This window comes from Parasporobacterium paucivorans DSM 15970 (genome assembly GCF_900141895.1).
GTDB lineage: Bacteria > Bacillota > Clostridia > Lachnospirales > Lachnospiraceae > Parasporobacterium > Parasporobacterium paucivorans.
Genome location: NZ_FQYT01000004.1, coordinates 57,672 through 158,209 on the forward strand (window position 1 = coordinate 57,672; position 100,538 = coordinate 158,209).

General features: G+C 47.0%; 74 protein-coding genes (1 of these 74 only partly in view). 14 read left to right on the forward strand and 60 right to left on the reverse strand.

Annotated elements, in window-relative coordinates; all coding sequences use genetic code 11:
- The 5 genes from ilvD to glyA all read right to left on the reverse strand — a co-directional run.
- Nucleotides 1–637, reverse strand: the start of a protein-coding gene (gene ilvD / locus BUA79_RS02320) for a dihydroxy-acid dehydratase (protein WP_073992758.1). Its footprint begins 1,037 nt before the window's first position; 637 of the gene's 1,674 nt are visible here — the first part of the coding sequence; it begins with the start codon at nucleotides 635–637; its stop codon lies beyond the left edge, outside the window.
- On the reverse strand, nucleotides 637–1,731 hold the full coding sequence (leuB, locus tag BUA79_RS02325) for a 3-isopropylmalate dehydrogenase (protein WP_073992759.1): 1,095 nt from the start codon (nucleotides 1,729–1,731) through the stop codon (nucleotides 637–639). Before leuB ends, ilvD begins: the two co-directional genes overlap by 1 nt.
- A gap of 144 nt (nucleotides 1,732–1,875) precedes the next feature.
- Nucleotides 1,876–2,196 (reverse strand): preprotein translocase subunit YajC, encoded by a 321-nt coding sequence (gene yajC, locus BUA79_RS02330; RefSeq protein WP_073992760.1) that lies wholly within the window; start codon nucleotides 2,194–2,196, stop codon nucleotides 1,876–1,878.
- Nucleotides 2,197–2,241: 45 nt separating this feature from the next.
- A complete protein-coding gene (tgt, locus tag BUA79_RS02335; RefSeq protein ID WP_073992761.1) occupies nucleotides 2,242–3,375 on the reverse strand; it encodes a tRNA guanosine(34) transglycosylase Tgt in 1,134 nt (377 codons plus the stop codon).
- Nucleotides 3,376–3,495: 120 nt separating this feature from the next.
- Nucleotides 3,496–4,734, reverse strand: coding sequence for a serine hydroxymethyltransferase (gene glyA / locus BUA79_RS02340; RefSeq protein WP_073992762.1), 1,239 nt, complete (start codon nucleotides 4,732–4,734; stop codon nucleotides 3,496–3,498).
- Between the two features lie 109 nt (nucleotides 4,735–4,843).
- Here glyA and BUA79_RS02345 point away from each other — a divergent pair, with 109 nt between their 5' ends.
- Entirely contained in the window at nucleotides 4,844–5,134 is a 291-nt protein-coding gene (locus BUA79_RS02345) for a DUF1294 domain-containing protein (protein ID WP_242941627.1), read from the forward strand.
- Here BUA79_RS02345 and aspS read toward each other — a convergent pair.
- From aspS to BUA79_RS02430, 17 genes are all read right to left on the reverse strand, one after another.
- Entirely contained in the window at nucleotides 5,097–6,896 is a 1,800-nt protein-coding gene (gene aspS, locus BUA79_RS02350; RefSeq protein WP_073992764.1) for an aspartate--tRNA ligase, read from the reverse strand. The genes BUA79_RS02345 and aspS overlap by 38 nt on opposite strands.
- A gap of 13 nt (nucleotides 6,897–6,909) precedes the next feature.
- A complete protein-coding gene (gene hisS, locus BUA79_RS02355; protein WP_073992765.1) occupies nucleotides 6,910–8,151 on the reverse strand; it encodes a histidine--tRNA ligase in 1,242 nt (413 codons plus the stop codon).
- 1 nt (nucleotide 8,152) lies between these two features.
- On the reverse strand, nucleotides 8,153–8,740 hold the full coding sequence (locus BUA79_RS02360; protein WP_073992766.1) for an HD-GYP domain-containing protein: 588 nt from the start codon (nucleotides 8,738–8,740) through the stop codon (nucleotides 8,153–8,155).
- On the reverse strand, nucleotides 8,741–10,180 hold the full coding sequence (gene hemZ, locus BUA79_RS02365) for a coproporphyrinogen dehydrogenase HemZ (protein WP_073992767.1): 1,440 nt from the start codon (nucleotides 10,178–10,180) through the stop codon (nucleotides 8,741–8,743).
- A complete protein-coding gene (locus BUA79_RS02370) occupies nucleotides 10,171–10,791 on the reverse strand; it encodes an MBL fold metallo-hydrolase (RefSeq protein WP_073992768.1) in 621 nt (206 codons plus the stop codon). Before BUA79_RS02370 ends, hemZ begins: the two co-directional genes overlap by 10 nt.
- Before the next feature lie 16 nt (nucleotides 10,792–10,807).
- A complete protein-coding gene (locus tag BUA79_RS02375; protein WP_073992769.1) occupies nucleotides 10,808–13,093 on the reverse strand; it encodes a RelA/SpoT family protein in 2,286 nt (761 codons plus the stop codon).
- Nucleotides 13,094–13,184: 91 nt separating this feature from the next.
- Nucleotides 13,185–14,480 (reverse strand): ATP-binding protein, encoded by a 1,296-nt coding sequence (locus BUA79_RS02380; RefSeq protein ID WP_073992770.1) that lies wholly within the window; start codon nucleotides 14,478–14,480, stop codon nucleotides 13,185–13,187.
- Nucleotides 14,477–15,304, reverse strand: a complete 828-nt coding sequence (locus BUA79_RS02385) for an FAD binding domain-containing protein (RefSeq protein ID WP_073992771.1) — start codon at nucleotides 15,302–15,304, stop codon at nucleotides 14,477–14,479. Before BUA79_RS02385 ends, BUA79_RS02380 begins: the two co-directional genes overlap by 4 nt.
- Nucleotides 15,298–15,765, reverse strand: coding sequence for a (2Fe-2S)-binding protein (locus BUA79_RS02390; RefSeq protein WP_073992772.1), 468 nt, complete (start codon nucleotides 15,763–15,765; stop codon nucleotides 15,298–15,300). The genes BUA79_RS02385 and BUA79_RS02390 overlap by 7 nt, the downstream gene beginning before the upstream one ends.
- Entirely contained in the window at nucleotides 15,762–17,873 is a 2,112-nt protein-coding gene (locus tag BUA79_RS02395) for a xanthine dehydrogenase family protein molybdopterin-binding subunit (RefSeq protein WP_073992773.1), read from the reverse strand. Before BUA79_RS02395 ends, BUA79_RS02390 begins: the two co-directional genes overlap by 4 nt.
- Before the next feature lie 22 nt (nucleotides 17,874–17,895).
- Nucleotides 17,896–20,451, reverse strand: a complete 2,556-nt coding sequence (gene xdh / locus BUA79_RS02400; RefSeq protein ID WP_073992774.1) for a selenium-dependent xanthine dehydrogenase — start codon at nucleotides 20,449–20,451, stop codon at nucleotides 17,896–17,898.
- Between the two features lie 21 nt (nucleotides 20,452–20,472).
- On the reverse strand, nucleotides 20,473–21,849 hold the full coding sequence (hydA, locus tag BUA79_RS02405) for a dihydropyrimidinase (RefSeq protein WP_073992775.1): 1,377 nt from the start codon (nucleotides 21,847–21,849) through the stop codon (nucleotides 20,473–20,475).
- A 22-nt stretch (nucleotides 21,850–21,871) separates the two neighbouring features.
- The gene (gene ygfK, locus BUA79_RS02410) at nucleotides 21,872–24,790 is read right to left on the reverse strand and encodes a putative selenate reductase subunit YgfK (RefSeq protein WP_073992776.1); all 2,919 of its coding nucleotides are present in this window, start codon (nucleotides 24,788–24,790) and stop codon (nucleotides 21,872–21,874) included.
- Nucleotides 24,791–24,803: 13 nt separating this feature from the next.
- A complete protein-coding gene (gene ssnA, locus BUA79_RS02415; RefSeq protein WP_073992777.1) occupies nucleotides 24,804–26,144 on the reverse strand; it encodes a putative aminohydrolase SsnA in 1,341 nt (446 codons plus the stop codon).
- On the reverse strand, nucleotides 26,141–27,373 hold the full coding sequence (locus tag BUA79_RS02420; RefSeq protein ID WP_073992778.1) for a threonine synthase: 1,233 nt from the start codon (nucleotides 27,371–27,373) through the stop codon (nucleotides 26,141–26,143). The genes ssnA and BUA79_RS02420 overlap by 4 nt, the downstream gene beginning before the upstream one ends.
- 18 nt (nucleotides 27,374–27,391) lie before the next feature.
- Complete coding sequence (locus BUA79_RS02425) at nucleotides 27,392–28,867, reverse strand: pyridoxal-phosphate dependent enzyme (protein ID WP_073992779.1); 1,476 nt, start codon at nucleotides 28,865–28,867, stop codon at nucleotides 27,392–27,394.
- A gap of 145 nt (nucleotides 28,868–29,012) precedes the next feature.
- Nucleotides 29,013–29,216 (reverse strand): cold-shock protein, encoded by a 204-nt coding sequence (locus BUA79_RS02430; protein WP_073992780.1) that lies wholly within the window; start codon nucleotides 29,214–29,216, stop codon nucleotides 29,013–29,015.
- 256 nt (nucleotides 29,217–29,472) lie between these two features.
- On the opposite strand from BUA79_RS02430, the gene BUA79_RS02435 reads away from it, so the two are divergent.
- From BUA79_RS02435 to BUA79_RS02450, 4 genes are read left to right on the forward strand one after another with little or no spacing between them, the layout of a single operon-like run.
- Nucleotides 29,473–30,684 (forward strand): YgeY family selenium metabolism-linked hydrolase, encoded by a 1,212-nt coding sequence (locus BUA79_RS02435; protein ID WP_073992827.1) that lies wholly within the window; start codon nucleotides 29,473–29,475, stop codon nucleotides 30,682–30,684.
- Nucleotides 30,681–31,874, forward strand: coding sequence for a knotted carbamoyltransferase YgeW (ygeW, locus tag BUA79_RS02440; RefSeq protein WP_094757269.1), 1,194 nt, complete (start codon nucleotides 30,681–30,683; stop codon nucleotides 31,872–31,874). Before BUA79_RS02435 ends, ygeW begins: the two co-directional genes overlap by 4 nt.
- Before the next feature lie 14 nt (nucleotides 31,875–31,888).
- On the forward strand, nucleotides 31,889–32,824 hold the full coding sequence (gene arcC, locus BUA79_RS02445) for a carbamate kinase (RefSeq protein WP_073992782.1): 936 nt from the start codon (nucleotides 31,889–31,891) through the stop codon (nucleotides 32,822–32,824).
- A gap of 4 nt (nucleotides 32,825–32,828) precedes the next feature.
- Nucleotides 32,829–34,121: an amidohydrolase family protein gene (locus BUA79_RS02450; RefSeq protein ID WP_073992783.1), complete on the forward strand. Its 1,293-nt coding sequence runs from the start codon at nucleotides 32,829–32,831 to the stop codon at nucleotides 34,119–34,121.
- Here the strand turns inward: BUA79_RS02450 and BUA79_RS02455 are convergent.
- The 19 genes from BUA79_RS02455 to modA form a co-directional block, all read right to left on the reverse strand.
- On the reverse strand, nucleotides 34,100–35,050 hold the full coding sequence (locus tag BUA79_RS02455; RefSeq protein WP_073992784.1) for an ABC transporter permease: 951 nt from the start codon (nucleotides 35,048–35,050) through the stop codon (nucleotides 34,100–34,102). The genes BUA79_RS02450 and BUA79_RS02455 overlap by 22 nt on opposite strands.
- The gene (locus tag BUA79_RS02460; RefSeq protein WP_073992785.1) at nucleotides 35,050–36,144 is read right to left on the reverse strand and encodes an ABC transporter permease; all 1,095 of its coding nucleotides are present in this window, start codon (nucleotides 36,142–36,144) and stop codon (nucleotides 35,050–35,052) included. Before BUA79_RS02460 ends, BUA79_RS02455 begins: the two co-directional genes overlap by 1 nt.
- Complete coding sequence (locus tag BUA79_RS02465; RefSeq protein WP_073992786.1) at nucleotides 36,137–37,672, reverse strand: ABC transporter ATP-binding protein; 1,536 nt, start codon at nucleotides 37,670–37,672, stop codon at nucleotides 36,137–36,139. Before BUA79_RS02465 ends, BUA79_RS02460 begins: the two co-directional genes overlap by 8 nt.
- 103 nt (nucleotides 37,673–37,775) lie before the next feature.
- On the reverse strand, nucleotides 37,776–38,924 hold the full coding sequence (locus BUA79_RS02470; protein WP_073992787.1) for a BMP family ABC transporter substrate-binding protein: 1,149 nt from the start codon (nucleotides 38,922–38,924) through the stop codon (nucleotides 37,776–37,778).
- 118 nt (nucleotides 38,925–39,042) lie between these two features.
- Entirely contained in the window at nucleotides 39,043–41,286 is a 2,244-nt protein-coding gene (locus BUA79_RS02475; RefSeq protein WP_073992788.1) for a DNA gyrase/topoisomerase IV subunit A, read from the reverse strand.
- A gap of 10 nt (nucleotides 41,287–41,296) precedes the next feature.
- Complete coding sequence (locus tag BUA79_RS02480) at nucleotides 41,297–43,219, reverse strand: DNA gyrase/topoisomerase IV subunit B (RefSeq protein ID WP_094757261.1); 1,923 nt, start codon at nucleotides 43,217–43,219, stop codon at nucleotides 41,297–41,299.
- Nucleotides 43,220–43,299: 80 nt separating this feature from the next.
- Nucleotides 43,300–44,304, reverse strand: a complete 1,005-nt coding sequence (gene trpS, locus BUA79_RS02485) for a tryptophan--tRNA ligase (protein ID WP_073992789.1) — start codon at nucleotides 44,302–44,304, stop codon at nucleotides 43,300–43,302.
- A 25-nt stretch (nucleotides 44,305–44,329) separates the two neighbouring features.
- Nucleotides 44,330–47,530 carry a carbamoyl-phosphate synthase large subunit gene (carB, locus tag BUA79_RS02490; protein ID WP_073992790.1) on the reverse strand — a complete coding sequence of 1,067 codons (3,201 nt, stop codon included), beginning with the start codon at nucleotides 47,528–47,530 and terminating at the stop codon, nucleotides 44,330–44,332.
- The gene (locus BUA79_RS02495) at nucleotides 47,523–48,602 is read right to left on the reverse strand and encodes a carbamoyl phosphate synthase small subunit (RefSeq protein WP_073992791.1); all 1,080 of its coding nucleotides are present in this window, start codon (nucleotides 48,600–48,602) and stop codon (nucleotides 47,523–47,525) included. Before BUA79_RS02495 ends, carB begins: the two co-directional genes overlap by 8 nt.
- A gap of 766 nt (nucleotides 48,603–49,368) precedes the next feature.
- On the reverse strand, nucleotides 49,369–50,826 hold the full coding sequence (locus BUA79_RS02500) for an IS1182 family transposase (protein ID WP_094757262.1): 1,458 nt from the start codon (nucleotides 50,824–50,826) through the stop codon (nucleotides 49,369–49,371).
- Nucleotides 50,827–51,001: 175 nt separating this feature from the next.
- Complete coding sequence (locus BUA79_RS02505) at nucleotides 51,002–52,135, reverse strand: cell wall hydrolase (RefSeq protein ID WP_073992792.1); 1,134 nt, start codon at nucleotides 52,133–52,135, stop codon at nucleotides 51,002–51,004.
- A 16-nt stretch (nucleotides 52,136–52,151) separates the two neighbouring features.
- Nucleotides 52,152–53,219, reverse strand: a complete 1,068-nt coding sequence (locus BUA79_RS02510; RefSeq protein ID WP_073992793.1) for a branched-chain amino acid aminotransferase — start codon at nucleotides 53,217–53,219, stop codon at nucleotides 52,152–52,154.
- Nucleotides 53,220–53,334: 115 nt separating this feature from the next.
- Nucleotides 53,335–53,832: a dihydrofolate reductase gene (locus tag BUA79_RS02515; RefSeq protein ID WP_330389159.1), complete on the reverse strand. Its 498-nt coding sequence runs from the start codon at nucleotides 53,830–53,832 to the stop codon at nucleotides 53,335–53,337.
- Nucleotides 53,833–53,845: 13 nt separating this feature from the next.
- Complete coding sequence (gene thyA / locus BUA79_RS02520; RefSeq protein WP_073992794.1) at nucleotides 53,846–54,697, reverse strand: thymidylate synthase; 852 nt, start codon at nucleotides 54,695–54,697, stop codon at nucleotides 53,846–53,848.
- A 12-nt stretch (nucleotides 54,698–54,709) separates the two neighbouring features.
- Nucleotides 54,710–57,079 carry a ribonucleoside triphosphate reductase gene (locus BUA79_RS02525; RefSeq protein ID WP_073992795.1) on the reverse strand — a complete coding sequence of 790 codons (2,370 nt, stop codon included), beginning with the start codon at nucleotides 57,077–57,079 and terminating at the stop codon, nucleotides 54,710–54,712.
- Nucleotides 57,080–57,198: 119 nt separating this feature from the next.
- Nucleotides 57,199–58,449 (reverse strand): GTPase HflX, encoded by a 1,251-nt coding sequence (gene hflX / locus BUA79_RS02530; protein ID WP_073992796.1) that lies wholly within the window; start codon nucleotides 58,447–58,449, stop codon nucleotides 57,199–57,201.
- 9 nt (nucleotides 58,450–58,458) lie between these two features.
- Nucleotides 58,459–59,514: a sulfate/molybdate ABC transporter ATP-binding protein gene (locus BUA79_RS02535; protein WP_073992797.1), complete on the reverse strand. Its 1,056-nt coding sequence runs from the start codon at nucleotides 59,512–59,514 to the stop codon at nucleotides 58,459–58,461.
- A complete protein-coding gene (gene modB, locus BUA79_RS02540) occupies nucleotides 59,514–60,212 on the reverse strand; it encodes a molybdate ABC transporter permease subunit (protein ID WP_073992798.1) in 699 nt (232 codons plus the stop codon). Before modB ends, BUA79_RS02535 begins: the two co-directional genes overlap by 1 nt.
- A 59-nt stretch (nucleotides 60,213–60,271) precedes the next feature.
- Entirely contained in the window at nucleotides 60,272–61,105 is an 834-nt protein-coding gene (gene modA, locus BUA79_RS02545; RefSeq protein WP_073992799.1) for a molybdate ABC transporter substrate-binding protein, read from the reverse strand.
- Between the two features lie 280 nt (nucleotides 61,106–61,385).
- Between modA and BUA79_RS02550 the strand changes: the two genes are divergently transcribed.
- The 3 genes from BUA79_RS02550 (at nucleotide 61,386) to BUA79_RS02560 (ending at nucleotide 63,560) form a co-directional block, all read left to right on the forward strand.
- Nucleotides 61,386–62,261, forward strand: a complete 876-nt coding sequence (locus BUA79_RS02550) for a LysR family transcriptional regulator (RefSeq protein WP_073992800.1) — start codon at nucleotides 61,386–61,388, stop codon at nucleotides 62,259–62,261.
- 116 nt (nucleotides 62,262–62,377) lie between these two features.
- Complete coding sequence (locus BUA79_RS02555) at nucleotides 62,378–62,590, forward strand: TOBE domain-containing protein (protein WP_073992801.1); 213 nt, start codon at nucleotides 62,378–62,380, stop codon at nucleotides 62,588–62,590.
- Entirely contained in the window at nucleotides 62,583–63,560 is a 978-nt protein-coding gene (locus BUA79_RS02560; protein WP_094757264.1) for a substrate-binding domain-containing protein, read from the forward strand. Before BUA79_RS02555 ends, BUA79_RS02560 begins: the two co-directional genes overlap by 8 nt.
- Before the next feature lie 73 nt (nucleotides 63,561–63,633).
- On the opposite strand, the gene BUA79_RS02565 is transcribed toward BUA79_RS02560, so the two are convergent.
- From BUA79_RS02565 to BUA79_RS02615, 11 genes are all read right to left on the reverse strand, one after another.
- On the reverse strand, nucleotides 63,634–63,954 hold the full coding sequence (locus BUA79_RS02565) for a DUF6951 family protein (RefSeq protein ID WP_073992803.1): 321 nt from the start codon (nucleotides 63,952–63,954) through the stop codon (nucleotides 63,634–63,636).
- A gap of 13 nt (nucleotides 63,955–63,967) precedes the next feature.
- Complete coding sequence (locus BUA79_RS02570; protein ID WP_073992804.1) at nucleotides 63,968–64,885, reverse strand: SufB/SufD family protein; 918 nt, start codon at nucleotides 64,883–64,885, stop codon at nucleotides 63,968–63,970.
- A 23-nt stretch (nucleotides 64,886–64,908) separates the two neighbouring features.
- Nucleotides 64,909–65,634, reverse strand: a complete 726-nt coding sequence (locus BUA79_RS02575; RefSeq protein WP_073992805.1) for an ABC transporter ATP-binding protein — start codon at nucleotides 65,632–65,634, stop codon at nucleotides 64,909–64,911.
- Nucleotides 65,635–65,703: 69 nt separating this feature from the next.
- Nucleotides 65,704–66,726: a S66 family peptidase gene (locus tag BUA79_RS02580; protein WP_073992806.1), complete on the reverse strand. Its 1,023-nt coding sequence runs from the start codon at nucleotides 66,724–66,726 to the stop codon at nucleotides 65,704–65,706.
- Nucleotides 66,723–70,376 (reverse strand): helicase-exonuclease AddAB subunit AddA, encoded by a 3,654-nt coding sequence (gene addA, locus BUA79_RS02585; protein ID WP_073992807.1) that lies wholly within the window; start codon nucleotides 70,374–70,376, stop codon nucleotides 66,723–66,725. The genes BUA79_RS02580 and addA overlap by 4 nt, the downstream gene beginning before the upstream one ends.
- On the reverse strand, nucleotides 70,336–73,638 hold the full coding sequence (locus BUA79_RS02590; RefSeq protein WP_073992808.1) for a PD-(D/E)XK nuclease family protein: 3,303 nt from the start codon (nucleotides 73,636–73,638) through the stop codon (nucleotides 70,336–70,338). Before BUA79_RS02590 ends, addA begins: the two co-directional genes overlap by 41 nt.
- Before the next feature lie 137 nt (nucleotides 73,639–73,775).
- Entirely contained in the window at nucleotides 73,776–75,701 is a 1,926-nt protein-coding gene (locus BUA79_RS02595) for an NAD(+) synthase (RefSeq protein WP_073992809.1), read from the reverse strand.
- Nucleotides 75,702–75,704: 3 nt separating this feature from the next.
- A complete protein-coding gene (locus BUA79_RS02600) occupies nucleotides 75,705–77,657 on the reverse strand; it encodes a fructose-1,6-bisphosphatase (protein WP_073992810.1) in 1,953 nt (650 codons plus the stop codon).
- Between the two features lie 149 nt (nucleotides 77,658–77,806).
- Nucleotides 77,807–78,577, reverse strand: a complete 771-nt coding sequence (gene dapB, locus BUA79_RS02605; protein WP_073992811.1) for a 4-hydroxy-tetrahydrodipicolinate reductase — start codon at nucleotides 78,575–78,577, stop codon at nucleotides 77,807–77,809.
- Between the two features lie 22 nt (nucleotides 78,578–78,599).
- On the reverse strand, nucleotides 78,600–79,490 hold the full coding sequence (dapA, locus tag BUA79_RS02610; protein ID WP_073992812.1) for a 4-hydroxy-tetrahydrodipicolinate synthase: 891 nt from the start codon (nucleotides 79,488–79,490) through the stop codon (nucleotides 78,600–78,602).
- Between the two features lie 32 nt (nucleotides 79,491–79,522).
- Nucleotides 79,523–80,008 carry a cob(I)yrinic acid a,c-diamide adenosyltransferase gene (locus tag BUA79_RS02615; RefSeq protein WP_073992813.1) on the reverse strand — a complete coding sequence of 162 codons (486 nt, stop codon included), beginning with the start codon at nucleotides 80,006–80,008 and terminating at the stop codon, nucleotides 79,523–79,525.
- A gap of 145 nt (nucleotides 80,009–80,153) precedes the next feature.
- Between BUA79_RS02615 and BUA79_RS02620 the strand changes: the two genes are divergently transcribed.
- Nucleotides 80,154–80,789, forward strand: a complete 636-nt coding sequence (locus tag BUA79_RS02620; RefSeq protein WP_073992814.1) for a lactate utilization protein — start codon at nucleotides 80,154–80,156, stop codon at nucleotides 80,787–80,789.
- Nucleotides 80,790–80,912: 123 nt separating this feature from the next.
- A complete protein-coding gene (typA, locus tag BUA79_RS02625) occupies nucleotides 80,913–82,748 on the forward strand; it encodes a translational GTPase TypA (protein WP_073992815.1) in 1,836 nt (611 codons plus the stop codon).
- Nucleotides 82,749–82,751: 3 nt separating this feature from the next.
- On the opposite strand, the gene BUA79_RS02630 is transcribed toward typA, so the two are convergent.
- Nucleotides 82,752–83,402 (reverse strand): YigZ family protein, encoded by a 651-nt coding sequence (locus BUA79_RS02630; protein ID WP_073992816.1) that lies wholly within the window; start codon nucleotides 83,400–83,402, stop codon nucleotides 82,752–82,754.
- Nucleotides 83,403–83,526: 124 nt separating this feature from the next.
- On the opposite strand from BUA79_RS02630, the gene BUA79_RS02635 reads away from it, so the two are divergent.
- Nucleotides 83,527–86,118: a transglycosylase domain-containing protein gene (locus tag BUA79_RS02635; RefSeq protein WP_073992817.1), complete on the forward strand. Its 2,592-nt coding sequence runs from the start codon at nucleotides 83,527–83,529 to the stop codon at nucleotides 86,116–86,118.
- Between the two features lie 45 nt (nucleotides 86,119–86,163).
- A complete protein-coding gene (gene pyk / locus BUA79_RS02640) occupies nucleotides 86,164–87,579 on the forward strand; it encodes a pyruvate kinase (protein WP_073992818.1) in 1,416 nt (471 codons plus the stop codon).
- A 6-nt stretch (nucleotides 87,580–87,585) separates the two neighbouring features.
- Here pyk and BUA79_RS02645 read toward each other — a convergent pair whose 3' ends face one another.
- The 7 genes from BUA79_RS02645 to BUA79_RS02670 are packed head-to-tail and all read right to left on the reverse strand — an operon-like array spanning nucleotide 87,586 to nucleotide 98,672.
- Nucleotides 87,586–88,956 carry a tetratricopeptide repeat protein gene (locus BUA79_RS02645; protein WP_073992819.1) on the reverse strand — a complete coding sequence of 457 codons (1,371 nt, stop codon included), beginning with the start codon at nucleotides 88,954–88,956 and terminating at the stop codon, nucleotides 87,586–87,588.
- A gap of 11 nt (nucleotides 88,957–88,967) precedes the next feature.
- Nucleotides 88,968–89,117 (reverse strand): hypothetical protein, encoded by a 150-nt coding sequence (locus tag BUA79_RS12440; RefSeq protein ID WP_178138519.1) that lies wholly within the window; start codon nucleotides 89,115–89,117, stop codon nucleotides 88,968–88,970.
- A gap of 19 nt (nucleotides 89,118–89,136) precedes the next feature.
- Complete coding sequence (locus BUA79_RS02650) at nucleotides 89,137–91,776, reverse strand: valine--tRNA ligase (protein WP_073992820.1); 2,640 nt, start codon at nucleotides 91,774–91,776, stop codon at nucleotides 89,137–89,139.
- A gap of 29 nt (nucleotides 91,777–91,805) precedes the next feature.
- Nucleotides 91,806–92,645, reverse strand: a complete 840-nt coding sequence (locus BUA79_RS02655; RefSeq protein WP_073992821.1) for a hypothetical protein — start codon at nucleotides 92,643–92,645, stop codon at nucleotides 91,806–91,808.
- Between the two features lie 10 nt (nucleotides 92,646–92,655).
- Nucleotides 92,656–93,771 carry a DUF5716 family protein gene (locus tag BUA79_RS02660; protein WP_073992822.1) on the reverse strand — a complete coding sequence of 372 codons (1,116 nt, stop codon included), beginning with the start codon at nucleotides 93,769–93,771 and terminating at the stop codon, nucleotides 92,656–92,658.
- Between the two features lie 2 nt (nucleotides 93,772–93,773).
- On the reverse strand, nucleotides 93,774–97,337 hold the full coding sequence (locus BUA79_RS02665) for a DUF5717 family protein (RefSeq protein ID WP_143147867.1): 3,564 nt from the start codon (nucleotides 97,335–97,337) through the stop codon (nucleotides 93,774–93,776).
- A 15-nt stretch (nucleotides 97,338–97,352) separates the two neighbouring features.
- Nucleotides 97,353–98,672, reverse strand: a complete 1,320-nt coding sequence (locus BUA79_RS02670) for a replication-associated recombination protein A (RefSeq protein ID WP_073992824.1) — start codon at nucleotides 98,670–98,672, stop codon at nucleotides 97,353–97,355.
- A 151-nt stretch (nucleotides 98,673–98,823) separates the two neighbouring features.
- Here BUA79_RS02670 and BUA79_RS02675 point away from each other — a divergent pair, with 151 nt between their 5' ends.
- Both BUA79_RS02675 and BUA79_RS02680 read left to right on the forward strand, forming a co-directional pair.
- Nucleotides 98,824–100,191 (forward strand): citrate/2-methylcitrate synthase, encoded by a 1,368-nt coding sequence (locus BUA79_RS02675; RefSeq protein ID WP_073992825.1) that lies wholly within the window; start codon nucleotides 98,824–98,826, stop codon nucleotides 100,189–100,191.
- A gap of 85 nt (nucleotides 100,192–100,276) precedes the next feature.
- Nucleotides 100,277–100,538: helix-turn-helix domain-containing protein (locus BUA79_RS02680; protein WP_143147868.1), on the forward strand; the 262-nt coding region annotated here is incomplete at its 3' end.

Sequence of the window (100,538 nt, forward strand, 5' to 3'; positions counted from 1 at the left end):
TCAGTCCCATTCCTATAGCCTCGGTAAGGCAGTTCATGGAGTTAGCCGTATACATTCCAGAGCATGATCCGCAGGTCGGACATACGCCTTCTTCATATTCTTCCAGTTCTTCCAGGTTCATTTTTCCCGCATTATAAGCACCTACGGCCTCAAACATCTGGGAAAGGCAGGATCTTGAGCCATTCTTCATTCTTCCTGCAAGCATCGGTCCGCCGCTGACGAAGATAGTCGGGATGTTCAGTCTGGCTGCCGCCATCAGAAGACCTGGTACATTTTTATCACAGTTTGGTACCATGACAAGAGCGTCGAACTGATGCGCCATCGTCATTGCCTCTGTAGAATCTGCAATCAGCTCTCTGGTGACCAGAGAATATTTCATTCCCTGATGTCCCATGGCGATACCGTCACAAACGGCAATTGCAGGGAAAACCACTGGAGTTCCGCCGGCCATAAGGACGCCGGCCCTTACTGCCTCCACAATCTTGTCCAGGTTCATATGTCCTGGTACAATTTCATTGTATGAACTGACTATTCCTATCAGAGGTCTGGAAAGCTCCTCTTTTGTATATCCCAAAGCATTAAACAGGGAACGGTGTGGTGCCTGCTGAATTCCTTTTGTCACTGAATCACTTCTCATTATACTTCCTCCAATATTCTTTCTGAAATTAATGTGCCCATTTCACGGCACCCTGCATATATACAACCTTCCGACATGATGTCTTTGGTTCTGTATCCTTCTCTTAACACCGCTTTTACGGCATTTTCCACATCATCGGCTTCTTTATCCATGTCAAACGAAAATCTCAGCATCATGGCTGCCGATAAAATTGTTGCAATGGGATTTGCCAGGTCTTTTCCGGCAATATCCGGTGCCGCTCCGTGGCTCGGTTCATAAAGTCCGGGTTTTCCTTCTCCAAGGCTGGCTGAAGGAAGCATTCCGATGGATCCGGTAATCATGCTTGCCTCATCCGACAATATATCTCCAAACATGTTTTCTGTAAGAATCACATCAAACTGTCCCGGATCTCTTACCAGCTGCATTGCACAATTGTCCACCAGCATATGTTCCAGGGTCACGGACGGGTAACTCTTTGCAGTCTCTTCCACAACCTTGGCCCAAAGCCTGGAGGAATCCAGTACATTGGATTTGTCCACGCTTGTAACTTTATTCCTGCGTTTGCTGGCAATCTCAAAAGCCTTGACCGCTATCCTTCTTATCTCGTTCTCGTCATATTTCAATATATCTGTTGCCGTCATGACTCCGTCGATCTCTTCTGTCTTACGTTCTCCGAAATAGATTCCGCCCGTCAGCTCCCGGACGACTATCAGATCAAAACCAGCTTCGGCAATGTCCTGACGCAGCGGACAGGCAGCTTTCAACTCGTCATACAGAAGGGCGGGTCTCAGGTTTGCAAAAAGCCCTAATCCTTTGCGTATTTTAAGAAGCCCGGCTTCCGGCCTCAATTGGGGTGGAAGATCATACCAGCTGTCTTTCCCGACAATACCGCCTACCGCACCAAGGAGAACCGAATCGCTTTCCCTGGCAGTCCTGAGTGCTTCCTCCGTGAGGGGAACACCATGGGCATCGATAGAGACGCCTCCCATGAGAACTTCCGTGTAATTAAACGTATGCCCATATTTTTTACAAATTCTGTCAAGAACTTTCTTCGCTTCCCTGACGATTTCCGGACCTATACCGTCTCCGGAAATAACAGATATATTGAATTCCATTGCATTTCCTCGTTTCTACAAAAGGTTATTAGGTAATATAATATCTTATTTTAATTTAGATTTCAATACTAAGTTTGTTCACTTAAAGCAGAAAGGAAATGAGTCTGCTGCACAGACCCATTTCCTTTCATGAGACAATTTCACCTATTGAACTTCCGTTGCGCCGGTTGTTTTCTCCACCTGAACGATGGCTGCCTTCTGCATTGGAATTCTGCAGTTCTTATTATTCCCGAATTCTACGATAACGGTATCATCGGTTATATCAATTACCACACCGTAAAATCCGCTGGAAGTGAGTATGCTGTCTCCGATTTCCAGTGATGAAAGCAGAGCCTTCGCTTTCTGCTGCTGTTTCTTCTGTGGTTTGATAATGATGAAATACATGAATGCTGCGAATACTACTACATAAATAATAATGGTGACCCAGCTGTTGCTTGAGCCAGTTAATAATAATGACGAGTTCATTTCTTGTCCTCCTGTGATTTAATTCCTCTTGAAGTCCGTCCTATGTTATCTGCTGGACTGTTCGAATCCTTCCAGCCTCATTTTTTTATATTCCTGAAAACGATCCTCTTCGATGGCTTTGCGGACTTCCTCCATCATTGTATTATAGAAATACAAATTATGCAAGACACATAATCGCATTCCCAGCATTTCTTTCGCCTTCAGAAGGTGCCTTATGTAGGCCCTGCTGTACCTGCGACAGGTCGGACATCCGCACCCTTCTTCGATTGGATCGGAGTCCAGTTCATATTTGGCATTGAACATATTCATCTTCCCTTTGTTCGTGTAGACATGACCATGCCTTCCATTCCGGGAAGGGTACACGCAGTCAAAGAAATCCACGCCTCTTTCCACCGCTTCCAGGATATTGGCCGGAGTGCCCACGCCCATCAGGTACGTCGGCTTATCTTGCGGCAGATATGGAACAGTTGCCTCAATGATACGGTACATTTCATCATGCGTCTCGCCTACCGCCAACCCTCCGATGGCGTACCCATCCAGATCCATTTCCGCGATTCTCTTGGCATGTTCCATCCGGATATCCTCATATATGGCTCCCTGGGTAATCCCAAACAGCATCTGTTTAGGATTGAGTGTATCTTCCAGTCCGTTCAGCCTCTTCATTTCCGTCCTGCAGCGTTCCAGCCATCTTGTTGTTCTATCCACAGAGTCCTGCACATAAGCTCGTTCGGCGGTACTGGATGGACATTCATCAAATGCCATCGCAATAGTGGATCCGAGGTTTGACTGGATCCTCATGCTTTCTTCCGGTCCCATGAATATTTTATGACCGTCTATATGGGACTGGAATTCCACCCCTTCTTCACGGATTTTTCTGAGCTTTGCCAGGGAAAACACCTGGAATCCGCCTGAATCCGTAAGAATAGGTCTGTCCCAGACCATGAATTTATGAAGTCCGCCTAATTTCCGGATTACCTCATCGCCTGGCCTGACATGGAGATGATACGTGTTGGATAAGGCCACCTGAGTGTTCAGTCCCAGAAGATCTTCCGTGGATACTGCTCCTTTTATGGCAGCTACCGTAGCCACGTTCATGAACACCGGTGTCTGTATAACCCCGTGAACCGTGTGCAGCTCTCCCCGCTTTGCCTGCCCGTCTTTATGTATAAGCTTGTACATTACGCCTCCTGTTTTAAACTGATAATAGGAAGAATATACTATTTTCAGTTCCCCTTGTCAACAAAGCAAGGGACTGCCGTCAAAAAACTTTCTGGGGCAGTCCCTTGTTATTTGCTATTATTAATATCCCAAAGGATATTTGTCCGTTATATCTTTTACCAGCTGAATCGCCCTGTTTTTATTGGCGTGGTCATTTACCAGGATATGGATTGCCTCTGCGATAATATCCATTTCCTTTTCTTTCATTCCTCTTGTTGTTACGGCCGGGGTGCCCAGTCTGATACCGCTGGTTATGCTTGCCGGGGTCGTATCGTTGGGGATAGAATTTTTATTGCAGGTAATATTTGCCTCGTCCAGCATTTTCTCACAATCTTTCCCGGTAACTCCCAGATTTCTCAGGTCTACCAGCATCAGATGGTTATCGGTTCCGCCCGAAAAGATTTCAAACCCTCTCTGGATAAGTCCGTCTGCCAGAGCCGATGCATTCTTCACTACATCCTGTGCATATACCTTGAAGTCATCCTGAAGGGCTTCCTTAAAGCAAACCGCCTTTGCTGCGATGACGTGCATGAGGGGGCCTCCCTGGATTCCTGGGAAAACGGCCTTATTGAAGTTGAATTTTTCCGCATTTTCCGCACTGGACAGTATCATTCCACCTCTAGGTCCGCGCAGTGTCTTATGGGTTGTTGAAGTCGTTACATGCGCATAAGGGATGGGGCTCATATGCACACCGCCAGCTACAAGTCCCGCCACGTGGGCGATGTCGGCCATAAGATAGGCACCTGTTTCATCTGCAATCTCCCTGAATCTCTTGAAATCTATTTCACGTGCATACGCACTGGCTCCGCAGACAATCAGCTTCGGTTTGCATTCCTTCGCCAGTCTCAGTACCTCGTCGTAGTCGATATATCCATCTTCATTTACTCCATAAGTGAATGAATGGAAATACTTTCCGGAGATATTCACCTTGCTGCCGTGGCTCAGATGTCCTCCATGGGCAAGGCTCATTCCCAGCACGCTGTCCCCAGGGCTTACTATTGCATAGAAAGCCGCCATGTTTGCCTGGGCTCCCGAGTGGGGCTGTACATTGGCATATTCACAGCCAAAAAGCTTCTTTACTCTGTCTATTGCAAGATTTTCAGCAATATCAACATATTCGCAGCCGCCATAATAACGGCTTCCCGGATATCCTTCTGCATATTTATTTGTTAAAGGAGAACCCATTGCAGCCATCACGGCATTACTTACCAGGTTTTCGCTGGCGATAAGCTCGATGTGGCTTTTCTGCCTCCCGATTTCCAATCTTATTGCTTCCGCTATTTCCGGATCAAACTTTTCTATATCGTTAAAAGAATACATGAAAATACCTCCACTTGGAAAATTTTGCTAATTATAACACAAATCTAAATTAAATCAATATAATTTCATTTATACATATTCATTTCTGTTATATAATTCTAGAAAATGAATGAATGGAGCCGTTATGATCTATAAAATGCTTATCCTGTACCTGTTGCTCATCAATATGACCGGAATTATCCTGATTGCCTTGGACAAAAGGAAGGCCCGTTTTGGACAGTGGCGCATCCCGGAGCGGACCCTGTTCCTGTCAGCCCTCGTTGGAGGAAGTCCGGGTGTCTGGGTTGCCATGAAAATCTTTCATCACAAAACCAGACACATGAAATTTGTCCTGGGAATCCCCGCCATACTCGCTTTTCAGGTTATTGCTGTCCTTCTTTTTCACTTTTATCAATTTTGAGGCACAGCTCAGCCAGCTGTTTTTCTTCTACCGCTCCCGGCGCCGCCGTCAGGAGACAGGAAGCATCCTTGACTTTCGGGAATGCTATCACGTCCCGGATGCTGTCTTCCTTCGTCATCAGCATCATCATCCGGTCAAATCCCAATGCCAGGCCGGCATGGGGAGGAACTCCGTATTTGAATGCATTCAGCAGGAAACCGAATCTATCATAGGCCTCCTCCTGGCTGAATCCCAGTAGATTGAACATTTTCTCCTGGACATCATTCTGGTAGATCCGCACGCTTCCGCCTCCCAGTTCGGTTCCATTCAATACGATATCGTAGGCTTTTGCCCGGATTGCGCCAGGGTTTGTATCGATCAGCGGGAGATCTTCCTCCATCGGCATGGTGAAAGGATGGTGCATTGCCGTAAAGCGATCCTGTTCCGGAGACCATTCAAGCAGCGGGAATTCTGTAACCCAGAGAAAATTATACTGATCCTTATCCAAAAGTTCCAGGCTTCTTGCAATCTCAAGCCGCAGGTTCCCAAGAACATCAAATACAACTTTATTGCTGTCCGCGGATATAAGAATAAGGTCTCCCGGTTTTCCTTCCATAGCGGCTGCTATTGCTTCCATTTCTTCCTGGGTCATGAACTTGGAGAAAGAGGATTTATAGCTTCCATCTTCATTGATGATCAAATACGGAAGGCCCTTTGCCCCAAAGCCTTTTGCATACTCAACCAGGGCATCGATTTTCTTTCGGCTCGTGCCGCCCTGACCCACGGCATTTATGCCTCTTACGCTTCCGTCCCCGGGTATGTCCGTAAAAGCCTTGAATTCGCAATCCTTCACCGCATCTGTCAGATCCTTTAATTCCATTCCAAAACGTGTATCCGGCTTATCCGATCCGAAACGTTCCATGGCTTCTTTGTAGGTCATCCTGGTCATCGGAAGCTGTACTTCCACCCCGATGCTTTCCAAAAACACATTGGCAATCAGACGTTCCGTCAGGTCAATTACATCATCCACATCCACAAAGGAAAGCTCCATATCCACCTGTGTAAATTCCGGCTGGCGGTCAGCCCGCAGATCTTCATCCCTGAAGCATTTTACAATTTGGAAGTACCTGTCAAATCCGGAGCACATCAGCAATTGCTTGAACAGCTGGGGAGACTGTGGGAGAGCGTAAAACGTGCCCGGATGCACACGGCTCGGCACCAGATAGTCTCTGGCTCCCTCCGGCGTACTTTTGGTGAGCACAGGGGTTTCAATCTCCAGAAACTCTTCTTCTGTCAGAAATTTTCTGATTCCCGTAGCAACCTGGCTTCGCAGGATTATATTCCTCTGCAGGTTCGGTCTTCTCAAATCCAGATATCTGTATTTCAGGCGCAGCTCATCCTTCGTATTGACACCCTCCTCAACAGGAAAAGGCGGAGTCTCCGATTCGGAAAGGATTCGAAGCTCTTTGACTACCACCTCGATGTCTCCTGTTGCCATACCGCTGTTGACGTTGCCTTCACGCATGCGGACTGTTCCAGCGACAGCGATAACAAACTCGCTTCTCAGGGTCTCCGCTTTGGCAAATCCGTCTTTATCCGTTTCATTTTCATCAAAAATCAGCTGGATGATACCGGAACGATCCCGTAGATCTATAAAGATCAGACTCCCCAGATTTCTTCTTTTCTGTACCCAACCCATGAGGGTGACCGTTTCTCCTGTATTTTCATTTGATACTTCCGTACACCTGTGACTTCTCGTCATCCCGGACATTGTCTCTGCCATATTTCTTCTCTCCTTAAAATAGTTCTTGAATTTTATCAATCTGAAGGCTGAGCGCTTCTCCCGTTTCCATGTTTTTTACGCTGGCGGTGTTGGTCTTTAACTCATCCTCTCCAATAACAACCGTATAAAGTGCCCCGATTTTATTGGCGTATTTCATCTGAGCCTTGACACTTCTGTCCATGTAATCCGTTTCTACAATAATTCCTTTTTCACGGAGAGCCTGTACCAGTTTGTAGGATTCGATTTTAGAATCTTTTCCCATGACCCCCACATAAAGCTGTACCGGCGGCTCTGCTTCAAGCTGCACGCCTTCCTGATCCAGGAAAAATAATATTCTTTCTATACCCATGCCGAAGCCCGCAGAAGGAATGTCCTGTTTTCCATCGATTTCAAAGGCAAGGTTGTCATATCTTCCGCCCCCGCAAAGGGTGAATCCTTCTTTATTTACAAATTCAAAAACCGTTTTCGTGTAATAATCAAGGCCGCGTACGATTCCTGTATCAATTTCAAAAGGAATATTCAGTGCTGTCAGTATCTCTTTCAGCTCTTCGAAATGTTCCCTGCACTCGTCATCCAGGTAATCGATGGTTCTCGGAGCGTCCTTGATGATTTTTCTGCAGGATTCAGCCTTGCAGTCAATTACACGCAGCGGATTTTTCAGCATTCTTTCCTGGCAGGTGGAACACAGCTCATCCTTATGTTCGTTCAGATATGTAAGCAGCGCCTCATTATAGGTGATTCGGCATTTGCTGCATCCTATGCTGTTAATGTGGAGCTTGGCGTCTTTGAGTCCCAGTCGTTTTATGAGGGTCGATACCAGACTGATCAGCTCGGCTTCAACCATGGGGCTTTTTGAACCGATGAATTCCACTCCGAACTGGTGGTGCTGACGGAGGCGCCCGCTTTGAGGTTTCTCATACCGGAAGGCCTGGGTAACATAAAACAGTTTTGTGGGTCCGGGCTGGGAATGCATCCCATGTTCGATATAAGCCCGGATAGCTCCCGCTGTCCCTTCCGGCTTCAGAGTTATGCTTCTGTCTCCTTTATCCATGAAGGTATACATTTCCTTCTGTACGACATCGGTGGTTTCCCCTACACTCCGTTGAAACAACACCGTGTGTTCAAACATCGGGGTAATGATTTCCTTTATATTATATGTTCTGGCAAGATCCCTGCATATTTTTTCGACAGCCGTTCTCTTGTGCATTTCCTCGCCAAACCAGTCCTGAGTGCCTCTGGGTGCCTGTGTAATCATATCACTTAATCCTCTTTTCTATTAGAAATTCTTCCGCATCCTGAACATTTATCATTCTTTGAAATGCCAGAAAAAACTGCAGATCAAAGTTCTTCACCTCATCAATCATTATATGCAGGGCTTCTTCCTGTCCAAAGGCTTCCCGATAGGAACGTCCGGAATGCAATGCCGTAAAGCTGTCGCATATCCGTATGATTCGTGCGCCCACAGGGATTTCCTCCCCTTTGAGATTGTCCGGATAACCCGTTCCGTCAAAATTTTCGTGATGGTGAAGGACCATTTGCAGTATTTCCTCTGAATAGTCTTTTTCCTTCAATAGCTCATAACCGAATTTCGAATGCATCCTGGTATATTTTGAATTTTCAAACGTCAGTCCTTCATCTGCACAGGAATAGCCTGACAGTCTTAATTTTCCCACGTCATGAAGCAGGCTGGCCACCGCCACATCGTAACACTGCTTCTCCTCCATTCCAAGCTCCATAGCAAGCTTATGGGAGTACTGGCTGACCGCAATTCCATGCTGGATCAGCACTTTCATATTTCTTCCCAGTTCCGTTCGCTGATATTCATGTTCGGATATCCCGTTCAACTATAACTCACCTGCCTCAAAATAATTTGCTTTTCTTTGTATCATCTCTTCGATTCTCTCGATATACTGTTCCACATTCTTGACATTGCTGATTCTTTCAATCCGGCCATTTTCATAGACGATTTTTGAGACGGCTCCCGCTCCCAAGGCTGCAATGGATTGCTTCTCTTCCATCATCAGAATATTATAGACTCCTGCTTTGCCTGGGGCAGCGTATCCCACATTCTCCATGTTACCTGCCATATTTTTCTGCCGATACAGATAATAAGGCTCCAGCCCCATCCTGTCGGCATATTCTGCGGTCAAATCCATCAGTTCCTCATTATTTGTATTCGTGTAATCCTTATATTCTTCCTTTTCCGTATTCATTCTGGCAGCACGCTTAATTGCCAGAGAATGGATGGTTATACAGTCTGGAGCAAGTAAAAGTATTTCGTCCATGGTATCTCGGACGTCATCCCTGGTTTCATCGGGAAGCCCGATAATCAGATCCATGTTGATGTTGGTGAAGCCGCATTCCCGGGCAAGACGGAAAGCCTCCTTCGTCTGCAAAACCGAGTGGTTCCGTCCTATAATATCCAGGGTGTCCTGCTTCATGGTCTGGGGATTGATTGAAATTCTGTCAACCCCATGTTTTTTTATGACGTTCAGTTTTTCAGCCGTTATACTGTCCGGCCGCCCGGCCTCAACCGTAAATTCCGGGCAGCGGGATAAGTCAAAGGAAGCTGTAATTACAGCCAGCAACGCATCCAGCTGTCCGGCACTCAGGGAAGTGGGGGTTCCCCCACCTATATATACGGAATTGATTTTTTTATCCTTGTAGGCCTTGGCCACATAATCAATCTCTTTTTTCAGAGCTTCCAGGTATGGCTCCACAAAGGATTCATATCTTCCAATCGGATATGAACTGAATGAACAGTAGGAGCAGATGCTCGGACAGAAGGGTATCCCAATATACAGGCTGTATCCGTTTTTGTAATCGGTATTTTTCAGCACCTCCAGTTCCTTTTTGGCCACTTCCATGCTAAGCTGAATTTTTCCATCACTGACGAGATACGTCTCTTTCATATAGGACCGTATGAATTCCTCATCCCGGCCTTCCTCATATAGATTCAGTGGGATCTTCGTTGGACGAATTCCAGAAAGAGTTCCCCAGGGGAGATCTGTCCCCGTTTTTTCACGCAGCATCCTGTAAAGAAGAGTCTTCAATCTGTTCTTTATCTGTTTTCTGTCGCTGCTGTCAGCCTCTGTCTCCTCCCGGGTTACCCCTTGTGCATCTTCCATTTTCACTGCTACAGAATCCGGGAAATATTCCACATTTATGAGAAGACGGGCTCCCTCCTTCAGGACAACACTTACTTCCTCTTCCGGATAGAAGGATTTCACAAGAGACTGCACGTCATACTCAAAATCTGGTTTGCTAAATCTGATTAATACCATCTTTTTTCGTCGCCTATTTTGGTTATCATTTCATGACCTGGATAAACGGTAATATCGTCATCAAGGGTCAGCAGCTTTTCTTTGATGGACCTCATCAGAGCACTTTCGCTTCCTCCCGGGAAATCAGTCCGTCCATAGGATGAATAGAACAGGGTGTCGCCGCTCAGCAGAATCTTTTCTTCCTGCAGCAGATAACAGCATCCCCCCCTGGTGTGTCCGGGGGTGTGGATTACCTTTATAGACAGACCGGCAATGTCCAGCATCTGTCCGTCCGTCACCAGGACGTCCGGCTTGACAGTCAGAGTGTATCCCAGCATCGTAGAGAGGTTGTATTCTGGCCTGCTCAGCACATCCACCTCGTCCTTATGTGCATATACCTGAACCCCATAAGAACGTCTCACTTCGTCCACTGCCCCGATATGGTCAATATGTCCATGGGTCAGAAGGATTGCCTTCAGATTCCAGTCATTGTCCTCGAGCATTTCTGCTATGCGGCCCGGGTCATCCGCCGGGTCTACCAGGAAGGCCTCCTTCGTTTCCGTGTTTGCAACGAAGTATGTATTCGTAAAAAGCGGGCCCAATCTTAGTCCCCTTATTTCTGCTTTTTTCATTATTGTATATTAACTCCTATCCCGCAATTCTCGTAACATCAAGAACGCTTTCTATTGTTCTGATTTTTGTGACCAGTCTGCTCAGTTCGTCTTTGCTGGCAATCTGAAAGCTCATAGTGATTGTGGCACGACCCTGTTTGCTGGTCCTGCTGTTGACACTGATCACGTCAATATTTCTTTCTGTGAATATTTTCGTTATATCCACAAGAATACCTATCCGGTTATTGGCATATATGGTGATTTCCGTGACATATTTTTCCACTGATTTTTCATCTTGCGATTTCTGCCACTCAGCCTCTATAAGCCTCTCGCGGTCAATCTCCGGAAGATTCATCACATTCACGCAATCCGTCCTGTGTACGGATACACCTCTTCCCCTGGTCACGAAACCAACAATTTCATCTCCCGGCACCGGACTGCAGCATTTGGAAAAGCGCACTGCAATGTCATCAATACCCTTGACCGTAATTCCGCTCTTGGATTTTGGCCTTGGCCTGTCCTTGGAAGCTGAAATGGTTTCCAGGATTTCCTCGTCTGTAATCTGTTTTTTGTGTTTCTTATTATATTCTTCCTGCAGTTTATTTACAATCTGCCCTTCTTTAAGCCCCCCATGTCCAACGGCGGCCAGAATGGATTCCCAGTCCCGGAATCCGAACTTAGCCATGACATTTTCCATATATTCAGGCTTGAAAATTTCCTTTACAGGGACGCTCTTTGCTTTGCAGTATTTGTCAATCAGTTCCTTTCCCTTGAGGATGTTGTCTTCCTTGGAAATCGTCTTAAACCACTGGTTGATTTTATTTTTGGCCTGGGTACTTTTTACGATATTCAGCCAGTCCATGCTCGGTCCCCTTGAATTCTGGGAAGTGATGATTTCAACCCGGTCCCCGTTCTGAATGACATAATCGATATTCACCATTTTCCCGTTGACTCTTGCACCTACCATTTTGTTTCCCACCGCACTATGTATGCTGTATGCAAAATCGATGGTATTCGAGCCATTTGGAAGATTTTTAACATCTCCCTGCGGGGTGAAACAATATACGCTTTCCGAGAAAAGATCCAGATCGTTTTTGAGAAGGCTCAGAAATTCCTTATTATCGGACATGTCTCTCTGCCACTCCAGAATCTGGCGCAGCCAGGCGAGTTTCTCCTCTTCATTATTAACTGTATTCACACCGTTTGGATCTTCTTTATATTTCCAGTGGGCGGCAATACCAAATTCGGCCGTCTTATGCATGTCATAGGTCCGGATCTGGACCTCAAAAGGCTGCCCGTTCGGACCAATCAGGGTCGTATGAAGGGATTGGTACATATTGGGCTTGGGCATGGCAATATAATCCTTGAACCTGCCCGGAATCGGCTTATACATTTCATGGATGACACCCAGAGCAGCGTAGCAGTCTTTAAGAGTCTCCACTACAATCCGGATGGCAAACAGATCATAAATCTGGTCGACGGTCTTGTTCTGGTTGACCATTTTTCTGTATATGCTGAAAAAATGTTTCACTCTTCCGTCAATATCTGCCTTGATGCCTGCATTCAGGATGTGGCTACCTACGTCTTCTACGATGTCCTGAACGAATTGTTCCCTCTCATCTCTCCTTTGAGCAATCTTATCCACCAGATCATAATACACATCCGGTTTCAAATATTTCAGAGAAAGATCATCCAGCTCAATCTTGATTTTTGATATACCGAGTCTTTGGGCGATGGGAGCATAAATATCCATCGTCTCCTTGGCTTTTTCCTTCTGCTTTTCCGGATCCATATACTGAAGGGTGCGCATATTATGAAGTCTGTCGGCCAGTTTAATCAGGATTACCCGGATGTCTTTTGCCATAGCCAAAAACATCTTCCTCAGGTTTTCTGCCTGAACCTCCACTTTATCCATGGAATAGTATAATTTGGTAAGTTTTGTCACTCCATCCACCAGGGATGCAACATCCTCACCAAATTCCTGCTTTATCTGGTCGGTGGTCAGAACGGTATCTTCAACAACATCGTGTAGAATGCCCGCCACGATAGTTTCCTTGTCAAGCTCCAGGTCGGCCAGAATTATAGCCACGGACAAAGGATGAATGATATATGGTTCCCCGGACTTTCTGGCCTGGTCCCCATGTGCATCTGATGCAATCTTATATGCTTTTTCCACCATTGAGATATCCGTCGAGGGATGGTACCTGCGGATTCTGCTGATTAAGGTATTGTATAATTCCTCGGGACTCGCAAAGTCGACGGGACAGCTTTCCCCGCCATCATAACTCACCTTATTTACATTTTCTTCAATGATTTCCTTCATCCTGATCCTCTCCAAAGAGTAATTCGTTTTGTTTTCTTCGCTGTTATCATAACATTATAATTATATTTAGGGGAAAATGCAACCGCACATGTTATTTCTTTGAGTTCCCCTGCATAAAGCTCACAAACTGGGCGGCACTTCTTCCTGAGAGTCCTCCATGGCTTACTTCCCACTTATTTGCTTCCCTCAAGAGCTCTTCTCTGTCCGTATCCAGCCCGTGTCTTCCAGCCAGCTCCAGAACTATTCTTTCAAATTCTTTTTTGTCCGGCGAGCCAAAGTATATGGACACGCCAAATCTTGCGGCCAGGGAAAGTTTTTCCTGTACTGTGTCTGAAGTATGCAGATCCTGGGTCCGCTCTTCCTTGTCGCTCCATTTTTCCCGTATCAGATGTCTTCTGTTGGAGGTCGCATAAATCAGGACGTTATCCGGTTTTATTGCAATTCCGCCTTCTATGATTGCCTTCAGGTATTTATATTCTATTTCATAGTCTTCAAATGATAAATCATCCATATAGATGATGAATCTGTAATTCCGGTCCTTGATTTTTTCAATCAGTTCCGACAGATATCGGAATTCATGCTTATATACCTCCACCATCCTAAGTCCCTGGGGATAATATTCATTCAGGATGGCTTTGACCGAAGATGATTTTCCGGTTCCGCTGTCCCCGAAAAGAAGCACATTATTTGCCGGCCTCCCTTCCACAAAAGCTCTGGTATTGTCGGTCAGCTTTTTCTTCTGCAGCTCATATCCTATGATATCATCCAACTGGATAGTCTGCGTATTGTTGACGGGCATCACCCGAAATCCTGTCGCCTCCTCTTTTAGGCGGAATGCTTTGTGCAAGCCCAAAATTCCCACTCCGTGGCTATGATAGAAGTCTGTTATGATCTCATAGTATGCCTTTGCATCTTCCGCATTGAACAGGTCTGTTCCCAGCTGACAGATACTGTCTCTTATCCCGCAGTTGTAAACCTTGCTCTCTACCTGATTGTTTTCAAAATTTTCCAGCATGGAAAAGCAGTTCACACCGAAGGCCCGGTCGATTTTCGTTATATCGAAGCAGAAAAGTTCCCTAAAAATCCCAAAATCGTTCAATGCGATTTTCTTCAATCCCTCCAGGGGTTCTCTTGTGATCTCGCAGGAGGTGCTGAAAGCATTTTCGTGATTGGCCAGAATATATGCAAGAAAATTCCTCCAGATATTTCCTCTGAAGCCAAAGCGCCCAGCCAGTTCTATCAGCTGATTCGCATACTTGTACAGCTCCCCGGTATTTTCTTTAAAAGAGAGGTCCTCACCTTCTGAAATTTCCATTAGTTCTGTTATACCATTAAATAGTTCCTGCTCCTCAAAATTCCGATAGAGCAAAAGATGTCTGATATTCATTGCCTGTTTCCTTCCGTAAGTTCGTTTTCCAGATATTCCCTAAGTATGTTCAGACAGACCGTTTTTCTGTATACAGCTTCAGACCGCTGGTCATCAATGGGACGGATTATTTTCTCATAGTATTGAATTGTCGCTGGAATGTCAATATCTGAAGCTTTTTTACCGATTAATTCTTTTTCTGCCTTTTGATCCCGCAGCACGGTTGTTCCTACAGCTCCAAAGGCAATCCGGATATCCGATACGATACCCGCCGTCAGTTCATGAATCCCGACAAAAGAAAGCTTTGCTATAGCCTGCGCCCTTCTGGCGCCTACTTTTTGATAGGAATATTCGTATTCCCCACTGGGTATGATGATTTCCGTCAGCAGCCACGAAGTTTCCCTGGCAGTCTTTTTCACCCCGGTAATAAATTCTCTGATTGGTATTTCCCGGAAGCCGTTTTCTGATTCCAGACGCAGGTACGCATTCAGGGCGTATAGAATGGGCAGCGTATCTCCTGCAGGAGACGCGTTACATATATTCCCGCCTATCGTCCCCAGATTTCTGATGGAAGGGGAGGCTATCTGGCGTATGGATTCCTTCAGCACCTTCGGGATTCTTTCATCCCTAAGAAGGGCTGCGTAGGTAGAGCAGGCTCCTATCCGGATTTTCCCTTCCAGATTTTCAACTTTCTTCAGTTCGCTGATCTTGTCCAGGTACAGAAAGGGCTTTTTGAAGCTTTTTCCTACCATTATATCTGTACCGCCCGCATAAGGAATGACATCTTCATCCCCCAGTATGCGGAGGGCTTCCGGAAGATTTTCCGGGAAATAAGCTTCTACCATATTCCTTTTCCCTCCTTCGCCGCAAGCAGAACTGCATCTACAATCATATTGTATCCCGTACATCTGCACAAATTTCCTGAAAGGGCATCCCGTATTTCTTCCTCCTGCGGATCCGGTACCCGCGACAAAAGTGCCTCACTTGCCATGATCATCCCCGGGGTACAGAATCCACACTGCACTGCCCCGGTCTTATCATAGGCATCCTGGAGCACAGCAAACCGCTTTGTTTCCCGAAACCCTTCTATGGTGATGATGGATTGTCCCCTTATCCGTCCCATGGAAAGAATACAGGAGTTTACCAGCTCCCCGTTCATGAAAACACTGCAGGCTCCGCATTCCCCTTCTCCGCAGCCGCACTTTACTCCCGTAAGCCTGAACTCTTCCCGCAGCACGTCCAGTAGCCTGTGGGAGGCCGGCCGTTCTGATTTTACCTTTTTTCCATTCAGCTCAAATTCTATCACTCTGTTCCTCCCTTCCGGAGTGTCTCCATAATGCTTTCCGGCGTTGCCGGCACGCTGCAGAGTTCCCTGCCTATCGCATTTTCCACGGAAGCCACATAGGCCGGCGCTCCGCCGATCAATGGAAGCTCTCCGGCGCCTTTGGCTCCGGATGGACCGAATCTGTATGCATTTTCAATAAATTCACATTTCATATTTACGATGTCCTTTGACGTAGGAATCATGTAATCCGTAAAACGGCTCTGCCATATCCTTCCGTCTTTCAGCGTCATTTTCTCCATGGAACCATACCCGATTCCCTGAAGAAGCCCACCTTCTGCCTGGCCTCTCATCACGGTCTCATCAATCGGTTTTCCAACATCAAACACAGCCCATATTCCTTTTATCTCAGGCTGCAGCGTAGCCATATCCACTTCTGTTTCTATAATATTGACACCCCAGGAATACGCCGGATATGCGTCTCCAAAAAACCTGTCCATGTCCCAGGGAACGTTTTCGTGATGCACGTAATTTTCCTCAACCAGCTGCCTCTCGCCCTCTTTCCATTCGGCCTTCAGCCGTTTGGCCGCTTTTTCCAAAAGGTAGCCTGTCACCATGATAGAACGGGATGCCACCGTCGGGCCTGAGTCCGGCACCCTGTCCGTGTCCGGATTTTCAATAAGGATATCATCCATCGGAATTTCCAATGCGGAAGACACCACCTTGCTGAAGGTGGTTTTGGTCCCCTGCCCCATGTCCGTATTGGATACCAGGATCTCCACGCGGCCGTCCGGACTTTTATCCAGCCTGACCCTGGCCTTGATGATATCCCTTTCTCCGGCTCCGGTAAATCCACAGCCATGGAAGAACACGGATATCCCTATTCCTTTTCTGTATCTTCCGTTCATCTTTCCATACAGGTTCATTTTATCTGTATAGCCTGACATATCTGCTGCCTTCTCTATCATCTCCTCCAGAATGACAGGATCGCTGAAAATTCCTCCCGTGGAGGTAGCGCTTCCCTGCCTGACCAGATGTTTCCTTTTAAATGCCAGAACGTCTTCCTTCAGCTTTCCAGCTATATGGTTCATATGCATTTCAACCGCAAAGAAACTCTGTGGGGCTCCAAATCCCCTGAATGCCCCGCTCGGAACGGAATTGGTCTTTGCCACACGTCCGGACACCTTCAGATTAGGGATATCGTAGGCTCCTGCTGCAGAAATAAGGGAGCGTTGCAAAACAACGGCGGAAAGGGTCGTATAGGCTCCCCCATCGAGCAGCACGTCCACTTCCATGGCGGTAACCCGCCCTCCGCTGACGGCGCTCCTGTATCTGAGGCGGGCTGGATGCCGTTTGGGGGTGGATGCCATATCTTCTGCTCTTTCCAGGATAATCCGTACCGGCTTTTCCAGCCGTATTGCTGCCACTGCGGCCCGGCAGGCCAGCATGGAAGGATAATCCTCCTTGCCTCCGAAGGCACCGCCTGTGGTTGTCTGTATAATTCTCACCCGGTCGTCCCCAAGACCTGTCGTATGCTTCACGGCCCTGAATACATAGTAAGGGCACTGCATGGAGCCTTTCACGGTAACCTTCCCATCTTCATAAGACGCAATCACACCCTGGGGCTCCATGTACGCCTGTTCCTGATAGCCCGTATGGAATATCTCTTCCAATATTTCATCTGCCTCCAGAAAAGCTTTGTCCGCATCCCCTTTTGTGTATCCATATTCGAAATGTATTTCGCTGGCTTCCTCCGGGGAGTACACAGGGGGCTCTTCCTCATAAACAACCTCTATGGCAGCTATCAGTTCATCTATGACATCCGGGTCAGGACCTGTAACCAGCAGGACTGGTTCCCCTATGTAGCGGACATATTCCGTGGGAAACACCGGCATATCCTTCTCTACTATGATAACCTCATTGATAGAAGGTACATCATTCCCCCCAGTGCATGAATATCCGGGCGGAAACTCAGGCAGGGAAATTGCAGCAATCCTGGCATTTGCTTTGTCCGAATAGAGAAATTTGCCCGTCAGCGCGTCCTTCACATCATAATCGGCTATGTATCTGGCGGTGCCCGAAACCTTCTCATAATGATCCTTCTTTGTTACCGCATCCGAAATGTCCCGCATACTATCCCTCCCAAACCTTTTTTTATTTCCTGTAAAATGTTCCTTCTAAAGGAAGGCTGCTCCTGGCTTTTCCATCCAGCCTCTGATAAGCCAGGGCACAGGCCGGAGCTGTAGGTATCAGACATAATTCTCCTACGCCCTTCGCACCGTAGGCATAAGGAATCCTGCCCTTTCCCTGGACAAATACAGTTTTGATTTCGGGAATCTGTGTCGCCCGCATGAGTCCCAGAGAAGAGAATTTCGTCTGCGGATATCCGTCCTTCATTCTGAATTCTTCCGTCAGGGCGTATCCCATTCCCATGACGATGCCACCTTCAATCTGGCCCAGGGCAGATTTCGGATTTACCACGGTTCCAATATCATACGCGGCCAGAACCATCTTTATCTTTCCTGCTTCGTCCGGTATGACTACCTGGGCGGCATAGCTGTAGCTGACGTGGCTGACGGGGTTTTCCTTTCCGGAATTCATGGGATCTGTTTTGGGAGAAAACTCCCCATAGTACTCCTCCCCTTCCAGCTCAGACAAGGTACTCCCCAAAACCAGTTCTTCCTTCAGCAGGCCAGCCGCCCGCCGTACAGCCTCTCCGGTAATGACCGTCTGCCTGGACGCTGTACTGGTTCCTGCATCCGGTGTTCTGACCGTATCCGGTCTTTCGTGAATCGTTTCTTCCGGATCAAGATCTGCTGTCTCACATAAGATCTGGGTACATACGGTTGCAATTCCCTGGCCCATGCAGGCTGCAGAAGTCCGGATGTGCACCTTTCCATCCTCAATGCTGAGCAGGCACCTTCCGGTATCCTGAAGGCCTATGCCTGTCCCGCTGTTTTTCATTCCAATAGCCAGACCCGCATATGGACTGGATTCAAATGTTTCCTTCACCGCCTCCAGACATTCTGCCATAGCCGTGCTCTCATCGGCAATCTGGCCATTGGGGAGCACCTGTCCTGGACGGATTGCATTTTTATATCGGAATTCCCAGGGAGAGATTCCCGCCATGGCTGCCAATTCATTGATGTTATTTTCCGTTGCAAAACAGCTCTGTGCCACCCCGAACCCCCGGAAGGCTCCGCATACTACGTTGTTTGTATATACAGCAATACCGGTTATATCGACCGTCTGACAATTGTAGGGACCTGCCGCATGGGTGCAGGCCCTTTGAAGGACAGGTCCTCCAAGGGATGCATATGCCCCGGTGTCTGCAATTAATTCCGCCTTCATGGCCGTAAGGTTTCCCTCTTCATCGCAGGCCGTCGTAAACTCCATTTCCATGGCATGGCGTTTCGGGTGGAAGTTCAGGCTTTCCTGTCTGGAAAATTTCACCTTCACGGGGCGCTTCGTGTACCACGCCATCAGAGCCGCATGGTGCTGGACGCTCATGTCCTCTTTTCCTCCAAAGCCTCCCCCGACCAGCATGGAAACACATCGAACCCTGTCCTCCGGAAGTTTCATCATCCCGGCTATTTCCCTCTGTTCATCATAAACAGACTGGGACCCCGTATAGACAATGAGTCCGTCAATACCATCCGGAACCGCCACCGCACACTCCGGTTCCAGAAAAGCGTGTTCCTGCCAGGGGGTGGAGTACTTCCGCGTCACCTTGAATCTGGAAGCTGCAATCACACCGTCTGCATCGCCCCGTTTGAGAAATTCCCTGCGGAGTATATTCCCATCCTCATGGATCAGCGGAGCACCCGGTTTCAGTGCATCCAGCGGATCTGTAACCGGTTCCATTTCCGTATAGTCCACTTCAATCAGCCCCAGCACTTCATCCAGACTTTCTTTTCTTCCTGTAGCCACCAGAGCCAGGGCATCCCCTATATATCTGGTTATGCTGCCTTCCCGGATCATGACATCCCAGTCCTTTTTCAAATGACCGGTTTTGTTGTCCGGAACATCTACCGCTGTAAGTATCCGTATCACATCCGGATGGGCCAGGGCCTTCGACAGGTCTATACGGTTTATTCTCGCCCTTGGGTAGCGGGACCGCAGGGCCTTGGCATATATCATTCCCGGCATTTGTATGTCATCGGCATACAATCCATATCCCAGGACTTTCTCTTTCACATCCACACGTGGAAACGGTTCTGAAAGATGGGCTTTGTGAAAACATTTTTCAATGGAAAGATTTTCTCTGAATATTTGGGCGGCCAGGAGAATGGCTTCCTCAATCCTGACGTATCCCGTGCACCGGCAAATGTTGCCCCGTATGGCCTGCTTCACATCTTCCCTGGAGGGATTAAGATTGACATCCAGCAAAGCCTTTGCACAAAGGACCATACCTGGAATACAGAATCCGCACTGGACAGCTCCTGCCTCCCCGAAAGCATGGACATAGACCTCCTTTTCCCTCTCCTCCAATCCTTCCACCGTAAGAATTTCCTTATCCGTAAACCGGGATATTTTCTGCACACAGGTTTTGACAGGCTTTCCGCCGGCCAATATCGTGCAGGCACCGCATACTCCCTCGTCGCAGCCATCCTTTACGGAAAGGATCTGCAGGTCATCCCGCAGATAATCCATCAGCTTTTTATCCTCTGAAACAGAATGTATTTTCCCGTTAATTTTTATTGTAAACATACAGTGCCCTCCTTCAGATGATCAAAACGGAATGCTTTTCCCTCTATGTATATACTTCCCTTTTTTCTCAGAAATGATTTTGTAATCATCAACAATCTTCACTCCCCGCAGGAATACGGTGCGTGCCCTGCCGTCAGCCTTCATGCCTTCGTAAGGAGTATAGTCTACATTCTGGATCTGGTCTTCAGCCCGGATTTCCCATTCAGATTCCGGATTCCATATCACGATGTCCGCATCCGAGCCTGCCTGCAGGGTTCCCTTCCTGGGGTACAATCCGAAGAGCTTCGCCGGATTCACGGACAGAAGCTCCACCATCCGGTTCAGGGAGATTTTCCCCTGCATGGCACCATACGTGTAGAGAAGAGCCGGCCTATGCTCCACTCCCGGGATTCCATTGGGGATTTTGCTGAAGTCCTTTATGCCCAATTCCTTATCTCCGCTGAAATTGAAACTGCAGTGGTCGGTGCCAATTGTATTCACCGTATTGTCGGCCAATGCTTTCCATAAGGACTCCCGGTCCTCCGGTTTCCGCAGGGGCGGAGAAAGCACATATTTTGCCCCCTCGAATTCACTCTTCGTGTCATAGCTCCTGTCGTCCAGAAGGAGGTACTGGGGACATGTTTCCACATAGACCTTCTGCCCTTCCAGCCTGGCCTTTCTGACTTCCTCCAGTCCGGCCTTTGTGCTCAGGTGCACGATATTCACAGGTGCTCCTGCCCTTTGGGCCGCACGGATACATCTTCTGATTGCGGCGGCCTCTGTTTCCGGAGGCCGTGAGACAGGATGGTACCGGGGGGAAGTATGTCCTTCCTTCAGGAGCTTCTGGATATTTTGATCAATCCTGTCGCCTTCCTCACAATGAACCCCCGTGATTCCACCGGTAACTTTTACAGCCGCCATAACCTTTGCCAGCGTGTCATCATCCACCATAAGATTTTTATACGCCATGTATAGTTTGAAGGATGTTACTCCCATCCCGGCCAGAACCGGCAGTTCACAGGCCAGATTCTCATTCCACTCCGTGAAAGACATATGGAAGCCGTAATCGCAGGAAGAGATTCCATCAGCTTTGACATGCCATTTCTGCAGGGCTTCCAGAGAAGAGACTCCCCTGTCCTGTGTGGCAAAATCCAGTATGGTGGTGGTCCCACCGATTATGGCCGCCCTGGTTCCTGTATAAAAGTCATCTGCCGTCCGGCACGCCCCTTCCAGGTCAAAGTGGGTGTGGGCATCTATAAAACCGGGGAAAACATATTGTCCGGACGCGTCCAGAACCTCTCTGCCCTGTTCGGAAATACTGTCCGAAACAGCTGCAATCTTTTCTCCTGCTATCAGGATGTCTCCCTTAAAGCACTCTTTATCAGTTATAATCATACCGCCCTTGATTACTGTCTCCATATATTAAGCCCCCGATGTATGTTCACAATAAATACGCGTATCTTTCTTTCACAGCCAGGATTATACTGTCGGTAACTGCATTTTCGGACAGCAGCAGCCCCTGATTTTTTATTACGTCTCCTGTTTCCCGGACCACAAAAAACCCAGGATTCCCGCTGTCTTCCATTCTTTCCCTGCTGCCGAAAAGGGTGAGTTTATCCTTGTATGGACGTCCTGCAAACGGACAGAAATCCGCACAGTTTCCGCATTCATTGCAAAGATCATCCAGATGCAGTATCTGGGGCATCCCGCCCGTGCCGGTCAGAATTTCCACATTTGCCCGGTTAGGGCATACATCGACGCAATTCTCGCAGATATAAGAACACTGCAGGCATCTTTCCGATTCCGGACCGGCACCTGAATGTGCCATCCTACCTTTCTTTTTATGGATGCTTTTTTCGGTTTTTTCCGTCAGCTTGCATTTATAAGGTTCTATCTTTGGAGCATTTAATATCCTGTCCGCAACATCCCTGGCGTCAGATATCGCCTCGACTACGGTTTTGGGTTTCCCGTTGCAGTCACCTGCCAGGAACGCCATCGGCCCGAAGTTCTGTTTTATATATTCCTCGTCAGGCATTTCTCCCACCGCTATGATGATGTCATCCGCACGCATTTCCACAAATTCTCCTGTTCCTACAGGTCTCCTGCGCCCGGAATCATCGGGTTCTCCCAGACCCATCTTCTCGCATTTCAGCATCCCGTTATCATAGGCGGCCGGAGCCAGCCTTTCCAGAAATGAAATGCCGTCTTCCCGAATCAAAAGATACTCCTCTTCATCTGCCGGCATCAGCCGCTTATCCCTACGGTAAACCATGGATACACTTTCGACTCCCGGAAGCCGCTTCGCCGCCCGGGCCACATCCATGGCGGTGTTTCCGCCTCCGACTACAATTACGTCTTTCCCAAGTTCCACGGCATTCTTTCTGGCTTTTTTCAGGAAATCAATGGCATAATAAGGTTTTGCCCCCGGAATGTCCAGTTTGACGGGATTGTCTGCCCCTATAGCAAGTACGATATGGGTAAACCCCTGACCGGCAAGATCCTTCTCACCTCTGATTTCCGTTCCCGTCAGAATCTCCACACCCAGCCGGCGGATAAAAGAAACATCTTTTTCCACGATTTCCCTGGAAACCCTGAACTCCGGCACCACATGGCTGACAATGCCGCCCAGGCAGTCTTCTTTTTCAAAAATGGTTACCAGAGCTCCTTCCCTGGCTAGAAAATGAGCCGCAGCAATTCCTGCGGGACCTCCCCCTATAATGGCCGCTTTGATATCATTTCTTTTCCCGGATGGGCGGATTTCATCCATAACTTCCTCATATCCCCGCCAGGCCGCTTCCAGTTTGACTTTCCGGATCTGAACGGTTTCCTCATAAAAATTTCTTGTGCAGCGGCTCATGCATCTGTGGGTGCAGATAGACCCGGTTATGAAGGGCAGGGGGTTCCGGTTCACTATAATTTCAAGAGACTCTTTGTATCTGCCCGCTCCGGCAAGGTTTATATAATAGGGAATATCCTGATGAATGGGACAGCTTCCCTCGCAGGGGGCCACAAAACAGTCGGTGATGGGAAGGGATTGACTGGATTTAAAAGGCTCCCTGGGTTTGATATTCTGTGTGTGATGTATATCGGTAAGTGCATTGACGGAAAGTTCATGAAGCTTCCCCTGGTCAATTCCGTTAAATTCTATGTTTTTCCCGGCGTCTATCCTCCGTATCTGGTCAAGACTTTCTGCAATCTGGACAAGGCGGTCATATCCCCCTGGTTTTAGCAGATTAGTGACCATGGTTACCGGCCAGATTCCGGTCTCTACAATCCGGTCAATATTAAAGAAATCCGCTCCTCCCGAAAATGATATGCGCAGCTTTCCGCCAAACGAACGGGTCAGTCTGTCTGCCAGGGCAAGCGTCAGGGGATACAGTGCCTTTCCGGACATATACATTTCTTCTCCCGGAAGCTCCTTATTTCTGATGTCCACCGGCAAGGTATTCGTCAGCTTTACCCCAAAAGACAGACCTTCTTTCTCCGCCAGATCCATCAGCCTTTCAAACATGGGTACGGCATCCTGGTATTGCAGATCATCCCGGAAATGGTGGTCATCAAATATCATATTGCCGTATCCCATCCCGTCCAGGGTGCTCCGTGCAAATTCATAGCCCAGCAGGGTTGGGTTGCACTTTACGAAAGTATTCAGCCCCTTTTCCTTTATCAGATATACAGCAATTCTCTCTATTTCCTCAGGGGGACATCCATGAAGAGTGGACAGGGTTACAGATATACCGATTCGGTCAGACATTTCATCCAGGTACTTTTCATCGATATGATTAAAACGGGAAATGTTTTCCCGGGCATAACTGCTGCATTCTTTCCAGATTCCTGAAGTCCCGGCATTTTTCAAGCCTTCGATGAATCGATCGATTTTATCCGATCGGATACCTTCCAGATCATATCCAACACTCATATTGAAGACAAAGCCATCTGGGTCTCCAAAACCGAATTCCCTGGAGATAAGTTTCAGGGCATACCAGGCTTTGATGTACTCTTCCATGGCCTCAGGAACACGCAGTTCCGTAGACCATTCCACGTTATAGCCTTCCTCGTCAGCCTTAATGCAGGGTTTGGATACAGGAAGGTCTTTTCCGTCAAGGGTTTGGACCGTTTTCAGTTCAAAGAAACGGGCTCCGCCACAATAAGCTGCAATGATATTCTGGGCAAGCTGTGTATGTGGTCCGGCGGCCGGTCCGCAAACACCTTCCAGTTTTTCTCCGAAAATGCTGTAATATACATCTTTAGGGCTTACATATTGCTTCCTGACTGAAAATACTGTTCCCAGCTTTTCATATTCTTCCAGAATCCGGTCCATAAGCCTATCGAATGAAACCGGCACCATCCTGTCGCCCATTGTTTCTCCCCCTTTACCTGTCGATCCCGCGTATTGACTCCCATAAACCGGCTGCCTGGACCCTGGATCTGGCAAGCAGTTCCTCTTCATCGGTCTGTGTGAGTTTCCTGTCTTTCATAAGAATGGTTCCGTCTATCATGGTGGTTACGACGCTTCTCCCGCTCATTCCAAAGAGGATATGGGAATTGTAATTCTCCCCAGTCATCGGCGTCAGGGGAATGTAATCCGTGACAATGATGTCCGCCGCCGCACCTGGTCTCAGAACGCCCAGCGGTGTATCAAAAAACCTTCCGGCAATCCTGGCATTATTGGCAAAAAGCATTTCCGGAACCTCCCCCCAGGCCGCACCGGGATCCTTCGTATCGTGTTTATGAAGGACATTGGCCGTCTTCATGGTTTCCATCATATCGGATGTATATCCGTCCGTTCCAAGTCCCAGAAGCACTCCTTTTGCATACATGTCCAATACCTTCGGACAGCCCACGGCATTCCCCATGTTGGATTCCGGGTTATGGATTACCACGGTTTCCGTCTCCCTAAGTATATCCATCTCCTCCTCGTTAATGTGCACGCAGTGGACTGCAAGGGTTTTGGACCCCAGAATGTTTCTGTCTTCGAGTCTTTTCACCACCGGAATCCCGTATTTCTTCAGAGAGTCCTCCACATCCGCGATGCCTTCCGCTACATGGATATGATATCCGATGCCCTTTTTATTTTCTGAAACGATATATTCCAGAATTTGATCAGACAGGGTAAAGGAAGCATGGAGCCCCATCATGGCCTTCAGCATGTCTCCCCCTTCGCTCTGTGCGTATTCTGCGAAATCAAAATTTTCCTTCACGGCCTGTTTTGCTTTTTCCTCTCCATCCCTTTCGGATACTTCGTAGCAGAGGCAGGTACGAACTCCCATCCTTCGGGCCGCCTCTGCAATGGTCTGCAGGCTCCCGCTTATGGATCCATAACTTGCGTGATGGTCAAAAACCGTGGTCACGCCATTCCTGATGCAGTCCAGATAGGTCGCACAGGCCGAAAGAGAAGTCTGTTCCAGGGTCAGTTTTCTGTCAAGACGCCACCACAGGCCTTCCAGAATCTGAGAAAAATTCTTTGGGGCATATCCCGGGATGGACATCCCTCTGGCCATGGCGCTGTATATATGGTGGTGGGTATTGATCAGTCCCGGCATAATTACGCCGCCAACCGCATCCAAAAATTCCGCTTCCGGATATTTCCCCTTCAGCTGTATGAAATCTCCTGCTTCCACAATGACATTTCCCTTTACGCACACTGCTCCGTTTTCATAATACGGATTCGCCGGATCCCTGGTTATCATCCGTCCGTTGCCAATAAGAATCATATTCTTACCTCCTTCAGCGCCCTGTCCAGACATTCCATGTCCGGTGTAATGGCCTTCGGTTTTCCCGCAGCCCGGATGGCGTTTGCCACATCCTTGAGTCCGTTGCCTGTGACCAGGCTGACCACGGTGGCGCCTGGGAGAATCCTTTTCATTTCCACTGCCTTTTTCAGCCCCGCCGTACCGGCTGCTCCCGCCGGCTCTGCAAATACCCCGCAGGTTCTCCCTAACAGCCGCATGGCTTGCATGATTTCTTCATCGCTGACATTTATGACAATTCCGCCGGATTCCTTAATGGCACGGATTGCCTTGTCCGGGTTTCTGGGAGCGCCTACGGCGATACTGTCTGCGATGGTGTTTTCTTCCATCGGTCTTACAGGGGCGTTTTCCTCAACCGCCCTGTTGACGGGGCAGCAGCCCTGTGCCTGTACGCTGATCAGCTTCGGAAGCCTGTTTATAAATCCGATTGCATAAAGATCCTTCAATCCCTTCCATACTCCGGAAATGGTGCAGCCGTCCCCCACGGATACAGCGATGTAATCCGGCATCTCATACCCAAGCTGCTCGGCGATTTCCATGGAAACTGTTTTCTTTCCCTCCACCAGGTATGGATTAATCGCTGCATTCCGGTTATACCAGCCGTACTTCTCAATGCCTTCTGCAGAAATCCGGAAGGTATCCTCATAATTCCCCTCCACCAGGAACACATGGGCACCGAACATCATAAGCTGGGCAAGCTTCCCCTCCGGAGCACGCTGCGGCACAAAGATATAGGATTCAAAATCTGCCGCCGCACAGCTTCCGGCCAGGGAGGAAGCGGCATTTCCAGTGGAAGAGCAGGCTATGGTACGAAGACCCGCTTCCGCAGCCTTCACAACCGCCATGACGGAAGCCCGGTCCTTAAGGCTGGCTGTAGGATTGATACCGTCATCTTTGATATGGAGCCGCTTTATACCGATTGACTCCGCCAGAAGAGGGGTTTCATATAAAGGCGACCAGCCAACCCGCAGCCTGCGCACCCTGTCCTCGCCTTCTGCCGGAAGCAGCTCCCTGTATCTCCACATGGTCTGTTCCCTGGAGGCGATTTTATCTTTGGTCAGTACCTGCCTGATGTATCCATAGTCATATTTTATGTCCAGTATCCCCCCACATTTCCTGCATGTGGTTATTGTGGGTGTCGCTTCATATTCAGCCCCGCAGGATATGCATACTGCAGATATTACCTGTCTCATAAGATCCACCGCCTTTGCTTACATATTATCCAGAACTCCCGCCCGCTCATTGAATTCGTTAATCAGCCGGTCAATTTCCCCGGTCTGTGCGTGCACCGCGCCCCAGGTTCCTTCCTGGTCATACCATAATGCCCGGAGTTCCTCTGCCGTCCTGCCCTGCTGTTCAACCCAGGTGTAATATTTCAGGTTATGAATCCGCTTCCTGGCCGTATAAGTCAGTTCTTCCAGATTGTCCGTTTTCATGCCCAGCATGTGCACATTATGGTCTATGGCAGCCATCTGCTGTGAATATGGACCATCCTCTTCCTCCAGCTCCTTTACGCGGGAACCATACATAACAGAAGAATCTGTAAGAACTGTCATGATTACATCTTCTGAACCCATTTCATAATATTTTGCCATTTTGATACAGCAAAGGACATTGGCTATGCCGGATATCCCAAATAATTCCAGTGCGGCAAGAGTTTCCTTAGAAACCTTTGCCTCATTTTCCAGATACTTCCTGCCTTCTTTTTCATTGAAGAGACGGAGCAGCTTCTGGCTGTCCTCGTCATCAATTGCCAGCACCATGTCGGTATTTTTCACGTTATGAATCCAGGGAACATGCTTATCCCCGATACCCTCAATTCTATGTTCTCCAAAACCATTGTTCAGGAGGGTCGGGCACTGCAGGGCCTCCCCAACGCCCACCCTTACCAGGGGGAATTTCTCCTTCAGATAGTCTCCGGCTCCGGTAGTTCCGGCAGAGCCGGATGTGACGCAGATACCGGAAAATCTTTTTTTATTGCCCTCCAGCTTGTGGAATGTCTCTTCCATAGCGCTTCCTGTGACCTCATAATGCCACAGATGGTTCCCCATTTCTTCGAACTGGTTGAAAATCATACAGTCCTTTCTGGTCCTCCGAAGTTCCCATGTTTTATCAAAAATCTCTTTTACATTGCTTTCACTGCCCGGCGTGGCAATGACCTCTCCGGCAATGGTCCTGAGCCATTCAAAACGTTCTCGGCTCATGCCTTCCGGCAGGATGGCAATGGAGTGGCAGGACAGGAGCCTGGAGTTAAATGCCCCTCCCCTGCAGTAATTTCCCGTGGAGGGCCATACAGCCTTATGGTAATCTGTATCGAACTGCCCGGTGACGAGCCGGGGAACCAGGCATCCGTATGCAGCTCCGACCTTATGGCATCCGGTCGGGAACCATTTCCCCACCAGACACACAATCCTTGCCTCCACACCAGTCAGAGAGGTCGGAAGCTCTATATAATTCACGTCCCCGAAAAGCCCTCCTGTCTCCTGGGGTTCATTTTTCCAGGTGATTCTGAAGAGGTTCAAGGGGTTAATGTCCCACAGTCCGGCCGTCTTGAGCCTCTCTTTGATCCTCTCCGGAATTTTATCCGGATTTTTCATCTGTTCAAAGGTCGGAATAATAATTTTGTTTTCTCTTGCCCGTCTGATGTTGTTCATCAGATTTGATTCGATTTTCTCAAGATTTATCATGCCTTTGCCCACCCTTTCCATTATTGCTTAAATTATAACACCCCTATTTTTCAAACACAATAAAAGTATCGCAGACAGGCTTTTTGACGCACAAAAAAAGCGGGTGCTTCACACCCGCCTGATACGCGAAACTTTATTTGAGCAATTACACTAACTGAACGTTAACTGCCTGATTTCCACGTGCACCTTTGGTTACTTCAAATGTAACTTCCTGGCCATCTTCCAGTGTTTTGAATCCGTCACTGGCAATTCCTGAGAAATGTACAAATACATCCTCACCTGTGTCTGTGTTTGTAATAAATCCGTATCCCTTTTGGCTGTTAAACCATTTTACTGTACCTCTGTTCATGAAAGTACCTCCCACTTATTAAAATATTATATTTAATCTGTTAATGCAAAATCACATATTTTCGTAAACCATTAAACATCTAATGATTTACAAAAATATGTGAATCAAGATGAACATTTAAATATGTGTTTAGATTACCATTTTTTCCTGTAAAAGTCAAGTAATTTTTAACATATCGGCAAAAATATTGATTTATTTTTCCCGTATGTTATTATAAAAATATACGAAAGAAAACCGGAAGGAAGGTATGGTTCTGATGGATTTTAAACGAGTAAAAGAAAGCGCTGCAGATTATCAGGATAACATGGTTGCCTTTTTAAGAGACTTGATCCGGATTCCCGGCGAAAGCTGCCATGAAAAGGAAGTGATTGCCCGTGTCCGTCAGGAAATGGAGGCTCTTGGTTTCGACAGAGTCGAGACCGACCCTATGGGAAACATCCTGGGCTATATGGGAAGCGGCAGTACGCTTATTGCGTTTGACGCCCATGTGGACACCGTGGGTATCGGTGAATTAACGAACTGGAGTTTCGATCCCTATGAGGGCTTCGAGGACGAAACCAGAGTGGGAGGAAGAGGGGCTTCTGATCAGCTTGGCGGCATTGTGTCTGCCGTCTACGGCGCCAGAATAATGAAGGACCTGAACCTTTTGAGTGATAAATACACCGTTCTGGTATCCGGAACGGTCCAGGAGGAGGACTGTGACGGACTGTGTTGGCAGTATATAATCAATGAAGACGGCATACGACCCGCATTCGTGGTTGTTACTGAACCCACGGACGGCAACATTTACCGGGGGCAAAGAGGACGTATGGAAATCCGTGTAGAGGTCAAGGGCATATCCTGTCATGGGTCCGCTCCCGAGCGGGGAGATAATGCCATTTATAAAATGGCAGATATCATCCAGGAAGTACGCGACCTGAACGTACGGCTCGGATACGATGAATTCCTGGGGGCAGGCACACTGGCCGTCTCCCAGTCCTTTTACAGTTCGCCTTCCCGATGCGCAGTTGCTGATATGAGCGCCATCTCCATCGACCGCAGGCTCACCGCAGGGGAAACGCAGCAGTCCGCCCTGGAAGAAATCAGAGAACTTCCTTCCGTAAAAAAATACGATGCACAAGTCACCATGTATACATATGGCAGTCCCAGCTACACAGGTCTTGTATACCCTACTGACTGCTATTTTCCCACCTGGGTAATCCCGGAGGATCACCCGGTTACAAAGGCTATGGTGGAAACCTACGAAGAAATGTACGGAACCCCCCAGGTAGGCAAATGGACCTTTTCCACCAATGGTGTCTCCATCATGGGGCGGTTTGGTATACCGTGCATCGGCTTCGGTCCCGGAAGGGAGGACCAGGCTCACGCCCCCAACGAAGTCACCTGGAAGGCAGATCTTGTCAAGTGTGCAGCCGTGTATGCCGCGCTTCCGGGCATTTACGGCAAACCGAGAAAGGAGAACATATAATGAAACTGCAGGATTACATCGATCACCTGGATAAGCTTGCTTTTGAGAATATGTACGGCAGTGATTTTTTCCTGACCTGGGAAAAATCAGATGATGAAATAGCAGCCACCTTTTTGGTTGCAGATGCCTTACGGCATTTGCGGCAGAGCAATACTTCGACCCGGATTTTCGACAGCGGCCTCGCTATTTCGCAGTTCCGGGACAATTCCACACGTACGCGCTTCAGTTTTGCATCCGCCTGCAATATGCTGGGTCTGGAAGTGCAGGATCTGGATGAGGAAAAGTCCCAGATTGCCCACGGGGAGACCATTCGGGAAACATCCAACATGATTTCTTTTATGGCAGATGTCATCGGCATCCGGGACGACATGTACATTGGAAAAGGCAATGAATATATGCGTATGGTGGCAGATGCCGTCCAGGAAGGCTGGGAGGACGGTCTTCTGGAACAGCGTCCTTCCCTGATCAACCTTCAGTGCGATATCGATCATCCCACGCAGTGCATGGCGGATATGCTGCATATTATCCACCACTTCGGCGGGACAAAAAATCTGAAGGGAAAGAAACTGGCCATGAGCTGGGCATACTCCCCCTCTTACGGAAAGCCCCTGTCCGTTCCACAGGGCGTTATCGGCCTGATGACCAGAATGGGTATGGATGTTGTGCTGGCTCACCCGGAAGGCTATGAGGTAATGGCAAACGTGGAAGACGTGGCCATCCGGAATTCCAAGGCCTCGGGCGGAAGCTTCCAAAAAACAAGCAGCATGAAAGAAGCCTTTTCGGGAGCGGACATTGTTTATCCTAAGAGCTGGGCCCCCTATGCGGCAATGGAAGAGCGTACCCTGTTATATGAAAAGCGCGATTTTGAAGGGATCGGGGAACTGGAAAAATCCCTTCTTGCCAAAAACGCCGTACATAAAGACTGGGAGTGCACCGAGGACATGATGGCATTGACCCGGGATAAGAGTGCCCTTTATATGCACTGCCTCCCGGCAGACATTTCCGGGGTCAGCTGTGTCCAGGGCGAAGTTGCCTCCTCTGTTTTCGACCGTTACAGGATACCACTATATAAGCAGGCAGGTTACAAACCATATATCATTGCAGCCATGATATTCCTCAGTAAGATCAAGGATCCTCAGAAAACGCTGCTGACCATGAGGGACCGGAAACTGAAACGATTCTTCGATTAACCGGAGGGCATTCCATGAAAAAACGCATTGTCATTGCTTTAGGCGGAAACGCATTAGGCAGCTCCCTCGCGGAGCAGATGATTGCCGTAAAAAAGACTTCCATGGCAATAGCCGGCCTGATTGCCCAAGGACATGACGTTGTCATTACCCATGGCAATGGTCCCCAGGTCGGCATGATTCAGGAAGCCATGGATATTTTTTCAGATATTTCCCCCAAGCATCCGCGGATACCCCTGACGGTCTGCGTGGCCATGAGCCAGGCATACATCGGTTACGATCTTCAGAATGCGCTGAGGGAAGAGCTGATCAACCGGGGAATAGACAAATCCGTCTCCACGGTTATCACCCAGGTCCTGGTGGATAAGGATGATTCGGCCTTTCAGAATCCGGTCAAGCCCATCGGGAATATCCTTTCCCAAGAGGAACTGGCGGCAGCCCTCGGAAATAATAAGCCTGTACTATTTGAGGCGGGAAAAGGCTACCGCAGAGTGGTGGCTTCTCCGCGCCCGATTGCCGTCATTGAGCAGGGCAGCATCAACGCCCTTCTGAACGCCGGTGAGGTGGTGATTGCCTGTGGCGGCGGCGGCATTCCCGTAGTGGCAGAGGGCAGACATCTTAGAGGAATTCCTTCCGTTATCGACAAGGATTTCTCCAGCTGCGTCCTGGCACAAAACATACAGGCGGAAACCCTGATCATACTGACCGCGGTCGAGAAAGTCTCCATATACTTCGGTTCTCCCCATCAAGTGGACCTGGACAGCATTACGACCACACAGGCACGGAAATACATGGAAGAAGGACATTTTGGGGCGGGCTCCATGCTCCCCAAAATCACAGCGGCCATCGAATTTGCTGAATCTGGCGAGCACAGGGTATCCCTTATCACGCTTCTGGAGAAGGCATCGGAAGGAATCGCCGGAAAGACAGGCACAAGAATCACGAAAGGATGAACGTATGTTGAAAATAATCCGCGGGGATATTCTCTTTGCCCCAGACAAAAACAGATACGAGCTTTGGGAAGATTCCTATGTCTTAGTCAAAAAAGGTATCGTTCTCTCCGTTGTCAAGGAACTCCCCCTTTCCTGCTGGAACCAGCCCGTGGAGGATTTCCGCAACTGCCTGATTATTCCCGGATTCGTGGATCTTCACCTGCATGCCTCCCAGTGGCCAAATATGGGAATCGGCTATGATTTTCAGCTCCTTGAGTGGTTGAAAAAATATACTTTTCCTCTGGAAAGCACCTTCAGCGATATGGAGACAGCCAGAAAGCATTACGAAAGTTTCATCCATGAGCTTTCGGCATCCATGACCACCAGGGCATGTATTCTGGCTACCCGGCACCTGCCCGCTACCCGCCTGCTGGTTTCCATGCTCAGAGAATCCGGCCTGGGGGCTTTCGTGGGCAAAGTAAACATGGACAGGAATGCGGATCCTCCACTGCTGGAAAATACGGAGGATTCCATCGAGGAAACCAGGCTGCTGGCACAGGAAATGCAGGAATTTGAGCAGTTCCATCCGGATACCCTGGTCCATCCTATCCTTTCGCCCCGCTTTGTCCCAAGCACCACGCCTGAATTGATGACTGCCCTGGGAAAGATGGCGCAGGAGTACGATCTCCCCATACAATCTCACCTGGATGAAAACCTGGATGAAATCGCCTGGGTCAGACAGCTGCATCCAGGCGATCTTGATTTTGCCCATGTATACGAAAGGTTCCACCTTCTGAAACCGGATAAAACCATCATGGCCCATTGCATTCATATGACCGAGGATGAAATACGTCTAATAAAGGACAGACGGATTTTCATCGCTCATTGTCCATCTTCCAATTGCAACCTGGCAAGCGGCATTATGCCTCTCCGAAAATACCTGGATAATGATATGCTGATAGGAATCGGTTCGGATATTGGAGGAGGGAACACCCTGGATATGCGTGCTCATGTGCAGCTGGCCATGCAGATGTCCAGGCTCTATTATTCCGCCAACCGCTCCTTTAAACCTGTATCTGTGCGGGAGGCCTTCTACCTTGCCACCAAAGGCGGAGGACGCTTTTTTGGCAAGGTGGGAAGCTTTGAAAAAGGATATGAATTTGACGCCCTGGTCATAGACGACGGATACAAAAAAGGATTACCGGATAAGCCTTCCCTGGAAACCAGGCTGGAAAAGCTTATAAATACCGATAATCCTGTTCTTATAATCAAAAAGTACGTGCGCGGAAAAGAAATTCAGCGGTCTTCCCTGAAGTAGTTTATTCCGCAGCCTGCAGGTTGGGAATTTTCCTTCGACTGCCTTATGGAAGTAACTATCAGAACCAGAGCCGTAACAAGGAAAGGCAGCATATCATAAAAGGCTTCCGGAATTCCCACGGAGGGAACGTAGTAGCGGAGTATATTGAACGCGCCAAAGACAAAGGACCCAAATATTGCCCTGACGGGGCTCCAGGCAGCAAATATTACAAGGGCAACGGCAATCCAGCCAAAACCTCCCACGCTGTTGCTTATCCAGACACCGTTATTGATGATCATGGCGCAGTAAACTCCGCCTATCCCACATATTCCGCCGCCAAGGATGATATTGATGTATTTCAGCTTTGTAACCCTTATTCCCGCTGCGTCCGCAGCGGAAGGATTCTCTCCAATCGCTCTCAGGCTGAGGCCTGTCTTTGTTTTCTTCAGATACCACCAAAGTACGATGGCAATGACAATTCCGAGGTATACAAAGGGATTATAGGAGAACAGAAGCTTTCCGACCACAGGAAGATTACTGAGGCCCTCTATATTGATGCTTCTCATCTGCCCTGTAATCTTTTCGGGAAGTTTAAGAGTTCCCGATTCGGAAAGTCCAAGGTAGTATAATCCAAGAAAATTTCCCAGTCCGATTCCGAATATCGTAAGAGTAAGACCGGTGACATTCTGGTCTGCCATAAAGGTTACGGTAAGTACAGCGTATATGGCCGCACCTACTGCCCCGCCCAGAAAGGCGGCAATCAGGGAAAGCAGAAAGCTGTCCGAGTAATAACCCACCATGAATCCCGAAACGGCTCCCATGGACATCATCCCTTCCACTCCCAGGTTCAGGTGTCCGGACTTCTCATTCAATATCTCCCCAACCGTTCCGTATAAAAGAGGTGTGCCGGAAATCACCGCGGCTGCAATGAATTTTATAACCATCTCCATCAGTCAGTCCCTCCTTTTTTTCTGCGGATAAATCTGTACCTAACGAAAAATTCACATCCCAGGACGAAAAACAGTATGATTCCCTGCAGCACCTCGGATGAGTCCGTCGAAAGTCCGAACTCAGACTGTATGACCGTACTTCCTTTTTCCAGAACGCTGAACAGAAATGATACCAGAAGAATGGTAAACGGATTCAGCCTGGCCAGCCATGCCACGATGATGGCGGTAAATCCCACGCCTCCGGCAACTGCTGTTGCAAGGGTCATATCTGAGCCTGTTGCAGATACCATGCCAGTAATCCCGCAGATTCCACCGCTTATGAACATGGTCCTGAGGACAATTTTCCTTACATTCATTCCGGCATATCTGGCAGTGGCTTTACTTTCTCCCACAACGTTGATTTCATACCCGTGCTTTGAATATCTCATATAAATGAAGACCAGGACAACCAGGATGATTCCGATTATCCAGCCTGCCTGCACCCCAAAAATCTTGTCCAACTGTGCATTTTTTGAAAATCTTGCAATTTTGGGAAATCCCCCGGATTCAGGGTCTGCCCAGGGTCCATCCCGAAGGAATACAATGATATAAAGGGCAATGTAATTCAGCATCAGGGTAAACAGTGTCTCGTTTGTGTTATACCGCACTTTGAAAAACGCAGGAATCAGACCCCATATTCCACCACCGATGATACCGGCGATAATCATCAGGATTATAAGCAGAACATGCGGAAGGCCGTCAAAAAACAGGGCGAAATAGGAAGCAAATATTGCCCCCATGATTACCTGTCCCTCCGCACCGATATTCCAGAACCTCATCCGGAATGCCAGGGTGATTCCCAAAGAGGTAATCAAAAGCGGTATCATGTATTTGATGGTAGCCTGTATGGCCATTTCGCTTCGGAAGGATCCCCGGATAATCGTCCAGTATACAGAAATAGGGTTATGCCCAACTGCAAGTATGAAAACACCTCCGGCTACCAGGGCAAGGCCAAAAGCCGCAAGCCTTAGAAACATGGCGTTTTTAGCCGTCAACTCATTTCTTTTTCCAATTCGGATAAGTGGTTCTTTCGCAGTATTGTTCATATTAGCCATGAGCCTCTGCCTCCCCTCTTACGGAATCGGTCATCATAAGCCCAATCTCCTCTTTGGTCGTCTCCGCCGCCGCTACGATTCCGGTCACCTCTCCATGGCACAGAACCATAATACGGTCAGAAAGCTCCAAAAGGACATCCAGATCTTCACCGATAAATATTATGGCAACATTTTTCTTTTTTTGTTCGTTAAGCAAATCATATATTACGTAGGAGGAATTTATGTCCAGCCCCCTCACCGGATAGGCCGTAATGAGAAGGTTTGGACTGGATTCTATCTCCCTTCCAAGCAGTACTTTCTGAACATTTCCGCCCGAAAGATGCCTGACCGGTGTTTCCGTGCCAGGAGTACGGATTTCCAGCTTGCCGATCAGGTCCTGCGCCAGCTTTTTGGCCGGCTTTTTATCAACGAAAATTCCTTTATTCTTGTTGTAGCTTTTCAGGAGCATATTGTCAGTCATCCCCATGGAAGCGACAAGCCCCATTCCCAGCCTGTCCTCGGGAACAAAGCTCATATGTATGCCCAGGTCGATGATTTCTTTGGGTGATTTCCCAATGATATTTTCCTTTTCATAGAGGATCGCACCTTTTTTTGGTCTCATAAGTCCCGCAATCGTTTCACAGAGTTCCTTCTGACCGCTGCCCGCAATGCCTGCCACCCCCAGTATCTCGCCCCGGAAAATATCAAAACGAACATCATCGATGGCTTTTGTACCGTCCTCCCGGTAAACCGTCAGGTCAACCACTTCGAGCAGCTTATCCCCCCTGTCGACTTCCAGGCGTTCTATTTCCAGGCTGATGGGCCGTCCTACCATAAGCTCCGTCAATTCGGTAACGGACGTTTCACTGGTTTTCACCGTATCGATGTATTCTCCTTTGCGCAGGATGACGACCCTGTCGCTGACAGCCATTACTTCATTCAGCTTATGAGTGATGATTATGATGGACCTTCCCTGATCCCGCATTTTTCTGAGTATTTCAAACAGTTTTTCGGTTTCCTGAGGAGTCAGAACCGCCGTAGGCTCATCCAGGATCAGCACATTCGCCCCCCTATAGAGAGCCTTCATGATTTCCACCGTCTGCTTCTCGCTTACTGACATGTTATATACTTTCTGTTCCGGATTGATTTCCAAACCGAATTTCCGGCTCAGTTCCACAATCTCCTGTTTCAGGACTTTCGGCTTTCTTCTCTTTTCTTTTGTTCCCAGCACGATGTTATCCATCGCATTAAAAACCTCTACCAGTTTAAAATGCTGGTGAATCATTCCAATCCCAAAATTCATTGCATCCGTGGGAGAGTTTATGACCGCTTCCTCCCCGTTGACCAGGATGGTGCCCTGATCTGGATGGTAGATACCCGAAATCATGTTCATGAGGGTTGTCTTGCCCGATCCGTTTTCGCCCAAAAGCGCCAGAATTTCACCCTTTTCCAGCGTAAGATTAATATTGTCATTTGCCTTTACACTTCCAAAGGATTTCGTTATTCCCCTGCATTCAATTGCGTAATTTGTACTCTTCGTCTCCGCCATTAATCCACCTGCGCCTAAATATTAATTAAGGGGCTGTTGACAAACAGCCCCTTAGCTTAAATCAATTTTATTGTTTCACACTTTATTTGTCAATTAAATTAGCTTATTTAACTACAATATTTTTGAAGTACCAGTTGATGCCTCCGGTGATTTCCGCATCGGACAAGGTGGATCCTTCTTTGCCGACCGTCGTTCCTTCATTTGTTTCGATTACTCCATCAAAAACATTGAAAGATCCATCGAGAATAGACGCTTTTGCCTGATCAACCGCTTCCGCCGTTCCATCTGCACAGAAAGCGGAGAGATCCGTAATACCAACAAGTCCTTCTTTCATTCCACCATAATAGTTGGAACCATCCCATGTTCCATCAATTAAACTCTGGACAGCTGCCGTGTAGTATACACCCCAGTCCCACACTACCGAGGTAAGCGTTGCATCCGGAGCATCCTTGCTCATATTGGAGTTGTATCCAACTCCCCAGACGCCGGCTTCTTCCGCCGCAAGCTGTGGATTTGGTGTATCACAGTGCTGGCCGATTACATCACAGCCTTCTGCTATTAATGCTTTTGCCGCACTGGTTTCTGCTTCCGGATCATACCAGCTGTTTGTGACTTTTACAAATACCTGTGCCTCCGGATTTACGGAATATACACCCATTGCAAATGCATCCAGTCCACCCGTAACTTCAGAATTTTCCTTATCCATTGCAGCAACAAAACCAACCTTGTCCGATTCGGTCTTAAGGCCCGCTACAATGCCTGCAAGATATCTTGCCTGATAAATTCTGCCGAAATAGTTGATGAAGTTCTGTCCGTTTGACTTATAGCCGGATCCATGAGCAAAATATACGTCCGGGAATTCCTCTGCAAGCGCCTCGCAGGTATCCATATAGCCCCAGCTTGTTGCGAAGATAATATTGCATCCGTCTTCGATACATTCTCTCATGGCTGTTTCAATAGCTGTCGGATCACTGTCTGAAATATTGTTCTTACGTATAATCTGACTGTCTTCCAGACCCAGGTTTTGCTGCATTGCCACGATTCCCTGGTCGTGGGTAAATGTGTATCCGGATCCTTCCGCCGGATCGGATATGTGAATCACGCCAACTTTGATGTCCTCTTTGGCAATCCCCCCTGCTTTGGTAGTCTCGGAACCACTGGTGGTTGCTTCATCCCCTGAGCCGGAACATCCAGCAAGAACAAGTGACAGCGATAAAACAAGTGACAGAGCAAGGCCGATAATCTTTTTCATAATTTTCTCTCCCTTTTCATAAACTTTTTGTACTATTATATTATCCCAGATTAATTATAATTGCAACCAAAAAAGGGGATGAACCGGCCCTTTTGGACAGCCACATCCCCTCCATTGATTACAGACGGATTTTCGTTCCTTTTGTATCTCTCTTTGCTATTTTCAGTTTCTTCAGGTCGACCGGTTTTCCTGCGGACTCCCCTTGCGTTTCCTCTGATTCCTCAAACACATAGACTTCTTCCACAAAGTCATCCTCAGATAATTTAATTCCTCTTACGCCTATGGCTCCCTTTTTCTTTTCAGGCACTTCATCCGCTCTGAATTTCAGGAAATACCCTTTAGCAGTCTGCAGGACCACCAGTGTATCCGGCCCGGTTTTCCATATGCTTATCACCCGGTCCCCTTCTGCCAGCTTGGAAGCTGCAACGGTCTTTTTGACCACTTCAAACTCTTTGGTGTCCACCATCTTCATCATTCCCTGCCTGGTGGTAAATAACAGCTTATTTGCAGCCAATTCAGCTGCCGAACAGACCAGCACAATATTTTCCTGTTTGCTGTTATAATTGCTTATATTGTCCACGGGCTTCCCTTTATCTCTGAATTTAAGATATGGAATGTCCAGCACCTTAATCAGATGAAGATTCCCGGTATCCGTAAATATGCATATCTTATCTGTATTCATGCAGGGGATTACCCGTTTATTTTCTGCATGCACCGCCTCCTTGTTTCTCTCATAGGATGCGGCATCTATGGTCTTGATATATTCAAATCGGTCCATCAGCAAGACGACTTCCTGCTCCGTAACGGGGTTTTCCTCATACACCGCAGCCTGTCCGTCTTCAATGGCGGTTTTTCTTTCCACGGCGTATTCTTTTCTGATATCCTCCAGATCCTTGATGATGACCTTAGTCATGACATCTCTGTTCCCGAGGATTTTTTCATATTCGGCGATTTTTTTCAATATCGCATCATACTCTTTCTTCAGTGAGAGTATTTCCAGACCGATTAATTTATAGAGCCTCATTTCCAGGATTGCAGTTGCCTGCCTTTCCGTGAAATTCAGGGTTGCCGCTTCCTTTTCGGAGGCTTCACTTTTGAATCGGATTTTCCCGGTATTTCCATTAATCAGACAGTCTCTGGCCTGCTTGATGTTGGAGCTGCCCCTGAGGATCTCGATGATCAGGTCAATGATATTGCAGGCGCGGATCAGGCCCTCCTTGATTTCCTTCTGCTCCAGCTCCTTGGTCAGCAGGGTGGTGTATTTCCGTGTCAGTATTTCATACTGGAAATTGGAACTGTGTTCAATGATTTTTTTGAGGCTCAGCACTTCCGGACGGTTGTCTACGATGGCCAGCATGTTCACGCCAAAGGTGTCTTCAAGCTTGGTCTTTTTATAGAGCATGTTCTCCAGCTTTTTGACATCGGCGTTCTTGCGCAGTTCCAGGACGATCCGGATTCCTTCCTTAGACGACTCATTGGATATATCCGTGATATCCGCTGTTTTTTTGTTTTCCACCAGCATGCAGATATCGGAGATGAATTTACCGATGTTTGCTCCAATCATAGTGTAAGGAATTTCTGATATGACCAGCTTATCCTTGTCTGTTTTCCTTTTGCCGGGTTCAAATTCGACTTTTCCCCGGAGCTTGATTTTTCCGGAGCCGGTTTCATAGATTTCCCGCAGCTCGCTCTTATTGACTACAAATCCACCCGTCGGGAAATCAGGACCCTTTATGTATTCCATCAGTTCCATGGTCGTAATCCCGGTATTTTTCAGGTATGCGATAACGGCATCCACCACCTCCCCCAGATTGTGAGCGGGGATGCTGGTTGTCATTCCTACGGCAATTCCTTCCGCTCCGTTTACAAGCAGATTGGGAACCCTTACCGGGAGCACTACAGGCTCTTTTTCCGTTTCATCAAAATTGGCGACAAAATCCACCACATTTTTATCCAGATCCGCCAGGTATACGTCCTGGGTGAATTTCTTGAGTTTGGCCTCTGTGTAACGCATAGCGGCCGCGCCATCCCCTTCGATAGACCCGAAGTTTCCATGCCCATCCACCAGAGCCATGCCCTTTTTGAAGTCCTGTTCCAGTACCACCAGGGCGTCGTATATGGAGCTGTCCCCGTGGGGGTGGAACTTACCCATTGTATCGCCTACAATACGGGCCGATTTCCTGTGGGGCTTATCATAATTCAGTCCCAGTTCGTTCATGGCGTAAAGTACCCGCCGCTGTACAGGCTTCAATCCATCTCTTGCATCCGGCACTGCCCTCGCGCAGATTACGCTCATGGCATAGTCGATATAGGATTTCTGCATGATTTCGGAATATTCTGTTTTTATTATATTTTCTGCCATCCTCAGCCTCCTATAAATCTAAATCCGCATAATGCGCATTCTGATAGATGAAGGAACGGCGGCGAGGTACATCATTGCCCATCAGCATGGATGTTACTTCCGATGCCATCTTGCCGTCCTCAATCTCTATCTGCCTCAGCACCCGTGTCTCCGGATTCAGGGTCGTCTCCCAGAGCTGATCCGCATCCATCTCTCCCAGACCTTTAAACCGCTGGAGGGTAAATGTTCCTTTATGGGCCCTGCGGTATTTTTCCAGTGCCTGGTCGTCATAAAGATATTCTTCCTTCCCTGATTTCGGTATGGCTTTGTATAGGGGCGGCATAGCCTGGTAGATATGTCCTTCGCTTATCAGTTCCGGCATGAATCTATAGAAAAAGGTCATCAGCAGGGTGGCGATGTGGGCACCGTCCACGTCGGCATCGCTCATGATAATGATTTTATCGTATCTGAGCCGGCTAATATCAAAGTCATTGCCGTAGCCTTCGGAAAAGCCACAGCCAAAAGCATTGATCATGGTTTTGATTTCACTGTTAGCAAGCACCTTATCCATGGTTGCCTTCTCCACGTTCAGGATCTTGCCACGGATAGGCAGTATAGCTTGAATCTTCCTGTCCCTGGCTGTTTTAGCCGACCCTCCGGCCGAATCACCTTCCACGATGAACACTTCGCAATCCTTTGGGTTCCGGCTTTCACAGGTGGCCAGCTTTCCATTGCTGTCGATGACAAACTTCTGTCTGGTAAGCAGGTTGGTTCTTGTCTTTTCCTCTTCCTTTCGGATTCTGGCAGATTTTTCCGCGCATCCAATTACCTCTTTCAAGGTTTCCAGGTTCTTGTCGAAGAACCTCTGCAGTTCCTCGCCGGTCACTTCTGCCATTACTTTTCCGGCATCCGGATTATCCAGTTTTGTTTTTGTCTGGCCTTCAAATCTTGGATCCGGATGCTTGATGGCTATCACGGCTGTCATCCCGTTCCTGACGTCCTGTCCCGTGAAGTTGGCATCTTTCTCCTTCAGTATGCCAATCTCCCTGGCATACTGGTTGATTACCGTGGTGAACTTTGACTTAAATCCGGTCAGATGGGTTCCACCCTCCTGTGTGTAAATATTGTTGCAGAATCCCAGGATATTTTCCTGGAACTCATTCACAAACTGAATGGCGGCCTCCACTTCTATACCTTCAGACTTCTTCTTGAAATATATGACCTCATGAACCGGTTCTTTCTCCTGATTCAGTTCCCGCACGTATGCGGCAATTCCTTCTTCTTCCTTATAGATCAGCCGTTCCTCTTCACCAGGACGCTTGTTGTCAAATATCACTGTAAGATTCGGATTAAGATAGGCAGTCTCATGAAGACGGCTCATAATCATATCTGCCTTGAAATATGTTTTCTCAAAGATTTCATTATCTGGAAGAAATTTCACCATCGTGCCAGTGTCGTTTTTTCTGCAGGTTCCCACCTCTTCCAGGGGATGCATTACCTTCCCTCTCTCGTATCTCTGCCTGAAAATCTTTCCATCCCTCTTTATCGTGACCTCCAGCCATTCTGAAAGGGCATTCACAACGGAAGCTCCCACGCCATGGAGGCCGCCTGAGATTTTATACCCGCCTCCGCCGAACTTTCCGCCTGCATGGAGCATCGTAAAAACGACCTCCACCGCAGGAAGTCCCGTTTTGGTATTGATTCCTACAGGAATCCCCCTCCCGTTGTCCTGAATGGTTGCGGTTCCGTCTTCCTCCAGTGTCACAAATATCTCCGAACAGTATCCCGCCAGATGCTCGTCCACAGCGTTGTCTACTATTTCATAAATCAGGTGGTTCAGGCCTCTGGTTGATATGCTGCCAATATACATGCCGGGTCTCTTTCGGACAGCTTCCAGTCCCTCGAGTATGGAAATGCTGTTCTCGTCATAATTGTTCATCTGCACTTTACTCATACTTACATAACCCTCTCTTTTTTACCCGGGATGAAATTCAAATAGTTAGACTGACGTCTAACTATCTGCTTCCCAACCTTTTATTTTATTCTGTCCGGGAATCCAACCTTTCGCTGCACTTTTCTCAGTGTTTTACCTGCTGCATAATTTGCTTTTTCCGCATTGGTTTTTATGATTCCATCAATATAATCTTTGTTCTTGCTCAGATCGTCAAATCTGTCCTGGAGAGGCTTGAGAACGGATATCACGGATTCTCCCACTGCCACCTTGAAATCTCCATAGCCGGAATTCTCGAATTCTTTTTCCACCTCGGCTGCGCTGCTGCCGGTAATGGCCATATAAATATCCATCAGATTCCGGATTCCAGGCTTGTCTTCCGAATATATAACCTGATTGTCGCTGTCCGTTACAGCTCTTTTGAATTTTTTTATGATTACATCCGGTTTATCGGTCAGGAGAATGCCAGCGTTCGGGTTCTCGTCTGATTTCGACATCTTTTTGGTCGGTTCCTGCAGGCTCATAACCCTTGCTCCAGCCTTCCCAAAATACGGCTCCGGTATCGTAAATACATCTCCGTATATGCCGTTAAATCTCTGGGCGATATCGCGGGTTATCTCCAGATGCTGTTTCTGGTCTGCTCCGACCGGCACCACATCTGACTGGAAGAGCAGGATATCTGCCGCCATCAGCACAGGATAGGTAAACAGTCCTGCATTTATATTATCGGAATGCTTTTCCGACTTGTCCTTAAACTGAGTCATTCTGTTCAGCTCGCCCATATAGGTGAAGCAGTTCAATATCCAGGAAAGCTCTGCATGCGCTGAAACATGGGACTGGTAATACAAGCAGTTCTTTTCGGGGTTGATTCCAGCCGCAATATAAAGCATGAGAAGGTCTCTGGCTCTTTTCCTGAGTTGGGCCGGATCCTGTCTGACCGTGATGGAGTGCAGGTCAACGACACAGTAAAAACAGTCATACTCTTCTTCCAGGACCACCCAGTTTTTCAGGGCTCCCAGGTAATTACCCAATGTTAGAGTTCCAGTTGCCTGCATGCCGCTGAAAAGTGTCTTCTTATCGCCAATCATTCATAATTCCTCCATTGTCTAAGTTTTAGATGATCGATGCAATGTCAATAGGAGTAAGATTTTCTTTGGCATCGCTTTCCAGGCTCGTAAGCAGGGCATTTGCGGTATCCAGAGAGGTAAGGCAGGTCACCCCTGTTTCAATCGAAGTCCTCCTTATGATAAAGCCATCCCTGGTTTTATCTCTTCCCTGTGTAGGTGTATCAATCACCAGGTCTATCTGGTGTGACAGGAGCAGATCCAGCACCGTTGGGGATTCCTGATTCAATTTATTCACTTTAATGGCATTAACGCCGTTTTCTTTTAATACCTGGGCAGTTCTTCTCGTAGCGTAAATTTCATAACCGAGAGCTTCAAACCGTCTGCCCACGGAAACGGCATCTTTTTTATCCGCATCATTTACGGTTATGATAACCTTTTTATTCTTGGGAAGATCGACTCCAGCGCCCAAAAACGCCTTATACAGAGCTTCCTCAAAAGTTTTTGCAATCCCCAGACATTCTCCCGTGGACTTCATTTCCGGTCCAAGACTTATGTCGGCTCCTCTGAGTTTTTCAAAAGAAAATACCGGCATCTTGATGGCATAATAGTCGTTGGAAGGGTGCAGACCCGGCGTATAGCCCAGTCCTTTTATGGTGTCTCCCAGAATCACCTTGGCAGCTATCTGCACGATGGGAAGGCCTGTCACCTTGCTGATATATGGCACGGTACGGCTGGAACGTGGATTCACCTCGATTACATAAACTTTCTCTCCGGATACGATAAACTGGATGTTTATCAGTCCCTTTACATGAAGAGCCTTTGCAAGCCGCCTGGTATAATCCACGATTATTTCCGTCACTGCATCCGAAATGGTCACTGTCGGATACACGGAAATACTGTCTCCGGAATGGATTCCCGCTCTTTCGATATGTTCCATGACTCCCGGAATCAGAATGTCTTCCCCGTCACATACCGCATCCACTTCCACTTCTTTTCCCATCATATATTTATCCACCAGAATCGGGTGCTCCTGGGTGATCAGGTTTACATTATCGATATACTCGATGATTTCCTCGTCCGAGAATGCAATCTGCATTCCCTGGCCGCCAAGAACATAGGACGGTCTTACAAGAACCGGATAACCCAGTCCTCTGGCCACAGCCACCGCTTCCTGGCTGGTATACACGGTCTTTCCCTCTGGTCTTGGAATCTCGCACTGCTCAAGAATTGCATCAAACAGTTCCCTGTCTTCTGCGGCATCCACATCTTCTGCTTTTGTTCCCAGGATAGGTACTCCCATTTCCATAAGGCTCTTAGTCAGCTTGATGGCTGTCTGCCCACCGAACTGCACCACAGCTCCATCCGGCTTCTCTATATTGACGATATTTTCCACATCCTCCGGTGTAAGCGGCTCAAAATAAAGCTTGTCGGCTATATCAAAATCCGTGCTTACCGTTTCAGGATTGTTGTTGACGATAATGGTTTCATATCCCTCATTCTTAAATGCCCAGGTGCAGTGTACCGAGCAGTAATCAAACTCGATTCCCTGTCCTATCCGGATGGGGCCTGAACCAAGAATCAGAACTTTTTTCTTTCCAGCCGAAGGCATAGCTTCATTCTGGCTTCCAAAGCAGGAGTAGTAGTAAGGCGTCTCCGCCTCGAATTCTGCCGCGCAGGTATCTACAATCTTAAAGACCGCCACAATGTTGTTATCCATCCGCATTTTTTTGACGAATTCTGCCGTCTTGCCTGTCAGTTTTGCGATGACCGTATCCGGAAATTCTATTCTTTTGGCTTCTGCCAGAAGCTCCGGCGTCAATGGCTTGCTGTTAAGCGCCTGTTCCATCTCCACCAGGATAGCTATTTTATCGATAAACCATGGGTCGATCTTTGTTATGTCATTGATCGTCTCGTAGTCCATTTTACGGCGTACGGCCTCCGCGATGACAAATATCCGTCGGTCGTCCACAAGGGCCAGTTCCTCAAGCAGTTCATCATAGGATAAATCCTTATAACCATAGGACATAAGGCTGTCCACGTTCTGCTCCAGGGATCGTAGGGCTTTCATAAGAGCACCTTCAAAATTCGTACAGATGCTCATTACCTCTCCTGTTGCCTTCATCTGCGTGGTCAGAGTCCTTTTGGCATGAATGAATTTATCAAAAGGAAGCCTCGGAATTTTCACGACACAGTAGTCCAGGGCAGGCTCAAAGCTGGCAAACGTCTTGCCAGTAATGGCATTTTCAATCTCGTCCAGCGTGTAGCCCAGAGCGATCTTTGCGGCAACCTTTGCAATCGGATAGCCGGTCGCCTTGGAAGCCAGGGCGGAGGAGCGGCTAACCCTGGGGTTAACCTCAATAACGCAGTATTCAAAACTGGTCGGATGGAGGGCATACTGCACATTGCAGCCGCCTTCGATGGCCAGTTCATTTATAATATTTAAGGCTGAGGTCCTCAGCATCTGATATTCTTTGTCAGAAAGTGTCTGGGAAGGAGCGACTACGATACTGTCCCCCGTATGGACCCCTACCGGATCCAGATTTTCCATATTACATACCGTAATGCAGCTTCCCTTGCTGTCACGGATCACTTCATATTCAATCTCTTTCCATCCGGCAATACATCGTTCTACCAGAACCTGTCCCACACGGCTCAAACGCAGTCCGTTTGACAGGATGTCCATCAGTTCCTGCTGGGTGTCCGCTATGCCGCCGCCGCTGCCGCCAAGGGTGTAAGCCGGCCTGAGTACAACCGGGTAGCCAATTTCATTGGCAAAGTCGATTCCGTCCTCTACATTCTCCACTACCATGGAAGATGCACATGGCTCATTGATTTTCTCCATTGTGTTCTTGAATTCTAGCCTGTCCTCTGCTTTTTTAATTGTCTGGGACGTGGTTCCAATCAGCCTTGCTCCGTTCCTTCCCAGGAATCCGGATTCATCCAGTTCCATGGCAAGGTTCAGGGCCGCCTGCCCGCCAAGGGTCGGCAGGATGCTGTCCGGTTTTTCCATCTGAATAATTTTTTCCAGAACTTTTACTGTGAGAGGCTCAATATATACTTTATCTGCAATGTCTCTATCCGTCATGATTGTGGCCGGATTCGAATTTACCAGCACAACCTCGATTCCTTCCTCTTTCAGGGAACGGCACGCCTGTGTACCGGCATAGTCAAACTCCGCAGCCTGTCCGATTACAATTGGTCCGGAACCTATAACCATTACTTTCTTAATATCCGGATTTTTAGGCATTCTTCTTATCCTCCATCATCTTAATGAACTCGTCAAACAACAGCTCCGTGTCCTGTGGTCCGGCACAGGCCTCCGGATGAAACTGCACCGTAAAGATATTTTTGTCCTTAAACTGAAGACCTTCAACGGTACCGTCATTTACGTTGATGAATTTAACTTGTGCAATATCTTGATCAATTGTTTTTTCATCTACCATATAACCGTGGTTCTGCGTAGAAATATAGACCTTTCCGGTGGCGAGATCCTTTACAGGATGATTCGCGCCTCTGTGTCCGTATTTCATCTTAAGGGTATCGGCCCCTGTGGCCAGAGCCATCAGCTGATGCCCAAGGCAGATTGCAAAAATCGGAATATCCGTATTATACAGTTTTTTTATTTCTTCAATGATGGAAGTACAGTCCTTAGGATCCCCCGGACCGTTCGAAAGCATGATGCCATCCGGATTGGAGCAGATTATTTCTTCGGCAGAAGTGAAGGCCGGATAAACAGTTACCTCACACCCTCTTTTATGTAAAGAATTTGCAATATTTTTCTTTGTTCCAAAATCATATAGGGCTACTTTGTGTTTTCCGCCCTCGAGAACCGTTTTTGATTTGCGTGAAACTTTTTCGATTACCCCTTTTGAGGAGTATGTTTTTAATTTTTCTTTTACTTCTTCCATGTCGAATTTTTCGTTGGTTGTAATCATTCCGATCATGGTACCCTTTTCCCTGAGTATTTTTGTAAGGGCTCTCGTATCAATGCCGCTGATGCCAGGTATTTCATATTTTTCCAGGAAGTCCTGAATGCTGATATCGCTTCTGAAGTTGCTCGGCCTCCGTGACAGTTCTCTGACAATGAACCCGTCCGGCCATGGCCTGTCTGATTCCATATCCTCAAAGCAGACTCCGTAGTTGCCAATGAGCGGATATGTCATGACCACTGCCTGACCTGCGTAGGAAGGATCCGTAAGCACCTCAGGATAACCCGTCATGGAGGTGTTAAAGACGATTTCACTTATTACTTCTTTCTGTGAGCCGATGGATGTTCCCGTGAATACCGTTCCATCTTCTAATATTAAGAAAGCTTTCATATTTTAGGATTCCTTTCTTGTCTGTTGTTTTTCTATCGAATTCCAAATTGTTAAGATTATACCTTATAAGATAAATTATTTCAACCTGGTTTTTACTTATATTATAATCTTAACCAGTCACATAATTTGTTAATTATGTCTAATTTTATCAAACATGATATTCCCCCAAAAATCGTGCTTTCTCAAAACAACTCATTATATCACACTTTGTCAAATCATGTCGTATTCCTGGAAAATTGTATTCGATATTTAATTATACATTAATGTTTCTCTTAATTCCAGAATATTTAACTTCGTAATATCCCTGCATGACAAAAACAGCCTCTGCATTCCTGCAAAGGCTCAGACTGTAGACAAAGCGGTGCTAGGGCATGAGCCCTAGCACCGCTTTGTCTACAGTCTGAATATATATTTTACTATTTATGTATATATTTGTAAATTATTATTTATAACTATTGTAATACATTATGTTGTGATATATATTAATTTAAGAAGTAAAGATTAGTTATAGACAGTAAAATAAGAAAAAGGGGGAATATATTAGTATGGCTATATTTATTTATTATACGGGAATATTGCATGGCATATTAGAGTTCGCATTTTTAATCCTTGGAATACTTTATTTTATTAAATATCTGAAGATGAAAAATTTAAAATAAAGTATGGTCCATGCCCTCGGAGAGCCCTTTATCTTTTGATGCAAAGTGTCAAAAGTAATAAAGGGTTACTCTTGTCAAGAGTAACACAGACTGTAGACAAAACGGTGCTAGGACATGAGCCCTAGCACCGCTTTTCTCTGATATCGCATAAAAAATAGCGATTTTAACATTTTATCTGTTAATACCCCGTCCATCAGACCTAACCCTTCTTTCGTTCTTGCCAGTTTCTTCAAGTTCATGCACGCAAAGGTAAGCCCGACCTTCATTTCCATCCGGGCTTTTCCCACTAGCTGTGTGTAACGGAATCCATGATTCTCTTTCGCGGTTCCGAAAATCCGCTCGATTGTTTCTTTCCTCTGAGAATAGAGTTCTTTCATCCCTATCGTATGACGTATGTCTTCACAAGCTTCCAGATACGGTTCCCAGATATGACGGGTAACTAGCTTCACATTGTCCTTGCTTCCGGTACATTGCTTCCGGCGTTCACACTGTGCGCATATCGTCCCGCAGCTTTTATATTCCCTGTAGCCGTCTCTATTTGTCGTGCTGTATCGGAGCATCTGGTTGCCCGGACATATATAGACGTCATTATACTCATCGTACACATACTCATGTTTCCTGAAATAACCCTCTTTTGTCATGGGTCTTTTATAAGGGAGAAGAGGGCGGACCCCATCGTCGATCAGCAACTTTGCAATAGCCGGCGTCTTATATCCCGCATCTGCAACCAGGGTTTTAATCCCGATTCCTTTTATCTTGTCATAGAGTCCCTTGAATGTGCGACTGTCATGAAGGTTTCCGGGACTTACGGTATACCCCAGGATCCATCCGTTCCTGTCACAGGCTGTCTCTATCCCGTAAGCGAATACGTGCTTATGCTCACCCTTGCGAAACCACCCGTTCTCCGGATCGGTGGTGCTTGCTTTGATCTCTCTTCCCGGTACATTTTCTCCGCCGGAAGGTGGCAGGTCATCATCATTCTTGTCTTTCCAAGGCTTCTTGCCATGGGATTCACGGTCTTTATTTATTTCCTTTTTGAGAAGCTCCTCATAAAAAAGGGCTTCTTCTCTTGCAATACGTTTCTGCATCTTCTTGCTGTTGGCACAGGCTTTCACGTGGGTCGCATCTACGAATACTTCACACGGATCTACGAACTTGAATTTATAGCATTCCTCAAGGATCCGAGAGAAAATCTGCTCGAAAAGGTCCGTGTCCTTGAATCTTCGGGTATAGTTCTTTCCAAACGTGGAGAAGTGGGGCGGTTTATCCATCATGTCCAGCCCTAAAAACCAACGGTAGGCTACATTAACCTCGATTTCCTTCATGGTCTGACGCATGCTTTTGATTCCATACAGATATTGGATAAAAGGGATTTTTATGAGCATGACCGGGTCCATGCTCGGGCGTCCATTGTCCTGGCTGTATTTGTCTTCCACCAGTTCATAGATGAAGCTCCAGTTGATTGCTTTATCTATGATTCGGAGAAGATGATTCTGTGGAACCATGTCATCCATGCAGAACATCTGAACCTGTTCTCTCTTTTTATCGGCATTCTGTGTCATCATAAGCTTATCACCACCTGTATTTGATACTTTTATTATATCAAAAACAAGCCTCAAAGTCTTGTAAATACTGACTTTTTTGGCTCATTAACGAGAAAAGTCCGAGGCTTTTACCTCGGACTTTTCTCGTTAATGAGCCTCTGCATTCCTGCAAAGGCTATTTTTTTTAATTTTCGCTTTACCAATAATAGAAAAATACATGATCCCCTATTACATCGCCAACCCTTGTTCCGTCGTTCAACAGGAAGAAAAGCCACTCTCCCGTAACATTTCCGTTTAGGACCTCCTGGGCTGCCCTGGTGCATTCTTCTGTGACGCCGGCTGCATATCGGAGAGCGAACCTTCCGCTGGCTACCGGTGCAAACTGTCCTGGTGCAAAAATGACATCATATATCGTATTCTGTGAAAATCTGGCGCTGTTTACCCTGTTGATGATTACACTACCAACAGCCAGCTTGCCCTCATAAGGCTGATTTGCCGCCTCGCAATAAATTATGGTTGCCAGCAGTTTCAGGTCATCTTCCTGGGGAACATATGTATATTGTATGTTCTCGATTGTCTTTTCGGAAGAAGCAGATGCCGCCGCGATGGCATCCATCCGCTGAATCTGAAGCTGCCGGATGCTTTCCTCTTTTCCAAGGGCCGCTGCCTCTGCCTCACTGACCTGGTCTTCATATTTTGCTATCTGCACAGTTGAATTATCCAGCAGCGCATTTATTTCATTTCTTTTGCCGTCCAGCTCTTTCTGCAGCGCCAGAAGCTCTTCCTTTTGGGATGCAAGCTGGCTTTGGGCCTGCTCAATACCGATTCTTGTCTGGTTATATTTTTCAAGCATGTTCCGGTCATAGGCAACCATCTCGGAGATGTAACTTGTTTTATTCAGTACGTCTGCAAGATTCCCTGCGTTCGCCAGGATGCCCAGCAGGCTGTCTGCCTGCCTTTCATACATGAAACGGATTCGTTTTTTCATGGCTTCGTACTGTTGCTGCTCAATCTCCCTGGTTTCTCTCAGCATTTCGTCTGTGGCCGCTATCTCTGCTTCCTTGTCTGCAATCTGGTTCTGGTTATCAGCAAGATTTCCGTTCAGCTCAGCCATCTGGCTATCCAGTTCACTCAAATAAGATTGCAGGTCTGTTATACTGCCTTTCAGCCCTGCAATCCCACTCTCGATTTCTGCTTTATTGGATTCCTCTTCCTGTATCTGCTGGTCAATTTTCCCCACGCTGGCAGCATGACCGATACTCGCCGGTACGGCTGCCACCAGCAGGATTAAGAGCAGGACTGATATTTTAATAACCGAACGCTTTGTCATCCAGGATCCACCTTTTTTATACTTCAACCGTCCATCCAAATTCATCTTTTATGTTGCCCAGCTGAATCCCCGTCACCGTGTCATAAAATTTCCGGCTGAAATCTCCGATTTTTCCGTCATTTACGATTAGTGTCTTATCTCCCCACTTCAGTTCGCCTACAGGGGATATGACAGCCGCCGTACCCGTTCCAAAGACCTCTTCCAGGGTCCCGTTTTCGTAGGCTTCATAAATCTCGTCAATGGAAATTCTTTTTTCCGATGCTGGAACCCCCCAGGCTTTGCAAAGCTCCAGTACCGTATCTCTCGTCACGCCCGGCAGGATACTTCCGCTGAGGGCCGGTGTCACAACTTCTCCGTTGATTTTGAAGAAAATATTCATGGCTCCGACTTCTTCTATATATTTGCGGTGCACGCCATCCAGCCACAACACCTGGGAATACCCGGCATCGTGAGCCTTAACCTGGGATTTCATGCTGGCAACATAATTTCCACCTGTTTTTGTTTCTCCGATCCCTCCCTTTACGGCTCTCACGTATTCATCCTCAATCCAGATTCTCACGGGGTTGAGCCCTTCGGGATAGTATGCTCCCACAGGAGAAAGAATGATGATGAACATGTACGTATCGGAAGGTCTAACGCCCAGGAACGGATCCGTGGCTATGATAAAGGGCCTGATGTACAGGGATGTCCCTTCCTTGGTCGGTACCCATTTCTCATCCGTTTTGACAAGGGTCTTGACTGCCTCCACAAAATCCTCCACGGGAATTTCCGGAATGCACAGTCTTTTATTTGTATTATTGGCTCTTTGTGCGTTTTTTTCCGGTCGGAAAAGAAGGATTCTTTCGTCTCCGGTCTTATATGCCTTGAGTCCTTCAAACATTTCCTGTCCATAATGAAATACCATGGAGGAAGGTTCCAGGCAAATTTTTTCGTAGGGAACGACTCTTGCGTCATTCCATCCATTCTGAGGGTCGTAATTCATTATGAACATATGATCCGTAAATATAGTTCCGAAATTCAGTGGATTATCCTGACTGGGCAGGGTTTTGGGGGTTGCAGTTTTTTCAATTCTTATGTTTATCATGGCACTTCTCCTCATCACAAAATAATATTATTTATAATAGTAAACTCTTTTGGAAAATTGTCAACACTAAGAACAAGAATTGGCCATAGACCAATTCTTGTTCTTAGTGACATATTTATTTTCTTCTGACGTATTTTCTGAATACATAGGTCAGGTCGAAATAGGTCTTTTCTTCCCCCTGATGTTCCAGAATCCATTCCGGCATTTTGTCCAGATTCGGGAAATAGGTGTCTGCATCATATGCATAATCAATATAGGTAACGTACGCAACATTGCAATACTCCAGCATGGCATTAAAAAGACGTCCCCCGCCTATATTATATATTTTTTTGTCAGGATATTTCTTTACCTCTTCCAGTGCTTCTTCCACGCTATGCACGACGGTTGCGCCTTCCACCTTATAATCCGTATTCTTGGTGACAATAATGTTCACACGGTCCGGCAGCGGCTTTCTATTAGGGAGGCTTTCAAAGGTTCTTCTTCCCATGACAACCACATTTCCCGTAGTCACAGATTTGAAGTACTGTATATCATCCGGTATCTTTACAAGAAGATCCCCTTTTTTTCCTATGCCCCAGTTTCTGTCTACAGCTACAATTATTTCAATATCCATTTAATAAATTCTCCTATACGGCTATCGGTATTCCCTTAACCTGTTCATGGGTGACATAATTATCCAACCTGAAGTCGTCCGGCGTGAAGTCATAGAAATCTTTCTTGTCCGGGTTGATCCAGAGGGTCGGCGCCTCGAGTGGCTCCCGCTGGATAAGCTCTTTTACGACCGGTATATGCCTGTCATAGATATGGGCATCCGCAATCACATGTACGAATTCTCCCACCTCCATATCACAGACCTGCGCCAGCATGTGCGTCAGAATAGAGTATTGGCACACATTCCAGTTGTTCGCCGCCAAAATATCATTGGACCGCTGGTTCAATATAGAATTCAGGATGAGCTTTCCGGTTTCTTTGTTTTTTGTTACATTAAATGTCATGCTGTAGGCACACGGATAGAGGTGCATGGCATGCAGGTCCTGGTGGACATATATGTTCGTTAATATCCTTCGGCTGTATGGATTGTTTTTCAAGTCATATATTACCCTGTCAATCTGGTCGAACCAGCCCTCTTTATAACGGCTTTTCTGTCCGATCTGATATCCGTAGGCCTCACCGATGCTTCCGGTTTCATCCGCCCATTCATCCCAGATACGGCTGTTCAGGTCGCTGATATTATTGCTTTTTTTCTGCCAGATCCACAGAAGTTCATCCACTCCCGATTTAATTGCTGTTTTTCTGAGTGTCAGCGCAGGAAATTCCTTGGACAGGTCATAGCGGTTGACTACACCGAATCTTTTTATGGTATACGCAGACTCTCCTGTATCTTCCCATATCGGCCTTACCTTTTCACCCGTGGTGTCGATTCCGTTCTCAATGACATCGTTGCACATCGCAATAAAGACCTTATCCGCGTAGCTCATTTTTGTATCCTCCTATTCAACTGCCATTTCCGTTATGTATTTTTTTATGTTGGATGCATTTACATATTTGTAGGCTTCGTCTCCCTCTAAAACCACCAGAGTTGGAGCCTGCATTATTCCGAATCGGTTTACCATCTCCAGGTTCTCCTCTGCATCGACCAGTTCATAGTCTTCATCCTGCAGGATTTCCTTGGCCACGCTACAATTCGGGCACTTTTTTGTTGTAAACAGATACTTTCTTCCCGAGGCTATTCTTCTGGAGGCCGGGTCCTCCAGCGGTTCTCTCTCTGTCTTGATTTCATCCAGACTGTCCAGTTCCACCAGATATTCCGTTCTGTCCTCAAACTCCTGCACCTTGCCCTCGTTCCAGTTCTGGACCGGGCGGTAGTAGCCGGTTATTCTGCTGTAAACCTCTGTTTTTCCGGCACATACCGGACATTTATACTCTTCACCGCTGATATAGCCATGTGTTTTACAGATAGAATAGGTCGGTGACATGGTGTAATATGGCAGCTTGTAATTTTCGGCTATGGTCTTGACAAGCTTTGCCGCTGACTGCCAGTCCGGGAGCTTCTCTCCCAGAAATGCATGGAATACGGTTCCGGACGTATACAATGTCTGAAGCTGATCCTGGATATCCAGGGCTTCAAAAATATCTTCCGTATATCCCACAGGCAGATTGGAGCTGTTGGTATAATAGGGTGTTTCTCCTGTCGCTCCGGCAGTGTGGATGTCCGGCCACCTTTCCCTGTCGTGTTTGGCGAGTCGGTACGTGGTCGATTCCGCGGGGGTTGCTTCCAGGTTATACAAATCACCGTACATTTCCTGATAATCCATAAGCCTGGCTCTCATATGGTTGAGTGTATCCACCGTAAATTTCTGGGTCTCTTCATCGGCAAGAGTTTTGCCAATCCAGGAAGCGTTCAGGCCGGCTTCATTCATTCCAATCAGGCCGATTGTGGAAAAATGATTGTCCAGGCCTTCCAGATACCTGGCGGTATATGGGAACAGCCCTTCTTTCAGAAGTTTGTTAATGACACCCCTCTTTGTATGCAGGGATCTTGCGGAAATATCCATCATTTTGTCCAGCCTTGCATAAAAATCCGCTTCATCGGAAGCCAGATAGGCAATTCTAGGCATGTTGATGGTAACTACTCCGATGGATCCGGTGCTTTCACCTGATCCAAAGAACCCTCCGGTCTTCTTTCTCAACTCTCTCAAGTCCAGCCTCAGCCGGCAGCACATGCTTCTTACATCGCTCGGAGCCATGTCGCTGTTGATGTAGTTGGAAAAATACGGTGTTCCGTATTTGGCTGTCATTTCAAACAACAGCTTGTTGTTTTCTGTATCGGACCAGTCAAAATCTTTTGTGATGGAATAGGTTGGTATTGGATACTGGAATCCTCTCCCGTTTGCGTCGCCTTCAACCATGGTTTCGATGTAGGCTTTATTTATCATGTCCATCTCTTTTTTACAATCTTTATATTTGAAATCCACTTCTCCGCCGCCGATGATGCAGTTCAGTTCAGCCAGATCATCCGGCACGGTCCAGTCCAGAGTGATATTTGAAAATGGTGCCTGTGTTCCCCATCTGCTCGGTGTGTTCACGCCGTAAATGAAAGACTGGATGCACTGCTTGACTTCTTTGTAGGGAAGGTTATCAACCTTCACGAATGGCGCCAGATAGGTATCAAAGGACGAAAACGCCTGTGCGCCTGCCCATTCATTCTGCATGATGCCCAGGAAATTGACCATCTGGTTACAGAGTGTGGATAAATGCTTTGCCGGTGAAGACGTGATTTTTCCAGGAATGCCCCCCAGCCCCTCCTGAATCAGCTGCTTCAGTGACCAGCCTGCACAGTAGCCGGTAAGCATGGACAGATCATGGATATGGATATCCGCGTTCCTATGGGCATTGGCGATTTCTTCGTCATATATTTCAGAAAGCCAGTAATTTGCTGTTATGGCTCCCGAGTTGCTTAAGATAAGACCTCCAACTGAATAGGTGACGGTTGAATTTTCTTTTACCCGCCAGTCCTCTACCTTCACGTAGCTGTTGACCACGTCTTTATAATCAAGGATTGTCGAGCGCATATTACGGATTTTTTCCCGCTGTTTACGATATAGGATGTACGCCTTGGCAACGCCTGTATACCCTGCCTGTTCCAGGACATGCTCCACACTGTCCTGCACTTCCTCCACTCCGATACTTTCTTCTTTGATCTTACTTTGGAAATCCGCGGTAACTCTTAATGCCAGCAGATCCAATATCTCCTCGTTGTACGCATTTCCCGTTGCACTGAAGGCCTTTCCGATCGCCTTCGTGATTTTGGAAATATTGAACTCTGCTTGCTCCCCATCCCTTTTAATTACTTTAATCATATACTCATCCTTTCCTCGGCAAAAAATTTATTCACGTCCTGCCCACTGATAAAATTGTATCAGATGAGGATATCATAGTCAATCAAAAAAACACAATATATTGTATTTTAAAAATACTTCTACCCATATATATCGTTTTTTAGCTCTTTCGGCACGAGTGCTTCAATATATATACCTTCTTCAAGATATTCCTCTTTCAGCAGCTCCCCGTATTTCCGTATTCTCCCGATTTTGGCCGCATCCTGATACGAAAAAGTTCCTGATATGAACACCCTGCTTTCCCGCAGAATCTTTTCGATCAGCGCCAGAAGCTCCTCCAGCCCTTCCCCGTATTTCACCGATGCCGGCAGTGTAAAGTCTGCCTTCGGGTCACTCAGAGCGCGATCTCCTTCCAGTAGATCCTGCTTGTTGAACAGGGTGATGATCGTCTTCCCCTCCACTCCCAGATCCTGCAGCGTCTCATACACAACCTCCATCTGCTTATCCATCTGGGGGCTGGAGCAGTCTACCACGTGCACGATCATGTCCGCATACTTCGCCTCTTCCAGGGTGCTCCGAAAAGCATCAATCAGATGATGGGGAAGCTTCCTGATAAAACCGACTGTATCCGTAAACAATACTTCCTGTCCATTTTCCAGTTTCAGGTTCCTGGTAATGGGATCCAGCGTAGCAAAAAGCTTATCTTCTTCCAGTACCCCGGCTTTAGTCAGCCTGTTGAGAAGGGTGGATTTTCCGGCATTGGTATAGCCTACGATGGCGATCACAGGAACGGAGTTCTCACTGCGGCGGCTCCGGGCGACGCTTCTGTGTTTTTCCATATCGGCTATTTCATCCTTCAGCTGGCCGATACGTTCTTTAATAAGACGCCTGTCCATTTCCAGCTTCTTTTCTCCAGGGCCCCTTGTACCGATTCCCCCTCCGAGCCTGGAAAGGGCGTTGCGCATTCCGATGAGCCTCGAAGAACGGTATTTGAGCTGGGCCAGCTCTACCTGTATCTTCCCCTCTCTTGTAGATGCTCTCCGGGCAAAGATATCCAGTATGACCTGAGTCCGGTCCATAACCTTCGTCTGCAGTGCATTCTCCAGATTCCTGAGCTGGGAAGGCGACATTTCATCGTCACATACGATTCCTGTAGCTCCCAATTCTTCCATCAGGATGCCCACTTCTTCTATTTTCCCTTTTCCTATATAAGTGGAAGGATGGGCCGCTTCCCGGTTCTGGATTACCGTCCCCACTGCCAGGCCACCGGCAGTCTTCACAAGTTCCTTCAGCTCCTCCAGGGAATCTTCCGTATCATCTGCATTCTGAGTGTTCACTCCCACCAGTATGACCTTTTCAATATCTTCCTTCATTTCGTAAGTTTTTTCCATTTTTCTTCCTTATTCTAAAAACATTATGTTTTCCGCAGGTATCTCCATGTAACGGATTTCGTCCAATTTATTCAGATATTCCTTGTTCTCTTTCGAAAACCTCCACCAAAGGGTCGCCCTTTCCCGATTCCCCTTGACCTGGAAAAGATACTGCATTTCGAAAGGCTCTTCCACAGTTCTGGGATTTTCAATTTCTACAATATTTATTCCATCCGGCCGGACCACGGGGCGCATGTCATGAGCCCGAATCCCCACGTACCGGATGCTGTCTTTAACGGGGCTGGCAGTCTCCAGTTCCATGCCCCAGTCATCTGCATATACTTTGAAATCATTGATCTTGTGTATGGCAGAGATGTTTTTACAGCCAGTAAGTCTTGCAGCTTCGGCGTTTTCCGGTTCCTTGAATATTTCCTTCGTACTTCCCTTCAAAAGAATCTCACCCCGGGACATGACCGCCAGCTGCGGACAGAGTTTGTACAACTCGTCCCGGCTGTGGGAAACCATGATGGTTTCGCCCCGGAAAGCACGGATGGTTTCAAGAAGCTGGTGCTGCAGCTCATCCTTCAGATGGCTGTCAAGAGCTGAAAAAGGCTCATCCAGAAGGATTACCTCCGGTTTATATGCGAACATCCTGGCGAGAGCAACTCTCTGCTGCTGTCCTCCCGAGAGCTGCCCCGGGTATCTTTTCTGCAGATCCTCTATATGGAATCGCTTCAGCTGTTCCTGTACATTCTGCTCCCTCTCTTCCTTCGTATGTTCCCGGATGCCGCACCGTATGTTCTCCTCCACAGTCATTGTAGGGAACAGGGCATAGTTCTGAAACAGATATCCGATTTTCCTTTTTTGGGGGGAAAGGTTGATTTTCTTTTCTGAATCAAAAAGCACCCGGCCGTCTACCACTATTCTCCCGGAGTCCGGTTTTTCGATGCCGGCAATACATTTCAAAGTCATGCTCTTGCCACACCCGGATGCTCCAAGAATTCCCATGCATTCCCCGTCGTTTTCAAATCTGGCATCCAGGCTGAAGCCTTTCAGCTTCTTTTGAATATTCACCTCAATCGACATCAGTACCACCCCCTGGTGTTGCGCATCCCTTTTCCGGAAATAATATTTATGGCTGCAATAACGACAAAGGAGAGAAGCACGATGACAATGACCCAGAATCCGGCCACGTCATAATTTCCCCCGGCGACCTCGGAAGCGATGGCCACGGCAATCGTCTGAGTCTTTCCCAGTATATTGCCGGCCAGCATGGATGTCGCACCGTACTCGCCCAGAGCCCTGGCAAAGGTCAGCACGGTTCCCGAGGCAATTCCGGGTCCGGCCGCCGGCACGATGATTTTCCAGAATATCCTTCTTTCGGACATTCCCAATGTCCTGCCGGCGTACAGCAGATTTACATCTACCTGTTCAAAGGCTCCTCTTGCATTCCTGTACATAAGAGGGAATGCTATGGCAACCGCCGCAATGACACAGCCAGGCCAGGTCAGAACGAACCTGAGTCCGAATTCCGCATTCAGGAACCCTCCCACCGGACGTCTCAGGCTGAATATAAGCAGCAGAAGAAATCCAGCCACAGTGGGCGGAAGCACCAGAGGCATGGTAAGTATCCCATCTAATATCCATTTGACTTTTTTATTCACCCGCATAATCAGCCAGGCAAACAAAATCCCCAGAAAGAAAGAGAAGAAGGTAGCCACGACGCCGGTTTTTAACGATATAAAAAGCGGACTCCAATTTATTTCCTGTATAATTTCCAACATAATCACTCTCCAGATAGTAAAAAAACGAGGACTCTGGGTCCTCGCTTTATTATACTTTATTATTCTCCTATTGAAAACCCATATTGTTCGAAAACAGCTTTCGCGGCATCCGTCTGCAAAAACGCAAGGAACGCTGCTGCGGCGTCCGCCTGTGTTTCATCCGCCAGGGCATTTTCAACAAGAGCTGCCGGATATACGGCCGGATCCATGCTTCCCGCAGGCGCTTCGGCGATAACTTCCACAGAATCCGGCATGGACTGGGCATCTGTTGCATATACGACTCCCACTTCATTGCTTCCCTCGCTCACAGCGGTCAGCACAGCCGTAACATCGGAACCAAGATTGATTTCCATCGCATTCACTTTATCCGTCATGCCAAGATTTGCAAATACCGTTCTGGCATAATCGCCCACGGGAACACCTTCTCCTCCGAGCGCAATGCTGGCAGCATTTGTAACATTTTCAAAGCCCGTGACGGTGGTCTCTGTACCCTTTCCTTTGATCAGGACAATCTTGTTCTCCAGTAGATTTACGATTGAATCCGTTTTAATGAATCCGCCGGCATTCAGTTCATTCATCTGTTTCGCTGCTGCCGAGAAGAATATATCACATTCTGCTCCCTCCTGAATCTGCGTCTGCAGCTTTCCCGAACTGTCCGGGTTATAAACGATCGTTATCTCAGGATGCTCTTCATTATACATGGTCTGCAGCTGCGTCATAGCATTCTTCAGGCTAGCCGCAATAAACACATTGATAGTTGCAGGTACGGCTGCCTGCGTTGTCGTCTCGGCTGCAGTCGTTGTTTCCTCCTCATTGCTTCCACATGCAGCAAGTGATCCGCCTACCATCAAAAGCGCCAGCACAAGCATCAGTGTCTTTTTCAAAAGCTTCATACATTCATCCTCCGTTTTGTTATGTTTAGTTATGTTTTGTTATGTTATGTTTCTTTATGTTTTACATGATAATTTATTTGTTATGTTTTGTCAATCCTTGTTTTGCTTGTTTTGCGGATATCACTTATTCTAATTTTTAAACAATAACCCTTATTTTAGCATAATTATTCAACATAAATGATTGAATTGCGCTAATAAAATGTATATAATCGAAGTACGGGTCCTGGACTGCAGCGGACTGGACCCTGGCAGCGAGTAAAGATATACAGGGAGGTACACCATGTTAAATTTACGATATTACCATTATTTTTCTATTGTTGCTGACTATCTCGATTATGAAGAAGCAGCCAAACAGCTTTACATGGATAAAAAAATATTAAAGAACCAAATCAAAAAACTGGAAAAAGATGTGGGAATGCCTCTGTTCAGCGGAAGCAAACACCTTCAGCTGACGGCAGCCGGGGAAACTGAACTGAAACACGCAAAGGCAATAATCTCGGAAGCAGCAGAGGGCTACACAAAATTAAGAAACTTTACACAGGGAAGAAAAAGTCTGAAAATCGGATTTTTATTCTGTCAGACCATGAATCTTCTGCCGCCCAAACTGGAGATGTTCACAAAAAAATATCATGGCGTTGTTGAAATCGAGATGATGAGCTGGAAAGACATATACAAGAATCTCGAAGACGGAACAATTGATATAGGAATAACCACATCCTATGATTTAGATAAGATACCAGGATTAGATTATAAACCCTTATACACGGAGTTCATCTATGCCGTGCTGAGGGAAGACCACCCACTTGCCGACAACAAAACCATCGTGCTGTCATCTCTGGCTCGAGAGCCCTTTTTGGCACTGCACCCGGACGCATCGCCAGGTGAGTACCAGCAGACAATAGACCTGTGTGCCGAGTGGGGTTTTGCCCCCAATTTCGTATTCCGTGCTCACATGCTCGAATCCATCCTGCTGATGGTAAGGGCTGACATGGGCGTAGCCCTGCTGCCTCATTCTTCCGAGGGCCTGGGGTTCAAAGATCTGAAATACATCCCTATTGACAACGAAAGAATCGAAATGGATGTAGTTCTTGCATACCATAAAAGCAATACGAATCCCATGGTAGAAGAATTTTTAAAAGTATGGGACAAGGATTAATCACTCCGCCGGCTGTGCCGGCGGTTTTTTTGCGGGTCTTCCGATTTTCAATGGAGGGTTTTACATTTTCATTAATCGATGTTACAATCAGAAAAACACACACAGGAGGCAGTTTTATGAAACTCAGTGCCAGGAATCAGATAAAAGGCAGGATAGTAAGGATTGACAAAGGACAGGTCAACTGCACCGTAGCCCTTGATATCGGCGGAGGGAATATTGTGACAGCGACAATCTCCAGGTCTTCGGTGGAGGAGCTCGCACTTCACCCAGGAATGGATGCATACGCCATCATCAAGGCCACCTCTGTCATGATCGGCGTCGATGAATAGTTACGGTGGTGACATGGATAAACTCTATACGGCTCAGGAAATAGCCGAAAAATTAAAAATCAAAAAAAACACGGTATATGAATTAATCAAACGTGGCGAACTGCATTCCACAAAAATCGGCAAACAGATACGCATCAGCCAGCAGGATATTGACACCTACCTGGGGCGTTCTTCAGAATCTGCGGACCGCACTACTTCTGACAACCGCTCGCCGGTTCCTTTTGTCGAAAGTTCCGTAGTCAAAAGGGATTACCTGAAGTATTCCAACGGATTGATCCTCTCCGGACACGAATCTCTGCTGGATCAGTTATGTTCCCAGATAGGGGCCCATCCACTCGGCCTCCCGGTTCTGCGTTCCCATGTAGGAAGTTACGATGGCCTGTATTCGCTATATTTCAAAAAAATCCATGTGGCCGCTGTACATCTTTGGGACAAAGACGAGAACAGCTATAACCGTTCGTATATCAAAAGGTTTCTTCCCGGAATCGAAACCGTGCTTTTGCATTTCGTCCGCAGAAACCAGGGTTTTTTCGTGCAAAAGGGAAACCCCCTGAATATAAAGAGTTTTCAGGATCTGGTCAGGGATGACGTGATATTCATAAACCGGGAGCCGGGAAGTGGAACAAGAATTCTTCTGGACGGGATGCTGAGCCTGAAGCGGATTCAGGGAGAGGAAATCTCCGGATACCAAAATGAAGTCCTGTCCCATTTTGCTGCTGCATCCGCTGTTTCCTCCAGGGAAGCCGATGTGGCGCTCGGCTGTGAGAGCCAGCTGAGCCAGTTTCCCTCTCTGGATTTCGTGCCCGTCCAGACAGAATCCTACGACCTGGTATTTCTGAAAAGAGATATGGATAAGCCTGTTTACCGCGCAATGATCGAGATCTTAAATGACAGCCAGTTCCGGACGGCCATCTCCGGAATCCGCGGATACGACATCAAGGAAATGGGCAAGTACGAAATCATTTCTTAAAACCGAACCCCTGAAAAAGGGCGTCGCCCGGCAGCTGATGACCAGCTGCCGGGCGACGCCCTTTTTATTTTCATTATTCAAACTTTATTTCTGTATCCTTTGGCAACGCCAGATTACATTCCACCTCTGCACACTTGATGATCCCCGCGATGGTCGGACACCCGCAATGACCAGGAAATTTCTCGGAAGCATATGCAAAGAACGGACCGGTGCCTGGTTTTTTCAGACAGATGTCATAGGTATCAAAGGTATCTCCAAGCTCCTGCATCATATTTCTAACTGACTCACATGCCGACACAACCTTCAGCTGTACCTCCATATCGTCTTCCATCGATGTGGCTTCAATTACAGTTTTCAATCCGCAGATACCCGGATCAACTTTTACTTTTGTCATGAATTTTTCCTCCCTATTTCAAAAATCCGCTTATAATCTGCGCTTCTGCTTCTTCCTCGGTCAGTCCCAGCGTCATGAGCTTTATTATCTGATCTCCTGCAATCTTGCCTATGGCCGCTTCATGTATCAGGCTTGCATCCAGATTGTTTGCGGTAATTTCCGGAATGGCGCTGATCCTTGCATTGCCCATGATGATTGCATCACATTCACTGTGACCGCTGCACCTTGCGTTTCCGTTGATTTTTGCCAGGAAAAGCTGAGAGGAATCATCCTTGGCAACAGACCGGGATACCACATTGGTACTGGATCCATCTCCGTCAAGATCGACTTGGAATGAGGTCTTCGCATATTGCTTTCCGTGAGTCATCAGTTTTTCATTAATGACCAGGGTTGCCCCTTCTTTCAATACGGCTTCTGTAATCCTGTCTGTAGAATCCACCCCCTTAATCTGGGTGGTCTCCATCTCCATGTGGCTGTCTTCTTCCATTTTCACTATGGTAGTCGGATTCATGACCCTGGCGCCGCTGCCATCCCCTTCCCCGTAGTGCTTCTCCACATATTTTACTTTTGCACCTTTCCCAACATAAAAAGTGTGTATCCCGTCATGCCTCGACTCTTCATCCCCACCATTATGGATTCCGCAGCCAGCAATGATGGTCACATCCGCCCCTTCACCGATCAGGAAATCATTGTACACCATGTCCTGCAAACCGCTTTCGCTCACTACCACCGGAATATGGACGTTCTCATTTTTTGTGCCTGGTTTGATGATTATATCGATGCCGGGCTTATCTTCCTTTGAAACAATATCGATGTTGTCCGTGACGTTCCTTCCGGCCTTTTCCCCATTTGCCCTTATATTATATGCTCCAGTCGGCAGTTCATGCAGACCGGCAACCTTTTCCAATAAGTCCATTTGTATTTCATCCATAAAAAATCCTCGCTTTATCTGATCTATTGTTCTTCCGTGTAAAATCTGCAGGAATCCGTATCTTTAAGCAGTTCGGGAAGTATTTCATCCTTCTTCCCATGGGCTTCAATTTTCCCTTCACGTATGACAATGATTTCATCAGCGACGTTCAGGATTCTCTCCTGGTGGGAGATAATAATGACGGAATTATGCTGCTCCTTATGCATCCTTTCGAATATCCGGATCAGATTGCTGAAGCTCCATAAATCGATGCCGGCTTCTGGTTCATCAAATACGGACAGCTTCGTTCCCCTGGCGATTACGGTGGCTATCTCTATACGTTTGAGCTCCCCGCCTGACAGGCTTGCATCCACGTCACGGTTGATATAATCTCTGGCACAGAGTCCTACTTCCGATAAATAATCACAGGCTTTCGCTATAGTGATCTCATCCCTGGCTGCAAGCCGGATCAGATCCCGTACCTTGATGCCCTTAAATCTCACGGGCTGCTGAAATGCAAAGCTTATGCCCAGATTCGCCCGCTCTGTTATACTCTTATCCGTTATGTCAATACCGTCAAAAAAAATCTGGCCTGCGGTAGGCTTTTCGATTCCGGCAATCAGCCTGGCAAGGGTTGATTTTCCGCCTCCGTTTGGTCCTGTAATCACAAAAAACTTTGAGTCGTCAAAGGTGAAATTGATATTCTTAATAATCTCCTTCTTATCGTTATCATCCTTCACTCCAAATGAAAGATTTCTAAGTTCCAGCATTGTATTTCCTCCTAGCAGGGTTAATATCTTTCTATCATCAGAACATAATATCAAATCGCACAAATAAAATCAATTATTATAATCTCTATATACCATGTCCCCCTTGCCTCCGGCAGAGAAGATCCTTGCTATTGCGCCGTTGATCATTACAAACTGCGGTCCCTTATGGCCGATGTCCGCATCCATTATAATGGGAACATCCAGGCTTCCCAGCATCGTCAGGACGGCCTCATCATAGCTGGTGTCTGTGAAGGTCGAGAACAGGAGAGGCCTTCCAAATACGATTCCACGGCAGTGTTCAAACCACCCCATCTCCCTGAGTCTCCAGAGCCCCATCATGAGTGCTTCCGAATTTAGATCGAAGCTTTCCAGGTACCATATTATACCATCTTCCCGGTATTTATGGACATACTCGACCGCACCGTCGTACCTGGTGCCGGCCAGCGTAAGCAGTACATCCAGACACCCTCCAATGAGCCGTCCCTGCATCGTTATGGATTCTTCCCCTCTCAAATTTCTCCAGAGCACTGGCATATCCGTCCGGTACCCCTCCAGGCCAGTCTCCTTGTCATGGAATCCGTCCTCATACATTTCGAAGCTTGTCTGAACCCGGGTCTTCCCCTCCAGGATTTCCAGATTCCTCCGGACAGATACATCCCAGTCCTGCATGCCAAAATCTCCGAAATTGCTGCCATAGGCCGTTGCAATATCCAGCTTTGTCGTAATAGGAAACAGTATTGCGGTGTTGTCGGAATATCCCTGTATCCACTTTGGATTGACCCTGACAGAATCAAAATCCACAAATTCCAGCATCTCTACCAGAAAGTCCCCTCCTTTGGCTGAGAATATGCAGCTTACATCCTCTCTGCGCAGCAGTGCGTCGAGCTGGGCCGCACGGGTTTTTCCATCCGAGCTTCTTCCCTTTGCGTCTGCCGTAAATACATTTTCGGTGAATTCAACCTTATACCCTTTTTCTCCAAGCTTTTTCTTCCCATTTTGAAACCTCGCCTTGTCCTCCTCTTTGCTCAGACCGTTGGACAGCGCGGTAACTGCAATGGTATCTCCCGGTTTAATATGTTTTGGAAAAATCATCTGATTACTTCTCCCTTCCCTAAGTGAAACGAATATAATATCTTTTCTTTTACTTCTTTGCCGGTAATCTGCTCCAGCGCTTTTTTATAAAAATCCAGCTGCACCCCGTATCTTTGCCTCAGTTCATCCATGGAGTCGATCCGGTCTGTCTTATAGTCCACGACCACCAGCCTATCTTCCTCCATGTACGCATCGATGACTCCCTGTACGACTATGGTTTCTTCTGGATCAAAGGCAGGATTAATCTCCTCCGCCGAAATGCCCATAACATACTGCTTCTCCCGAAACAGCTTCTTGTCGCGGTATGCCCGTGCCAGCCTGCTGCCCAGGTCAGAGGCCAGGAGACCAGTTATATCATCCGGATTCACCGCATCTGCCTCTTCCCTCGAAATTTTCCCCATCGCTGCAAGGGCCTGTATCGCTTCCCGGATAACCACCCTTTCAGGCAGCAGAGAGAAATCAAGAAGTTCCAGCACACGATGATACGCACTGCCCCGACCGACCGGGCTCAGCTTTTCTTTTTCTGAAATAAAGAGAGGGACATTTTCCTCCTGAATCTCCCATTCCCTGTCATACCTGAAGGTTGTTTCCTCATCCATCTGCTGGCTCACCTTCTTGATTTCGCTGACGCTCATTTTTGTATGGATGATTCCATTTCCTTTAAACGGGTATGTGTATTCCATTCTGTCCCGGATTTCCCTGCGAAGCTTCTGATCAAATATATAGGTTGTATCCCAGTAAAGAAGATTCTTCTCCCTGCCTTCCTGCAGTACCGTCTTTTTGACTTTTTCGTATACGATATCCTCTGCCCTGAACATTTTCACATCAAATCCCGCGTCCGTTTCCAGCAGTTGTCTGGATATCCCCGGATCGTAGGAAAGGCCCGCAAGAATCCCGGAAAAGGCGGCGTTCCTTGCCATGGAAAACCCTATCCAATCCATAAAACTTGAAGCGTCCGTCAGCGTTCCAAGGGACAGGGCCGTACGGACTGACTGCCTCTCCCCCATCCATTTCTTAACGGAGGTTTCCAGGCTGTCGGACTGGCCCGCAATAATCAGTTTTTCTCTGGCTCTCGTCATGGCCACATACAGAACCCTGAGCTCTTCCGAAAGATTTTCCAGTTTTGTCTTAAGGGCGATTCCCCTCTTTATAATAGTTGGCGTTTTTATCCTCTGCTCCAGGTCTATGCTGTCCACGCCTATTCCCAGTTCCGAATGCATAACAATGGATGCCGACGAATCCCTGACATTGAATTTCTTTCCGGTCCCTCCAAGAATCACAATCGGAAACTCAAGTCCCTTGCTTTTATGGATGCTCATGATTCGGACGGTATCGTCATTTTCTCCGGCGACCCCTGCCTCCCCCATGTCGTTTTCCTTGTATTTTCTGAGCTTTTCAATGTAGCGGATGAAATTGAATACTCCTGTATAACTGGTTTTTTCAAATGCAGCGGCTTTTTCCCGGAGCATATCCAGATTCGCCTTCCGCCTCTCCCCGGCCGGCATGGCGCGTACATACAGCTCATATCCGGTATCCATCAAAACAAAGGATAAAATTTCGTAAATTGACAGATAAACGGATTTCTGCCTGTATTCTCTGAGCTTTCCAAGAAATACACCCAGCCGTTTCCTTAAGCCTTCATCTTCCCCTTCGATGGAATATCCGGTTATCCCCTCATACAGGCTGCCGCTGCGTTTTGCAAGTCTTATCCGTGCAAGATCCTCCGAAGAAAACCCTCCGATGGGGGAATGCAGTATGGCAGCCAGAGGGATATCCTGTATCGGATTATCAATAATGGACAGGATATCCAGGACCGTTCGGACCTCCAAGGCATCAAAATAGCCTTCTCCGGTCTCCACATAGCATGGAATCCCTTCCGACATAAGTACCTTTTCGGCTATATCTGCCATTCCTTTGGGGCTCCTGTAGAGTATTACGATATCCCGGAAGCAGGCGGTCCTGAATTCCCCCGTTTCCTTGTCAACAATCTTGTGGCCATGCATCGGATCTGTCAATTCCCTGATCCTGTCTGCTATAACCTTTGCCTCCAGCTCTTTTTTTTCATCCTTCGTCTCCACGAAAAGGATTTCCGTGTTGTCCGTCTGGCCAGTGGGAACCGGCTTGTACTCCGCTCCCGTGTGTAATTCATTTTCCTCGTCATAGTCTATATCCCCGAGATTCTTTGACATAATCTGCCGGAATATGAAGTTAATGCCCTTCAGCACATTATCCCTTGACCGGAAATTCTTGTCCAGATTGATTCTCTGGTAAAGAGATCCTGCATCTGTGGGATATTCTTCGTATTTTTTCACGAAGAGCTCTGGCTTTGCCATACGGAATTTATAGATGCTCTGCTTGACATCCCCCACCATGAAGGTGTTTGGCTCCCCCCTGCTTTCCCTGGATACACTGTTCAATATCACCTCCTGCAGAAGATTGCTGTCCTGATATTCATCAATGAAAATCTCCCGGAAAGTATCTGAAATTTCCTGGCCGGTCCTGGAAGGGAGGGGGTTTCCGTTCTCATCCCTCACCGTCAGGATTTCCAGGGCCATATGTTCAATATCGCTGAAATCCACCACGTTCTTGTCCCTTTTTGCCTCCCCATAGCGCCTCAGGAATTCATCGGCCAGATCTATGAGGACTCTGGTGGGGCCTGAACTTATGCGAATATCTTCAAGCATATCTTCCCTGCTCTGGAAATAATATTCCGATCCCAGTTTTTTCAGACCTTCTTTTACTTTCTTCCGCAGATTCTGAACTTCTTCCTTCTTCTCCAGGGAAAACGTTTCTCCCCTCTGTCCCGGCAGCCTCTTGAAAGAGGGATTATTCAGCAGCGTCACCCGTTCGTCAAAGTCCGAGCTTCCCACAATTTCTTCCAGCATTTCCAGGTCGCATGACAGGGCCTCCCGGTACGCGCCGGGTCCGTCCGGGCTGTCGCATATGGCGATGGCATTCAGGATAATTTTCCGGTAATCACCAAGGATCGTATCCACATACTCTTTCAAATGCTCCATCCACGGTGCTTCCCAAACGTCCTCTTCGCTGCCCAGATAGGATTTTCTGCAGGCCTCCAGCCATTCGCCCGGCCATGGATGGCTGATGGAAAATCCGTACAGTTTCAGAATCAGGTCCTCTATATTTGAGTCATCGCTTTTGGGCGCATACGTTTCCACAAATTCCAGAAATTCCTCTTTACCTTCTTCATATCGTTCTTCCAGCATTTCCCCGATGACATCTGTTTTTATAAGGTTCAGTTCCCCTTCATCCGCAACCCTGAACCCCGGATCAACGTCAATTTCATTGAAATGTTCCCTGATTACACTCAGACAGAAGCTGTCGATTGTCATGATGTGCGAATTGTGGATGTAGGTCATCTGCTTCTGGAGGTGCTCATTCTCGGGGTTTTCCTCGCTTTTTTCCTGGATTGCGGCCGATATCTTTTCCCGCATCTGTGCGGCGGCCGCTTTGGTGAATGTCACTACCAGAAGCCTGTCTACATCCGTTTTGTCCTTTTCGTCCAGGATCATCTGTATGATTCTCTCCACCAGCACGGCCGTTTTCCCGGAGCCTGCAGCGGCAGAAACCAGGAGATTTTTGTTCCTGGATTCAATTACCTGTTTCTGTCTGTCTGTCCATTTCGTCCCCATGGCTGTCCGCCTCCTTTCTGATGTCTTTCCATATCTCCTCCGTATCCAGTTTATCCAGATACCGGTATCCGAAGGAAGGATTTTTGGTGTCAAAGCCGCAAACTGATTTATAGGGGCAGTATCTGCAGGGGGTATCGTTCCCCTTTCTGTACGGATTCACCCGGATGTCGCCCTCTCGTATCCTCTGGTTCAATGCCGCTGCCTGCTCCTGCTCATAGGTAAGAAGCCGAAGAAAATCCTCCTGGCTGATCTCATTTCCCTTAGCCGTTTTCATGACTGCTTTTCCTTTGGGATCCAGCTCCATGGCCCCCATCACGGCCTCACTGGCGTTGACAAGCCCGTTCATGCGTGTTTTTTCCAGGACGTCTTCTCCTTTCAGGAGAATGGGGTCCTCAATATGGTAATAGCAGACCGCCGCGGGAATGTTTTTTTTGTCCGGATGCTTTTTTTCCTCCAGTCCACAGACCACTCCCATATAGATCAGAAGCTGCATCTGCAGATGGTAATAGGCATCCGTTATGCTGAAGCTCTTGGTGCCGGATTTGTAGTCAATGACACGCAGGTAACGGTTTCCGTCCTCTTCATACACATCCACCCTGTCTATTCTTCCATTTTGGAAGGACAGTTCAAAATATTCCGGGCTGAATTTTCCCCGTTTGATCTGTTCCTGAATTATCCAGACGGTGCGGGCAGTAATCCGTTCGACTCTTCTGATTATATATGCATTCCTGGCCGAGCTCAGCAGCACTGTATTTCCATAGCCTGCGGTGACGTCCCTTACACATTCATGTACCAGAAAATCCCTGAACGCATCCGGCATGCTCCTGAAATCATGTTCCGATTCGGAAAGCCTGTTGGAAAAGGCCTCCAGCGCCTGGTGATACAGATTCCCCATATCAACCGCCTCGACGGAATATTCTTTTCTTTCCGCCAGGGCAAGACCATAGCTAAGGAAATGGCTGTACGCACAGGAAGCATACTTTTCCAGCCGGCTCACACTTCCCCCTCCGCCGTACAGGGCAGCGGCAACCGCTTTTTCCAGCTGAGTCTCCCCGTTGGAGTGGAATGCGGCACGTGCCAGCTTCGCCGCCATTTCACCGGTTCCTTCCATTTCCCTGAACAAGGAATACAATTCTCCGGCAGCAGGTTCCAGCTCATGTTCCCTGTAATTTCCGATTTTTTCCGACAGGCAGGACAACCCCGCATATCTGGAAATGACTTTTTTCACCAGATCGTCCTGTTCCTCTTCATCCCGGAAAGGTATGGAGGGGAACAGCTTTCTGATTTCGCGTATGAGATAGGATGGCCGCAGGGACGCCAGATCCGAAGACATCTTTGCATAGGAAATATATATGGAATCCTCCGGCTTGGTCAGATTCAGATACAGGTACAGTTTCTGGATGAAACTGTTCTCCCTTGCTGTAGGGGAAAGTTCAAAATGGTTTATGGCCAAAAATTCCCGCTCCGCTTCCGACAGGATGCCTCCCCCGGAAGCTGCTTTCGGGATAATCCCGTCATTCACCCCAGCCAGAAAAAGTACCTTCACATGGCTCAGCCTCGTTCTCTCGATGTCCCCGATTACAACCCTGTCAATGGTAGGCGGGATGATTCCCACCTTCATTTCACCAAATCCTGACTCAAGTATCGCCCTGAGCTCTTTGAGGTTTAAATATTCGTCCCCCAGGAGAGCCGCCAGCTTGTCCAGCAGCTCCACAAAAAGTCCGTACACCTGCTCATATTCCAGGGCAAGCCCTTCCTTCCCGCTCCGATCCAGCTCCTGTCCCATCTGAAGGATTTTGGATGCCATCTGCTGGCCTACCATATACTCATATAAGGCTTTCAGTTTATCCCTTACAGTATTTTCCTTGTTTTTCCACGTTTCGTGAAGTCCGGACAGCGGACGGAGGAAATTGTTTTTTGCTTCCAGTATCTCTTCCGGCAGATCCCAGTCCCCTTCCCAGGCCTTTACTCCGCGTATTCCCCTGGCCAGGACATAATTCTCCATCTGATCCACGGTTTCGGGAGCCAGGTTTGTCATCCCGCTTCTCAAATAACGGAACACACTTTCATAAGTGAACCTTTTCTCCAGAATTTCCAGTATACCCTTGACGCCTTCTATCAGGGGGTTCGTATTCAGTCCTTTTTTATAGTCCAGGAAGAAAGGTATCCCGTTATTGGTAAATACCTCTTCAAATGCCCTGTAACAGCTTCCGACATCTCCGGTCACCACGGCAATATCCCTGTAGCGGTATCCCTGATCCCTGATCAGCTCAAAAATTTTTCCGGCAATTCCTTCTGCTTCTTTGTGGGGCGTTTTACACAGACTGATGCTTATGGAAGGGACCTTTTCATAAGGCTTTTCACCCTGAAAATGGAACAGGTTCCTTTCCAGGTAAGCCAGAGATTCGCTTTTTCTGAACCGGTACGGCACGCTGTCCTTATTCACAGCAATCCTTTCTATCTGGATTCCCTGCTGGGATGCAATCTTTTCCAGATTGTCTATGGTCTTTTTGCTCAAATAAAAGATATTGTGCGGCTTGATTGCGTCTATCCCGCCCCTGCTGTCCGGTACTGTAACGGACACCGACACTCTCTCTCCATATTTCATCAGAAGGGCCAGCACCCGGTACTGCAGAGGAGTAAAACCCGTAAATCCATCTACATAAATACTTGTATCTCTGATATATACTGAGTTCCCGATATACCTGCAAAGCAGGGCTAATACTTCCTCCGTGGTAATATACCTGTCCTGGAGGTATTCTTCAAAAGCGGCGAATATTAAGGATACATCCGTCATCTTTGCATGCAGTGCAGGTTTTTGAGTGGACAGCCGGAGGATATCCTCCAGATCTTTTCCACCCATCCCGTATTGCAGAATCTCAGAAATCATGGATTTCATCTCCAGGACAAATCCGGGCATATTTATCTTTTTCTGATAAAGACACAGCTGTTTTTTCTTGTCCTCGATCACCTTGCGCAAGACCAGGATTTTGCCCATATCGTCCAGCACCTCCGTGGTCTCAATGCCGGCTTCTTCAAATACCCTGAATGCAAGGCGCCCGAAACTGACGATGTCAATATTCATGGTCCCCTTTTTAGGGTGCATGCTCACGATATCCTTCTGGGTTTCCATGGTGAACTGCTCCGGTACGATTATAATGAAAGATTTCTCCGGCTCTGCTATGGATTTTTCGATTACTTCCGTGTACATTCTGTGGCTTTTTCCGGCCCCGCTGCTGCCCAATATTAACTGCAAAGACATTTCTTTCACTCTCCTGACTGTATTTACATACCATTATACAACATATCCCCACTTTGGCACCATGGAAGTGAACAAAAAAACAGGCTGCATGAAAATTCATCATGCAGCCCATAGGGTCAATCCAGAGTGTCTTTATATTAATAACTATCCATATTCAATTCATCCAGCCATTCCTTAGAACTGGCATCGCTGGGCATCCTCAAATCTCCTCTCGGCGAGAGGGCAACCGATCCCACCTTTGGACCATCCGGCACGCAGGAACGTTTAAACTGTTGGGAGAAAAATCTCTGGTAGAAAATTTTCAGCCATTTTGTAATGGTTTCCTTGTCATACACGTCCCGGAACGCGCACTCGGACAGCAGCCTGACTTTTAGCGGGGCAAATCCGAACCGCAGAACGTAGTACAGGAAGAAATCATGCAGCTCATATGGACCGACCAGATCTTCTGTCTTCTGGGAAATCTTTCCGTCTTTCGGAGGAAGGAGTTCGGGACTTACCGGCGTATCCAGGACATCATACAGGGTCTCCTGCAGTTCCTTGTCGTCACTGATGTCCGCACAGAAAAGAACAAGATGGCGAACGAGGGTCTTGGGAACCGATGCATTCACGCCATACATAGACATATGGTCTCCGTTGTAGGTCGCCCATCCAAGGGCAAGCTCCGACATATCCCCTGTTCCGACCACTAACCCGCCGTGCTGGTTTGCCAGGTTCATCAGAAGCATTGTCCTTTGCCGGGCCTGGGAATTCTCATAGGTGGCATCATGGACCTGCGGATCATGACCTATTTGGGAAAAATGCAGATTAACCGCTTCGGCTATGGGAATTTCCATGAAAGTGGCCCCCAGCTTTCTGATAAGTTTTACTGCATTTTCATACGTCCGGTCCGTAGTTCCAAATCCCGGCATGGTTACTGCAAGGATGTCTTTCCTGTCTTTATTCAGGTCGTCAAACGCCCTCACTGTCACAAGAAGTGCCAGGGTCGAGTCAAGTCCTCCTGATATTCCGATAACGGCAGTCCGGGAACAGGTGTGGACAATCCTTTTTTTGAGGCCTGCTGCCTGTATATTCAGAATCTCTTCACACCTTTTCTCCCTCTGCTTTTCATCGGAGGGAACAAACGGAGCGGGACTAATAAAACGTTTCAGATTTTCCGAATCTGTGTATCGGGCCGGCAGGCCAAACAAAATCCTTCTGTAGCTCTCATCCTCTGAGGGCTGGAAGGTCGTATTCTTCCTGCGCTCGCTTGCAAGGCGACCCACATCAATATCTGCGTAGACCGTCTCATTTTTGAATCTTACGGCCTCCGCCAGAATATTTCCATTTTCGGCTATGATGTTATGTGCGGAGAACACAAGGTCTGTAGAGGATTCACCTTCCCCGGCATCCGAATATACGTATCCGCATATAGTCCTTGCAGACTGGCCGGAAATCAGGGCGCTGCGGTATTCATCCTTTCCTGTCACCTCGCTGCTTGCAGACAGGTTGGCAATTACCGTCGCACCGGCCAGTGCATGGCCGGTAGCCGGAGGGTTGGGACTCCAGACATCCTCGCATATTTCCACCGCAATGGAAAAATCCTTGATTGTTCCGCATTGGAAGATCAGATTCATACCCATGGGAACCCACTCTTCTCCCAGCTGCACGTCCATGGGAACTTCAAATCCTCTGGAAAAATGTCTGGCCTCGTAAAATTCCCCGTAGTTGGGGATGTGTTTTTTGGGAACCATGCCGAGAATCTGTCCCTCATTGATAACGGCAGCCGTGTTATAAAGCTTCCCTCTCATCCGGAAGGGGAGCCCGACGATGACTACCATTCCTTTTCCTTTGGAATGTCCGGCGATACGAATGAGCTGCTTTTTGGCGTTCTCAAGAAGCAGATCCTGACAGAAAAGATCTCCGCAGGTATATCCGGTTATGCAGAGCTCGGGAAATACAGCCATCTGGGCTCCGTTTTCATGCATTTCATCCATCAGCCGGCAGATTTGGTCTCCGTTATGACCGCAGTCGGCTACTTTTACCCGTGGCGTCGCAGAAGCGGCTCTGATAAATCCATAGTCCATAGCTTAGACCTTCTCCTTAATAATCCCTTTTTTATATGCATCCAGCAGTTCAGTCAAATCATTGATCTGGTTCTGCAGTTCTTTTCCTGTATCCGTGTCCGCAACGGTCACGCGGCTTTTCATTACATCCACCGTACGTACATTCGGGGTGTTGTCATTCGGAAGCCCGGAGAGGTCTTTCTTAAAAGGTTTATGTTCCGCAATGCTTAAATGCCTGGAGTTGAAAATCAGCGTGTATCCGGCAATACCTGTTCTTGGCTGGTACGCTTTTGCGATCCCCCCATCAATGACGAACAGCTTTCCGTTGGCCTTCACGGGGTTCTCCCCATCCTTATACTTCACCGGAACGTGTCCGTTGATGATATGGGCTTTCTCCGGATCAATCCCAAACTCCTCAAAGATTTTACAGCAGATTTCTTCACTGTTCTGGCTAAGTTTGAAATACGGATTCAGCTCCTCATGCTTGGTTTCCTTCAGACCTATGAAATAATTCTCATACGTGGTTATCTTATCTTTTCCAAAAACCGGCGACAGGGGACCGCACCAGATGTACCACATGAAGTCGCTTGCCTCTTCCTGCAGTTTGCTGTTTCTGGGCAGGAAGTATGCATCATTGGCCATTTCATCTATCTTTTTGAAGAGATCCTTTCCTTTGTAAGGATCCCCCTCTACAACCAGTACATCGAATTCTCCTTCTTTTGTCATGGGTATGCAGCCATGGAACAGAAGATTTGAATTTATGCATTTGCAGGAGTTCCCGTGGGAATAGAGAAACTTCACATGCCTGTGAAGCTGCTCGCTGCTTTCAAAGGAGTGGGCGATTATGCGCATGAGCTCTTCTTCCTCCCGCGAAAGCTGCAGCGGATTTTTGGGATCAAGTGTGGGAAAATTCCTGTCCCTGAGCACATAGCTCTTTCCTTCCAGCATCAGTGTTCCATTGGCATAATCCACCTGCTCGATCAGAATTCTGTCATCCAGATTATACTCCGGGTGCCGTTTGATCAGCTGGCCTTCCAGCTTGAACTGGATGACGGCTATCGCCTTGTGCATCTTTGCGGTCAGATTCTCATCCACAAAATCGGTCTCATTCTGATCCAGAAGATGTGGCATGAAATGTTCACATGGATCCTCCGAATATATCTTTTCTGCAAATTCCGAAAGAGCACGCAGATTGATGCCATACCCGTCCTCCAGCAGATCAAAGGAATTGTAGCTCAGGCAGATACGTATCACATTTGCCATCAGCGCCCTGTTCCCGGTCGCTGCTCCCATCCAGGAAATATCATGGTTTCCCCATTGGATATCCAGATTTTCAAATTCGATCAGTTCGTTCATAATCTTGTCCGGCCTGGCGCCCCGGTCAAAAATATCACCTACGATGTGGAGCCGGTCCACGCTCAGCTTCTGGATCAGATCACATATAGCGGTAATAAATTCACCAGCAATCCCTACGTCCACAAGGGAATAAATGAACTCATTATAATATTTCTTTTTGTCATAATCATTGTCTTCTGCATGAAGCAGTTCATCGATTACGTATGCGTAGCATGCCGGAATCTTTTTGCGCACCTTGGATCTTGTGTATTTTGTGGAAGCCATTTTGCATATCTGGATAAGGCGGTGAATGGTCACCTTCTCCCACTGTTTTCTTTCTTCAGTCTGCAATTTGAGGTTTTCCTGGAATCTTTCCGGGTAATAAATGAGGATCGCCAGCTGGTTGCACTCCTCGTCTGTTATGGAACTTTCAAAAACATCATTTACCTTTGTGCGGATAATTCCCGATGCGCTCCTGAGTATGTGGCTGAAGGCTTCATATTCTCCGTGAAGGTCGCTGATGAAATATTCCGTGCCTTTTGGCAGCCTCCGGATTGCTTTCAGGTTGATGATCTCATTTGCTACAGCGCTTATATTTGGAAAATCCTTGGCTAAAAGCTCTAAATATTTAATGTTGCTCATTCTAATTCCTCCATACAAAATCTAAGTCCATATTATCATTTATTGTATCCGCCGGCAAATCCTTTTTCCTGACAGGCACGGTCCCCGGCATGCCGTATAACCATTTCCATACATAAAAATACCCCGCAAAAGGTGCAGGGTATTTTTATTTATATTTTCCTGTCGGAATTTATTGCGTCCGCCATGGAATAGACTCCAGCAGACCTTCCCGCCAGAAATTTAGCTGCCTGGATGGCTCCGTTGGCAAATATGGAACGGGAAAAGGCTGTGTGCTTAATCTCGATCACTTCATCAAGGCCTGCAAAAATCACTTCATGCTCTCCCACGATGCTTCCTCCCCTGACGGCTGATATCCCCAGTTCGTTTTTGCCACGCTTTTCATTTACTTTTGAACGGTCATATACATATTCGTATTTATCGTTCATGGTCTCATTGATGGCGTCAGCCAGCAGAAGGGCCGTGCCGCTGGGTGCATCTTTTTTCTGGTTATGGTGCTTTTCAACGATTTCAATATCAAACCCTGCATCTGCCAGAACAGGTGCAGCCTGCTGCAGGAGCTTGACCACTGTGTTGATTCCTAGCGACATATTCGCGGACTTAAGAAGAGGGATCTTTCCTGATGCTTCTTTCACCCTATTATTCTGGTCTTCAGACAGCCCAGTGGTGCACAGCACGATGGCCAGGTTTTTCTCCACGCCATAAGCAAGAAGACGGTCAACGGCCGCCACGGAAGCAAAATCAATGATTACGTCCGCCTCGACATCGCACTCGAATATATCCGAATACACCGGATAGGTATCCCTCTGCACTCCCGTAACGTCAATTCCTGCTACGGCTTCCATATCATTGCTTTCGGAAAGGATTCCAGAGACAACCCTGCCCATGCGTCCATTACATCCATGAATAATTACCCTGATCATAGCTTACCTCTTTTCCATTACATTATGCAAGTTTCAATCCGTATTCAACCATTGCCTTCTTGAGAACCTCCACATGTGCCGGTTCCATCGGAGTGAGCGGTTTTCTGAGCGGGCCGGCCTCCATGCCCATCAGATTCATGGCTGTTTTCACAGGAATTGGATTCACTTCACAGAAAAGTGCATTCATAAGATCCAGAGCCTTCAGCTGCAGGCTTGTGCATTTCTTGATATCTCCATCCAAAAATGCCATAACGATATCATGGGTCTGTCGGGGCGCGATATTGGAAAGTACCGAAATAACACCTTTTCCTCCAAGCGCCATGATAGGGGCAATCTCGTCATCATTTCCTGAATAAATATCCATGGTCCCCTCTGTAAGTCGAGCCACTTTCGCCACCTGGGAGATGTTTCCACTGGCTTCCTTGATTCCAATGATGTTATCCACATTTTTATTCAAAAATGCAACCGTCTCCGGTTCGATATTACAGCCTGTTCGGCTCGGAACGTTATAGAGTATGATAGGGAGATCTACTGTTTTTGCCAGGTCTGTAAAATGTGTGATGAGACCTTTCTGTGTAGCCTTATTGTAATACGGAGTCACTATCAGAAGCCCGTCTGCACCGCCTTTTTGAGCCTCTCTGGATAAGTACAGTGCGGTTTCCGTGCAATTCGAACCTGTTCCGGCCACGACCGGAATCCTTCCGGCGACTTTGTCCACTGCATACTTTATTGCCTCTATATGTTCATCATGGGTCAATGTGGATGCTTCTCCTGTTGTACCGCAGATAACGATACAATCTGTCGAATTCTCCACCTGGAAATCAATCATTTCCCCCAGTTTATCAAAATTAACATCTCCATTTTCTTTCATGGGCGTAACAATTGCCACCCCGGCACCTGTAAATATTGCCATAACTATTCCTCCTTAAGACAAAAGCACTGTCATCATTTTCTCATTGTAACTTCTGAAACACAATCCACATATTCTTCTAATTCCACCGGCAGGATATGCCCTGTCATGAATACCGTCGTCTGAGGCGACCGTTCCTTCAAAACGTTTATCAATTCTTCCGCCTTTAATATTCCTTCTTCAATAAGCTTCAGGACTTCATCCAGTATCAGTATGTCGCACTCTCCGGTTATAAGAACCTTTCGGGCGAAATTGATTCCGTTTTTTATATTCATGATTTCTTCTGCCTTGTCTTCCGGCGACAGCTTTTCAAATCCTTCATTTGACTTTTCAAAACGAAAAAGCTTTATTTCCGGTTCAAGCCTGGAAAAAAACAATATTTCATTATTAAGTTTACTTTTCAGAAATCGGATTACGATAACCTTCTTACCGTTTCCGGCACTGATTAATCCTTTCCCCAGGGCAGCTGACGATTTTCCGTCTCCATCCCCGCAAAAAACCTGAGTATATCCTTCGCTCATGCGATAAGCCTCCCTGCTTCAAAACAGCCTGTGAATAAATTTACTACATAATAACAAATAACATTCATTTGTGCAAGCACTTCAATTATATGCTATAATCTATGAAACAAAGCAAGACCATGAAATTTTATAAGGAGATGATTACATGGATCCAAAAAAGGAAGCTTACAAAAAACTCGCTGCTCATATAATAGGAAAGTGCCAGTTACGGGGAATGGAAGGGCATTACTGTGAAAACAGCAGCGAAGCGCTCTCCCTGATCAAGGAACTTATCCCCGCAGACAGCAGCGTTGCCACCGGCGGTTCCGATACCCTTGCCCAGACTGGAATTATGAAATATATCCAGTCTGGCCCTTTCACCTTTTATGACCGCAAAAAAGCCGCGACGGAAAAGGAAAGCATGGAGATTTATGCAAAAACCGTATGTGCCGATTATTTTTTGATGAGTACCAATGCCATCACTTTTGATGGAGAACTGGTAAATATCGATGGCACAGGAAACCGGGTTGCCTGCCTGATCACCGGCCCCAAAAACGTCATCATAGTCGCAGGCATGAATAAGGCCGCCGCAAATGTGGAGGAGGCAATCAGCCGGGCGAAAAACATGGCTGCTCCCGCGAACGCCATCCGACTCAACCGCACCACGCCCTGTACCAGCTACGGTAAATGTCTGAACTGCCTCCAGGACGACTGCATCTGCTGTCATACGGTGGTAACAAGAAAATCCAGAATAAACAACCGCATCAAAGTCATTCTTGTAGGGGAGGAATTGGGATTCTGATCCCGTTATACAAAAAAAACTTGTATTTTAATCAAAGTGTGATAAACTTTCTAATGTTGCTTACAATGACACGGACATTAGCAGTGTATCACACTGCTTTTATTATAGGAAGGATTATAATTAATGATAACAAAAAGAGAAAACATCCGAAACATCGCCATTATCGCCCATGTAGACCACGGCAAGACCACCCTGGTCGATGAGCTCCTCAAACAGAGCGGAACATTCCGGGCGAACCAGTCGGTTGCCGAAAGAGTAATGGATTCCAATGCCATCGAAAGGGAAAGAGGAATTACCATTCTTTCCAAAAACACATCTGTATCTTATGAAAATGTGAAAATCAATATTATCGATACCCCGGGACATGCAGATTTCGGCGGAGAAGTAGAACGAGTACTGAAAATGGTCAACGGCGTAGTTCTTGTGGTAGATGCCTTTGAAGGACCAATGCCTCAGACTAAGTTTGTTCTCAGAAAGGCTCTTGCCCTTGATCTCCCAGTCATCGTATGTATTAATAAGGTAGACAGACCGGAAGCAAGACCGGAAGCTGTCATCGATGAAGTCCTGGAACTTCTGATGGATCTGGAAGCTTCTGACGAGCAGCTTGACTGCCCGTTTGTCTTTGCTTCTGCCAAGGCAGGCTATGCATTCCTTCACAAAGATGATGAGCGCACCAGCATGAATCCTTTGTTCGACACAATTTTGAACTTCATTCCTGCTCCTGAAGGCGATCCAGAAGGAAACCTGCAGGCATTAATCAGTACGATCGATTACAATGAATACTTAGGCAAAATCGGAATCGGAAAAATCGACAACGGAACCATCCGTATAAATCAGGACGTAGTCATCGTGAATGCCCATGACCCTTCAAAGCTGCAGAAGGAAAAAATCAGCCAGCTCTACCTCTTTGAAGGACTCGACAGAGTGTCCGTAAAGGAAGCCACCATCGGAGATATCGTAGCCATTTCCGGAATTTCACATATCCGTATCGGGGATACGCTTTGCCAGCCTGATAATCCACAGGCCATCCAGTTCCAGAAGATTTCCGAGCCAACCATCGCCATGCAGTTCATGGTAAATGACAGCCCACTGGCTGGATTAGATGGAACATATATTACTTCCAGACATCTTCGTGACAGGCTTTTCAGGGAACTGAACACGGACGTAAGCCTCCGGGTTGAGGAGATGGAAACAACCGAGAGTTTCAAGGTTTCCGGACGCGGTGAGCTTCACCTCTCCGTACTGATTGAAAACATGCGCCGTGAAGGCTTTGAGTTTGCCGTAAGCAAGGCAGAGGTATTATACAAGGTCGACGAGAAAGGCCGCAAGCTTGAGCCTATGGAAACGGTCTACATAGATGTGCCGGAGGAATTCTCGGGTACAGTCATCCAGGATCTGAGCATGAGAAAGGGTGAACTCCTTGGCATGAGCAGTGCAGTCGGCGGATATACAAGACTTGAATTTAATATCCCTTCCCGTGGACTCATTGGATATCGTGGGGAATTCATGACAAATACAAAAGGAAACGGCATCATGAATACCACTTTCACCGGATATGCTCCCTTCAAAGGAGACATCCAGTTCAGGAAGCAGGGATCCCTTATTGCATATGAAGCCGGCGAGGCTGTGGCATACGGTTTATATAATGCCCAGGAAAGAGGAATCCTCTTCATCGGGGCGGGTGAAAAAGTCTACTCCGGAATGATCGTGGGACAGTGTCCAAGAGCTGAAGACATAGAAGTAAATGTCTGCAAAAGGAAGCAGCTGACCAACACAAGAGCTTCCGGTTCAGACGATTCCCTGAAGCTTTCTCCGCCTAAGGTTATGAGTCTGGAGCAGAGTCTGGACTTTATCGATACGGACGAGCTGCTGGAGGTCACCCCTTCAAGTCTCCGTATCCGAAAGAAAATCCTGGATCCTAATCTCAGGAAAAGAGCTTCAAAGAACAAAAACATGTAAGATTTACAGCAGAACAGGTTTTCCCCCTGTATGGGCAAAGAAAACCTCTTCATCCTTTACTATAATTGCTTTGGCATTTGTAGCCTCCCTCAAGGCGGCTGCAAATGCTTCTTTTTTTTCTGCTTCCAAAACAACGGTCAGCTGGACCATTTCCGTGTATTCGGTTTCCAGCATCCTCATCTCCATATTTTCCAGCATATGCTGTATCTTGCCATAGTCCGTATACGATACCTTTACCGTCAAAAGGCATCCTTTTAGTTTGACCAGGATTTCGCAGTTTTCCAAAGCGGCATTTACTGCCCTGCGGTATGTCCGGATAAGACCCCCGGTCCCAAGGAGGGTCCCGCCGAAATACCGGGTTACAACCACTGCCGCATCATGCATATGATTTTCAGTAAGAACCTCCAGCATAGGTCGTCCCGCGGTGCCTCCGGGTTCTCCATCGTCTGAAAATCTTTGGATTTCATTATTATCCCCTAACGTGTAGGCATAGCAGTTATGAGTTGCGTTCCAGTTCTTTTTCCTGATTTCCTCAATAAATTGTATCGCCTCCTCTTCAGAGGATACTGGAATGATTTCTGCTATAAACCTTGATTTTTTTTCGATGATTTCTGTTACTGCACCCTTTTTGATTATCTTTATCTGTTTTTCCATGCCACAAGTTTACCGTACAAAGAAGGACTTTGCAATCCGTCACAAAGATTTAACTTTATTTACACTATGAAATTTGCTATAATACTCTGTGATAATTGATTTTTGTTTTGAAAAGAGGTAAATCATGAATTTTGGATATAAAAAAACAGTTGAAAAGAGGAAGCAGCTTTCCTCCAAATCAAAAAAAGCCCAGTCAAGAGCTGGCGTCTATTTTTTCAAGATTATGCTGTATGTAGTGATTCTCGCGATTGTTGTCACCGGCTTTGCCGGACTTGGTATGGCTAAAGGAATCCTGGACTCCGCCCCGAGCATCGATACCCTGAATATTTCCCCTACCGGGCTTGCCTCGCGTATCTACGACAATAACGGGAATGAAATCGAGCGGATTTCCGCTTCCGGTTCCAACAGGGAACTGGCTTCGATTGACCAAATGCCATCCTCTCTGACCTGGGCCTTCGTAGATATCGAGGATGAACGTTTCTATGAGCATAACGGTATTGACTTGAAAGGAATCCTCCGAGCTGCTTTTGTAGCTGTGACATCCAGGGATTTTTCCGAGGGTGCCAGTACTATCACCCAGCAGCTGATAAAAAACAACGTGTTTGAAAATGGTGGACAGGAAAGCAATATCGGTGCTCTCTTTGTGAGAAAGCTGCAGGAACAGTATCTTTCCATAGAACTGGAAAAAGTCATGGGAAAGAATGAGATCCTGGAAAACTACCTGAACACCATCAACCTTGGATCCGGAAATTACGGTGTAAAGGCAGCGGTTAAATTCTATTTCAACAAGGATCTTTCTGAACTTACCGTATCAGAATGTGCCGTTATTGCTGCCATCGCGCAGAATCCGACCCGGCTCAACCCATTGACCAATCCCGAAAACAATGCGGAAAGGCGGAAGAAAATTCTGTCCAACATGCTGAGCAATGGCCATATTACGGAAGCGGAATATGAAGAAGCCATGAATGACGATGTCTATTCCCGCATTCAGTCCGTAAGTGACAGCAATGATTCCAGCATCTACTCCTATTTTACGGATGCCCTGATTGACCAGGTTCTTACTGACCTGGAAGAGCAGAAAGGCTATACTTCCGCTCAGGCTATCAATGCTCTCTATAATGGCGGTCTGAGTATCTACACCACCCAGGACTCCACCATCCAACAGATATGCGATGAAGAGCTGGCCAACGATGCCAATTACGCTACTAAAATAGAATACTCTACCAGCTGGACCTGGTCAATCCAGAAGTCCGATGGAACAAACAAAAACTACTCTCAGGAGAATATTCTCTCCTATCATAAAAAAGACCTTGGCGAAACGTCCTACAAGCTGATTTACGCTACCAAGGAGGCTGCGCAGGCCGATATTGATGCGTTCAAGGCAAGCGTGCTGGAAGAAGGAGATACCGTTTTAGGGGAAAACACCATATTTACTCCCCAGCCGCAGGCATCCTTCTCTGTAGTGGATCAGACTACCGGTTATGTCAAAGCTCTGGTTGGAGGCCGAGGAACAAAAGAAACCAGCCTTTCATTGAACCGGGCAACAGATACGACGAGACAGCCGGGTTCATGTTTCAAGATAGTCGCTGCATACGCTCCTGCCCTGGATACCGCCGGCTACACGCTGGGGACCGTTATCGATGATGCCCCTTTTAATTATGCTAACGGGCAGCCTGTCAATAACTGGTACTCCGGATACAGGGGCCTGAGCACAGTCCGGGAAGGTATCCGTGATTCCATGAATATCCTGGCAGTCAAAACGATTACAGCGATTACCCCGAGCCTGGCTTATGATTATCTTTTGAATTTCGGATTTTCAACACTGACAGAGGATGATATCAATCAGGCAACTGCCCTGGGCGGTATAACCTACGGTGTAACTAACCTGGAATTATGCTCGGCATATGCAACCATCGCCAACGGCGGTGTCTACACGGAACCTACCCTTTACACAAAAATCCTGGATTCTGAAGGACAGGTCCTGATTGAACACACCGCTAAAACACATACCGTTTTAAAAGAATCAACCGCCTACCTCCTGACCAACGCCATGCAGGATGTAATCACATCCGGAACCGGCAAGACCGCAGCCGTCCCCGGAATGACCGTGGCCGGTAAAACCGGTACCTCGCAGGATACCAACGATTTATGGTTTGCTGGCTACACTCCTTACCTTACCGCCGCAATCTGGATCGGATATGATGAAAACAAGCAGATGTCCGACGTTTCCTACCACAACCGGATCTGGAGCAAAATAATGACACGGATTGATTCCGCATTCGGCTACACGGATACCCCGTTTAAAACTCCGGACTCCATTGAGGCTGCCCAGATATGCAGCATATCCGGAAAACTTGCAATTCCAGGTGTTTGTGATCATGATCCGGCAGGTAGCACCGTAATTACGGAATACTTTGCAAAAGGCACAGTCCCCACGGAAACGTGCAACGCACATACTTCGGTTACTATCTGCAATGTTTCCGGTCAGCTGGCCAACGAATACTGCCCCGCAGACTCTCTGACCCAAAAAGTATTCCGAATCAGACCGGAAGGTTCCGTCGGAGTGACCCCGGATACAGCCTTTGAAATGCCTGCGGGACTTTTGGACAATGTCTGTACCATTCATACTGCCGTTCCGAGCACCACAGCTCCTGCATCAACAGAGAAAGCCACGGAGGGCAGCACGGCAAGCACGGCTTCTTCTGCCTCCCAGTAGCCGGTCAATACTGCCAGACAGCCATAACCAAAGGAGATGTAAACCATGAGAAAAGCTAAGATAATCTGCACCCTTGGACCTTCCACCGATAATGAAGAGGTTTTAAGACAGCTGATACTAAATGGAATGAACTGTGCCAGGCTTAATTTTTCTCATGGCACTCTTGCAGACCAAAAAAAACGTATCGATTTAGTCAAAAAACTTCGAGCGGAATTAAAAAGCAATGTATCCATTCTCCTGGACACAAAAGGTCCAGAGATACGTCTTAAGGATTTTGAGCAGGGCAAGGCAGAGCTCGTCGAAGGCGGGATATTTACCCTCTCACCCGATGTCGGTCTGGGAAATCAATTAAAGGCCAGCATTTCCTATCCCGGCCTGGCAGAACACATTTCCCTCGGCACCAATATACTGATAGACGACGGCAAAGTATCCCTTAAAGTGGAAGAAATACGTGGACACGACATAATCTGCCGGATACTGGTGGGCGGTGTCGTGAGCAACCATAAAAGCATCAACATCCCAGGGATAAGCATACCCATGCCCTATATAAACGCGGTGGATTATGAAGACCTTATATTCGGAATCAAAAACGAAGTGGACTTTGTAGCTGCTTCCTTTATCCGGAACGAAGAAGACGTAATGGATCTCAGAAGAATACTGGATGATAATGGTGGGCAGAATATCTGCGTTATTTCCAAGATTGAAAACGAAGCCGGCATCCAGTCCCTGAGCAAGATTATTGCTGTCAGCGACGGTATCATGGTGGCCAGGGGAGATATGGGTGTCGAGCTTCCCTTTATACAGCTGCCAGCCATCCAGAAGAATATTATCCACAGGTCCATCCGGCATGGCTGCCACACCATCACGGCAACCCAGATGCTTGAATCCATGACAACAAATCCCACCCCGACCAGGGCTGAGGTTTCAGATGTGGCTAATGCCATCTTCGATGGCTCAACTGCAGTTATGCTTTCCGGGGAGACTGCCGTTGGCCGATACCCGGTGGAAGCGTTAGTCACAATGTCCAAAATCGTTGAAAATGCGGAAGCAAACGTGGATTATAAAGAATTTGCAGAAGACAACCCGATTGTCTTTAAGAATGATATCGCCCATACTATTGCACAAATTGCCTGTGTCGCGGCCGCAAACCTCAACGCCAAGGCAATTGTAGTGCTTACCCGCAGCGGAAAAACAGCCACACTGATTGCAAACTACAGGCCTACCTGCACAATCATTGCGGCTGTTGTAAATCCGGTTAAAATGCGTCATCTGAGCCTGACCAGAGCCGTCCACGCCATAAATGTTCCAGAACAGCTTTCCTCAGATTCGCTATTCTCCTATGCGCAGGAAATTGCCATTGGTACAGGCATGATTGAAAAAGGAGATAAAATCGTCATCGTTGCGGGAAGCTCCACCAGCGCAAAGGCACCTTCGGACATGCTCAAGGTGCTGACCGTGTAATCCCCTTTACTTGGTTACGTAGTTTTGAGCATATCCTGCCCAGGATGACCCAGGAAACAGCTCGATGACTTTGTTGGCAGTTGTACTGGCATTTGTTAAATCGCCACTGCTATAATATGCTTTTGACAGATTATACAGAGCCGATGCGTTAGTGGCATCATAAAGGACTGCTTTTGACAGGTTCGCAATGGCCGTGGCGTAATCTCCGGAATTGACAGCTGCAGTACCAGAAGATGCCAGACTTGATGCCGCTTCCCTCAAGAGAGTATCATGAATCTCGTTGTAAATAGCCATAAATGGTTCGGTCATACCATCTGTTGATGTTATGGCCGTTATTTTGTCGGCTCCCCCCACGTAGTCCCCGCTCTTATAGAGATTATACGCCTGCAGCAGGGCATCATAAGCAGCCTGCATCTGTGCATTTGAGCTTGTCTGTCCTTGAATTTCCTGCACCTGCCCGTTCAGGGCATCCAGCTGTTTCTGTAAATCTTCTTTTTCAGCAGTGACCTTCGCCATATCCTGATCATACTGCAGAACCAGGGCATTATAGTTCTCCCGTATGGATTTTGTCCTGGCAGGTGTCACGAGGAAAAACACCACAGCCGCACCAATCAGGATCCCGATAACAACATTTATGATCGTCACGGAACCATTATTAAGATCCCTGTATTTTGATGGGGGGATAATAACATCGTTTCCGTTCAGGCTGGTTCTCTCCTCCTGTTTGTGTTTCTTTTTGCCGCTGGTTCTCTCTTCTCTTTTCGCAATCTCCAGATCCGCTTCCCTGCTGTATCGTATGGCGACAGGATTTGTCGAATCAATCTTCAGCACCTTTTCCAACGTCTTTTTTGCCTTCTCAAATTCGTTATGTTTCAGCTGAAGAAGGGCAAGAAGCTGATATCCCTTTATCATCTTGGGATTAAGGGTCAGAACCTTCTTAATCTGGATAAGGGCAAGATCATAATTTCCCTGCTGCGCATAATTCAACGCAAGATTATATTTTTTTATGGTCTGGTTGATCACTTCAAGGTGTGCGGGATTATTCTGAATATCATCTATATAATGATCTGCCAGATTATCCGCCGGCTGAATATTCTTACTGATTACCCACTCAGAGAGTGCTTCCACTACATCTCCCATTTCAAAATACACAAGCCCGAGAAGATTTCTGGCATCTGTATTTTTCTTATAAAGGCGGACGCTGCCATGCAGATATTCCGCAGCCCCTGAAAGATCCCTTGATCTGACTTTTTCAAGCCCCATATTATAGTAGGCATTCGACATTCTGACTATCTTCTTAAACAGTCCCACATCGGCTCCACATCCGGCGCAGAAATCGTCCACGGACAATTCCTTGTCACATTTATAGCAACGCATAATTATCTCTCCTATTGTCTTTCGATTTCCTTCATTTCTTCTAACATTTCCATCATTACTTCCGTCATATCTTTTGAATTATATTTGTAGATGGCGTCCTCTGCCTCCTCAACCTCCAGGCTGGGATGGAACTTTTTGATTTCTTCATCAAAGTCTAGCATATCAACACTGCCCTTTCTTCTATCCTTTTAACTGGGCAAGACGATCCTGTACCTGCTCCAGCATCTGCATGTATTTTTCCTGTTTCTCTTTTTCTTCCTGAATTTTCTCCGGTTTTGCCTTGTTCACGAAGTTTGGGTTTCCGAGCATTCCTTTAACCCTGGCCAGTTCTTTCTCCAGTCTTTCTTCTTCTTTCTGGAGCCTTTCCACTTCCTGGCCTATATCCACCAGTTCTGCCAGGGGTATGAAAATCCGGGCGTCCGGAATAACGGCGGATACTGCATCCGGTTCAATTCCCTCTTCGTCCATCTGGATGGCTACTTCTCCGGCATGGGATAAGGCGGCGAAGAAGACCTCTCCTTTTGTAAAGACATCCCTTATGTATTTCTTTTCAGATACGATATATACCTTGGTTTTTCTGCTGACCGGCACATTCATGTCTTTGCGGAGATTTCGGATTGCCCTGACGGCGCCCTTGATTACCTCCACTTTATCCTGCTCCTCTTCGAACACGAGGGACTCTTCAAATATCGGCCAGTGGGATATCATTATGGATTCTTCTTTTTCCTGCAGTGTGCAGAAAATCTCCTCTGTAATGAAAGGCATGTAAGGGTGCAGCAGCTTCAGGGACGTGATCAGCACGGATTTTAATGTAAATAGTGCTGCTTCTTTCGTGATGTCCTCATCCCCATAAAGCCTCGGCTTAACCATCTCTATATACCAGTCACAGAATTCTTCCCAAATAAAGTCATTGATTTTGTCTGCTGCAATCCCGAGTTCGTATTTTTCCAGATTATCCGTAACTTCCTTTACAAGACTGTTCGCTTTGGAAATAATCCAGCGGTCTGCATCCGTCAGCCGGTCCAGTGATACGTCCGGGATGCCTTTCTCCGGCATGTTCATCATGATGAATCTGGATGCATTCCAGATTTTATTGGCAAAATTCCTGCTGGCCTCTACCTTCTCATAGTAGAAACGCATATCATTCCCGGATGAGTTACCCGATACAAGGGTAAATCGAAGAGCATCCGCTCCGTACATGCCGATTACTTCCAGTGGATCGATTCCGTTTCCAAGGGATTTACTCATCTTTCTTCCTTCTGAATCCCTCACAAGACCATGGAACAGAACTGTATCAAAGGGTTTCTCACCCATATGTTCGTATCCGGAAAAGACCATTCGGATTACCCAGAAGAAAATGATGTCATAACCGGTAACCAGAAGATTCGTTGGATAAAAATAATCCAGATCCTCCGTTTTATCCGGCCAGCCCAGCGTAGAAAATGGCCAGAGAGCCGAACTGAACCATGTGTCCAGGGTATCCTCATCCTGTCTGAGCCTGTGACCGCCGCATTTCGCACAGGCGAATGGTGCTTCTTTGGCTACAATAATTTCTCCACAGTCTTCGCAGTAATAAGCCGGTATCCTGTGTCCCCACCAGAGCTGTCTGGAAATGCACCAGTCCCTTATGTTATCCGTCCAGTTGAAATAGGTCTTTTCAATTCTTTCCGGGATAAGCTTTATTTCGCCGGTTCGCACCGCATCCGCTGCCGGTTTGATCATATCATCCATCTTTACGAACCACTGCTGTTTGATCAGCGGTTCCACAACCGTGCCACAACGGTCATGTATTCCCACGTTATGGCTTATATCCTCAACCTTGACCAGAAATCCCTGTTCATCCAGCTCCCTGACGATTGCTTTTCGAGCCTCATATCTGTCCATTCCGGCATATTTCCCACCCTTTGCATTTATGGTGGCATCATCATTCATGACATTGATTTCTTCCAGGTCATGCCGTTTTCCAACTTCAAAATCATTGGGATCATGGGCCGGCGTTATTTTCACTACACCGGTACCAAACTCCTTGTCAACATACGTGTCTTCTACAATTGGAATTTCCCTGTTCAGAAGGGGAAGAATCACTTTTTTCCCTATGAGATGCGCGAAACGTTCATCTTCAGGGTTAACAGCAACGGCTGTATCTCCCAGCATGGTTTCCGGCCTTGTCGTAGCTATTTCCACATATTCATCTGTTCCTGCTACCTGGTAACGGATATGCCAGAAATGGCCATTCTTTTCTTCATGCTCCACTTCCGCATCCGAAATGGAGGTTCCGCATACCGGACACCAGTTGATGATTCTGGACCCTTTATAAATCAGTCCTTTATTATATAAATTTACGAATACTTCCGTGACAGCTTTCGAACACCCGGCATCCATGGTGAAGCGCTCTCTGTCCCAGTCGGCGGAAGCCCCCAGCTTCTTAAGCTGGTTTATAATTTGGCCTCCATATTCCTTCTTCCATTCCCAGGCGCGTTCAAGGAATTTTTCCCTGCCCAGATCTTCCTTTTCTACGCCCTCTTTTCTAAGCTGTTCAATAATCTTCACTTCCGTCGCAATGCTGGCGTGGTCAGTGCCCGGCTGCCACAGTGCATTGTATCCCTGCATCCTTCTGAAACGGATAACGATATCCTGCATCGTATTGTCCAGGGCATGTCCCATGTGAAGCTGGCCTGTAATGTTCGGAGGCGGCATTACAATGGTGAAAGGTTTTCTGCTCCTGTCGACCTCTGCATGAAAATATTTCTTCTCCACCCATTTATCATACCGGTTTTTCTCAATTTCACCCGGATTATATGTTTTACTTAATTCCTTCATACTAATATATGTTTCCTTCCTGTAATGATTTATCGTGTAACAAGATCTCTATAATCGTTTTTCCATCCGTCAATTATATCACGTATGCTATCAGAGTAAATACTCCTGTCGATTTTTGTTCCCATATTATTAAATAATTTTTCCAGGTTCACGTACTCGTCCTGCTGTCTGGCGTCCTCACTCCAATATGCCAGGTCGCGTCCGCATTCTTCCAGTATCTCATCTGGAATCCTGTATTTCCTTATATTATTCAGAAGTTCTTCCTTATCTCCCTGTAGCCTTCCTGTTATCACCATGTAACGCAGGTATTTCTCATCCGGATAAAGCTCATATGCCAGCCGGAAAAACCTGCCGGCATTTTCATAAAGAAGGAGGCGGATATTTATGACGCCCATATCCGCATATATTCCCGCATAGAATTTTACGGGAATGCAGGGTTCATATGGCAGCTTCAATAGCTTATCATATTCTGTCAACGCGCTGTGAAGTTTTCCATAGTGATAGAGAAAATCAGCCTTTGCTTTCAATCTTTCATGGATACTGCCCTGGCCAAGGCCGGACAGCTCTTTTTCAAGTTTCTTTAATTCCTCCTGCGAATAATATTCTGACTCCCTCAGGACAAGCATAATGATTTCGTATAATCCGGCGTTTTTTCTTTTCATCCTTTCGATTCCGGCTGAAAGCCCTTCCAGTCCAAGCTCCCCGCTCAGATATGCCAATAAAGCCGGGCTGAAAAAGTCCGAATCCACCAGAAAAGCATGATGACACAGTACCCAGCTCAATTCCTCGATGGAATAGATGTTAATCTCCATGCTGTCAATGAAATAAGGTTTTTCGGACTGCCGTCCGCATAAAATCAACCCGCTCATATCTTCTCCTTTAATCTGTATACTCATCCGCATTTACGTTTTTTTTGACCACCATGCCGGAGGATTTGAATAATTCCCCAAATCCTTTGTCCTTTATGGTTATCGAAAATTCCCTGCTGTTTCTGTATTCAGTGCAGATTGCAATTCTCGTGGTTTTGTGAGGTCTTGCCGGAAAACCTTCCAGGGACACCGACAAATGGCTCCCCCGCCCCTGTATGGGAAAGGAAAGCACAAATTCCAAGAAATCCGGGGTGTCCAGAATTCCTTCTATTTCAGCCCGTGCCTCATACCACCTGACTCCTGCTTCCGATAAAGGCACCTGTATGTTTCGTCCTTTGTGCCGCGCAACCACGGAAATGGCATTAATGGTTCTGCCTTCACAAATCATGATGTAGTCGGACATTTTCCCGCCATTTTGGAAACTGTGACAGGCCCCAAGGCTTAGAAGATTTTGTCCTAAAAACACCCTTCTCTTCTGACAAAGCAGATTCAGGCTTTTTGAATACCATTTTTCGTTGAAGCCGGAACCCACAAGGTAAATGGACGAAACAAGGCTGCTTCCCATCTTCTTTTCTATTATTTCCGAGAAAACCGTATCGCAGTATTCATGATTCCTCCCGTCATCCAGCATCCCTGTGTCCAGCAGTGCGGACAGGTCTTCTTCTTCAACGGTAATCATATACGGTGGTCTGCCTCTTCCAGTCTTCATCCTGTAAAAACGGAATGTCTCTTGCGTCAGCTCGAACATCACCACATCGTTTTTCCGCAATGATTCGTCCTGTCCAAAAACATAGCAGGCAAAGCTCTCTCCTTTTCCAACCACCCGCAGATCATCCTTTGTATATGACAGCTTTTCCATTTCCTTCTTCAGACCGGTCAGGGTGTCCTCATCCGGAGAATCCACGACAAATACGACTCCCTTTACCTGATCTTTTCCAGAAGTCCTTTTGGCCAGACCTATGAGATTCCCCAAATTGTACTTGTCTTTTGGAATCAGATAGCGGTTTTCCCTGTTTTTCAAGCTTACCGACTCAGGATTTTTCATACCTTCCGAAAAATAACTGACAACCCGATGCCCGCCCGTCATATCTATTCCAATTACCAGATTATCCGGATTTTTCCGCATTATCAACTCTCCCGTTCATCCACTTCAAACAGATTCTTTGTTATATGTCCGTTCACCAGATATTGAAGCATCAGGTTACTGACTGTTTCATCGTCTTTCATATCCATAGCCAGAATTATGTTATTTATTATCCCATAACGGTTTTCACCCATGTACAGTTCTTCTCCATGAAGCTTCCTGCAAACATCCCTGGTGCGCGCATCTCCTGGCTTTGATTCATCTTTTATATGGTACCTGACACTTTCCCCATAGAACAGAATTATCTCCCATGTAAATATGCCCGGATATATGCAGTTCATCTCTTCCTCCAGATACTGCTTTTCTCCGCCGTCTCCACTGCTTATATAATACCGGATGGTTTTTGGGGTGGCCGGATCCGCCTTATACTCAATAATGAGCTTGTCCTTCAGGCTGTCCGATATGGGAAACCACTTGGCATATTTCTTGAAGAAATTCAGCCTTATATCCCGGCTTATGAAATCTTCCATGATTTTTTCACAAAGCCGTATCTGATATTCCAAAAGATATTCCACATCCGCATTATATTTTAAGTATGCCATCCTGCATATATCATTTATCCCGGAAAACCTCTCCTGAATCTCCATTTCGATATGCTGTACGTACTCGTCCCCTGCAGGCTTTTCTTTCATGATATATTCATAGGCCACGTAATTGTAGAAGGCATTTCGTATTTCTTCCTTGCCGCCTTTCAGATAATAGCTATGGAATACTGGAAACCTCATTTCAGGAAAAGATCCTGCATACAGCATCACCGCCAAAAGGTTTTCCTCCAGTTCCCTGTTTTCACAGCAAAACTGCTTCTGGGCACTCCAGATTGCCAGCATTTCCTTTACGGGCCCCAGAAAATAAGTTCCGATGTACTGAAGGAGCGTTTCATTATACTTTCCATTTTCAAAAGCGTACATGCACATAGACAGAAGGGTGGAATCCGGCATAAAATTTCTGTCCGCAATAAAACGCAGAGACATCCTCATCATTTTCCCCGGCTCCATTTCCTGTATCCCATACCGGGCAAACAGCTTATATGCATCCTCGTACAATTCTCTTTTGATCAGCATGGAGATGATCGTCTTCCTCGTATCGCTGTAGAGACAGTCTGCCTCAATAGCGGGCAGGTAACGGTCAAGAGCTTCGTCATAGCAATGATCGTTGTAATAATCCACAGCCTCTCCCATCAGCTGCTTCAGGTACCAGCATCTGAAAACCTTGCGCCTTGAGAGTCCCAGCAGTATATCCATCGTTTTCACATGGTTTTTGGTGATTTTCAGCACTTCTCCGATGGACCGGATAATGAAAACTTCGCTGTTGGGATTCTGAAGAAAGCATTGGCGGTATTTCTTTTCATCCACATATCTGTACAGGGAATGAGGCAAAGACTGGCTGTACCTGTTTCCTTCCAAATCTTCAAAAATAACATGGAAATTTTCCGTATATATTACAAGGTTTGTCTCATTTTCCGTCAGTTTTCCTTCGTTTACGATGGCAAGTTCATCATAGCAGACAAGCACCCTGGACACATTCGGATTATCGTACCGCAATCTGTAACTGCAGGTTATATCCGGCAGATTCTCCAGAATTGCCGCATCCATGCTTCCCTCTCCAAGGACTTCCCAATATATCACGTTCAGGAACTCATTGATATTTCCCCTTTTAATTTCAGCTACCGCATATCTTTCCATTCGGCGCAGATAGCTTCTATATAAAGCGGACAGTTCCTTTTTATTTACAATTACATTGTAGAACAGGTATGCCTGTCTGTCGTGAAGAGCCTCTGTATTATAAAGAAAATACATGAGAACAGTTGGTGGAAGGGGGCCGGTATACCCGGTACTGATGGAATACATAAAATATTCATACAGTTTCGTAATCTTGGAACCCTTTTCCACACCCAAAGCAAACCATTTGAAATATTTCTCATCCGTTTTGCTTCCTTTGATCAGCACACTGCAGACCGCATCCAGAATGATTTCATCTTCAAACTTCCCGTATAGGTGTTCCAAAATGGAAAAAACAAGAGGGTGGAATCCTTTCTCAGACAGCGCCAGCCCTGCAGTCCGTCTGGCCAGATCCAGACTCAGACACTCTTTCTTTGCTCCAAAAAAAAGCACGCTCATGTCAAAGGGGTTAAGACTATTCAGTTCCTTTGGATTCTCATTATAAATATCGAGTACTTCCAGATACAGAAACGGATTTCTGCAGCCTTTTCTGTACTGTTCCTTCAGCCTGGCCAGCTTCAGCGGCTGATTCGTTTTCAGGCCCCTATCGAGTCGCAGCAGAATCCAGAGCAACATAAAGGAGTCGCAGCCATTCTCGTAATATTCCTGTATCTGGCGACGGATTGCTTCACTGTGGGCTGAATCCTTTTTGATTATGGTTGTGTAGTACAGATACCGGGCATACAGATCCTTGTCTTCCCGGTTTGCACGGATCAGTTCCTCCGCTACCAACCCCATCAGTTCCTCGGCCTCTACAAACCTCTCTTGCTCAAGCATAATCTCGACCTGAAAAAACAGGCTTTCCAACGGCTGAGGAGTTCCTGCTCCGCCTATTTTCTCCAGCAGTCTTTCTGATTCCTGCCTCCACTCATACAGGTTGATGCGTTTCAGCTTATACTCCATTTTCAAACGTATCAAGTCAAGAATTATCGATCTCTGCCTGTTTCGGGATGATTTCGTCTTTCCGTTCCGGACGGTTATTTCAAATTGCAGTTTCTGTCTGTGGGAAGATATGGTAATCCTTCCGAAATTGGTACCTGCATGCATCTTGTCCACTGCAAGGCAGAAGGGAAATTCATATCTGTTCCCGGTGAAATCCGAAGATGAAAACTGTTTCCGGGGAAGTTCAATAAATTCGGCATCTGCCTCCATCCTGAAGCTGAGGTACCCCTGCCGGTCTTTCAGGATTAGCAGGGTGTCTCCGCTGGTTCCCGCCAGCCCGGAATATTCCCTTTCGTGATCCACCAGGGAAATCTCGACTCCTTTTTTTCTTTCAGCGGCAATCAGAAATTCTTCCAACGCCAAAGGTTTGTTATTTCCTTCCAGAAGGGTTTCATAGAGTGATATATACCTGTTTTCATTATCCCGCAGAAGCTTCTTGAAATCTCCATTGCAGAAAATAGAAAGAGCCTCATCGTAATCCTCTTTCCACAACTCGCAAAAAGAATCCATGTCGTGAATTTCACCGATGGAAGTCATGATTCCTGACGGTTTGATGCTGACGGCCCAGGGTATCTCGATCTTTTTGCCCCGGGCAACGATGTGTATGTTCCCCCCGATTACATCCCCGGCTTCCATGAAGGCTGTCGATACCTCATATGTAATGGTATTCCTGGCTCCCAAAAACTGTCCCGGCGTTACAGCAAAATGCTCTCCCTTGGAAAAAACGAGCCCTTTTACAATTTCTCCTTCAGGACATGAAATCTCAAAGCTCCCCTTAAAAACGACGTCCGCTTCCAGGTCCAGTTCAATGGACGAAATGGACACTTCTATTTCAGGAACCCCATATTCAAAAATCCCTTTTGACAGTTTTGCAATAAATTCCTTCACAAAATCCCCCTGCATCTACTCATGAATCCATTTCAGGTACTCCCGTATCTTCTTTTCATATCCGAGATTGCCCGGACGATAAAAGCTTGCCTCTTCCAATCCCTCCGGAAGATACTGCTGGCTGACGAAATGCTTCTGTTCATTGCTATGAGCATATTTATAATCCACCCCATTGCCCAGTTTAGATGCTCCGCTGTAATGGGCATCTTTAAGGTGACGGGGAACCTCTCCAATCCGTTTTTCCTTGACGGTCTTCATGGCCTCTTTTATGGCCACATAGGAGGAGTTGCTTTTTGGAGCGGTCGCAATATAGACGACGGCCTGGGCCAGGATGATCTGCGCCTCTGGCATTCCAATCTGATGAACGGCCTGAGAGGCGGATACTGCCACAGTCAGGGCATTCGGATCGGCCATGCCGACATCTTCCGATGCACAGATCATAATCCTTCTGGCAATAAAGGTGACACTTTCTCCAGCATATAACATTTTAGCCAGATAATAAAGGGCGGCATCGGGGTCTGACCCCCTCATGCTTTTTATAAAGGCGGAGATCGTGTCATAATGGCTGTCTCCGCTCTTATCATATCGGACTGCTTTTTTCTGGATGCAGTCCTGCATAACTTCCAAATCGATATGAATCTTCCCGTCTGCGCCTGCTTCCGTAGTCAAAACCGAAAGTTCCAGGGCATTTAGTACCGTGCGGGCATCTCCTCCTGACGATTCCGCCAGAAACTCTTTCGCATCTTCCGTCATCACCGCCTGGTAACTGCCAAGTCCCCTTGTTTCATTGGAAAGAGCCCTGTTGATAAGCTCCAGTATATCCTCTTTTTCAAGAGGTTTCAGCTCAAATACGGAAGATCGGGATATAAGGGCGCTGTTTACTTCAAAATATGGATTTTCCGTGGTGGCTCCTATCAGGATAACCACTCCTTCCTCCACGTAAGGAAGCAGGTAGTCCTGCTGCCCTTTATTGAAACGGTGGATTTCATCAATGAACAGGATTGTCCGCCTTCCATATGCGGCCAGATCGGACTTTGCCTGTTCAATGGCTGACTCCATATCTTTCTTTCCCGCTGACGTAGCATTGATCTGTTTGAATATGGAACTGGTGGTATTGGCAACCACCTTGGCCAGGGTCGTCTTGCCGGTTCCCGGCGGACCATAGAGTATGACAGAGCTTAGTTTGTCCGCCTTAATGGCACGATATAAAAGCCTGTTTTTCCCGATGATGTGCTGCTGGCCTACTACCTCTTCCAGGCTGAGCGGTCTCATTCTGAGCGCCAGGGGAGACTCCTTTTCCATTTTTTTCTCATACATATATTCAAATAAATCCACGGTCTTTTCTCCTTAATTATACCGTATAATTGTATCACATTAAAAATCATCAGGCTACATTTAAGCAGAACGTATTTAATATTTTGTTGTTGAATTTACATTCTTGTGCTAATATCAATAGTAATATTGATTTAAAAGGGAGTGAACATGTATGCCAGATTTTGATTTTTCAGCTGTAACACCTGAAATCATTAACTTATCCAAAGTTTGTGTGAATAACAGCCATATAGATCCTGCTTTATATGCAAAATATGATGTGAAGCGCGGATTGCGTGACATCAACGGAAAAGGTGTTTTGACCGGTTTAACGGAGATTGCAGAAGTAAAATCCTACACCATTGATGATGGTGAAATAGTCCCCTGTGAAGGCAAGCTTTTCTACCGAGGCATCGACGTGGAGGAAATCGTCCGCGGATTTTTGTCGGAGGACCGGTTTGGTTTCGAAGAAGTTACTTACCTGCTCATCTTTGGGCAATTGCCTACCAAGAAAGAACTGGCGGATTTCTCCACGCTTCTTTCAAGCTACCGCTCTCTTCCGTCCAGCTTCGTGCGCGATGTCATCATGAAAGCACCCAGCAGGGATATGATGAATACCCTCTCCAGAAGCGTGCTGACCCTGTATTCCTATGACGACCACGCAGATGATAATTCTATTCCAAACGTACTTCGCCAGTGTATGCAGCTGATTTCCATGTTCCCTCTTCTTTCAGTTTACGGATATCAGGCGCATAAACATTATAACGACGGATGGCCGCTGTTTATACAGTCTCCGGATCCCAATCTTTCCACTGCTGAAAACATTCTTCATCTTTTGAGGCCGTCCGGCTCCTATACGGCCCTGGAGGCAAAGATTCTGGATCTTGCCCTTGTGCTCCATGCAGATCACGGTGGCGGCAACAACTCGACATTTACGACCCATGTGGTTTCCTCTACCGGAACGGACACATACTCTGTGATTTCCGCCGCTTTAGGCTCCTTAAAGGGACCAAAACATGGTGGCGCGAATATTAAGGTGGTCCAGATGTTCGACGACATAAAGGAAAACATTTCGGACTGGGAGGATGAAGAGAAACTCACAGATTATTTTGAACGCATCCTTGCCCGTGAAGCCTTTGATAATGCCGGACTGATTTACGGTATCGGCCATGCAGTCTATACGGTATCCGATCCCCGTGCCACTGTTTTTAAGGCTTTTGTGGAAAAGCTTTCCAAAGAAAAAGGGCTGGAAGAAGAATTCGCCCTGTATGAACGTGTGGAAAGAATCGCTCCGGAAGTCATCACCAAAAACCGTAAGATGTATCGTAACAACATCAGCACCAACGTGGATTTTTACAGCGGTTTTGTTTACAGCATGCTGGGACTTCCGCTTGAACTGTATACACCGATATTTGCCATATCAAGAATTTCCGGCTGGAGTGCACACAGAATAGAAGAGCTGATCAACCAGGGCAAAATCATACGTCCCGCTTATAAAAATGTTGCAAAACATACCACATACACACCTATGGAGAAAAGATAATAAAGAGGGATATCATTTTTTGCAAAATGAACTGACCCCCATAAGTTAGACCTAAAAATCTAACTTATGGGAGGTCAGTTTTTTTATGGCAAAATATAGTTTTGAATTTAAAAAGCAAATTGTTACAGATTATCAAAATGGCAAAGGTGGTTACTGTTTTCTAGCAGAAAAATATCATATTAAGAATAATGAACAAGTTCGAAAGTGGATTAAGGCTTATCAGACTTTTGGCGATGAAGGATTAATGCGTTCTAGAAAAAATGAAAGTTACTCTTTTGAATTTAAGCTTCATGTAGTAGAGTTATATCTAACAACAGAAATTTCATATCAGGAATTAGCTTTATCTG

Bases quoted from the DNA above. Each gene is read 5' to 3' on its own strand.
- pyk (WP_073992818.1), top strand. From the start codon at position 86,164: ATGAGAAAAGCTAAGATAATCTGCACCCTTGGACCTTCCACCGATAAT.
- BUA79_RS02470 (WP_073992787.1), bottom strand. From the start codon at position 38,924: ATGAAAAAGATTATCGGCCTTGCTCTGTCACTTGTTTTATCGCTGTCA.
- aspS (WP_073992764.1), bottom strand. From the start codon at position 6,896: ATGGCAGAGACAATGTCCGGGATGACGAGAAGTCACAGGTGTACGGAA.
- BUA79_RS12440 (WP_178138519.1), bottom strand. From the start codon at position 89,117: ATGCTAGACTTTGATGAAGAAATCAAAAAGTTCCATCCCAGCCTGGAG.
- BUA79_RS02555 (WP_073992801.1), top strand. From the start codon at position 62,378: ATGAAACTCAGTGCCAGGAATCAGATAAAAGGCAGGATAGTAAGGATT.
- BUA79_RS02370 (WP_073992768.1), bottom strand. From the start codon at position 10,791: ATGAAAAAAGCAGAAATAAGGGGACTAAGATTGGGCCCGCTTTTTACG.
- modB (WP_073992798.1), bottom strand. From the start codon at position 60,212: ATGTTGGAAATTATACAGGAAATAAATTGGAGTCCGCTTTTTATATCG.
- BUA79_RS02425 (WP_073992779.1), bottom strand. From the start codon at position 28,867: ATGATAAATCTTGAGAAAATCGAATCAAATCTGATGAACAACATCAGA.
- BUA79_RS02430 (WP_073992780.1), bottom strand. From the start codon at position 29,216: ATGAACAGAGGTACAGTAAAATGGTTTAACAGCCAAAAGGGATACGGA.
- BUA79_RS02575 (WP_073992805.1), bottom strand. From the start codon at position 65,634: ATGCTGGAACTTAGAAATCTTTCATTTGGAGTGAAGGATGATAACGAT.
- BUA79_RS02630 (WP_073992816.1), bottom strand. From the start codon at position 83,402: ATGGAAAAACAGATAAAGATAATCAAAAAGGGTGCAGTAACAGAAATC.
- BUA79_RS02385 (WP_073992771.1), bottom strand. From the start codon at position 15,304: ATGGTAGAAGCTTATTTCCCGGAAAATCTTCCGGAAGCCCTCCGCATA.
- hydA (WP_073992775.1), bottom strand. From the start codon at position 21,849: ATGGAGACAGTAATCAAGGGCGGTATGATTATAACTGATAAAGAGTGC.
- ygfK (WP_073992776.1), bottom strand. From the start codon at position 24,790: ATGGGCGACAGGATGGTGCCGGTTTCATTCGATAGGCTTATGGACCGG.
- modA (WP_073992799.1), bottom strand. From the start codon at position 61,105: ATGAAGCTTTTGAAAAAGACACTGATGCTTGTGCTGGCGCTTTTGATG.
- BUA79_RS02460 (WP_073992785.1), bottom strand. From the start codon at position 36,144: ATGGCTAATATGAACAATACTGCGAAAGAACCACTTATCCGAATTGGA.
- BUA79_RS02510 (WP_073992793.1), bottom strand. From the start codon at position 53,219: ATGATAAACATAAGAATTGAAAAAACTGCAACCCCCAAAACCCTGCCC.
- BUA79_RS02435 (WP_073992827.1), top strand. From the start codon at position 29,473: ATGGATTTTAAACGAGTAAAAGAAAGCGCTGCAGATTATCAGGATAAC.
- BUA79_RS02495 (WP_073992791.1), bottom strand. From the start codon at position 48,602: ATGAAAGCTTTCTTAATATTAGAAGATGGAACGGTATTCACGGGAACA.
- BUA79_RS02570 (WP_073992804.1), bottom strand. From the start codon at position 64,885: ATGGATGAAATACAAATGGACTTATTGGAAAAGGTTGCCGGTCTGCAT.
- BUA79_RS02455 (WP_073992784.1), bottom strand. From the start codon at position 35,050: ATGGAGATGGTTATAAAATTCATTGCAGCCGCGGTGATTTCCGGCACA.
- BUA79_RS02655 (WP_073992821.1), bottom strand. From the start codon at position 92,645: ATGAGCGGGTTGATTTTATGCGGACGGCAGTCCGAAAAACCTTATTTC.
- BUA79_RS02450 (WP_073992783.1), top strand. From the start codon at position 32,829: ATGTTGAAAATAATCCGCGGGGATATTCTCTTTGCCCCAGACAAAAAC.
- BUA79_RS02480 (WP_094757261.1), bottom strand. From the start codon at position 43,219: ATGAGTAAAGTGCAGATGAACAATTATGACGAGAACAGCATTTCCATA.
- BUA79_RS02515 (WP_330389159.1), bottom strand. From the start codon at position 53,832: ATGGATATTGAAATAATTGTAGCTGTAGACAGAAACTGGGGCATAGGA.
- xdh (WP_073992774.1), bottom strand. From the start codon at position 20,451: ATGTTTACAATAAAAATTAACGGGAAAATACATTCTGTTTCAGAGGAT.
- BUA79_RS02550 (WP_073992800.1), top strand. From the start codon at position 61,386: ATGTTAAATTTACGATATTACCATTATTTTTCTATTGTTGCTGACTAT.
- BUA79_RS02645 (WP_073992819.1), bottom strand. From the start codon at position 88,956: ATGCGTTGCTATAAATGTGACAAGGAATTGTCCGTGGACGATTTCTGC.
- dapB (WP_073992811.1), bottom strand. From the start codon at position 78,577: ATGATCAGGGTAATTATTCATGGATGTAATGGACGCATGGGCAGGGTT.
- BUA79_RS02560 (WP_094757264.1), top strand. From the start codon at position 62,583: ATGAATAGTTACGGTGGTGACATGGATAAACTCTATACGGCTCAGGAA.
- hflX (WP_073992796.1), bottom strand. From the start codon at position 58,449: ATGGAAAAAACTTACGAAATGAAGGAAGATATTGAAAAGGTCATACTG.
- hemZ (WP_073992767.1), bottom strand. From the start codon at position 10,180: ATGGTATTAATCAGATTTAGCAAACCAGATTTTGAGTATGACGTGCAG.
- BUA79_RS02635 (WP_073992817.1), top strand. From the start codon at position 83,527: ATGAATTTTGGATATAAAAAAACAGTTGAAAAGAGGAAGCAGCTTTCC.
- trpS (WP_073992789.1), bottom strand. From the start codon at position 44,304: ATGATTGGCGATAAGAAGACACTTTTCAGCGGCATGCAGGCAACTGGA.
- BUA79_RS02345 (WP_242941627.1), top strand. From the start codon at position 4,844: ATGAATGGAGCCGTTATGATCTATAAAATGCTTATCCTGTACCTGTTG.
- leuB (WP_073992759.1), bottom strand. From the start codon at position 1,731: ATGGAATTCAATATATCTGTTATTTCCGGAGACGGTATAGGTCCGGAA.
- BUA79_RS02535 (WP_073992797.1), bottom strand. From the start codon at position 59,514: ATGTCGATTGAGGTGAATATTCAAAAGAAGCTGAAAGGCTTCAGCCTG.
- BUA79_RS02580 (WP_073992806.1), bottom strand. From the start codon at position 66,726: ATGATTTTTCCAAAACATATTAAACCGGGAGATACCATTGCAGTTACC.
- BUA79_RS02380 (WP_073992770.1), bottom strand. From the start codon at position 14,480: ATGAATATCAGACATCTTTTGCTCTATCGGAATTTTGAGGAGCAGGAA.
- BUA79_RS02475 (WP_073992788.1), bottom strand. From the start codon at position 41,286: ATGGCAGAAAATATAATAAAAACAGAATATTCCGAAATCATGCAGAAA.
- BUA79_RS02675 (WP_073992825.1), top strand. From the start codon at position 98,824: ATGCCAGATTTTGATTTTTCAGCTGTAACACCTGAAATCATTAACTTA.
- BUA79_RS02375 (WP_073992769.1), bottom strand. From the start codon at position 13,093: ATGAAGGAAATCATTGAAGAAAATGTAAATAAGGTGAGTTATGATGGC.
- addA (WP_073992807.1), bottom strand. From the start codon at position 70,376: ATGGGGACGAAATGGACAGACAGACAGAAACAGGTAATTGAATCCAGG.
- BUA79_RS02420 (WP_073992778.1), bottom strand. From the start codon at position 27,373: ATGAGACAGGTAATATCTGCAGTATGCATATCCTGCGGGGCTGAATAT.
- BUA79_RS02395 (WP_073992773.1), bottom strand. From the start codon at position 17,873: ATGCGGGACATTTCGGATGCGGTAACAAAGAAGGATCATTATGAGAAG.
- BUA79_RS02505 (WP_073992792.1), bottom strand. From the start codon at position 52,135: ATGACAAAGCGTTCGGTTATTAAAATATCAGTCCTGCTCTTAATCCTG.
- BUA79_RS02565 (WP_073992803.1), bottom strand. From the start codon at position 63,954: ATGACAAAAGTAAAAGTTGATCCGGGTATCTGCGGATTGAAAACTGTA.
- arcC (WP_073992782.1), top strand. From the start codon at position 31,889: ATGAAAAAACGCATTGTCATTGCTTTAGGCGGAAACGCATTAGGCAGC.
- glyA (WP_073992762.1), bottom strand. From the start codon at position 4,734: ATGTATTCTTTTAACGATATAGAAAAGTTTGATCCGGAAATAGCGGAA.
- BUA79_RS02465 (WP_073992786.1), bottom strand. From the start codon at position 37,672: ATGGCGGAGACGAAGAGTACAAATTACGCAATTGAATGCAGGGGAATA.
- typA (WP_073992815.1), top strand. From the start codon at position 80,913: ATGATAACAAAAAGAGAAAACATCCGAAACATCGCCATTATCGCCCAT.
- BUA79_RS02620 (WP_073992814.1), top strand. From the start codon at position 80,154: ATGGATCCAAAAAAGGAAGCTTACAAAAAACTCGCTGCTCATATAATA.
- yajC (WP_073992760.1), bottom strand. From the start codon at position 2,196: ATGAACTCGTCATTATTATTAACTGGCTCAAGCAACAGCTGGGTCACC.
- dapA (WP_073992812.1), bottom strand. From the start codon at position 79,490: ATGGCAATATTTACAGGTGCCGGGGTGGCAATTGTTACGCCCATGAAA.
- BUA79_RS02525 (WP_073992795.1), bottom strand. From the start codon at position 57,079: ATGATTAAAGTAATTAAAAGGGATGGGGAGCAAGCAGAGTTCAATATT.
- BUA79_RS02500 (WP_094757262.1), bottom strand. From the start codon at position 50,826: ATGATGACACAGAATGCCGATAAAAAGAGAGAACAGGTTCAGATGTTC.
- BUA79_RS02600 (WP_073992810.1), bottom strand. From the start codon at position 77,657: ATGAGCAACATTAAATATTTAGAGCTTTTAGCCAAGGATTTTCCAAAT.
- BUA79_RS02595 (WP_073992809.1), bottom strand. From the start codon at position 75,701: ATGGACTATGGATTTATCAGAGCCGCTTCTGCGACGCCACGGGTAAAA.
- BUA79_RS02615 (WP_073992813.1), bottom strand. From the start codon at position 80,008: ATGAGCGAAGGATATACTCAGGTTTTTTGCGGGGATGGAGACGGAAAA.
- hisS (WP_073992765.1), bottom strand. From the start codon at position 8,151: ATGATTACACAGGCACCCAGAGGCACTCAGGACTGGTTTGGCGAGGAA.
- carB (WP_073992790.1), bottom strand. From the start codon at position 47,530: ATGCCTAAAAATCCGGATATTAAGAAAGTAATGGTTATAGGTTCCGGA.
- BUA79_RS02660 (WP_073992822.1), bottom strand. From the start codon at position 93,771: ATGCGGAAAAATCCGGATAATCTGGTAATTGGAATAGATATGACGGGC.
- BUA79_RS02650 (WP_073992820.1), bottom strand. From the start codon at position 91,776: ATGAAGGAATTAAGTAAAACATATAATCCGGGTGAAATTGAGAAAAAC.
- BUA79_RS02590 (WP_073992808.1), bottom strand. From the start codon at position 73,638: ATGTCTTTGCAGTTAATATTGGGCAGCAGCGGGGCCGGAAAAAGCCAC.
- tgt (WP_073992761.1), bottom strand. From the start codon at position 3,375: ATGTACAAGCTTATACATAAAGACGGGCAGGCAAAGCGGGGAGAGCTG.
- ssnA (WP_073992777.1), bottom strand. From the start codon at position 26,144: ATGATTCTTATTGGCAACGGACGGATGATAACCAGGGATCCGGCGAAT.
- thyA (WP_073992794.1), bottom strand. From the start codon at position 54,697: ATGAGCTACGCGGATAAGGTCTTTATTGCGATGTGCAACGATGTCATT.